This is a genomic window from Ruegeria sp. AB11, from assembly GCF_056536325.1.
Map to the genome: position 1 here is coordinate 943,236 of NZ_JBQFJO010000001.1, position 115,343 is coordinate 1,058,578.

Annotated in this window: 105 protein-coding genes (2 of these 105 cut by a window edge); 58 read left to right on the forward strand and 47 right to left on the reverse strand. The window is 55.3% G+C overall.

Annotation, left to right across the window (positions count from 1 at the left end; all coding sequences use genetic code 11):
- Together ACR3EJ_RS04835 and ACR3EJ_RS04840 are read right to left on the reverse strand one after the other, a co-directional pair.
- On the reverse strand, nt 1-1,942 hold the 5' portion of the coding sequence (locus ACR3EJ_RS04835; protein WP_480422777.1) for an AsmA family protein. 713 nt of this gene lie to the left of the window's left edge; the window shows 1,942 of its 2,655 coding nt (coding positions 1-1,942); it begins with the start codon at nt 1,940-1,942; the stop codon falls past the left edge of the window.
- Nucleotides 1,943-2,432: 490 nt separating this feature from the next.
- Complete coding sequence (locus ACR3EJ_RS04840) at nt 2,433-2,813, reverse strand: hypothetical protein (protein WP_170542175.1); 381 nt, start codon at nt 2,811-2,813, stop codon at nt 2,433-2,435.
- A 1,277-nt stretch (nt 2,814-4,090) separates the two neighbouring features.
- Between ACR3EJ_RS04840 and ACR3EJ_RS04845 the strand changes: the two genes are divergently transcribed.
- The 4 genes from ACR3EJ_RS04845 (at nt 4,091) to ACR3EJ_RS04860 (ending at nt 8,482) form a co-directional block, all read left to right on the forward strand.
- A complete protein-coding gene (locus ACR3EJ_RS04845; RefSeq protein ID WP_170542174.1) occupies nt 4,091-6,739 on the forward strand; it encodes an AsmA family protein in 2,649 nt (882 codons plus the stop codon).
- 511 nt (nt 6,740-7,250) lie between these two features.
- Complete coding sequence (locus ACR3EJ_RS04850) at nt 7,251-7,466, forward strand: transcriptional regulator (protein ID WP_170542173.1); 216 nt, start codon at nt 7,251-7,253, stop codon at nt 7,464-7,466.
- Nucleotides 7,463-7,996, forward strand: a complete 534-nt coding sequence (locus tag ACR3EJ_RS04855; RefSeq protein WP_170542172.1) for a hypothetical protein — start codon at nt 7,463-7,465, stop codon at nt 7,994-7,996. The genes ACR3EJ_RS04850 and ACR3EJ_RS04855 overlap by 4 nt, the downstream gene beginning before the upstream one ends.
- Nucleotides 7,997-8,239: 243 nt before the next feature.
- On the forward strand, nt 8,240-8,482 hold the full coding sequence (locus ACR3EJ_RS04860) for a glycine zipper 2TM domain-containing protein (protein WP_170542171.1): 243 nt from the start codon (nt 8,240-8,242) through the stop codon (nt 8,480-8,482).
- A gap of 272 nt (nt 8,483-8,754) precedes the next feature.
- Here ACR3EJ_RS04860 and ACR3EJ_RS04865 read toward each other — a convergent pair whose 3' ends face one another.
- From ACR3EJ_RS04865 to ACR3EJ_RS04875, 3 genes are all read right to left on the reverse strand, one after another.
- Nucleotides 8,755-9,234, reverse strand: coding sequence for a hypothetical protein (locus ACR3EJ_RS04865; RefSeq protein WP_170542170.1), 480 nt, complete (start codon nt 9,232-9,234; stop codon nt 8,755-8,757).
- Between the two features lie 331 nt (nt 9,235-9,565).
- Nucleotides 9,566-10,198: a hypothetical protein gene (locus tag ACR3EJ_RS04870; RefSeq protein ID WP_170542168.1), complete on the reverse strand. Its 633-nt coding sequence runs from the start codon at nt 10,196-10,198 to the stop codon at nt 9,566-9,568.
- Nucleotides 10,199-10,389: 191 nt separating this feature from the next.
- Nucleotides 10,390-10,761 (reverse strand): hypothetical protein, encoded by a 372-nt coding sequence (locus ACR3EJ_RS04875; RefSeq protein WP_170542167.1) that lies wholly within the window; start codon nt 10,759-10,761, stop codon nt 10,390-10,392.
- A 244-nt stretch (nt 10,762-11,005) separates the two neighbouring features.
- Between ACR3EJ_RS04875 and ACR3EJ_RS04880 the strand changes: the two genes are divergently transcribed.
- Nucleotides 11,006-11,176 carry a hypothetical protein gene (locus tag ACR3EJ_RS04880; RefSeq protein WP_010438245.1) on the forward strand — a complete coding sequence of 57 codons (171 nt, stop codon included), beginning with the start codon at nt 11,006-11,008 and terminating at the stop codon, nt 11,174-11,176.
- A gap of 1,118 nt (nt 11,177-12,294) precedes the next feature.
- Here the strand turns inward: ACR3EJ_RS04880 and ACR3EJ_RS04885 are convergent.
- From ACR3EJ_RS04885 to ACR3EJ_RS04895, 3 genes are read right to left on the reverse strand one after another with little or no spacing between them, the layout of a single operon-like run.
- Nucleotides 12,295-13,035 carry an MbnP family protein gene (locus ACR3EJ_RS04885; protein ID WP_480422781.1) on the reverse strand — a complete coding sequence of 247 codons (741 nt, stop codon included), beginning with the start codon at nt 13,033-13,035 and terminating at the stop codon, nt 12,295-12,297.
- A complete protein-coding gene (locus ACR3EJ_RS04890) occupies nt 13,032-14,216 on the reverse strand; it encodes a cytochrome c peroxidase (RefSeq protein ID WP_170542163.1) in 1,185 nt (394 codons plus the stop codon). Before ACR3EJ_RS04890 ends, ACR3EJ_RS04885 begins: the two co-directional genes overlap by 4 nt.
- Nucleotides 14,173-15,480: a hypothetical protein gene (locus ACR3EJ_RS04895; protein WP_170542160.1), complete on the reverse strand. Its 1,308-nt coding sequence runs from the start codon at nt 15,478-15,480 to the stop codon at nt 14,173-14,175. Before ACR3EJ_RS04895 ends, ACR3EJ_RS04890 begins: the two co-directional genes overlap by 44 nt.
- A gap of 830 nt (nt 15,481-16,310) precedes the next feature.
- On the opposite strand from ACR3EJ_RS04895, the gene ACR3EJ_RS04900 reads away from it, so the two are divergent.
- Both ACR3EJ_RS04900 and ACR3EJ_RS04905 read left to right on the forward strand, forming a co-directional pair.
- Complete coding sequence (locus ACR3EJ_RS04900; protein ID WP_170542157.1) at nt 16,311-16,742, forward strand: hypothetical protein; 432 nt, start codon at nt 16,311-16,313, stop codon at nt 16,740-16,742.
- 44 nt (nt 16,743-16,786) lie between these two features.
- A complete protein-coding gene (locus ACR3EJ_RS04905) occupies nt 16,787-17,188 on the forward strand; it encodes a CAP domain-containing protein (RefSeq protein ID WP_480422783.1) in 402 nt (133 codons plus the stop codon).
- Between the two features lie 580 nt (nt 17,189-17,768).
- Here ACR3EJ_RS04905 and ACR3EJ_RS04910 read toward each other — a convergent pair.
- From ACR3EJ_RS04910 to ACR3EJ_RS04925, 4 genes are all read right to left on the reverse strand, one after another.
- Entirely contained in the window at nt 17,769-18,791 is a 1,023-nt protein-coding gene (locus ACR3EJ_RS04910) for an adenylate/guanylate cyclase domain-containing protein (RefSeq protein ID WP_170542151.1), read from the reverse strand.
- A 3-nt stretch (nt 18,792-18,794) separates the two neighbouring features.
- Nucleotides 18,795-19,154, reverse strand: a complete 360-nt coding sequence (locus tag ACR3EJ_RS04915) for a group I truncated hemoglobin (RefSeq protein ID WP_010438274.1) — start codon at nt 19,152-19,154, stop codon at nt 18,795-18,797.
- Between the two features lie 152 nt (nt 19,155-19,306).
- Nucleotides 19,307-20,137, reverse strand: coding sequence for a class I SAM-dependent methyltransferase (locus tag ACR3EJ_RS04920; RefSeq protein ID WP_170542149.1), 831 nt, complete (start codon nt 20,135-20,137; stop codon nt 19,307-19,309).
- Nucleotides 20,138-20,214: 77 nt separating this feature from the next.
- Complete coding sequence (locus ACR3EJ_RS04925; protein ID WP_170542146.1) at nt 20,215-21,054, reverse strand: alpha/beta fold hydrolase; 840 nt, start codon at nt 21,052-21,054, stop codon at nt 20,215-20,217.
- Nucleotides 21,055-21,313: 259 nt separating this feature from the next.
- On the opposite strand from ACR3EJ_RS04925, the gene ACR3EJ_RS04930 reads away from it, so the two are divergent.
- From ACR3EJ_RS04930 to ACR3EJ_RS04945, 4 genes are all read left to right on the forward strand, one after another.
- The gene (locus tag ACR3EJ_RS04930; RefSeq protein WP_260023469.1) at nt 21,314-23,545 is read left to right on the forward strand and encodes an ATP-binding protein; all 2,232 of its coding nucleotides are present in this window, start codon (nt 21,314-21,316) and stop codon (nt 23,543-23,545) included.
- The gene (locus tag ACR3EJ_RS04935; protein WP_170542138.1) at nt 23,538-24,251 is read left to right on the forward strand and encodes a response regulator; all 714 of its coding nucleotides are present in this window, start codon (nt 23,538-23,540) and stop codon (nt 24,249-24,251) included. The genes ACR3EJ_RS04930 and ACR3EJ_RS04935 overlap by 8 nt, the downstream gene beginning before the upstream one ends.
- Before the next feature lie 192 nt (nt 24,252-24,443).
- Complete coding sequence (locus ACR3EJ_RS04940; RefSeq protein ID WP_480422787.1) at nt 24,444-25,643, forward strand: cytochrome P450; 1,200 nt, start codon at nt 24,444-24,446, stop codon at nt 25,641-25,643.
- A gap of 105 nt (nt 25,644-25,748) precedes the next feature.
- Nucleotides 25,749-26,540, forward strand: a complete 792-nt coding sequence (locus tag ACR3EJ_RS04945; protein WP_170542133.1) for an inositol monophosphatase family protein — start codon at nt 25,749-25,751, stop codon at nt 26,538-26,540.
- 4 nt (nt 26,541-26,544) lie between these two features.
- On the opposite strand, the gene ACR3EJ_RS04950 is transcribed toward ACR3EJ_RS04945, so the two are convergent.
- Genes ACR3EJ_RS04950 through ACR3EJ_RS04965 form a run of 4 tightly spaced genes read right to left on the reverse strand, consistent with a single transcriptional unit; the run spans nt 26,545 to nt 31,424 of the window.
- Complete coding sequence (locus tag ACR3EJ_RS04950; RefSeq protein WP_170542130.1) at nt 26,545-27,111, reverse strand: histidine phosphatase family protein; 567 nt, start codon at nt 27,109-27,111, stop codon at nt 26,545-26,547.
- Nucleotides 27,112-28,173, reverse strand: a complete 1,062-nt coding sequence (locus ACR3EJ_RS04955) for an ABC transporter ATP-binding protein (protein ID WP_170542126.1) — start codon at nt 28,171-28,173, stop codon at nt 27,112-27,114. It lies immediately after the preceding gene.
- Nucleotides 28,174-28,184: 11 nt separating this feature from the next.
- Nucleotides 28,185-30,398: an ABC transporter permease gene (locus tag ACR3EJ_RS04960; protein WP_170703547.1), complete on the reverse strand. Its 2,214-nt coding sequence runs from the start codon at nt 30,396-30,398 to the stop codon at nt 28,185-28,187.
- Nucleotides 30,399-31,424 (reverse strand): ABC transporter substrate-binding protein, encoded by a 1,026-nt coding sequence (locus ACR3EJ_RS04965; protein WP_010438296.1) that lies wholly within the window; start codon nt 31,422-31,424, stop codon nt 30,399-30,401.
- 287 nt (nt 31,425-31,711) lie between these two features.
- Here ACR3EJ_RS04965 and ACR3EJ_RS04970 point away from each other — a divergent pair, with 287 nt between their 5' ends.
- Genes ACR3EJ_RS04970 through ACR3EJ_RS04995 form a run of 6 tightly spaced genes read left to right on the forward strand, consistent with a single transcriptional unit; the run spans nt 31,712 to nt 36,936 of the window.
- Complete coding sequence (locus tag ACR3EJ_RS04970) at nt 31,712-32,539, forward strand: DeoR/GlpR family DNA-binding transcription regulator (protein ID WP_319545622.1); 828 nt, start codon at nt 31,712-31,714, stop codon at nt 32,537-32,539.
- 40 nt (nt 32,540-32,579) lie between these two features.
- Entirely contained in the window at nt 32,580-33,554 is a 975-nt protein-coding gene (gene phnD, locus ACR3EJ_RS04975; protein ID WP_170471462.1) for a phosphate/phosphite/phosphonate ABC transporter substrate-binding protein, read from the forward strand.
- Nucleotides 33,555-33,612: 58 nt separating this feature from the next.
- Entirely contained in the window at nt 33,613-34,407 is a 795-nt protein-coding gene (phnC, locus tag ACR3EJ_RS04980) for a phosphonate ABC transporter ATP-binding protein (protein ID WP_170542116.1), read from the forward strand.
- Nucleotides 34,404-35,219, forward strand: a complete 816-nt coding sequence (gene phnE / locus ACR3EJ_RS04985) for a phosphonate ABC transporter, permease protein PhnE (protein ID WP_170542113.1) — start codon at nt 34,404-34,406, stop codon at nt 35,217-35,219. The genes phnC and phnE (ACR3EJ_RS04985) overlap by 4 nt, the downstream gene beginning before the upstream one ends.
- The gene (phnE, locus tag ACR3EJ_RS04990; RefSeq protein WP_010438311.1) at nt 35,219-36,034 is read left to right on the forward strand and encodes a phosphonate ABC transporter, permease protein PhnE; all 816 of its coding nucleotides are present in this window, start codon (nt 35,219-35,221) and stop codon (nt 36,032-36,034) included. Before phnE (ACR3EJ_RS04985) ends, phnE (ACR3EJ_RS04990) begins: the two co-directional genes overlap by 1 nt.
- Nucleotides 35,998-36,936, forward strand: coding sequence for a TIGR01459 family HAD-type hydrolase (locus ACR3EJ_RS04995; RefSeq protein WP_170542110.1), 939 nt, complete (start codon nt 35,998-36,000; stop codon nt 36,934-36,936). Before phnE (ACR3EJ_RS04990) ends, ACR3EJ_RS04995 begins: the two co-directional genes overlap by 37 nt.
- Before the next feature lie 167 nt (nt 36,937-37,103).
- Here ACR3EJ_RS04995 and ACR3EJ_RS05000 read toward each other — a convergent pair whose 3' ends face one another.
- From ACR3EJ_RS05000 to iolD, 7 genes are all read right to left on the reverse strand, one after another.
- Complete coding sequence (locus tag ACR3EJ_RS05000; protein ID WP_170471469.1) at nt 37,104-38,789, reverse strand: tryptophan halogenase family protein; 1,686 nt, start codon at nt 38,787-38,789, stop codon at nt 37,104-37,106.
- 1,255 nt (nt 38,790-40,044) lie between these two features.
- Nucleotides 40,045-41,034, reverse strand: coding sequence for an inositol 2-dehydrogenase (gene iolG / locus ACR3EJ_RS05005; protein ID WP_170542107.1), 990 nt, complete (start codon nt 41,032-41,034; stop codon nt 40,045-40,047).
- Between the two features lies 1 nt (nt 41,035).
- Complete coding sequence (locus ACR3EJ_RS05010) at nt 41,036-41,866, reverse strand: class II fructose-bisphosphate aldolase (protein ID WP_170542105.1); 831 nt, start codon at nt 41,864-41,866, stop codon at nt 41,036-41,038.
- The gene (locus ACR3EJ_RS05015; protein ID WP_170542102.1) at nt 41,863-42,720 is read right to left on the reverse strand and encodes a 5-deoxy-glucuronate isomerase; all 858 of its coding nucleotides are present in this window, start codon (nt 42,718-42,720) and stop codon (nt 41,863-41,865) included. Before ACR3EJ_RS05015 ends, ACR3EJ_RS05010 begins: the two co-directional genes overlap by 4 nt.
- A 12-nt stretch (nt 42,721-42,732) precedes the next feature.
- Nucleotides 42,733-43,710, reverse strand: coding sequence for a 5-dehydro-2-deoxygluconokinase (gene iolC, locus ACR3EJ_RS05020; protein ID WP_170542099.1), 978 nt, complete (start codon nt 43,708-43,710; stop codon nt 42,733-42,735).
- Nucleotides 43,707-44,546 carry a phytanoyl-CoA dioxygenase family protein gene (locus ACR3EJ_RS05025; protein ID WP_170542096.1) on the reverse strand — a complete coding sequence of 280 codons (840 nt, stop codon included), beginning with the start codon at nt 44,544-44,546 and terminating at the stop codon, nt 43,707-43,709. The genes iolC and ACR3EJ_RS05025 overlap by 4 nt, the downstream gene beginning before the upstream one ends.
- Entirely contained in the window at nt 44,546-46,414 is a 1,869-nt protein-coding gene (gene iolD, locus ACR3EJ_RS05030; protein ID WP_170542092.1) for a 3D-(3,5/4)-trihydroxycyclohexane-1,2-dione acylhydrolase (decyclizing), read from the reverse strand. Before iolD ends, ACR3EJ_RS05025 begins: the two co-directional genes overlap by 1 nt.
- 129 nt (nt 46,415-46,543) lie before the next feature.
- Between iolD and ACR3EJ_RS05035 the strand changes: the two genes are divergently transcribed.
- From ACR3EJ_RS05035 to ACR3EJ_RS05045, 3 genes are read left to right on the forward strand one after another with little or no spacing between them, the layout of a single operon-like run.
- Complete coding sequence (locus ACR3EJ_RS05035) at nt 46,544-47,647, forward strand: Gfo/Idh/MocA family protein (protein ID WP_170542089.1); 1,104 nt, start codon at nt 46,544-46,546, stop codon at nt 47,645-47,647.
- Between the two features lie 19 nt (nt 47,648-47,666).
- Complete coding sequence (locus ACR3EJ_RS05040; protein ID WP_170542086.1) at nt 47,667-48,560, forward strand: sugar phosphate isomerase/epimerase family protein; 894 nt, start codon at nt 47,667-47,669, stop codon at nt 48,558-48,560.
- Nucleotides 48,561-48,573: 13 nt separating this feature from the next.
- Nucleotides 48,574-49,707 carry a Gfo/Idh/MocA family protein gene (locus ACR3EJ_RS05045; RefSeq protein ID WP_170542082.1) on the forward strand — a complete coding sequence of 378 codons (1,134 nt, stop codon included), beginning with the start codon at nt 48,574-48,576 and terminating at the stop codon, nt 49,705-49,707.
- Between the two features lie 2 nt (nt 49,708-49,709).
- On the opposite strand, the gene ACR3EJ_RS05050 is transcribed toward ACR3EJ_RS05045, so the two are convergent.
- Entirely contained in the window at nt 49,710-50,708 is a 999-nt protein-coding gene (locus tag ACR3EJ_RS05050) for a LacI family DNA-binding transcriptional regulator (RefSeq protein ID WP_170703551.1), read from the reverse strand.
- A 188-nt stretch (nt 50,709-50,896) separates the two neighbouring features.
- On the opposite strand from ACR3EJ_RS05050, the gene ACR3EJ_RS05055 reads away from it, so the two are divergent.
- From ACR3EJ_RS05055 to ACR3EJ_RS05065, 3 genes are all read left to right on the forward strand, one after another.
- Complete coding sequence (locus ACR3EJ_RS05055) at nt 50,897-51,847, forward strand: sugar ABC transporter substrate-binding protein (RefSeq protein WP_029621694.1); 951 nt, start codon at nt 50,897-50,899, stop codon at nt 51,845-51,847.
- Between the two features lie 86 nt (nt 51,848-51,933).
- A complete protein-coding gene (locus ACR3EJ_RS05060; protein WP_010438354.1) occupies nt 51,934-53,058 on the forward strand; it encodes an ABC transporter permease in 1,125 nt (374 codons plus the stop codon).
- Nucleotide 53,059: 1 nt separating this feature from the next.
- Nucleotides 53,060-53,848, forward strand: coding sequence for an ATP-binding cassette domain-containing protein (locus ACR3EJ_RS05065; RefSeq protein WP_010438358.1), 789 nt, complete (start codon nt 53,060-53,062; stop codon nt 53,846-53,848).
- A gap of 35 nt (nt 53,849-53,883) precedes the next feature.
- Here the strand turns inward: ACR3EJ_RS05065 and ACR3EJ_RS05070 are convergent, their stop codons facing one another.
- From ACR3EJ_RS05070 to ACR3EJ_RS05090, 5 genes are read right to left on the reverse strand one after another with little or no spacing between them, the layout of a single operon-like run.
- Nucleotides 53,884-54,426, reverse strand: a complete 543-nt coding sequence (locus ACR3EJ_RS05070; RefSeq protein WP_170542076.1) for a DUF3833 domain-containing protein — start codon at nt 54,424-54,426, stop codon at nt 53,884-53,886.
- Nucleotides 54,423-55,040, reverse strand: coding sequence for a DUF3833 family protein (locus ACR3EJ_RS05075; protein ID WP_170542073.1), 618 nt, complete (start codon nt 55,038-55,040; stop codon nt 54,423-54,425). The genes ACR3EJ_RS05070 and ACR3EJ_RS05075 overlap by 4 nt, the downstream gene beginning before the upstream one ends.
- On the reverse strand, nt 55,037-56,260 hold the full coding sequence (locus tag ACR3EJ_RS05080; RefSeq protein WP_170542070.1) for an MFS transporter: 1,224 nt from the start codon (nt 56,258-56,260) through the stop codon (nt 55,037-55,039). Before ACR3EJ_RS05080 ends, ACR3EJ_RS05075 begins: the two co-directional genes overlap by 4 nt.
- Nucleotides 56,260-56,796: a hypothetical protein gene (locus ACR3EJ_RS05085; RefSeq protein ID WP_170542067.1), complete on the reverse strand. Its 537-nt coding sequence runs from the start codon at nt 56,794-56,796 to the stop codon at nt 56,260-56,262. The genes ACR3EJ_RS05080 and ACR3EJ_RS05085 overlap by 1 nt, the downstream gene beginning before the upstream one ends.
- Nucleotides 56,753-58,081: an FAD-dependent oxidoreductase gene (locus ACR3EJ_RS05090; protein WP_170542064.1), complete on the reverse strand. Its 1,329-nt coding sequence runs from the start codon at nt 58,079-58,081 to the stop codon at nt 56,753-56,755. Before ACR3EJ_RS05090 ends, ACR3EJ_RS05085 begins: the two co-directional genes overlap by 44 nt.
- Before the next feature lie 183 nt (nt 58,082-58,264).
- Between ACR3EJ_RS05090 and ACR3EJ_RS05095 the strand changes: the two genes are divergently transcribed.
- Nucleotides 58,265-58,990, forward strand: coding sequence for an SDR family NAD(P)-dependent oxidoreductase (locus ACR3EJ_RS05095; protein ID WP_170542061.1), 726 nt, complete (start codon nt 58,265-58,267; stop codon nt 58,988-58,990).
- A gap of 2 nt (nt 58,991-58,992) precedes the next feature.
- Here the strand turns inward: ACR3EJ_RS05095 and ACR3EJ_RS05100 are convergent, their stop codons facing one another.
- Nucleotides 58,993-59,280 carry an I78 family peptidase inhibitor gene (locus tag ACR3EJ_RS05100; RefSeq protein WP_170542058.1) on the reverse strand — a complete coding sequence of 96 codons (288 nt, stop codon included), beginning with the start codon at nt 59,278-59,280 and terminating at the stop codon, nt 58,993-58,995.
- A gap of 129 nt (nt 59,281-59,409) precedes the next feature.
- Between ACR3EJ_RS05100 and ACR3EJ_RS05105 the strand changes: the two genes are divergently transcribed.
- Nucleotides 59,410-60,522, forward strand: a complete 1,113-nt coding sequence (locus ACR3EJ_RS05105) for an S-(hydroxymethyl)glutathione dehydrogenase/class III alcohol dehydrogenase (protein ID WP_010438374.1) — start codon at nt 59,410-59,412, stop codon at nt 60,520-60,522.
- 53 nt (nt 60,523-60,575) lie between these two features.
- On the opposite strand, the gene ACR3EJ_RS05110 is transcribed toward ACR3EJ_RS05105, so the two are convergent.
- Nucleotides 60,576-61,514, reverse strand: a complete 939-nt coding sequence (locus ACR3EJ_RS05110; protein WP_010438376.1) for a DMT family transporter — start codon at nt 61,512-61,514, stop codon at nt 60,576-60,578.
- 197 nt (nt 61,515-61,711) lie between these two features.
- On the opposite strand from ACR3EJ_RS05110, the gene ACR3EJ_RS05115 reads away from it, so the two are divergent.
- Nucleotides 61,712-62,179 (forward strand): DUF1203 domain-containing protein, encoded by a 468-nt coding sequence (locus ACR3EJ_RS05115; protein ID WP_170542056.1) that lies wholly within the window; start codon nt 61,712-61,714, stop codon nt 62,177-62,179.
- On the opposite strand, the gene ACR3EJ_RS05120 is transcribed toward ACR3EJ_RS05115, so the two are convergent.
- Entirely contained in the window at nt 62,176-63,168 is a 993-nt protein-coding gene (locus tag ACR3EJ_RS05120; RefSeq protein ID WP_170542673.1) for an ABC transporter ATP-binding protein, read from the reverse strand. The two genes, ACR3EJ_RS05115 and ACR3EJ_RS05120, sit on opposite strands and share 4 nt — an antisense overlap.
- Nucleotides 63,169-63,255: 87 nt before the next feature.
- On the opposite strand from ACR3EJ_RS05120, the gene ACR3EJ_RS05125 reads away from it, so the two are divergent.
- From ACR3EJ_RS05125 to polA, 3 genes are all read left to right on the forward strand, one after another.
- Entirely contained in the window at nt 63,256-63,441 is a 186-nt protein-coding gene (locus ACR3EJ_RS05125) for a zinc-finger domain-containing protein (protein WP_170542053.1), read from the forward strand.
- Between the two features lie 41 nt (nt 63,442-63,482).
- A complete protein-coding gene (locus tag ACR3EJ_RS05130; protein WP_480422798.1) occupies nt 63,483-64,148 on the forward strand; it encodes a YrbL family protein in 666 nt (221 codons plus the stop codon).
- A gap of 104 nt (nt 64,149-64,252) precedes the next feature.
- Entirely contained in the window at nt 64,253-67,054 is a 2,802-nt protein-coding gene (polA, locus tag ACR3EJ_RS05135; RefSeq protein ID WP_170542050.1) for a DNA polymerase I, read from the forward strand.
- 15 nt (nt 67,055-67,069) lie between these two features.
- On the opposite strand, the gene ACR3EJ_RS05140 is transcribed toward polA, so the two are convergent.
- Together ACR3EJ_RS05140 and ACR3EJ_RS05145 are read right to left on the reverse strand one after the other, a co-directional pair.
- The gene (locus ACR3EJ_RS05140) at nt 67,070-67,300 is read right to left on the reverse strand and encodes a DUF2798 domain-containing protein (protein ID WP_170542047.1); all 231 of its coding nucleotides are present in this window, start codon (nt 67,298-67,300) and stop codon (nt 67,070-67,072) included.
- Nucleotides 67,301-67,372: 72 nt separating this feature from the next.
- Nucleotides 67,373-68,128, reverse strand: a complete 756-nt coding sequence (locus tag ACR3EJ_RS05145) for a TIM barrel protein (protein ID WP_170542044.1) — start codon at nt 68,126-68,128, stop codon at nt 67,373-67,375.
- A gap of 95 nt (nt 68,129-68,223) precedes the next feature.
- On the opposite strand from ACR3EJ_RS05145, the gene ACR3EJ_RS05150 reads away from it, so the two are divergent.
- Entirely contained in the window at nt 68,224-69,282 is a 1,059-nt protein-coding gene (locus ACR3EJ_RS05150; RefSeq protein WP_480422801.1) for a DMT family transporter, read from the forward strand.
- On the opposite strand, the gene ACR3EJ_RS05155 is transcribed toward ACR3EJ_RS05150, so the two are convergent.
- Nucleotides 69,240-69,818, reverse strand: coding sequence for a DUF1285 domain-containing protein (locus ACR3EJ_RS05155; protein ID WP_170542041.1), 579 nt, complete (start codon nt 69,816-69,818; stop codon nt 69,240-69,242). The genes ACR3EJ_RS05150 and ACR3EJ_RS05155 overlap by 43 nt on opposite strands.
- A 64-nt stretch (nt 69,819-69,882) precedes the next feature.
- Here ACR3EJ_RS05155 and ACR3EJ_RS05160 point away from each other — a divergent pair, with 64 nt between their 5' ends.
- The 6 genes from ACR3EJ_RS05160 (at nt 69,883) to ACR3EJ_RS05185 (ending at nt 79,312) form a co-directional block, all read left to right on the forward strand.
- Nucleotides 69,883-70,890 (forward strand): AAA family ATPase, encoded by a 1,008-nt coding sequence (locus ACR3EJ_RS05160; RefSeq protein WP_170542038.1) that lies wholly within the window; start codon nt 69,883-69,885, stop codon nt 70,888-70,890.
- A complete protein-coding gene (locus ACR3EJ_RS05165; protein ID WP_170542035.1) occupies nt 70,887-71,762 on the forward strand; it encodes a DUF58 domain-containing protein in 876 nt (291 codons plus the stop codon). The genes ACR3EJ_RS05160 and ACR3EJ_RS05165 overlap by 4 nt, the downstream gene beginning before the upstream one ends.
- Nucleotides 71,759-74,521, forward strand: a complete 2,763-nt coding sequence (locus ACR3EJ_RS05170; RefSeq protein WP_480422803.1) for a DUF4159 domain-containing protein — start codon at nt 71,759-71,761, stop codon at nt 74,519-74,521. The genes ACR3EJ_RS05165 and ACR3EJ_RS05170 overlap by 4 nt, the downstream gene beginning before the upstream one ends.
- Nucleotides 74,518-76,560, forward strand: coding sequence for a hypothetical protein (locus ACR3EJ_RS05175; RefSeq protein ID WP_170703555.1), 2,043 nt, complete (start codon nt 74,518-74,520; stop codon nt 76,558-76,560). The genes ACR3EJ_RS05170 and ACR3EJ_RS05175 overlap by 4 nt, the downstream gene beginning before the upstream one ends.
- A gap of 67 nt (nt 76,561-76,627) precedes the next feature.
- A complete protein-coding gene (locus ACR3EJ_RS05180) occupies nt 76,628-78,841 on the forward strand; it encodes a response regulator (RefSeq protein ID WP_170542026.1) in 2,214 nt (737 codons plus the stop codon).
- 9 nt (nt 78,842-78,850) lie between these two features.
- Nucleotides 78,851-79,312: a VOC family protein gene (locus tag ACR3EJ_RS05185; RefSeq protein ID WP_010438409.1), complete on the forward strand. Its 462-nt coding sequence runs from the start codon at nt 78,851-78,853 to the stop codon at nt 79,310-79,312.
- On the opposite strand, the gene yaaA is transcribed toward ACR3EJ_RS05185, so the two are convergent.
- From yaaA to ACR3EJ_RS05200, 3 genes are all read right to left on the reverse strand, one after another.
- Complete coding sequence (gene yaaA / locus ACR3EJ_RS05190; protein WP_170542023.1) at nt 79,303-80,073, reverse strand: peroxide stress protein YaaA; 771 nt, start codon at nt 80,071-80,073, stop codon at nt 79,303-79,305. The two genes, ACR3EJ_RS05185 and yaaA, sit on opposite strands and share 10 nt — an antisense overlap.
- Nucleotides 80,074-80,106: 33 nt before the next feature.
- Nucleotides 80,107-82,146, reverse strand: a complete 2,040-nt coding sequence (gene recQ / locus ACR3EJ_RS05195; RefSeq protein ID WP_170542020.1) for a DNA helicase RecQ — start codon at nt 82,144-82,146, stop codon at nt 80,107-80,109.
- A gap of 78 nt (nt 82,147-82,224) precedes the next feature.
- Nucleotides 82,225-82,512, reverse strand: a complete 288-nt coding sequence (locus tag ACR3EJ_RS05200) for a YggT family protein (RefSeq protein WP_010438415.1) — start codon at nt 82,510-82,512, stop codon at nt 82,225-82,227.
- A 102-nt stretch (nt 82,513-82,614) separates the two neighbouring features.
- Between ACR3EJ_RS05200 and ACR3EJ_RS05205 the strand changes: the two genes are divergently transcribed.
- The 10 genes from ACR3EJ_RS05205 to smpB all read left to right on the forward strand — a co-directional run bounded on the left by ACR3EJ_RS05205 (nt 82,615) and on the right by smpB (nt 90,795).
- On the forward strand, nt 82,615-84,009 hold the full coding sequence (locus tag ACR3EJ_RS05205) for an MFS transporter (RefSeq protein ID WP_480422806.1): 1,395 nt from the start codon (nt 82,615-82,617) through the stop codon (nt 84,007-84,009).
- Nucleotides 84,006-84,869, forward strand: a complete 864-nt coding sequence (gene mepA / locus ACR3EJ_RS05210; RefSeq protein ID WP_170542014.1) for a penicillin-insensitive murein endopeptidase — start codon at nt 84,006-84,008, stop codon at nt 84,867-84,869. Before ACR3EJ_RS05205 ends, mepA begins: the two co-directional genes overlap by 4 nt.
- Nucleotides 84,842-85,726, forward strand: coding sequence for an esterase-like activity of phytase family protein (locus ACR3EJ_RS05215; RefSeq protein WP_170542011.1), 885 nt, complete (start codon nt 84,842-84,844; stop codon nt 85,724-85,726). The genes mepA and ACR3EJ_RS05215 overlap by 28 nt, the downstream gene beginning before the upstream one ends.
- Nucleotides 85,727-85,817: 91 nt before the next feature.
- Entirely contained in the window at nt 85,818-86,465 is a 648-nt protein-coding gene (locus ACR3EJ_RS05220) for a queuosine precursor transporter (protein WP_010438419.1), read from the forward strand.
- Nucleotides 86,466-86,728: 263 nt separating this feature from the next.
- Complete coding sequence (gene arfB, locus ACR3EJ_RS05225; RefSeq protein ID WP_170471545.1) at nt 86,729-87,148, forward strand: alternative ribosome rescue aminoacyl-tRNA hydrolase ArfB; 420 nt, start codon at nt 86,729-86,731, stop codon at nt 87,146-87,148.
- A 60-nt stretch (nt 87,149-87,208) separates the two neighbouring features.
- Nucleotides 87,209-87,955, forward strand: coding sequence for an SDR family oxidoreductase (locus tag ACR3EJ_RS05230; RefSeq protein WP_170542008.1), 747 nt, complete (start codon nt 87,209-87,211; stop codon nt 87,953-87,955).
- Between the two features lie 82 nt (nt 87,956-88,037).
- Complete coding sequence (locus ACR3EJ_RS05235; RefSeq protein ID WP_170542005.1) at nt 88,038-89,051, forward strand: P1 family peptidase; 1,014 nt, start codon at nt 88,038-88,040, stop codon at nt 89,049-89,051.
- Between the two features lie 113 nt (nt 89,052-89,164).
- Nucleotides 89,165-89,578 (forward strand): c-type cytochrome, encoded by a 414-nt coding sequence (locus tag ACR3EJ_RS05240; protein WP_010438429.1) that lies wholly within the window; start codon nt 89,165-89,167, stop codon nt 89,576-89,578.
- A 147-nt stretch (nt 89,579-89,725) separates the two neighbouring features.
- Complete coding sequence (gene idi / locus ACR3EJ_RS05245; protein WP_170471553.1) at nt 89,726-90,268, forward strand: isopentenyl-diphosphate Delta-isomerase; 543 nt, start codon at nt 89,726-89,728, stop codon at nt 90,266-90,268.
- A 44-nt stretch (nt 90,269-90,312) separates the two neighbouring features.
- On the forward strand, nt 90,313-90,795 hold the full coding sequence (gene smpB, locus ACR3EJ_RS05250; protein WP_170542002.1) for an SsrA-binding protein SmpB: 483 nt from the start codon (nt 90,313-90,315) through the stop codon (nt 90,793-90,795).
- Here smpB and glpK read toward each other — a convergent pair.
- From glpK to panB, 3 genes are all read right to left on the reverse strand, one after another.
- A complete protein-coding gene (gene glpK, locus ACR3EJ_RS05255; RefSeq protein WP_170541999.1) occupies nt 90,792-92,270 on the reverse strand; it encodes a glycerol kinase GlpK in 1,479 nt (492 codons plus the stop codon). The genes smpB and glpK overlap by 4 nt on opposite strands.
- A gap of 70 nt (nt 92,271-92,340) precedes the next feature.
- Nucleotides 92,341-93,192 carry a pantoate--beta-alanine ligase gene (gene panC, locus ACR3EJ_RS05260; protein WP_170541996.1) on the reverse strand — a complete coding sequence of 284 codons (852 nt, stop codon included), beginning with the start codon at nt 93,190-93,192 and terminating at the stop codon, nt 92,341-92,343.
- Nucleotides 93,189-94,028 carry a 3-methyl-2-oxobutanoate hydroxymethyltransferase gene (gene panB / locus ACR3EJ_RS05265; RefSeq protein WP_170541991.1) on the reverse strand — a complete coding sequence of 280 codons (840 nt, stop codon included), beginning with the start codon at nt 94,026-94,028 and terminating at the stop codon, nt 93,189-93,191. The genes panC and panB overlap by 4 nt, the downstream gene beginning before the upstream one ends.
- Nucleotides 94,029-94,198: 170 nt before the next feature.
- Between panB and ACR3EJ_RS05270 the strand changes: the two genes are divergently transcribed.
- From ACR3EJ_RS05270 to ACR3EJ_RS05295, 6 genes are read left to right on the forward strand one after another with little or no spacing between them, the layout of a single operon-like run.
- Nucleotides 94,199-95,686 carry an ABC transporter substrate-binding protein gene (locus ACR3EJ_RS05270; protein WP_170541988.1) on the forward strand — a complete coding sequence of 496 codons (1,488 nt, stop codon included), beginning with the start codon at nt 94,199-94,201 and terminating at the stop codon, nt 95,684-95,686.
- Between the two features lie 19 nt (nt 95,687-95,705).
- Complete coding sequence (locus ACR3EJ_RS05275; protein WP_170541985.1) at nt 95,706-96,725, forward strand: hypothetical protein; 1,020 nt, start codon at nt 95,706-95,708, stop codon at nt 96,723-96,725.
- Nucleotides 96,726-96,765: 40 nt separating this feature from the next.
- Complete coding sequence (locus ACR3EJ_RS05280; protein WP_170471567.1) at nt 96,766-97,713, forward strand: ABC transporter permease; 948 nt, start codon at nt 96,766-96,768, stop codon at nt 97,711-97,713.
- On the forward strand, nt 97,710-98,525 hold the full coding sequence (locus ACR3EJ_RS05285; protein ID WP_170541983.1) for an ABC transporter permease: 816 nt from the start codon (nt 97,710-97,712) through the stop codon (nt 98,523-98,525). Before ACR3EJ_RS05280 ends, ACR3EJ_RS05285 begins: the two co-directional genes overlap by 4 nt.
- Nucleotides 98,522-100,120: a dipeptide ABC transporter ATP-binding protein gene (locus ACR3EJ_RS05290; protein ID WP_170541980.1), complete on the forward strand. Its 1,599-nt coding sequence runs from the start codon at nt 98,522-98,524 to the stop codon at nt 100,118-100,120. Before ACR3EJ_RS05285 ends, ACR3EJ_RS05290 begins: the two co-directional genes overlap by 4 nt.
- A 40-nt stretch (nt 100,121-100,160) precedes the next feature.
- Nucleotides 100,161-101,612 carry an aldehyde dehydrogenase family protein gene (locus tag ACR3EJ_RS05295; protein WP_170541977.1) on the forward strand — a complete coding sequence of 484 codons (1,452 nt, stop codon included), beginning with the start codon at nt 100,161-100,163 and terminating at the stop codon, nt 101,610-101,612.
- Here the strand turns inward: ACR3EJ_RS05295 and pncB are convergent.
- Entirely contained in the window at nt 101,609-102,901 is a 1,293-nt protein-coding gene (gene pncB / locus ACR3EJ_RS05300; protein ID WP_170541975.1) for a nicotinate phosphoribosyltransferase, read from the reverse strand. The two genes, ACR3EJ_RS05295 and pncB, sit on opposite strands and share 4 nt — an antisense overlap.
- A gap of 164 nt (nt 102,902-103,065) precedes the next feature.
- Between pncB and ACR3EJ_RS05305 the strand changes: the two genes are divergently transcribed.
- Nucleotides 103,066-103,596: a hypothetical protein gene (locus ACR3EJ_RS05305; protein WP_170541972.1), complete on the forward strand. Its 531-nt coding sequence runs from the start codon at nt 103,066-103,068 to the stop codon at nt 103,594-103,596.
- A 3-nt stretch (nt 103,597-103,599) separates the two neighbouring features.
- Here ACR3EJ_RS05305 and pncA read toward each other — a convergent pair whose 3' ends face one another.
- Nucleotides 103,600-104,193, reverse strand: coding sequence for a bifunctional nicotinamidase/pyrazinamidase (gene pncA / locus ACR3EJ_RS05310; protein WP_170541969.1), 594 nt, complete (start codon nt 104,191-104,193; stop codon nt 103,600-103,602).
- A gap of 96 nt (nt 104,194-104,289) precedes the next feature.
- Here pncA and trhO point away from each other — a divergent pair, with 96 nt between their 5' ends.
- Together trhO and ACR3EJ_RS05320 are read left to right on the forward strand one after the other, a co-directional pair.
- Nucleotides 104,290-105,195, forward strand: a complete 906-nt coding sequence (gene trhO, locus ACR3EJ_RS05315) for an oxygen-dependent tRNA uridine(34) hydroxylase TrhO (protein ID WP_170541966.1) — start codon at nt 104,290-104,292, stop codon at nt 105,193-105,195.
- Between the two features lie 64 nt (nt 105,196-105,259).
- Nucleotides 105,260-105,760, forward strand: a complete 501-nt coding sequence (locus tag ACR3EJ_RS05320; RefSeq protein ID WP_170541963.1) for a potassium channel family protein — start codon at nt 105,260-105,262, stop codon at nt 105,758-105,760.
- Between the two features lie 6 nt (nt 105,761-105,766).
- Here ACR3EJ_RS05320 and ACR3EJ_RS05325 read toward each other — a convergent pair whose 3' ends face one another.
- Nucleotides 105,767-106,096 (reverse strand): hypothetical protein, encoded by a 330-nt coding sequence (locus ACR3EJ_RS05325; RefSeq protein ID WP_170541960.1) that lies wholly within the window; start codon nt 106,094-106,096, stop codon nt 105,767-105,769.
- A gap of 190 nt (nt 106,097-106,286) precedes the next feature.
- On the opposite strand from ACR3EJ_RS05325, the gene betB reads away from it, so the two are divergent.
- The 3 genes from betB to ACR3EJ_RS05340 all read left to right on the forward strand — a co-directional run bounded on the left by betB (nt 106,287) and on the right by ACR3EJ_RS05340 (nt 111,652).
- Nucleotides 106,287-107,741 carry a betaine-aldehyde dehydrogenase gene (betB, locus tag ACR3EJ_RS05330; RefSeq protein WP_170541959.1) on the forward strand — a complete coding sequence of 485 codons (1,455 nt, stop codon included), beginning with the start codon at nt 106,287-106,289 and terminating at the stop codon, nt 107,739-107,741.
- A gap of 120 nt (nt 107,742-107,861) precedes the next feature.
- Entirely contained in the window at nt 107,862-110,303 is a 2,442-nt protein-coding gene (locus ACR3EJ_RS05335; protein ID WP_170541956.1) for a GcvT family protein, read from the forward strand.
- Complete coding sequence (locus ACR3EJ_RS05340) at nt 110,300-111,652, forward strand: MmgE/PrpD family protein (protein WP_170541953.1); 1,353 nt, start codon at nt 110,300-110,302, stop codon at nt 111,650-111,652. Before ACR3EJ_RS05335 ends, ACR3EJ_RS05340 begins: the two co-directional genes overlap by 4 nt.
- Before the next feature lie 119 nt (nt 111,653-111,771).
- On the opposite strand, the gene ACR3EJ_RS05345 is transcribed toward ACR3EJ_RS05340, so the two are convergent.
- The 3 genes in view from ACR3EJ_RS05345 to ACR3EJ_RS05355 are tightly spaced (at most 46 nt apart) and all read right to left on the reverse strand, a layout consistent with a single transcriptional unit that may run on beyond the window.
- Nucleotides 111,772-113,907 carry a hypothetical protein gene (locus tag ACR3EJ_RS05345; protein ID WP_480422815.1) on the reverse strand — a complete coding sequence of 712 codons (2,136 nt, stop codon included), beginning with the start codon at nt 113,905-113,907 and terminating at the stop codon, nt 111,772-111,774.
- 8 nt (nt 113,908-113,915) lie between these two features.
- Entirely contained in the window at nt 113,916-114,785 is an 870-nt protein-coding gene (gene motA / locus ACR3EJ_RS05350; protein WP_170541948.1) for a flagellar motor stator protein MotA, read from the reverse strand.
- 46 nt (nt 114,786-114,831) lie between these two features.
- Nucleotides 114,832-115,343 carry the 3' portion of a MotE family protein gene (locus ACR3EJ_RS05355; protein WP_170541946.1) on the reverse strand. Its footprint extends 82 nt past the window's final position, so only the last 512 of its 594 coding nucleotides appear in the window; the start codon falls outside the window, past its right edge; it ends in the stop codon at nt 114,832-114,834.

Below are 115,343 nucleotides of genomic sequence, written 5' to 3' on the forward strand. Positions count from 1 at the left end.
TTACGCCTTGCTGACCTACAATCTCTTTGAATTCGATCTGTACCTCGACGTCAGCTTCTCGCAGCACGCGCTGCACATCCAGAAGATCGGCAGGTTTCCCTTTTTCCTTTGGCAACACTAAGGGCTGGACGTCTGTCTCCTTCGGTAAAACCAAAGGTTGAACCTCGGCTTCAGGTTCCTTTGTGGTCTCGCCTACCAAGCTTTTCAGTTGGTCCAGCACGGCAGTCAGGTTCTTCAGGTCGTTGAGATCGAGCCTTTCGCTCGTGATGTTGCCTCGAACAACAGTGGCGCCCTTGGCGAAATCAGCGTCTAAAGCCGCAAGAAGATGCGAAGACCCGGCTTCAAACTGGATTGCGGCATCAAAGTCCTCGCCCTGTTTGGAGGTTTCAGCATCGATAGCTAGTGCTCCGATCTCGACAGTTTGCAGATTCACTGCGTTTAGAAACTCGGCGCTGTCGTCGACGTCCAATTTCACGTCGAAATCGAGACCGGCAAGCCCTTTTAGCTCGTTGACAGATAGTGCGAGATCGAGCGCCAAGAGATCGGTCCCGTAGGTGGTCGCGTTAAACCTGTTGAGTGAAACCGGCCCACCCGCATTGGTTATGTTGAAATCGGCTTTGATGCCGCCGAACTGATCGACATAGTCTTCATCGAGGTTGGGCAGAATCAACTTTGCGGGCCCGTCGAGCACACCATCGAATGTTACGTCTTGAAGCTGAAGCAGATCGAGAATTTCCCCTTCGGCTTTCAGGATCGGCTCCTCAGTTGGCCCAGCTTGCAGCGCGATGCCCAGCATGGCCAAGCGGCCATCTGGCATGCGGCGAATGCTTTCGATAGAGGCTGGACCGATTACGTCTAACCCCTGGTCAAATGCATTGGTTTGGAACAGCAACTTCTCAAATTCGAAGGAAGCCAGGGATCCGACCATATGCATTTCAAAGCCGGTAAATTTCAGCTCTTGGATACTTTTTGCTGCTGGCGGCGGTTGTCCTTCCGGATGAAGCCGCGCGTTGAAAAGCAGATCGACGCCCTGAGCGGTGTAGAGGTCATCTATTGAACCTTCAGCTTCGAGTCTCTGTCCATCCTCCAGGCTTACCGTGGTTGTAAACGCCTCGATCTTCAGGGCGTCCTGAGACACGAGTTCAGCCTGCAACTGGCCATTGCCTTCCAATACGCGTTCCAATCCAATGACATCTAGAAAATCACCAAATTCACCGGTGTCCATCTCCAATACAGCTCGATAACCACCCCCTTCGTTTTCCGAGAACGGCTCGCCATCGTAGCTTACGGTCATTTCCCCGAAACTGGCGCGTGTCGTAAACGGTGCGGCGTGTGGGTAGTCGCCTTCGATTTGGAAACCCTGACCGTTGACGGAGCCGGAACCTGAGACCTTCGTTCTTTTTTCATTATCCGCTTGTTCAAGAGCGAGTGACTTTAGGTCAAACACAAACGAGAAGCCTGAGACCTTATCGTCGATGTTTAGCCCGATTGACCTGAAACTGACGTTCTTGTCGCTCAGAAAGTTCAGGATCCCACTGCCTTCCGTGTCGCTCTCATTGGTACTATCAGCGCTAACAACGTCTTTTTGATCATCCGCTGATCCAGTTTCCTCGGACACCGGCTTGAGTGTTGGTCTGTCTTTTCGCCAGCTTGTTGTGCCGTCTGCGGCCGTAAGAATATTCGCCTGTAGGCCTTCCACTACCAGATTGTCAAAGTGCAGACGTCCGTTGGTCAAGGCGACAATGTCCAGCTCCAGTTCCAGCAGGTTCAATTCTACAAGAGGTAACTCCGGCATTGTCTGGCTCGGGATGACTACCCCACCGACGTAAATGCGACTGATTCGTCTAAGCGCGACGCTTACATCATCGTTTACTAGAAGTGGCCGACCAATTTGTTCCGAAAGTACTCTTTCCACAAGGTCGCGCCGCATGTCCGAGAACATCGGAGCAGCAAACAACAACCAAACAAACGCGACTGCTGCGAATGCGAGAAGTGCGACAAGCCCAATTATCCTAAATAGCCAAACCCTCATGCGCTCCCCTATCGCCGCTTTCGCCCTTCAGTCTCTGACAAGCAGATATTCGGCCCACCTAACTGAACGCCCCTTCTGAACCATATTCAGGTCGGTTGGTCCGTGTCACTATTCGTCTTTGATAGCCCCGCCAGTCGCTTTTATTCTTCCCATAAGTACACTTGCCCTATTGGTTGTAGCCTCTTTGGAAGTCTGGATTGGTCCAAAAGTATGAACGTCATCGACCTATTGGACGCGCGTTGCTGAAAAGGTAGTAAGCGCAAAATGTACAAGAAGGGCTTTTTTCATCGCCAGGTCCAGTGTCCGGGTTTTCAACTTGGGCCGGGGTTCACAGAAAGATCGCCCCGGCCAGAGTCAGGACAAGCGAGGTAATTCTTGCCCTGAAACATCGTACCTTCATCTAGTTAAGAAGATCACCGACGACGCCGACGGCATCAACAACGGTAGACAGGTCATTCGTAACTTCGAGGACTTCACCATCGACCTGAATGTAGCGGTTTCCTTTGCCCGGCTCCTTCAGCTTCCATTTGGAAAGGTCCCCAATATCCTCGAACTCCAGATCAGATGGGAGCTTGGCACCGCGCGTGTAGCGTTTGATCTGACCAGGTGGGATAGTCTTTGGGCCTTTGCCGGGTTTGTCTTCGATCTGAAAACTGACATCACCGTCCTTGCCCCCCTTGTTCGGCTTTTTACCCTTGTTGTCTTTGGCATGGGCATCGCTGCCTCCAAGGGTGAAAAACACAACTGATAAGGCTGCGAGAATTCCGTATACGATCTTCATAGACTTTTCCTTTGCTTCCTAACTTCATTCAACCGGAGTTGAAAATTCCGGCACGCGCTTCAGGGCTTCGATCATGTCCGCGCTCGTCATCAGTTCGATGAACGTTTAGTATTTCAGAACCCCTTGGCTCAGACGCGAAGAATACATGGCCTGCGCTATCCGAAGAGCGAGCCAGTGCTGCGCAGCCAATAGAACATACCTCGATCCTGTGACTACCTTTCCCAAAACTTGCCGCGTGGGGCTTGGTCGGCGGAACAACATTTCGTTGACTATCGGGGCCGCCAACAATGTTTGAAGGCCGCACGACGACACTGGCGAAAGCTAGTGCAAACTCTGGAAAGATGGGGAGAGCGTTAGGTTTCAACATCGCGTCCTCCCAACACTCGATCATTATTAAAGGCCTTCCGACCGCTAGCGCTCACTCTAGAAGTCGGAAGGGCCCGACAAGTCGGGCGACAGCGACAACAACGGAGGTAAAATTAAAGTTGTGTCGAATTCGCATGTTTGAATCTATTTTTTCATAAATCAACATTTTTTCCGCGCGTAAAATTCTCTACGCTCTCGTATGATAAGCGTCTGCTTTCAAAAAAGGTAAGAGGGAGCATCCTTAGGGGCGAGTGGGTTCTCCTGAACGGCGAAGCGTTTGAGTCCGCACTGAAAGTAAGAAAGGAGTGAAATATGGAATTTGGCGAAGCAGTAAAAACGTGTTTCTCAAAATACTTCCAGTTCTCCGGTCGGGCTTTACGCTGAGAATACTGGTGGTTCTTCTTGTTCGTAGTACTAGCGAGCGCTGCTTTAGGGCCCCACCCAAGAGATTTAATAGACCGACATTGACCCCGACTAAGGAGCCGGACATTGTGAACAATCTGCCTCGTAACGGCCCCTGCTCTGGAACAAAACGCAGCCTGACCCTCTTGTTTTCTGGCTAGTGAGCTCGTCGTGTCATCATTGTTTTATGAATTCATTTGTAGCAGTTGCTGAATAAATGAAGGGTATCGAAAGAACCCTGCTTTCTTTCGGTTGGAGGGATAGTCGGACCGATTTAGTCAGCACTCATGCAACGCTCAAGCCTGCCGTTTAGAAACCGGGCGTGAAGCACTAGTCGAACGTCTATCAATTACTCGCTTCTTAGCGGTTCGACTAAATAGGCGAGAATAACGGCTATATAGGCAAGATCATTCAGATTTCAGAACATTTACTGACCATATATTCCATTAACTTAATGATTAAATGGTCTAGGCTGCCCACTAGATGAATCGGAAATTTAGGAGAAGTACGTGCGATACGTTGCAAAAGGTATATTGATTTGTTTCGCTGTCGCGTGTGTCGCAATGTTGGCAGCTTGGCTTTTTCTGTCTTCTGTGTTGTTTTCTTCGATCAGGACTGCTTTCGTCGAAAATCTGATCTCTAAGAAACTTGGTCAGGACGTTAGAATTGAAGATGAAGTGCGTCTGGGACTTGGTTGGCAATTGCAGGTGTCAGCGACAGGGCTGGAACTACCCGGTTCTCAGAATGCTGATGTGAAACTTGCAGTAATCGATGAGATCGAGTTTGAAGTTTCCGCGCGCGACCTTTGGAACAGTAAACTGTCTCTGAGTGGTCTTTCGCTCTCAGGTGTTCATCTGAACCTAATCACAGACAAAGACGGCTTCGGAAACTGGCAGTCCATTTCCCAAACGGAAGCTGAAGCCGGGAAACCTGCAAATTCCCCGACGCCGCTGTTAGCCGGAATTCTAACGGACCGCAAAATTGATCTGACTGATATCGCCATTTCTTATCAGAACGATTTGAACGGACTTGAGTTGGATCTGCAGCTTCCTGAGCTGCTCTTAAAGCGTGATACAGAAACCGATGTTGCGACGGCAGTCGGGGCCGGTTCGCTAAACGGAGAGAGGTTTGAACTGAACGCGACATTTCCCGCGGAAGACCCGTTTCAAGTGACGGTGAACTTTGAACAGATTGCGATTGCCGCAGATGAAGTCCCTCAAGAAAACGGCCTACAAGTGAAGACGAGCATAGAGATTGCAGAACTTGGCCAGCTTCTCGATATCCTGAAGCTTAACCGAGTCTTGGACGGTACGGGGAATATTGGTGCAACGTTCAAATCAGTCGACGGCGCAGCGCGGATTGACGGCCTATCTGTATTGGCTGAGTTGGATGGCGGGCAAAGCCTTTCGCTGACGGGGCAGATCGGGGAACTGGGCAACCCGGAAGACGTATCGCTGACAACCCGAATTAGGTTGTACCCAGAAGATGCGGAACCAGCGCCAGCCGCCTCGCGATATGATCTTAAACTTATCGCGGTCGACATGGTTATTGACAGCGTACCCGGGCAGGTGCCGCAGCGACAAATGGTCATTAAGACCAATGGCTTCACGTTGGACACGTCCGGCGAAGGCCCGCCACCGATTAAGTTCTCCGAGCTTTCCAGAACACCAGAAGGCGCGTTAAAGGTCGGAAACATCAACCTGAGAATTGGAAACCCCGCCGATCCGTTTATCATTTTGAACGGTTCGGTCGATGACGCGCTTCAGTTGCAAGGCATATCAGCAGAAGGCCTAATCGATATACCGGCAAGCAGTTTGATCTCACCAGAGCTTCTGGGACCGGATGATCAACTTGGTAGATTTTCCGGCGACTTTCATTTGAATGGCGATATCAATCAGCTATCGCTGACGAATTTGGATGGCAAGACAAGCGAAACGGAACTTTGGAACCTCGAGGTGCATGGCACTGTCAAAAATGTACTCAAATTCGAGAACCTGGATTTGGCAATAGATGTCGAAGTCCCCTCCGGAGCGGACCTTTTAGAAGCCCTATCGCTTGAACGGGTGGAAACTGGGCAGGCTAACTTTGAAATTGGCCTTGTCAGCGAAGGAACCGATTGGAATGCGAATGCCAAAGTCGAGGTTGCCGACTCTGTCCTGCAAGTTGTGGCCGATCTTGATGATGCAACGAGTGACCCTGTACTACAGGTGTCGATAGAGAGTGACCTGATAAAAGTTGATCAGATCCGAACTATCGTTCAGGCGGCCGCGCAGTTGCGGAAGATCGGTGGATCGGAGCCTGAAGAGGAAGACATCAATCAAGAAGTCGACGACACCGGCCCTCTGAGAGATGTGACACTGAAACCTATCGGGCGTTCAATTCTTCTGTCCGGCATGGATATGGATGTTGATATTGATCTTCGGCATATCGAGGGGGCTAAAGGTATCAGCAGTTTGCAAAGTGAACTGACGCTCAACGAAAATGAACTCAGGGCCGGACCTTTGAAGTTTGAATACGGAGGCGCACATTTCGACGTCAGCGGGCAAATGGATCTATCGAACGACGCTCATCTGCTTACGTTGACCGGCAAAGCAGGCGGCTGGCAGCTGGATGATATTCTTCACAACCTGAACTTCAAAAAGGGCGCAAGTGGTACAGTCTATGCAGATTTTTCGATTACAGGCGGAACCGATTCACCCAAGCATTTTGCTAACAGCATGAGTGGCAATGCCACAGTCTCACTGCGTGATGGCTCGATCGAGACTCAGCTTTTAGATCTGGCGGGGCTTGGGGTGCTACCTTGGGTGTTTACCAAGGACAAACAAAAGGTAGCTCCAATTGTATGTTTGCGAGCGCCGATTATTATTTCTAATGGAAACCTCTCGACGAAACAAACCACATTGGAAACAGATCACGTCCAGGTTGTCGTCTTTGGCGCTGTTGATTTGACTGGCAAGGCCTTGGACTTAAATCTACAACCCCGCAAAATCGGAGAACCTCTTTCGAAAAGCCCCTGGCCAGTGACTTTAAAGGGCCCGCTGGCTAAGCCGAAGGTTAAGGTCAAAGACGGGCCAAAAAGACTGAAACGATCGGATGGTGCGGACAAAATGCCTTTAAAAAGAAAACTTTGCGTTCCGGATATTTTACAACTGCAGTAGTGGCAGAGGCGATCAGTTAAAGTCAAATCTAAAGTTCAGAAAGGCAGACTTTGCTTCCGAAATGCAATTTCTGCTTTGGGCTCGAAGCAGTCGTTCGGTAGAATTCAATGAATGCCTGCTACGCGGACAAACCCGCCATTGCCTCAAGGTCCGCTCTGGGGCTCTAACCATGGGATTGGCATGATCGACTACTCTGCGGATTTGCAATCCTAATGAATCCCCTGTTTTTGTTGCATTTATCTATAAAGTGATCCGCAGGACGCCCGTGGGATATCAGGTGGTTGCAGCTTTTTTGGGATAAGATAAAGCTTCCCCGTTCGCGCTGGCGCGTTGTTCAGTCATTGCCGTTTCTTACGGTTGTGGATTCAAAATAGCAGTCTTGCCGGTCAAGCGTTGTTCTAAGTTCTTTGTGCTGATAGCATATAGGTAGTAAGCACAGCACATGCTGCAAACACCTAAAAAGTGCTAATAGCACATAACTGGGGCAGTGATGACACCCGAGCAGTTCAAAATGGCAAAATCCGCACTCGGCCTGAGCAATCCTGATTTGGCTGAAATGACCGGATTGCACCGAAATACCTTGAACAAGGTCGATAAGGGCGAGGGTAAAGCCTCTACAGTCCAACACTTGAGGCTAACGCTTGAAGCCCAAGGCATCCAGTTCCTTGACGAAGGTGACACGGCCGATGGAGTCGGGGTAGTGCTTTCAAAGAAAGGTTCGGAATGAAGCTATCAAGCGCCCTCACCCGAACTGCAGTGCTTTGTGCCTTTTTGCTGCCAAGCGCAACGGTGGCTTCACCTGATTGGACTTGCATAGAGCCAGCGCTGATAGACGAGCTGGAGCTTAAGTTCAAGTTTCAGGACGACTTTGCCAAATTGGTATCCACCGAGCGTCCCGAGTTTGGTGAGCTTGCCCAACTAGTGGCAAAAGTTACGAAAATAAACTTCACAATGCGGCTTTCCCGAATAGTCTGGCTTCGGGAATATGATCCAAGCCGCTTAGCTTCACCCAATGACTTTTGGGTGCTCGATTGGCGCGACGACGATATGTCTCAATGGCTCGAAGCCGACCCGGCAAACGCTGTTTCTCAGACGCAATTTGAGGCTCTGCAAGGCTCAATAAATGAACATCCCAACTTGCCCGATTTCCGAGTTTACGTTTCGGACAATAGGGTCATCAGCCCATATCTGGAATTATACACTTCATTTGGAGAAGACACTCAAGTCGCTCGCGAAATTGTAGCGAGTTGCTACTGACGCCAAACCCGTAATGCAAGAATGAGCCATTGGTGGGTAACGGTGGCCTGCGCTTCGGGAGACTGGCGAACTGAGACTTAGAAAACTCAAGGAGATTGGGTTACGGGCGAGGGGCTGGACCCAGAGTTCCCTTTATTAAGATTTAGTTAAGCTCATATCGCACAGACGCTGATACCTTGTACTATAGATGACCAAGAGCCACCTACTCAGACAACTAATTCGGTAATTTGAGAGGCAATCGAGATGAACAAAGTACTGTTAACCTGTGCACTTGGCATTTCACTGCTCGTGGCTGCATGTGGAGCACCGACGACGCCCACTCAGGCACAGGTACAGCATGACGCACGCTGTGCTGCAGGTATCTTAGGTGGTGCTGCCCTTGGGGGAGTGGTTGGAAACCGGTTCGGTGGCGGAACAGGCAAGACTCTGGCGACCGCAGCAGGTGCAGGCGTTGGTATGTATGCAGGGCAATCAGCCTGCAACTAACAAATTTTTGATCGAAGACTCTGAAGTCCACTTAATATCTAACCTGTGTAACCCGCGTCACTGACCGCCCACTCAGAATCGGACATACTGCCTGCATTAACGAGTAAGCGTTGGTGTATTTGAGAACGCTAGGATTTGGTAATTCATTTGGTGGGGCGCGCTTGTGGTGGGTGCGCCCCTTTTCTTACCTCGATTTGACCGAGCTTAACGATACCCTTGAGAAGGAAAAACAAACTTCCTTTGCTAAGCAACATAAAAGCCAAAGAGGGCTTTCACTGTAACTGGGTAACGCTCTTGATTTGGCAGTCTTCGCCTACGTCAAGCTGACGCCCGGTTTCCGCATAAATGATTGCCGCCAGTGCTTCGCAAACAACAACTGCGCTATCGACCAATCTGTTCCCTCTGGAATCTGGCAACACCGTAGTGAACCCGTCAAAGAGCACTTCGTCACGCTGTTCGGAAATTCCATGCGCTCTGATGGACGCAATTCTCAGCGCTTGTGACATGTCAATGATTTCCAACAAATAGCAGTCCTGCCTTCTAAGAGCCAAGCGCTCGGCTGCTTCAGCTTGTGCAACAACACTCAGATAATCACCTTTGAGAGCATAAACATAAGCCCAGAGTGCCCTGAATATCGGTTCATTAATTAGCTGAGTATTCTCCCGTAAGTGGCTTTCAATTGTTTTTTGGTGATCTTCACCAAGATTGCGCACCTCATTGAGAAAGAACGTCTCGGAAATCTCGACCACCATGTCTCTATTCGGGCTTCCCACCCACGTGCTGCAACTATCTGATGACTGTGCGGTTGAGGCCGAAAACGTCAGGAATACAGTAGCTATCGATTTCCATCTATGAGCACTCAATTGATTTTTCCTAAATAAATTCGGTCGCTTTCTGGTGCGTAGATAGCATTGCCACAGGGGCCTGCAATGCGCCTCACCCTCGATTCTGCAATTGACACCGTCAACCGATAACAGACTAGGCGCGCGTATTGCGCAGAAAACCCTGTTTCGACGCCAACCCCTGCAAAAACCGCTAAACCTGCTAAACGGTGCCGTTTGAACTGTTCTGTCCGGCCAGGAATTAGCGTGCTCGACATTCATTCATCAGCGCTTGGATTGATTGCTTTAGCTCCTTAGCGTCACGCCCAACAAGCTTATAGGCTCTTGTGAATGGCCCTACACTCAGTCCGGCGGGACAATACTCAGTCGTCCCAAGTGAATGAAAGTCACTGGTGTCGTACGACTGAGAAAGGTTTTCGCTGGCCGCAATCACAGCCGCCTGTCCGCGCCCATACTTCGTCCTGGCAGACTGAAGGTGTGCTTCAGCCTCTTTTTTAATTTCTTCCGTCTGAGTTTCCCACTCGCCAACCGGCTTCCAGTTCACAAAAATTGACCACGTATCGCCATCGGATTTGCTGATGTCGCCAATTTCCGCTTCGTGATGGCGAAGGTCTATGTATGTGCTGAATGCCTGTAGTGTTGAACCGTTTTCACATGCTTTGGTATCTTTGCGATACATTCTGATTTCGCATTGCTCCACAGAGACCTCGAATTGGTCGAACCTCGATCCCGCGTAGCTCAACTCAAGTGCGTTAGCCACTTTTGCGTCGGCGTCCTGCACCCAAACCGGTTGCACGTAGTGACGCAAAGCAAACGAAAAAATCGCAAGAAACAAGAGCGCGAGCCACACCTCGCCCTTTCCAATCTGACCCAAGAACCGTCTCCGCTTATACTGGAATTATTTTTGCACCCAAAGGTTGAGCATATCAACCCGATTGCGAATAACCGCCAGAAGGCAGGCCTTTCCTCAAATTCTTTGAAGCGGTCCAGAGCGGGGTGCTTCCAGATTAGATGACACCCAATTGAAAGCCCCACACCGGACGCAATCGGTGCAGGGCCAGTGCACTAACGAGTAAGGCTAAATGCAGTCGCTCGCGACAAGTCAACTATGGTGTTCCCGTAAGTCGTCATTAGCACTCGCAATATTTGATTATGTTGGTTCAGTTCTTCAGTCGTAGGGCTAAGCGCGCCACTCTCCATCAGTTCTTGCATGTCGCGCAAATCTTGCGGGTCTTGGTACTCGTTGAGAAAATCAGATGTCCATTCCGCATTTGGTGGATGATCCGACGAGTCTGCCCATTCTTCAAATTCGAGATCCAAATCATTGGCATCCAAGTTCGAACTCAAATCACTGGTGTTAATCGCATAATCCTGTGATCTTGCTTCAAGCACATATGAATTTTCCATGTCAAATGTGACGTCACTAAAGTCAAACATTGCCGCACTCCATGAACTTTATGAACTCGGGAAGTGTTATTGATGAAGTCGCGTTATGGTTTGAAAAAGCCAAAGTTAATTTTGCTTAATGTGCGTTAATCCTTTGTAGCGCAATTGTATGCTATCCAGTCCGACGGGTCTTACAACATTGAGCGAAACCGTATCGAGGCCAAAACAGCCGCCTATCAGAATCACGCACTTTCAGGTATGCACGTCGTATTGATTAAAGCTTTGAGGTGTTTCCATGACCACTGTGCGCACCCCGACTGAATACCGCGCCGCCTTGCGAGAGATTGAGTATCTATGGGGATCGGAACCAGATACCGAGGAAGGCAAGCAGCTTGCGGAGTACTTGTCAGCGGTAGAGCAATACGAGCGGCTGAACACCACAGAACCAGTGTTGCAGGGATTGTGACGCTCAGACGCGAAATGGTGGCGTGTGGGCGAGAGAAAGGGCTCAAGCGATAGAAGCGGTGCAGTGGTGCAACAGGTCAAGCTTCAAGTACCGTTCATGCCCTCAACCATAAGTAATATGCATAGATAGTTGAGCGGATTGACGCCTTGAACAAGGCAGGCTTCCGCCACGTAAATCATGACCTTCTTTTCGGTCATCGACGGTTGCCCTAAGTCCAATGTGAGACTTGCTTGGGGGCAAAACATGAAACTAAGTGCGATTGAAGTCGTCTGTATACTATTGGCGAGTGCAGCGGCAGTAGCGGGTTTTTTAGGAGCGGCAAACGCCCTGATTACAGCTATCTGAGCAGATGCCCCGATGCTGTGTAGCTAATTTACTGAACAGGATGCGGTATCCAACCTTGTTAGGAGTGGAAGAAGAGTTGACGCTTATCCAGATTGTGGCGTTTTCTCGGTCAGTCATTTGTGTGCACATTAAGCGTGAATAGGCGCTGATATCATTGGATAATCCGGCTTAACTCCCCCCCCTACGGATTTTACAGGCCGGGTGCTGGTGTCCATGTTGTGGGGCATGACTGTTGCAGACCTGACTATCCTAGAGCTCTATTGCGTGATTGCTGCGTCTGGGTTGCTATTTACCTCTATTTGCTGGGCGTTATGGGGTGTGGCAACAGATACCGATAGACAGCTTTCTCCGCTTGGCTGATCCATTAGCAAAGCATCTTCTGGCCGAGTTTGGTGACCTGAATGGGGTCATTGCAGCCTCAAAGCACCGAATTCTCAAGGTAGATGGGGCTAACGACTAGGTTTTCTATCATCTGCGCGTTGTTGAAGCCTTCGGTCATAGAATGCGCAGGCACAGATAATGAGGCGGGATGTTGTGTCGTCATGGGAGGATTTGGTGACCTATTATCGTACCGCAATGGCACACCGCGAAGTTGAACAATACCGGGTTGGGGAGCTTTTAAAGGGTTGGCGACGAGACTAACGGCAGTTGTGCGGACAAAGCAGACATCATAGGGCATGTCGTTTTACAGGATGGACCCGCTACTTCTGAATAAATGAGTCACCTAGCCACTCGACGGACGCCTGTTGGTGAGTTTTCCTCAAGGTTCACCATTAATCACCCCAGGTGGGATTAATCATCTGGGCGTAATTCGTTGCCAAGAGTGCCGCGTCGGACTTGTCCATCTTTACGGTTTGTAGCTCGGTCATGTCGATGACCTCCTCTCCGGAAAAGAGTTTCATGACGTCCAAGGAAAATGTCAGCGGTCTGTTTTCATCCCGTTCAACGGAAGTCGGCGCCACAAAGTCGAGATCCCGGCGATTTTCGTTAAAGCCGACATGGTAGACCAATGGCATTACAGCGCCGTCCATTTGGATGGCCCCCTCGACTAGAACAAATTTGTAGCCGATGTTCCAGTTCCAAGCCATGCGGTTATTGGGATCAAGGTCGCCTCGTACCTCGATAGACCCGTTTGCGGCTTCATCAATCCCAATGGACATCGAAATTCTTGATATCTGTCGCAAAGGCACTTTCGGTAGTACCACATTGAATTGCGGCGTGCTGCGGTCAAACCTCAACAAATGGTAGCTGTTTTCTACGACGTGTACCTTGTCACCGTCAGCCAGAATGATGTTGGAGATGTAGACACGGAAATCACGAAGGCGGAACATCTCTGTTCCGCCGGGATTGGTGTAAGCGAAGGTGTCGAATTCAATCGGCTCACCATTTGCTTCGGCTACAAAAATCAGTTTCAGCGGCCCGGGTTTCGTTCGAAAATCAAAGGCAAAAACTATTATGGCTGCTAGGACCAAAGTGGAAACGGCGACGACGCTGAGTCTGTTTAGGCGTTTCATTGTGCCTCTTCCTCAAATGGGCTTGAAAACTTTGGCTCCGTCAGAAATGCCTCATCCGTCAAAGTGTGGAGAAACGCGATAATTGCATCGACTTCTTTGGGCGCGAGGCCGAGGCCGTGTGCAGCAATGGGATCTACGACGGTATTATCCGCTTCAAGGATCAAAGGGCTAAGTGTATCGCTAAACCGAATGCCGGAATTGTAATGCGTGAGCACTTCGCTAAGGGTCGCGAACCGGCCATCGTGCATGTAAGGCCCTGTAACCGCTATGTTTCGAAGTGTCGGCGTCTTGAACTTTCCCCGGTCCAAGATGTCACCGGTCACCGCCTCAAGTCCGCGGCCCAGGTTCTGTTCGGCATCAAGGCCGTTGTTGATAAAGCCATCCCAGCCATCCGAAAACCCAGCTGTCACGAACTGACTGTGGCAGTCGATGCAGTTTCCGCCACGCAAGGAGGCCTTAACGTCTGGATGCGCCATGAACAGTTTGCGCCCGTGCTCTTCTTGCGGCGAAAGACGCAGTTCGCCACGCAAATATCGATCGTATTTGGAATTCGCGGAAATCAACATTCGCATAAAGGTTGCCAGCGCGCGGGCGACGTTCTCTTCCGACACCTCGCCGTAGGCTTTCCAGAACATCTCGGGATATTCAGGCGCGCTTTTTAGCTCGCGAACAAGTTCGTCCAGCGGTTGCTGCATTTCATCCGGATTTATCAATGGCTGCAGTGCCTGGTGTTCAAGCGTCGGACTTCGACCGTCCCAGAAAAACCGGCGCGGTCCCCAAAGAAGATTGGCAAGGCTCATGCTGTTGAAGGCAAGCTCCTTTCCGCCATGCCCCAAGGCCACTGGTTGGCCATCCGTAAAGGCGCGCTCCTGTTGATGGCATGTTGCACAAGACATGCTGTTGTCACCGGATAACATGGGATCATAAAACAACCGCCTGCCAAGCTGAAAAGCTTCTTCTGTCAGAGGGTTATCTTCCGGGATCGAAAAGCGGCCAAACACAAATGGTGCTTTGAAATCTGCGATGGCTGTTGGCGCAGGAGGAGATCGTGAGATCCAAAACGCAGACAGTAATGCAATAAAGATCGCCAGGCAAAGCCCGGCGATCCCGAGTTTCAGTTTGATATTTTGGCGCTTTTCAGTGGTGGTGAACGAACCCTGCGCCAAAAAGTCCTTCGACATTGTCGACACCTTTTTTGTAGCGCTCACGGAAATTCACCGTGGCTAGCCGTTCGCCGGTGGCAAGGTCGTGGACGGTTATCGTGTGTGCGTTGAGGCCGGCGATAAAGTCCACATCTGTCGGGTCGTTTGCTTTCGCGTCGCCAAGATTGAGAAGATTGTTTTGGATGGCGATCACCTCACGTCCTGACTTCGTGGTGAAAAAGATCATGTGGTGCGCACCTGCATCGGCGACGATGTCTGGTCCTGACGAAACCAGCTTGGGCAGCTTTGAAAGATCATATCGTTTCACCACGCCCGGAAGCGCGTGACTGATAAACAACTCAGTGTCGTTGCCGTAGAATTCGAGTGGCACCGCGGTTCCGTTTTGGACACCGCTGTAGACCACTTCAGCAGGCCCGAAAGTTTTAGCTTCAGCGTCATACGGAATTGACCATGTTTCAAAGCCGAACATGGTATTTACCAGCACTGCCGGTTCGATGTCTTCGTGGATCGACGGTCGGGCAAACAACACTTCGACGGGCGAAGACGGGAAACCGACTGGCATCTCGCCTTGCACCTCAATCGTCTGGACCGGTTCGAGCGCGTTGAGGTCGATGATTGTTACCGTATTGCCAACACCGGTGGCGAGATCTGGGTGAACAGTGGAAGTTACAACCATCCTGTCGTCAAAGGCCGAGATGCCATGTGGATACAGGATGTAAGGCGCGTTTTCCCCAACTTCACTTTTCCGCGCCTCTATCACCTTGATGACCTCATTGGTCTGCGCGTCGAACACGCCAACCGTACCGCCATCGGCTTGGCCAAGGCCGCCCATGAAAGTGACAAACATGTACTCAGTTCCGTTTGACCGGGTCCACATGATGTCTTCGCCCACCATCTGGCCGGCAGTGTCGAGGCACTGAATGCCGGTCACTTCGGGCGCGCCGGTTGAGTCACGCGCCAATCCGATCTCCGCAAGACTACATTTGGGATCTAGACCAGTGGAATAAAGCCGTCCGTTAGGGCTGTAGTAAAGATGGTGAAGCGGATGCTCAAGTTCCGGCTGCTCTACTTCACTGATAATTTTGCCGAAATCTTCGGACTCTGGATCCAATTCGACTATAGCCACGCTGTGGCTCGCGCTGAGCGTCGGTAGTGAGCGCAACAACACCATTGCGCGACTTTCTTCACGGACCTGAGCCTGAGCACTCGCCGTCAACACACCAACAATAAGCGCAGTGTTGCTTGCTGTCAGGGCGGCGAATTTCAACGAAAAATCAAACATAATTCCCCCCTCTGCAAAACATAAGCAGTACGAGCATCATTGCAGATCAGACGGTTCCAGTCGAGAATATCGTATTTGAGCGAGACGCGAGCATGTGTTGGCTATAAAATTGAGGGCAGAGTTCCCAGCGATTCCCACCGCCCAAATTTCCATTTTTCAAATAGTCCCTAAACCCATTGGAACCTGATGCCGAAGTTGCGCAATAGGTGTTTGCAACGAAATAGCTACTACCACTTTGGGCTCAGAGCGGACATCCTACTAAACCGGTGTGATGACTTAGAATTCATCACCTTCTGACAGTTGGCCTGCCGACCCCCCCATTTATAGCGGGCTGAATATGGCGGGCCACATGTGGTATACTGCGCTGGCTTCCCAAATTGGGAGTAGGGGAAGAACCCACCGTCTCACAAATGATTGAGAGTGAAGGTGGTGAGGGGCTGGATGAGGGGGTCTTAGCCAGCCCCTCTTTCTTGAGGGGGTATACGGAGTGGTAGTGTTGTTCCGTTGAATTCAATCTACCTTGTTGGTGCCTTGTCCGAAATTGGGGGATTCCCGTAGACCCCTTATTTTCTTATCCCAGACACAATTCAAACAAGCTGTACCGATACCAAGCAGGAGCGGCGTGCCTTGATGGAGATTGGCGATTTCTATGAGGGGGTACGCGTTCGGCGCGCCGTACCTTTTGAAACGAAGATAAAACTGTTTGTGCAAACCAGCCATCGACACGAATTTAGTCAAAAAAGCTGGTCCGAAACGTGCAATCTAGCTTAGCCTTACAGGTACGGATATCTGACAACGCATACCATGCCCATTTTCGAGGAAGAGGCCCAATGTTTATCAGAACTCTCTGCATGGGGATCACCTTTGCCTTGTTCGCTACGACCGGTCTAAAGCCAACAACCGCGAATGCCAGTGATGCTGGAGACGTTATCGCAGGAGTCGCACTCGGGGTTTTAGGGGCATCCATTGCGCGGCATCACCACCATCATGGGTCGCATTATCAGAAGCACCCAAGTCTTTCTCCAGAGGAAAACGCAGTCGGGCTTTGTATGCACCGAACGCATGCCGCAATGACTAATCAGGGCTACTACGCCGTGGATTTCCAACGCACACTCTCGTACACGACAAATGCAGACGGGATTGATTTAATTGATTTGGAAGTCGCGAGATCCAGCGATAGTACCGATGCCCGCTCCTACATAAAAGCTCACTGCGCAATTCAAAACGATGCCGTGGTCAATTTCAGGTACTCAAATTACTGAGTAAAGTTACGGGCAAACATAAGATGCTACGCCTGTTGTTATCCATGGCACTCCTGCTCCCCTCGGCTCTCATGGCCGACAAATTGGCTACAAACGAGCTGAATGCGTTTCGCGGCGGTCAAGGTGTTCCAGCACTAGGTTACAACCCAAAGTTGGAGCAAGCCGCCAAGTCGCATGCCGATGACATGGTGAAAAGGGGGTTCTTTTCGCATACTGGCTCTAACGGGTCTGACGTGGGCGAACGGGTGCGCAAAACAGGCTACAACTGGTGTTTCGTGGCTGAAAACATTGCCAAGGGACAAAACGGTTTGGACGCTGTGATGGCAGCATGGTCCAAATCACCGGGACATCGAGCAAACCTGCTTTCTCGCAAAGCCAAGGAGTTCGCGCTTTATGAAGCGGCGGATCGTACTTGGGTTATGGTTTTAGCCGCACCCTGCAGGTAGATTTGTGCCATTCTCGACGCCGCAAAACACCACCAGCTTCAATCCTCAGATGACTTCCAATGAAACGCAATAACTTTGGTTTCATCCCACAATCCATATTCATGTCCAACCTCTTCGACATGGGCATCCAGTTGCTCTTCCGTCGATACCGGCTCCACCCAGGTGTAGGGTATCTTCGGTTCTGCTAAGATGATGAGAGAAAACCGTTGCGATGGTGTTTATGTTTACTACTAGGCTCTGCGACATTGACTAGCTCTGGACCATCGAAGTGGGACTTTTGCGCCGCCAATACCATTCTTTGGAATTAATGGATCGACGTTGATTGCGACAAACCAATCCGTTGGAACAATCGCACAGGAGTGACGATTTTTATTGCGATTTGTAGCGATCAAACTTCAGAGCTCACGCCGACTGTAAACGATGTGTTCTCCCATTTGATCGTATTTGCCAAGCAACGCCGCGATATGATGAACTACATGGAGTTCGAGTGACCAAAACGCGCGTTGAAATACCGTTTCGTACTTAGTGAAGGTGCAACTTAGTTGATCTACCGTAAGCCAAGATGGCAAGGGTGCTACATTCAGCTGCTGTCCGAAAGCCGCCAGACTTCCTGTTCACCAAATCCTCGGATCGTTCTGACCCCAATATTTTCGAGATCGAATTGGTCCTTCAGGACATGTGCGACTTCGCCCTGAACACTGATTTCCATCGGCTCGGAGAATTCCTGCAACCGTGAAGCGAGGTTCACGGCAGGTCCAAATATGTCGTAAACATACTTCTGAATTCCGACGACCGAGCCCACAACCGAACCCGAAGACAGACCAACCCGGCAATGCCATTGATGCGGATGGCTCAGATTGCGCCGGTTCAGATAGCGCACAAATCGGATGGCAGTGTTGGCGATTGCCTTGGCGTGATCCGGTGTCGGATCAGGCAATCCCGCCACAGTGATATACGCGTCTCCGATCGTTTTGATGCGCTCGCAACCGAATTGCTCACCGATACGATCAAACGCGCTGTATATGTCGTTCAGTTCGGTGACGGTCACGCTGGGGTCCTGTGAGGCGACCATTTCCGTGAAGCCCACAAAATCCAGCATCAGAACAGAGACAGGGTTGTACAGCTGTGGCGTCACCACACCAAAGGTTTTGTATTCTTCATAGACCGAACGAGGCATGATGTTGAGAAGCAGTTTCTCCACCTGCTCTTTTTCGCGTTTGATCTCTCTGGTGTTGCGCTCGACCATCATCGAATAGGAATCGATCATAGATTCCAACTCCTTGATCCGCGTGATGTTCTGACAGACAAGAACCAGGACGTCGTCTTTGGTGGAAGTGAAATCGAGTGCGATGATCAGCGTCCTGCGTTTCTTTTTGAACTTGATTTCCGATGCGTATCGCCCGTTATCCGCAAGGGCAGTCTGCATGGCCTCGGCATCCAGATCAGGAAAAAGCTCCTGCAACTGATTTGGCTCTGCTTCGTTGCTGAACCAGTCGTCAAACGTGTCATTGCGAAAATTGAAACGCAATGATTTACGATCCAGTAGCGCGACCCCTACGCCGATTGCGCGCAGGAGCTGTTCATTAATGGCTTCTATCTTCATGGGTCACCCGACAATCAATGGGCGGCGTTTGGCGAACTCTGCGACAACTGCCTCGACATCCTCGTCGGCCACACCGTGATCAATCAAGGTCGCACGCAGCACCACCTCAAGCTCATCAAAATGAGCGTCGTTGATATCGAGATGTGAGTGCAGCTGTTTCAGCTGTTTGTCCGTATAAGACGCTGGTCCGCCAAGCAGGGAAGCAATGAATTTAGTCTGGTGATCAACCATCCGGGACATATCGACCTCGTCGAAGAATGGCCCGATGTCATCGTTATCAAGAAGGGTATCGTAGAAGGAGAGGACGATCTTGCTAACCTGCGAAAATCCCCCGTACTTCTCATAGAGCGTGCGTTCAGCCATACCAAAACCCTTTCAAAATAGTACGAATAGGGAAGCGCTCCCATTGTCAAAGACTACAAATTCTACACAGTTCAATTCAAGTCTGCCGCCGTCGCTGCATTCTGACGCCATTCGGAGCTTTGCCGAAGGGCGTCATGGTTCTAAAAACTATGTCAGCGGCGTTCGACGATAATCTCGGCATACTCGGAAGAAATGCACAGTGAATCGTTGGTCGAGATGTCGAACCTTTTGATCAGCGCCATCATGTCATTGCGCAATGATGTCTGACCTTCGGTATCCAACGCTTCGAATGCTTTTTGCATCGGGCCGTAGAACGTGCGGAAATATTCCATGAAATGCTCGGCTGACCGGTAGCGGAACATGAAGTTCTTGCGCCGAAACGATTTCACCGCGCACCGAGTGCCGAAATTCTGATCGATCCAGTCCCGGTTTCCCCACATCGCCGGAGAGTTCACGCCCGCAGGCGGCTTCACATGCTTGCCAATCGTTTTAAACAGTTGCCCGATAAAGCTTTCCGGGGTCCAGTTGGCCATGCCGATTTTTCCACCTGCCTTAACGACCCGCTGAAGTTCGGCAGCGGATTGTTTCTGATTAGGTGCAAACATTACCCCGAATGTGGACACTACCGCGTCGAATGACTGATCATTAAAGGGCAGGTTCTCGGCGTCTGCGACCTTGTAGTTTACGAACAGACCCTCGGCTTGGGCACGCTTGCCGCTGGCTTCCAGCAGGCTTTCGACATAATCTGTTGAGGTTACGTCGCAAAAGCGTCTGGCAAAGGCCAGTGTTGCGTTGCCGTTGCCCGCCGCCACATCAAGGATCGTTGAGTCTGCGCGCATGTCCATTGCTTCAGCAAGCTCTTCACCGGTTATCTGCAGCGTGACCCCGACTTTGCTGTAATCTCCGGCACCCCACGCTGCGTTCTGTTTGGCTTTGATTGCCGTGTAATCTGTTGTGGGTGCGATGGTTGATTGAATACCCATGATTGATGTCCTCCGGGTGTTGTGCTGACCCTAGATCAGCGGTTTCAAAATAGCCGCATCTTCTGAATGCGTTTGAGTTATGCAGCTTCGAGATCAGGCCAGCTGAAATCGGCGATCGGCCGCTCGGCATTGGCAACATGCTCGAAGATTCTTGAATTGACCCATTCCGGCTGGAAGATTGGCGCCATGTGTCCAAGCTCGGGCAACAATGCGATACGTGCATTGGGCAACGTCTTGGCGATGGCCACGGCGACATTCTGAGCGATCTCAGGGGATTCCAGACCGGTCATCACCAGGGCTGGCATCTCGAGATTGGCCAGATCCTTTAACGTCCAGCTCTCGGCAAACCCGTTGGCAAAATCCGTCATGACTGAGGAAATCAGGCCCGCAAATTTCTTTTTGGCCTTGTCGGGCAGGTTGTCCCAAAAACCGTCTCCGTTCCAGAAATCAAGGAAATGCTGCATTCCTGCGGCCGCATCACCTTCGGCAGCAGCGCCAGATACCAACCCAGACAAAAGCTTGATCTGTTGAAACAAGCGACGTCCTTTGTTGTTCCCATGGGCCAGAAAATGAAACGCGGCCGGTTCATAGACAGTCAGGCTTTTGACCAGATCAGGGCGCATCAGGGCGATTTTGATCGCGATGCCGCCACCGTTCGAGTGACCGACCAAATGAACCGCGCTGCCCAGCTTTTCGATTTCTCTGATTACGGAGGCCGCCAAAATTGCCGCCCCCTTTTGGCTGTGATCGCTCGCCAAAGGTGCACGACCATAGCCGGGCAGATCAAAGGCATGAACATCAAAGCGACCGTCAAGATCGGCTTCCAGTTGGCTCCACTGAGCGCTGCTGGATGCGGAGGAATGCAATGCGACAATCGGTGCATTGCTTGCTTCGGTAGACCTAAATGAAATCGTCATCGTACTTACTCACTTGCGTTTGAGATGAGCAATAACTGACGGTTCATTGTTTCATTGAAATTTCCGAAACGGGCGCAAAGTGTTTCAGTTGTTGCTCTGTGAAGCAGGTCACACAACGCGCTATCTGTCTCTGAAACATGGGAAATTACGGCCGGAATTTGCGCCACTCCGACCGGTTTGAAACAATTGAAACATTAGATGCTGATTTTGAAATGGCGCTGAAACAATGATACCGTAGAAAAATAGGATGACGATGGACATGGCGAACGATTTTCAGGAAATCGAGAAGGCAAGGGACCTTCTGCGCGATGCAATCGAGTCTCTTAAGGAAGGGTTCGCCCTTTATGATGACGACCGTCGCCTGCTCATGTTCAACCAGCGCTATGCCGAGATGAACAAGGGTGTCGCGGACCTGTTAAAGCCCGGACTAGACTGGGAAATCCTGATGCGCGAAACAGCGCGGCGCGGGATTTATGCTGACGCCATCGGCAATGAAGAACAGTGGGTCTCGGACCGATTGGCCAACGGGATCGAGTTCATTCAAGATTATGAACTGGCCGAAACGGACGGTCGAACTTATCTGGTGTCGGTCCATCCCACCAATCTTGGCGGCTTTGTTGTTACGCGCGAGGACATTACAGATCGCAAGCAGGCCGAGGCAGAGGAACGCGACGGAGACCTTCTGATCAGGAAGGTGCTGGATGCCAGTTCTGCAGTCGTGACGATGGCGCGCATTGGCGATGGCCAGATCCTGTATCGCACACCCGCCGCCCTTCAGATGTTTGGCGCCTCCAAGTTCGCGCGGGAGCATTACGCCAAGCCTGAGGAGCGCGCGGATTTTGTGACCTTGCTGTTGGCGGATGGTCATGTCGAAAACTTCAAGCTCGATTTGTGCAATGCCAATGGAAAGATTTTTCCAGCCTCAATTTCTTCGCAGCTGATCGATTACAAAAGCGAAGAAGTAATCGTAACCAGTATAATTGATCTCACGGTTCAGCAGGAAGCCGATGCTTTGATCAGGCAGGTGATGGAAGCGTATCCCGCTGCGATCAACATGACGCATGCAGAGACTGGTGAGGTCCTGTTTGCAACGCCGGAAATAAAGGCTCTGTTTGGTCCTGCCCGCAGTGCCAAATCTTACTACGCTGATCCGACAGAACGTCAGCGATACCTGAAAGACCTTCGCGAAGCGGGGTCGCTGAAAGATCGGCGGATGGAGTTTGTTGATGCAAATGGAAGAAAGTTTTGGGCTGCAGATTCTTCCCGCCTGATCGAATTCAACGGCGAAGAAGTCATCGTCTCGAACACACGAGATCTGACAGATGAGTTGGCGATTGAAGAAGAGCTTGAAAAACAACGCGAGATGCTTTTCCAGAATGAGAAGATGTCAGCGCTTGGCGAACTTCTTGCTGGCGTGGCCCATGAGTTGAACAATCCGCTTTCCGTGGTTGTTGGGCATTCTCTCATGCTGAAGGAAGAGATTACCGACCCAGATATGGCTGCCCGGATCGAGAAGATCAGCAATGCGGCCGAGCGCTGCGCGAAAATCGTAAAAACATTCCTGGCAATGGCGCGCCAGCAACCCAGCAATATCGAGGATGTCGATGTTGCTGGGCTGATCGCGACTGCGGCGGATGTCGTTGGGTATGGCACGCCATCAGATGGAATCCGCGTCGTGCAGAAAATTCCTGCTGATTTGCCACCGGTTGCCGCGGATGCCGATCAGATCACCCAAGTTATCATCAATCTGATTATTAATGCGGAACAAGCCATGAGGTCATCTGAGCGCGGTGACCTGATCGAGCTTTCAGCGCGGCGGAAGTTTGATTCAGGCATGGTCGAGTTGACGGTAAAGGACAATGGCCCGGGAATCCCCAAGGCTATTCGTGCCCGAATCTTTGAACCGTTCTTCACCACCAAGGAAGTTGGGGAAGGCACCGGTATTGGTCTCGCGTTTTGCCACAGGATCATACTGTCTCATGGCGGTCAGATCCGGCTTGATCAGAGCGACAGTACTGGCACCTGTATGCGGATCTTGCTGCCTATCGGGGCACAGAACGAGTTTGTGGAAGATGAGCCGAAAGAATCAATTTCTTCTTCACTGTCTTTGAAGGCGCTGGTGGTAGATGATGAAGTTGAAGTTGGTGAGCTGCACGCAGAGATTCTCAGAAGAGAAGGTTTTGACGTCGATTTCGTCTCATCCGGTGAGGAAGCATTGCGCAATCTTCGCTCACAAAACTATGACGTATTCCTGAGTGACTTGAATATGCCGGGTGTTGATGGACGAAAGATCTATCAGGCTCTGGTTGCCGAATTTCCGCACATGCTGAACAGAACGGCCTATGTGACCGGGGATACGATGGGGCAGGCTTCGCAAGCATTGCTTGGTGAATCCGGCTTGCCTCATCTCGAGAAACCCGTTTCGCCTTTGGAACTCAGAACCCTCGTGGGCAATTTGCTTGCCGAAGGGAAGGAAGCAACCGATGGATGAAAAGAGAACGCATATCCTGGTGTGTGATGACGAAGTCGATGTGCGTGAAATGCTTCAGGAATATCTGGGCAAGCGTGGATATGAGGTTTCGGCAGCATCCGGCGGAGATGAGCTGAGGCAGATACTTTCTGCGAACGGGGTCGACGTCATTGTCATGGATATCAACATGCCAAAGGAAGATGGCCTTTCAATACTTCGATCCTTGCGCCCTGAGAACACAACACCGGTTATCATGTTGACTGCAGCAGGCGACGTTATCGATCGCATCGTCGGATTGGAGATGGGGGCTGATGATTATCTGGGCAAACCTGTTGACCTGAGGGAACTCGAAGCCCGGATCAAGGCGATACTCCGGCGTGAAGCAATACATGAAACGGCGACCAAGGAAGCCCCCGACATCAACGGGGCGCCATTTGGCGATTTTACATTGGATAAAGACGCGGCCAAACTTCTGGCGGCTGATGGTTCCGAAGTTCAGCTGACCGCTATGGAATACAACCTGATCAAGGTATTCGCCGAAAACAAGGGACGCGTTCTGAACCGCGACCAGCTGCTTGAACAGGCCCATGATCGATCCTGGGATCCATTTGATCGCAGTATCGATATCAGGATTTCCCGTCTTCGCCGAAAACTTGAAACCAACCCGGAAAAGCCCGAGATCATCAGAACCGTGCGTGGCATCGGATATCTGTATGACCCAAAGTGAAGGCACGTTTTTTAACGAGCTGATTGCTAGCTTTAACGGGGATAATCGCCAAAGAAACGAATTGGCTGCGTGCAGAACCCTTCCGTAATCGTTACGAAGTTTGCCCAAGAGCCGTTCTGTGGTCCATTGTAGCGATACGCCAGTCTGAAGAAGGACACGCACTGGTAAGTCGACCACTCTGGGGCAATCGATATGCTATCAATCTCCGAACTACCCGAGATAGACTTTTCATCGGAAGCGTATCAGAAGCGACCGTTTCAAACCCTTGCTGAGTATGCACGGAAATGGCGCATCGCCCGTAGTAAACGCGGCGTGGAAATTTTGGACTATGACATTTGCAGGAACATGATCCTGGATCGTCGATTTGGCACAGGACATCCAAAGTTGATGCATCTGTTGGGCCTGCCGGAAGGACGTGCGCTAAATTACAAACGTGAGTCCATATCCTTCTACAACCGCGGTGATAAACGGCGCAAATTACGACAGCCGATAGCGCGCCTGATGAGCCCGCACGCCTCTGAGGCGTTCCGGCAAGACATTAAGGATGTTGTCGCTGACATCATTTCTGACATCCCGACGCATACCAGAGTCGACCTGATCGAGGCACTTTGTGATCCTACGCCATCTCGGGTTTATTGTTATTGGGTCGGCGCCGACAAAGACGACGCGCCTTATATCGCTAAGACGTCACACACAGTTCAGCAAGTTCATACGCGAGATCCGGAAAAGACGCCGGAAATTGTCGATGCGTTTGAAAGCCTGCTTGATTATGCGGACGCACGGATTGCTGCCGCGCGCGAAGCCCCTTCTGACAACCTGATTTCGGATTTGGTCCGGGCAGCAGACGCCGGTGAGTTTACGGATGACGATCTTCGGAATTGGGTTATCAAACTGGCAGAGGCGAATACCGACAACTCCTCACATCAAATCGCAGGCACCATTATCGAACTGGCCTCACGCCCCGCTATCTGGCAAAGGCTGCGCGAAGATCCTGACGCAATTCCGATTGTCGTGAACGAAGTTATGCGTATCCACCCACGGTCAATCTCAACCTCTCGCGAAGCACTGGAGGACGTAGAAATCGGTGGCGTGCAAATCACCAAGGGCACACCGGTCTTTGCAAATATCGGGGCTGCCCATTGGGATGAGCGCTATTACCCGGAACCTGAAAAATTCTCTCTCGAACGTGCTGGGCAGCCAGCTCATCTGAATTTCGGGGGTGGTGTATTCTCTTGCCTAGGGCGCTACGCGATCACAATCGAGGTTGAAGAAGTTGTCCGATATATGACTCAATCCTTTCCGCGTATCCGGTTGGATAAGGCAGAATTCAGTCATTCACCGATGTTTACAAATGTGACCGATCTACATGCGACGCTTGCTCCTTTGAGCTGATCAATGCGCATTTCAAAGAATTGAAAAACATACTCCCAAGGTTGTTGTCAGCCGATACCACATCCGCCAAGGTGCACATTCTACTCATCAAATGCAGGGGCACCCATGTTGCAACTCTCAGAGCGAAAAGAATTTGCGGTTATGACTTGCCGGGAAGCGGGAAAAGTCGCGGCCGGGTATTTTGCAAATCGGGATGCGCTGCTGGTCGACCAAAAGGGCGCTCAGGACTGGGTGAGTGAGGCAGATCGGAACGTTGAAACCTTTATTCGCGACAAGATCAGGGATGCTTGGCCCGAAGATGGAGTCTTCGGTGAGGAGCACGGTGCAAGCAAAGGGACCAGCGGGTTTGATTGGGTGATCGACCCAATCGATGGGACAACCAATTTTGTTAACGGGATTCCAGCCTGGACCATCGTTCTGGCTGGTGTGTCAAATGCGCAGACCCAGATTGGCGTCATCCATGATCCAAATGTCGACGAAAGCTATGTCGCCGTCCGGGGTGGAGGCGCAATGCTGAATAACGCCCCGATGCGGGTCGCTTCAGGCATCGCGCTGGAGGAAGGAACCGTAGCTGTCGGATATTCGAACCGCATCGAAGCCCGCCACGTTGTTCCGATTATCGCAGATCTGATCGAACATGGCGCGATGTTTCACCGAAACGCCAGCGGCGCTCTGTCATTGGCCTATGTGGCTGCGGGTCGGCTGCTGGGCTATGTCGAAGAGCATATGAACGCATGGGACTGCCTGGCTGGTCAGTTGATGATCGCGGAAGCTGGCGGCAGGATCGAGGATCAGGATGCCGACGCCATGATCCGCAATGGTGGCCGGGTGATCGCAGGTACACCGGATGTGTTCGACGCTCTGCACGAGATTGCCGAGCGTGCATGGAAGACCTGAGCGATTAGTCGAGTGAGCACCACCCGCTCAACGGTTCAAGCGTCTTTAGATCGGCCTGCCAATAGTGGCCTTGCGCGAGTTGATCGTATCTCCGGTCAATGGGACGGCCCGATAAAATGCACCATAGCAGAGTGCCGACAGCCCCGTGCGTAACAATGGCAAGGTCGTTGCCATCGTGTTTTTCAACAATCGAAATCGTTGCCCGATGAATGCGTTGTTGAGCCTCTATTGCCGTTTCCCAACCGTGAAAACTGGTAGCCGGGTGGTCAAAGAAAGCATCAGCAGCGGCTTCAAAAGCATCGCGCGGCAGAAAACCGGTGGTGCTGCGGTCATTTTCGCCAAGGTCAGCATTTAGATTTACCGGCAGGTCTCGGGGCGCCGCTAGAATCTCAGCCGTATCGCGGGCCTTTTGCTCGGTGCTGGTCCAGATTTGAGAGACCTCCGAGAAGATCTCGGCATTCGCAAACGCGGAAGCGCGGTGACGACCTGTTTCACCAAGCCCCCAATCCGTTACAGGAATGTTGGGGTCAATTACGACCTCGGGATGCGTGATGATCAGAAGCTTGGGCATTTATTCGGGCAAAAGCACGGGACCCTTCTCGGCAAAACCCATCCGAATTTCTGCACCGGGTTCAAGCGGTGCATCCACATCGTCATGCACTGCGAAGACCTGACCGAACGCTCCGGTCAAAGTGTACTCCATGCGAACACCAACATAGGTTGCCTTGGCGACGGTGGCGGCGATGCCCTGCTCGGCGCCGATCACCAGACGCGAGGGTCGGATGGCGACAGTTGCGGGCCCCTGAGGCATATCGCGAGATGACAGCGTGTGGCGGTAGCCCTCGATCTCGATCGTGGCCATATCTCCTTCGACAGAGATGATCTGACAAGCCAGCAAGTTGGCTTCGCCAATAAAATCCGCAACGAAGCGATCATTGGGTGAATCGTAGAGCTGGCGTGGCGTACCTATCTGCGCGATGGCGGCATTCCGCATCACGACAATTTCGTCTGATACCGCCAATGCCTCTTCCTGATCATGTGTCACATAGACGACCGTCAGGCCAAGGTCCTGTTGGATGGCCCTGATATCCTCGCGCACCTGGCGGCGCAGTTTTGCGTCGAGATTAGACAGAGGTTCGTCAAATAGCAGCACCTGTGGCTCTAACACCAAAGCCCGCGCAACTGCGACGCGCTGCTGCTGTCCGCCAGACAACTCGGATGGCAAACGGCTATCAAAACCTTTCAGGCCAACCAACTCCAAACCGTCCAGAGCGCGGTTGCGGGCCTCGTCTTTGGCAAAGCCCGAGAACGTGAGGCCATACATAACATTCTCAAGCACACTCATATGGGGAAACAGAGCGTATGACTGGAACACCATCGACACGTCCCGGTCCGTTGCGGGCAGTTTGGTCACGTCGCGATCCCCGATGGTGATCTTGCCCGAGGTTGCCATTTCGAGCCCTGCGATCATCCTCAGGGTCGTTGTTTTGCCACAGCCTGAAGGGCCCAGCAGCGTGACCAGCTTTCCCGCTTCGACATGCAGGTTGATGTTGTCGACAGCAACGACATCCTTGCCGAACATCTTTGTCACGGACTCGAACCGAACCGGCGCGGCTTTGGACTGCAGGCTCATGTCAAACTCTCCTAAACATTGGTCCGCGACTGCGTCATTCGCCGCCCGATCTTGGTCCGACCCACGATCAGCTGCATCAAGGCAACTACAGACAGCATCACAAAGATCAGTGTGGTGGAATAGGCAATGGCGAGACCATAGTCGTTATTTTCGACCCGCCCGATGATGTAGCTTGTCGCCATGTCATATTCCGCGCTGACCAGAAAGATCACGGCCGAAATCGCGGTCATGGCCCGCACGAAACTGTAGACAAGCGCCGCCAGAATTGCCGGGCGCAACAGGGGCAGGATGATCCGGCGGAAAGTCTGCCAGGAATTTGCACCAAGGGTCAGCGAGGACTCGTCCAGACTGCGATCCAATTGCGACATGCTGGCAATGCCTGCCCGGACACCCACTGGCATGTTGCGGAAGATGAAGCTGACAACAAGGATGACTCCAGTGCCCGTGATCTCGATCGGCGGTACGTTGAAGGCTAGAATGTAGCTGACGCCAATCACGGTGCCGGGGATGGCAAAGGATAGCATGGTGCCGAACTCAAAAGCGTCTTTTCCCGCGAAACTCTGCCGGGTCAGAAGATAGGCCGTCACGAGCCCCACGGCAGCCGTCAGTGGAGCAGCAATTGCGGCGATGGTGATAGTCGTCCAGAAACTGTCCCATGCGGCTCCTGTCCAGCGAATACCCTCTGCTTCAAACCGAACCGAGAACGCAGTGACGTAGTGTTTGAACGTGAGGGAATTATTGACCCCCCACAGCTCGACCACGCTGCCGTATACGATCATGGCATAAACGACGATGGTAAATACGGCCCAGCCAAGGGCGACCGTCAGCACCGGGATGGAAAGGCCGGTTGGCATCAATGGATGTACGCCTGCGTCGCCCTTGCCGGTGACAGTGGTGTAACTCTTTTTCCCAAGCCAAGCACGCTGCGCGTAAAATGCAGAAAGCGTGAAGAACAACAACACCATAGCCAGAACCGCGGCGCGGCCCTGATCGTATTGCGCACCAACAATTGCAAAGAAAATCTCGGTCGACAGCACATCAAAATTGCCACCCAGCACAAGTGGGTTGCCGAAATCGGCCATGCTTTCGATGAAGCCCAAAAGGAAAGCATTGGCGAGGCCCGGGCGCATCAACGGCAGGGACACAGTTTTGAAGGTCTGCCATTTGTTGGCGCGCAATGTCTGGGCCGCTTCTTCCATCGAAGGAGACACCCCTTCAACGACGCCAATCAGCACAAGGAAGGCGATGGGAGTAAAAGCCAAAGTCTGAGCAATCAGAACTCCCGGCATGCCATATAGCCAGCGCGTGGGTTGTGTGCCGAATAGCTCAGCAAAGAACTGCGTGACCGAGCCCGAAAGGCCAAACAGCAGGATCAGCGCTAGACCGATCACGAAGGGTGGCGTGATGATCGGCAAAACCGTCAGAGCGCGCAATGCGCGCTTGTAGCGAAAGCCCGAGCGGGTCACGACAAGCGCAAAGCACAGGCCAAGTGCCGTGGTGATGAAACCGACCAAAATGGCGAGGAATAGTGAGTTCCAGGCCGCCCCGCATCGCGCACCCCTGAAACATCCCAGCCCCCAAAGCCGGTCGTCAAAGAACTTCGAGAAGAAAACCGCGATGGAGTACGCGCCCTCTTCCGTCACAAAGGCAGCGAACAGCATCTTGGCGATGGGAAAGAACACAAACGCGGTAACGATGGTGATCACACCACCGATGGCGCTGACCACGAAGACGTCTCCGTTAATCGCCCCACGTGCAGCGACACCCTGGGTCAGAAGGAACAGAAAACTCGACGCGCAGATCATCGCGCCATAGCCCATGCCGAATTGCCGATCCCCGAGTTCTCCGAATACGGACTCCAGCCAATCGAAATTGTAGCCTCGGATTCCGATGCTAAAGCCTTGTGCGATCAGCCAGCCGAAGCCCAGCGCCCCTGACAGGATCAGAATGCGCGCATAGAGCGGATCTGATTTGGCGCGCCTTAGTACCGAAAGCGGCAACAGTAGAGCGATAAGAAGCGGCGCAAGCCACAGCTTTTCACCCTGCCCGATCAGAAAGGCCGCTGGAGCATAATCTTCGTCGAAAGGGTAGCCGTCCAGAAGCCACTCGAACGACCACAGGCCACCGTCAACCATGTACCACGGCAGCAGGCAGAATCCGACCCACCCGGCGATGACCCAGAAGATCAGAACCGGATGGGTCGTTTTTGTCGTGTCGTCAGTCATTTACTGCGGCAGTACCGAAACCTCTTCGTCCCATTTTTGCAGCAAGCGCTTGCGCTCATCCGACGAGCCGTATTTCTTGAAGTCATAGTCGATCAGCTTGATCTGGCTCATGTCCGGAGCGCTTTCGGACGTCTCGGCGCCTTTGTTTGACGGCACCTGAAATGCGTTGACCTGAAGGGCAAGGTTCTGTGCTTCGGGCGACAACGCCCAGTCATAAAACTTCTTGGCCTCTTCTTCGTTGCGAGCTCCGTCGATGATCGACATCGAACCAATCTCGTACCCAGTTCCCTCGCACGGCGCGACGACCTTGATCGGGAAACCCGACACGGCCTGCTTTACCGCGTCATGCATAAAGACAATACCGATGGTATTTTCGCCGCGCCCCGCAGCCTTGATCGGGGCCGAGCCCGATTTTGTGTATTGGTTGATGTTCGAATGCAGGCCTTTCATGAAGTCAAAGCCCTCATCCTCGCCAAAAATCTGCACCATTGAGGCAAGTGTCGTGTAGGCCGTACCTGACGAATTTGGGTTCGCCATCTGAACATGACCCTTGTATTCGGGCTTCAAAAGATCCTTCCAGCACGCCGGTTCGGGCAGGTTGTTTGCGGCGACAAGATCGGCATTGTAGCCGTAACCAAGCGCACCGGAATAGATGCCGATGGTTCTGTTACCGGCACTTTCAGCCTGAGAAATCGCCCAGTCATGAAGCTGATCGCGCATGGGCGAGACGTATTCCATTGTCAGACCCTCTTCTGCGGCCTGAAGATGCGGATCACCGGTGCCACCCCACCAGACATCGCCCTTAGGGTTGGAGCTTTCAGCACGAATCTGAGCAAATGTCTCACCCGAGGATTTACGTGTCATGTTGACGTCGATGCCGGTCGCATCTTCAAAGCTGCGCGCCATCAGCTGGCACCAATCCTCTTGAGCAGAGCAATAAAGAGTCAGCTTGTCTGCTTGGGCTGCTGACATTGAAGCTGCAAGGGCGATTAGCGAGCCCAATGCGGTAGACGTAAATCTCTTCATTATTTTCTCTCCCTGTTTGGTTCATTGCGTCCGGTTTTCCCGGTGTATTATGTGCTTTTTCCTTCAGACTTTCGTTGTTCCTCGAACGTGGCCATCGCGCATTCTGTATGTCCGTTCAATTACCGTTCTCTGCGATGCCAACCAGCCAATCCATACATTGATCCGGGACTTCGAAAGAGGCAATGTTTTCCGAAGTCTCACAACAATATGAGGGTTTTGCAACAGAAATAGTTGCAAAACGCCCGAAACACCACAAAAGTGAATATGAAGCCGAGTCGGGTTGCCGGATGTCCAAAACAGAAACACGCGGGATGAGGTCTGAAAAAAGTCAGGCTCGGGTTAAAAAATCCGATCGCCGTCGAGAGATCCTGCTTGAACTGAAGTTGCGCCCGCATGTCCGGATCAGTGAGCTGGCGCAGCGGTTCAATGTGTCGGCAGAAACCGTGCGCCGGGATTTCGATGCCTTGTCAGAAGACGGGCTGATCGCACGCGCACATGGCGGGGCATCTGCGCCCACACAGGGACGATATCCAAGTCTTGATGAACGGACCAATGCGCGTACGGAGGAGCGTGAACGAATTGGAAGATGTGCGGCCGCGCTGATTCAGGATGGCGATACGGTGATGATAGATTCCGGTTCGACCACGGTTGAGATGGCGCGCGCGCTTTCTTATCAGGGAACTGAGTGCACGGTGATAACAAACTCAATCCCCGTAGCGATGACACTCGGCCATTCGCCCACCCAGGTTCTCTTGTGCCCAGGCGAGTATCTTGCCGAGGAATCGGCCATTATTGGCACTGATACGCTCGAATACCTGTCCCGTTTCAATGTCGATCAATGCATGATCGGGGCATCCGGAATTTCGGCCGAGGGCCCGTCTGAGACCGTGCAGGGGTTTGCTGCGGTCAAACAAAAGATGTTGGCGCGATCAGCTAAACGGCATTTGCTGATTGGTTCAGAAAAATTCGGGCGCAAAGGCCTGTCGCAGGTAGGTGATCTTGATGGGCTGGATTCCATCATCACCGACACAAAGCCGAAAGGTGATTTGCTGGGCTCTATCAATGCAGCTGGCGTTGCCATTCTTATCGGAGAATCCATTTCAAAGAACGACTAACTGTGGACAGTGACGGCCACGCATAACTGGGAGGAATAATATGAATATTGACGTCAAATTACTGATCGGAGCATCAGCATTTGCACTTTTGTCGTTGGGCGGGGCTGCGTCGGCTCAGGATTGTCCGCGCGGTGATCTGGATGAACGGTTCTGCGATGCCGACGGTGATCTGATCGCGGACATCCCCACCGATCCTTCCGAACAGATCGATCCCGACACATTGATCTTCGCCTACACTCCGGTCGAGGACCCAGCCGTTTACAAAACCGCGTGGTCGGACTTTCTTGACCATTTGAAAGCTGAAACCGGTAAAGATGTTGTCTTCTTCCCGGTTCAGAACAACGCCGCCCAGATCGAGGCGATGCGGTCTGGACGCCTGCATATCGCGGGTTTCAACACTGGTTCGAACCCGCTGGCGGTGAACTGCGCCGGGTTCCGTCCTTTCACGATCATGGCCTCAAAAGATGGTAACTTCGGGTATGAAATGGAGATCATTACCTATCCAGGCTCTGGCATCGAAAAGGTCGAGGACATCAAGGGCAAGCAACTGGCCTTTACCTCACCCACTTCGAACTCGGGATTCAAGGCACCGTCGGCCATTCTGAAAAGCGACTTTGATCTGTTGCCCGAACGTGATTTCGAACCAGTCTATTCTGGCAAACATGACAACTCGATCCTCGGTGTGGCCAACAAGGACTATCTGGCTGCTTCGATCGCAAACTCGGTCAAATCGCGGATGATCTCGCGAGATGTGATCAACGAAGACGACGTCATCACGATCTACAAGTCGCAGACTTTCCCGACGACCGGCTTTGGCACCGTGTACAACCTGACTCCGGAACTGCAGGAGAAAATCCGCAACGCTTTCTTCAGTTTCGAATGGGACGGCACGACACTTGAGGCTGAGTTCTCAAAATCGAACGAAGGCCAGTTCCTCGAAATGACCTATCAGGAATTCTGGGACGTGATCCGCAAGATTGATGCGGCAAACGGCGTTTCCTACGCCTGCCAATAATCCGTTACTATAATGACGGGCCCCGCCGGGCCCGTCTCAACCCTTACAGGGGTATTAAATGCTGCGGCTTCGAGAGCTTACCAAAACTTACAAAACCGGGGATCAGGCGCTAAAAGCAATCAATCTTGATGTGCCCAAGGGACAGGTGCTTGCTTTGATCGGCCCATCCGGCGCAGGCAAATCCACGATGATCCGCTGCATCAATCGACTGGTTGAGCCGACAAGTGGCGCTGTCATGCTAGATGATACCGACCTGACCAAACTTGGCTCAGGCGGGTTGCGCAAAGCGCGACGCGAAATGGGTATGATCTTTCAAGAATATGCGCTCGTTGAACGCCTGACGGTTATGGAAAACGTCCTGTCAGGGCGGTTGGGATATGTCGGCTTTTGGCGCAGCTTCCTGCGGCGATACCCTCAATCTGATGTCGATGAAGCCTTTCGTCTGCTTGATCGGGTAGGACTGCTGCATATGGCAGACAAACGCGCCGATGAACTGTCGGGCGGTCAGCGTCAGAGGGTCGGCATCTGCCGCGCTCTGATTCAGAACCCCAAACTTTTGCTGGTGGACGAGCCAACTGCCTCTTTGGACCCCAAAACCAGCCGTCAGATCATGCGGTTGATTACCGAGCTTTGTCAGGAACGCGGATTGGCAGCGATCATCAACATTCACGATGTGGCGCTTGCGCAGATGTTCGTGCCGCGCGTCGTGGGTCTTCGGTTTGGCGAGATCGTATATGACGGCCTCCCCACCGGTCTTACCCCCGACAAACTAACCGAAATCTACGGTGAAGAAGACTGGGAAGCCACGATTGAAAAAGTGGACGAAGACGAAGAGATCGAGGCCGCAGAATGAGCCAAACCGAACTTGATGACGTTCTTGGCAAGGGGTGGCGCAAACCGCCGTTTGTTAAGAACGCGATGCTCCGCTGGGCTCTGATTGTTGGTTTTGTTGCCTACCTGATTGCCGCCATTCTGACCATCGAGGTCGATTGGGGTCGGGTTTATGAAGGGCTGGATCGCGGCTGGGCCTTTGTGCTCGCCTTCACCAGCCCCGATTTCATATCGCGCTGGGGCGATATCTGGAGCGGTTTGCTGGAAAGCATTGTCATGACTGTTGCGGCGTCCGTTGTGGGCATCCTGATTTCGATCCCGATCGGACTGGGTGCTGCACGCAACATCGCTCCTCTGCCCATCTACGTCATCTGCCGCGGCATTGTCGCCATCAGCCGTGCCTTGCAAGAGATCATTGTAGCGATCCTGTTGGTTGCGATCTTTGGCTTTGGTCCGCTGGCAGGTTTCCTAACGCTCTCATTCGCCACCATCGGGTTTTTGTCGAAACTTCTGGCTGAAGATATCGAGGCCATGGACAAAGTGCAGGCTGAAGCCATCAAAGCCTCGGGCGCACGCTGGATGCAGTGGATCAATTACGGCGTGCAGCCGCAGGTCATGCCGCGGCTGGTTGGTCTTTCAATGTACCGGATCGATATCAATTTCCGCGAAAGCGCCATTTTAGGGCTTGTGGGTGCGGGCGGCATCGGAGCGACACTGAACACAGCCTTCGATCGATACGAATACGACACTGCTGCCGCCATACTGATCCTGATTATCGGGATCGTCATGGCGCTCGAATACCTCTCGGGTATCATTCGCGCGAGGGTACAGTAATGCCGGTTCTGGAGCAGGAAGGTACGCAGATTTGGCGCAGGCGAACGACCGGACAAAGCCTTGTTCGCTGGTTTGGCTGGCTTTTGGGCGTCGCAGTTTTTGTCTATTGCTGGCAGATCATCTCGGCGTCGACGACTTGGTTCTTTGTCTGGGATGCACCGCGCATCGCAAATGACATTTGGACCCGTGCGACACCACCAAAATGGGACTATATCACGCAATTGGGGCGTCCGATCTGGGACACGCTGAATATTGCCACGCTCGGCACGATCATCGCCCTGTTTCTTGCCGTACCAGTCGCTTTTCTGGCTGCGCGCAATACCACGCCCTCGGCAGTTTTCATCCGGCCTGTCGCGCTGCTGATTATCGTTTCAACCCGTTCGATCAACTCGTTGATCTGGGCCCTCCTGCTGATCGCAATCATCGGTCCAGGGGTTTTCGCAGGCGTTATCGCCATCGCGATCCGGTCTATCGGGTTCTGCGCCAAGCTGCTTTATGAAGCCATAGAAGAAATCGACCACACTCAGGTCGAGGCCATAACGGCCACCGGCGCATCGCGCTGGCAGATCATGGCTTATGGCATCGTCCCACAAATTCTGCCCGCCTTTGCAGGCATCGCCGTTTTTCGCTGGGATATCAACATCCGCGAATCCACGGTTCTTGGCCTGGTTGGAGCGGGGGGTATCGGACTGCAACTATCGGCTTCGCTCAATGTCCTGGCATGGCCGCAGGTCAGCCTGATCCTGATTGTCATCCTGATTGCCGTGATGATCAGCGAATGGGTCTCTGCCAAAGTGCGGGGGGCGATCATTTGAGCCAAATCTCGATTGAAGAGGCGTTCAATGCATACGAAGCTGCGCGGCATCGTCTGCCCTCTGCTGCCGCTACTGGCCAGTCCTTTCGTCGGGTGGAAACACTTGAAGATGTAGCCGATGAGTTTGACGTCTTCCTTTTGGATGCGTTCGGAGTTCTTAACATTGGTGAAACCGCTATCCCCGGTACGCCTGAACGGGTCGCAAATCTAAAGGTCATGGGAAAGCGCGTTCTTGTGGTTTCGAATGCTGCCGGGTTCCCTCATGCGGCATTGATCGAGAAATACACTCGGCTTGGCTATGATTTTGCTTCGCAGGATGTCATCACCAGCCGCGCAACGCTGCTTGCAAATCTTGATTTGCAACGCGATCTGCACTGGGGGTTGATGGCAACACCAAGCACGGGCCTTCGCGATCTGGAAGGTTTGAACCTGACCTATCTAGAAGAAGATCCAACACCCTATGATGCGGTCGACGGATTTTTGATGATTGGGTCTGCGGCCTGGACCGAAGCGCGTCAGGCATTGTTGGAGTCTACTCTGTCAAAGCGGCAGCGACCTGTATTGGTCGGCAACCCGGATATTGTTGCCCCCCGAGAAAGTGGCTTTTCAATTGAACCTGGCCTGTTCGCACATCGCCTCGCCGACCGAACAGGTGTGGTCCCTGAATTCTTCGGAAAGCCGTTCGGCAACATTTTCGATCTGGCATTCAAACGGCTGGGATCCATCGACAAATCCCGCGTTCTCATGGTCGGCGACAGCTTGCATACAGATATTTTGGGCGCAAATGCAGCAGGGATCGCGTCGGCTTTGGTCTCAGGTTACGGTTTTTTTGCCGGACACGATATTGAAACAGCAATCGATAAGGCCGGTATCGTTCCGGACATCATCGTAAGCCGTCCTTGAAACTGGCCGAAACCCCATCGAATGCTATCCATAGGACCGCTAAGACATACCAAACCAAGAGCTGGTCAGAGGCCTATTCGCAAAAATAGAACCTGACCAGCAATTGGTGGGTTATGCGTGCCGCTACAACGTATTGGAAGACGCTCTACTGCGTTTTCAATACTGCCCTAGAATAGCTGCAAGTCCTTCGCGCCACTTTGAATTTCGGCGAAGTTCGGCATGTTCTGCACAACCACAGGAGCCGGAGCGGTGCCCGGCATCGCGACTGTTGGTTTCGCAACAGCCGCTTTACCAAAGGCGGGTTTCTCCAGCTCTCCTCGGATATCGCGCAGCAACGTTTTGTGATCTGGCATTGATTTGAGGATCTGCGCGAGGTCCATTTTCGCACCTTTCCACCACTGGAACCAAATCGGTTTCTTCAACGGCCGAATGCGATCGCGTATGCCCGTGCCATAGCCGGTATCATAAACCTGCTTGCCCAAAAGGACGGTCTGATAAACGCGGAAGTTGAACAGCGTTGCAAACTCGATATCGTGTTCCATCGGCAGACGGTGCTGCCACAGCTCTAGGTTCTCAGCCAACCGATCCGGGATTTTCATCTCGGTGCGGGCGTCGATCCAGTATTGATCATCGGTGCGGTTCCCCAATCGGTAGTGCAGACAGATGAAATCTAGAACTTCGTCGTAGAGCTTGTTCATCTGACGGTTATACCGATTGCGCAGCGCTGGCTCGATATCGCGTGTCGGCAAATGCTCAGCGAACCAGCGTATTGCATGATCGATCATATGGATTGCGGTACTTTCAAGCGGTTCTATGAAGCCACCAGACAGACCGATCGCAAGACAGTTCTTGACCCACGCATTGCGTACGCGGCCGACGCGCATCGGGATCACGCGGGGTGTCAGACCCTTGCCGCTATCACCCAGCCACTCCAGATATTCATCCGCCGCTTGATCATCGGTACGATGCGCCGATGAATACACATAGCCCGTGCCCACGCGATTGTAGAGTGGCACCCGCCACGTCCAACCTGCACCAAGCGCCGTCGACCGCGTGACGCTTTCGATCTTCTCCGGATCGGGATGTTCGATCTGCAATGCCATGGCGCGATCGTTGGGCAGGTATTCGGAATAATCCATAAATGGCTCGCCCAGCGCCTGATTGATGATCAACCCGCGGAAGCCGGTGCAATCAATGACCATCTCGATGTCATGGCGGCCCTTGCGCTCTAACATCAAATGACTGACGTTACCGTGTTCATCCAGCTCGACCGATTGAACTTCGTCCTGAATATGTTCAACGCCACGCTTGGTACAGACTTTGGTCAACATACCCGCAAATTTCACGGCATCCAAATGATAGGCATAGCCAAACCGCTGCTCGAATTCGGGCGCACCTAAGGGCCGCGCCCCTTTGCACAGGCGAGCAAGATCATCATGCGGCGAGATCGATTGCGTAAAATCCCGATCGCCATTGCCAAATCGTAGGAAATACTCGGCTGCTTCCAACCCTTCCAGCAATTGACCATGCGCAAACGGGTTTACATAATCAATGCGATTGCCCTTTGCGTCGTTGTTCCAGTTACAGAACTTCACACCCAGCTTGAATGACGCGTTGGTTTCGCGGAAAAAATCCCTCTCGGCAATACCCGCCTGGCGGAGCGTGACCGGCATACGCGGTACAGTCGCTTCCCCAACGCCCACGGTTGAGATATTGGGGCTCTCGATCAGGCAAATACGCGGACGATCCTTAGGCGCCGAAGTGCGTGAAAACACCATGTCCAAGATCAGCGCGGTCATCCAACCGGCTGTACCACCCCCAACGATGGTGATTTTGCGCAAACGATTATTCATGTTTATTTGTCCCTGTTGGCTCGAGGGGAATTTGCAGCTGCTTCTTGTTTTGTACTGATGTATATTTGGCAGCGTTCCCCGTTGGCTTGGGGGAAACATAACAGCTTTCCTGCGTACAGCCAGAGTCTATGGCAATTCGTTCGACCTGCACATCCACTGATCTGGTGCCAGATCCCTAAAATGCCTAAAAATATTTTTGTTAAGAGACGTTCATTTTGTTTGATTGCACTTAGGAAATTCAAGCGTAGTCGCCCAAAGTTTTGCGAGATAATTGCAAACATGGGTTATTCTGCTGTTAGCCCGATTAGATTTGCAAGCTCCACTGGTGAGCTTTGCCATGTCTCCCAGTTGATATTTCGGAATTACCGCAATGAATTAATAGCTTGTAACACGAGAAGGGCCGCCCAACGAACCCGTTTATTTGAATTTACTGGAACCAAAGTGGCCATCCCTTCAAGGTCTTGTAGGCAGTTTGAGATCAGCTTTGGTTCCGCGCCGGGTCTCCTATGGCGTGATCCAGCAGGTTGATCCGGGCCGACTGGATGTAGCATCAATCCTCATTTCTTTCTGTAGCTTAGAGGGCCGGTCGAGGCTTGCTGAATGGAGCCCTTGAGTTGCTCAGGAGAAGCAGTCTGGGTGGCACGGTTGAGATTGGCGTAGACGGCAGAATGTCCAGACGACGCTTTACGGTGATTTCAGGCGATCACCTACTGGCAAATGGATAGTCGGACTGACGACGTTCATTCTCCAATTCCCGCTATTGCTCGCGAAGGACTTCATTACCCCAGTATTGTATCTGGTATTGGAAGACTGACCTAAACAGGCCGTTCAGTTCACACGCCTGACTATTGTCCTTGGATCAACGGAGGACGAAAAATCGCCTTAAGTTTTTTTGTCGAAAGAACCTTCATTGCCCCGTTATCTAGCATGACAGCCTCCAACATCCGTCACAGACAGTTATTCTCGTTCCGCTGCGTTCGCAGCTCCTTCGCACCCGAACGTTCATCCCGCAAAAATTGGCTCTGTATCTGAAAAAGATCGCAACACTGGCTCAAAGGCGAGCCGCGTGCTTGAAGCGAGTAACCAAGTATATCGGTTTTCCCAACGTCCGAAAAATTTAATCTTTCAGACACATTCCGGACATCTCATGCAGATACTAAACAGTTACGGCGCGCTTGGAGGATGTCTGATGATTTCTTGAGGGGGTACGAGTGCAGCGCGTCGTACCTTATCCCTCATTTCAGTGTGTGAGGTATTACGCGAGCTTCACAACCGATCCCTGCTTCAAGGAAGTGTCTGCCGCATCTGCCAGTTCCTGCGCCCGTAACCCGTCAACGATACCCGGAGAGGGAGAGGATGCGCGAGACACCGCATCAACGAAGTGTCCCATTTCTGCCCGATAGGCACTTTCATATCGCTCAAGGAAGAAATGTTGCGCGGGGGCTTTCTGAAACCCGGCAGGTGTCGCAATCTCGACCGCATTTTCCAGCATGTTTTCAGCCCGCAACATGCCCTTCTCACCATGAACTTCAATGCGTTGATCATAGCCATAGCTTGCCCGGCGCGAGTTTGAAATCTGGCAAATCTTGCCGCTCGCCGTGGTCAAGGTGACAGCAGCGGTATCGACATCTCCGGCCTTGCCGATCTCGGGGTCGACCAGCGAAGAGCCAACCGCGTAGACGCTGATTGGTTCTTCACCCAGAAGGAAGCGCGCCATATCCAGATCGTGGATCATCATATCGCGGAACAGCCCACCCGAGCTTTCGATATAGCTGATTGGTGGCGGCGAGGGATCGCGGGACAGGATGGTGACGATCTCGACGTTTCCGATTTCGCCGTTGGCGATGCGGGACTGGATATTGGCAAAGCTGGGATCAAAGCGGCGGTTGAAGGCAGTCATGAAGGGCACGCCGGTGGCTTCGACAACTTTGATGCAGTCGCGGATGCGGTTTGCGGACATATCAACTGGCTTTTCGCAGAAGATAGCTTTGCCAGCATTCGCGGCTTTGTGGATCAGATCGTAGTGGGTATCGGTCGGGGTGCCGATGACCACCGCGTCGACATCAGCGCTGTCGATCATTTCTTCTGCCGACAGAACCATTGCGCTGGTTTTGGCGGCCAGCATCTGCGCGGGCTCTTCGAAGGCGTCCGCCACGGCTGCGACACGCGCGCCGTCGATCTGCCCGATGGACCGTGCGTGGACCTGGCCGATGCGACCACAGCCCAGTAATCCGATATTCAGCATATCATGCCCCTTTGAATGCTTGCAGAACCCGGCGGGTCGCCTCGACTACCGGCTCGTGTGTATCTTTCAGTATTTGAACGCGGTCGAACCTGTCCGGATCGGCATTCACGGCCGTTCGCAGGGCATTCCCAAAGGCCATCCGCAATTCGGTTCCAATGTTGAATTTGCAGATTTTCGACCCGCGCGCCAGAGCAGTACGCTGCGCGACGGGCACGCCCGAACCGCCATGGATCACCAGCGGTATCTCGGTAACGGCTTCGATAGCGCGGATGCGGGCCTCGTCCAAGCCACCTTCTTTATTCTGCTGTAGATGGACGTTGCCGACCGAGATGGCCATCGCGTCCACGCCGGTCTCGCGGGCGAATTGTGCGGCCTCATCCGGATCGGTGCCGTCCGAGCCCTCGCCGCCGGAATAGCCAACAAAGCCGATTTCTCCTTCGCAGGAAACACCGGCGGCATGCGCCATTTCGGTAATCGCTGCGGTCTCGGCAATGTTCTGCACCAATGGTTTGCGCGAGCCGTCGAACATGACCGAGGTGAAGCCACTGTCGATGGCGATGCGGCAGTCTTCATGGGTGTAGCCGTGATCCAGATGGGCCACCACAGGTACGCTTGCCCCCTCGGCCAAATGGCGGAACATCTTGCCCAGAACCGGCAGCGGCGTGTGTTCGCGGCAGGATGGACCGGCTTGTAGGATGATAGGCACGCCTTCGGCTTCGGCAGCGGCCACATAGGCACGCATATCCTCCCAGCCCAAAGTCACCAGCCCGGCCACGGCATAGCCGTCACGCAGCGCGGGTTGCAGCGCGTCCGATAATGTCACAAGGCTCATTTGAACTTGGCCACCATATCCATGATTCCGGGGATGGTGTGCAGCTGGGCTGCATGCGTCGGTTGGAAGTACTGTTTTAGCGAGCGCTGGCTGAGGCCGCCGAGGATGGTGAAATAGTACATTTCGTACCCCGGCAGAACCGCGCAAGGGTGATAGCCTTTGTCGATCATGATCGTTGAACCATCCATGATGTGATAGGCATCGCCCGGCTTGTTGTCCTCACGCTGGAGCATCTGGATGCCCGAGCCATAGTCGGGCCGGAAGCGGAAATTGTAGGTCTCGTCATGGCGGGTTTCGATCATCTCGCCATCGTCACCTTTGCGGTCGGTGTCGTGTTTGTGGCTAGGAAAGCCAGACCAACCGCCTTGACCCACGGTGAAAAGTTCAGACACCAGCAGGCGACCCACCTTGTCGTGGTGGTTTGCGCCAAGAATGTGTTTGATCTTGCGGTGCGTTTTGGTGTCGTCAGAACCGTATTGAACCAGATCCAGCTCGGGCACGCGGACATCAAAAGGCTCAAGCACGCGGTCGAATTTCGCGCCCGCGATGAAGGTCTCGGTCTCGTCCGTCACGCAGGTGACACGAACTTTGGCGCCGACGGGTACATAGACACCTTCGGGGTCGCCATCCCAGACGTCGATGGTGCGGTTGCCGAGGTTGGTATAAATCGCGCCGTCCACATCCACATCCACAGTGCCAGTGGCAGGCACAATGCAAGTCTCATAGCCTGGCACGGCGTATTCGAACACTTCGCCCTTTTTTAGCTTGACGATGTTGAAATAGTTCAGCGGCACCAGATCATTGTCGGCATCGACAATAGGTTTGTTCTGGTTGTCATGGGGCGCGATATGCATCTGCGTCTCCTTTCAGGTATCCGTGGGGCCCGGGTGTCGGGCCAGAAATTCGTCCAGTTCAGGCGTTGTCGGCATGGCCCTGGCACAACCGGGTTTCGACACGACAATGGACGCGCAGGCCGAGCCGCGCAGCACCGCGTCACGCAAGTCATGCCCCGCGGCGATTGAGGCCAGCAGACCGGCCAAGAAGCTATCGCCTGCGCCATTGGGTTTCACGGCGGTGACCGGGTAAATGCCGGTGCGGATCTCTTGCCCGTCGGTCAGGGTGATAGCCCCTTCATGGCCCATCTTGTAGACCACCATCTTGCCGTTGGCAGCCAGTTCGCGGGCTTTGTCCAAGCCCTTTTCAATGCCGCCCGCCATAAAGCCGAATTCTTCGTCATTGCCGACGATTAGATCACTTTCGTTCCCTGCACGGGTCAGAACATCTGAGGCCACCTGCGCCGAGGGCCAACTATAGGGGCGATAATCAATGTCGAAGATTACCGGCAATCCTGCAGCGCGCGCATTTTCAAACGCGCGGAACGTAGCCGAGCGTGAAGGCTCTGCCGCAAACACCGTGCCCGCTGTGATCAGGGCAGAAAACGAGGTATAATCCACCGCATCCATATCAGCTTCGGTCACCTGAAAATCGGCGGCGCCGTTGCGGTAGATGACATTCTGAAAGTCTTCGATGCAGCTTTCGTAGACAGCCAAGGACGTACGCGCCTCGCCGCCCACAGCACGGACATATCGCGTTTCAACGCCATAATCCCGCAGCCGGTTCACACAGAACCGGCCGACTGCATCATCTGATACAGATGTAACCAACGCGGCCTGAGCGCCAAGCTTGACCAGCCCCGCGCAGATATTGGCGCTTGAGCCGCCCAGATCGGCATGGAACGTATCCGCATCAACGCTTTTGGTGCCGATGGGACCGGCAAACAAATCCATGCCCGCGCGTCCGAACACGGCAAAGCGGTTGCCTTTTATGCCTTTGATTAGTGTCACTTGCGCCCCTCGGTATTGCCTGCCCGCGCAGCGTCAAGCACCTCGGGGTAGGGATAATTCAGACCCAGCAATTGCCGCATGTCAGGGCTTGCCTGATCGAGGAAGTCTTGTGGCAGCGCAGCAGGCATATCTTCCATCGGTTTGACCCATTTGGGCAGGTACTGGATCAGGATCGCACTGCGGTCGTGATCTGCGTTGTTTGGCATCGCGCAATGCCATGTCACGCCATAGAAAAGAGCAACATCGCCGGGCTCACCGGTCATCTGCTCGCATTTGTCGAAGAACTTGTCTTCAGGTGTGGGATACCGCAGCTCTTTCTGCGATCCGGGTACATAGCCGGTCGCGCCGCTTTCCTTGGTGAACGGGTCCAGCAAAACCGAGACCTGCGCGTTCATCGGAAATGACCCATTCAGACCCACGGGATGCGTTTCGGGGCTGTGAAAGTCCCAATAGGGATAATCCACATGCGGCTCTTGCCCCGGACCGCCGGGCAGGATGCGGTTGGCGGCGATTGAGCCCATGATGAACTCAGTCCCCAGAAACTTGCGGAGGATCTTCATCAGAACCGGATGCGCCGCCATGCGAGAAAACACATCACCCTTCGCCAACAGGTTCCAAACCCGTCGCTGCAGGTTCAGTTTGCCATCCTCTTCCGCAGCACCTTGAAAGTGGGTCACTTTCTCGGCCGCCGCCTCGGAATGCTCCATGACGATCGCGCGGGCTTCGGCGATTTCCTCGGGTGTGAACAGGCCTGAAATGGCTACGGCTCCGCCTCCATTCAGCAGCTCATCGACAATGACGTCAGGATCGGCTGTCTCTGCTGTAAACCGTTTCATCAGATACCCTTACGCTGCTTTTCACGAGTGGTTTCCCATTCAACATGGGCATTGCGCACGTTTTCATCGGCCGAGGTATGAGGGGTTCCAACCTCCCACCAGGCATGGCCTTCGGTTGTCCAACCTTCATAGGCGTCCACATCCATCACGATCACATAGGTCTTGTCGCTGGCTTTGGCGCGTTTGAAGGCTTCGGCCAGTTCTGCCGGGTTTGCCACCTTCTCGGCCGTCGCTCCCATCGCGGTGGCATGGGCCGTGAAATCAACCCCGAAGGGTTCCGGAATGGTCGGGCAATCTTCCAGCAGGTTGTTGAAGCTTTCGTTGCCTGTGTTGTTCTGAAGCTTGTTGATGACTGCAAAGCCGCCATTGTCCAGCACCAGAACAATCATCTTTTTACGGCTCAGGACCGAGGAATAGATGTCTGAATTCAACATCATGTACGAGCCGTCACCGCAGAAGGTGATGGTGTCTTTCTCAGGCTCGCGCTCGGATTGGGCAATGCGCGCGCCCCAGGCGCCTGCGATCTCATAGCCCATGCAGGAAAAGCCGAACTCGACATCGACGGTACCGATATCCAGAGTGCGCCAGTTGGCTGTAACCTCGGCGGGCAATCCCCCAGCAGCGGCAACCACACGGTCGCGTGTGTCGCACAGTTCATTCACGACGCCGATGGCTTGAGCGTAGGAATTCGGACGGTTTCCGTAGGAGACATTCTCGGCCACATAGGCATCCCACTTGTGCCGTTCGTCCTGTGCCAGGGATACCCAATCGGATGGCGCAGTGTAATCAACCGCCTGTGTTAGAGCCTGAATTGACAGCTTGGCATCCCCCACGACCGGCAACGACATATGCTTGCCCGCATCATGCCGCGCCGCGTTGATCGAGATGAACTGAGCGTCCTTGGCAAAGGCGGTCCACGATCCGGTTGTGAAATCCTGCAGCCGCGTGCCGACTGCGACGATCAAATCGGCCTGTTCTGCAATCGCGTTGGCACTGTCCGATCCAGTGACGCCGATCGGGCCAATGTTCAGCGGATGGGTCGCCAGCATGTTGGCGCGGCCTGCGATGGTTTCGACGACCGGGATCTGGTGCTTCTCGGCAAACTTAGTCAGTTCGGTGACAGCTTTAGAGTACTGAACGCCGCCGCCTGCGATGATCATCGGGCGTTTCGCGCCTGCCAGCGCGGCAGCCGCATCAGCGATCTCATGCGCATCAGGCGATTGGCGACGAATGCGGTGGACTTTCTTTTCAAAGAACTTCACCGGGTAGTCATAGGTCCAACCCTGCACGTCTTGCGGCAACCCGAGGAAAGCAGGCCCGCAATCGCCCGGGTCCAGCATCGTCGCAATGGCGGCGGGCAGAGATTGAATGACCTGTGCCGGATGCGTGATGCGATCCCAATAGCGGCTGACCGGCTTGAAGGCGTCGTTCACGCCGAAGGTCGGGTCATAGTAGTTTTCCATCTGCTGCAGAACCGGGTCAGGCAAGCGGGTGATGAATGTATCCCCGCACAGCATCAGCATCGGCAAGCGATTGGCATGGGCCAGTCCGGCTGCGGTCAGCAGATTCGCAGTGCCGGGCCCCGCGCTGGCGGTGCAGAACATGAATCGCTGACGCAGCCATTGTTTGGCATAGCCTGCGGCCGCGAATCCCATGCTCTGTTCATTCTGCCCGCGATAGAGTGGCAACTCATCCCGCACGGTATTCAGGGCCTCTCCCAGGCAGGTCACATTGCCATGGCCGAAAATCCCGAAACCTCCACCACATAAACGATATTCCTGTCCGTCGATCTCGATAAATTGGTTCGACAGCCAGCGAATGATCGCCTGCGCCGTTGTCAGGTAAACAGTGTCATGTTGCGCGGACATGTCTGCGGGCTCCTTTAGGAAAATTGAGGTGCAATGCCGAATGCAGCTTGCGAGAGTCCTATTCTCACGATACAAGTTTTGCAACCGGTTGCAAATGGTTTTCAAGAAAAAGCGGAGGAGGGCGTCGGAATGGCAGATATCGGCATTGGCATTCTGGGCGGCGGGTATATGGGCAAGGCCCATGCGGTCGCCATGTCTTCGGTCGGGGCAGTGTTCAACACCGCTTTGCGCCCGCGACTTGAGATGGTGTGCGCATCATCTCAAGAAAGTGCTGAGCGTTATCGTCAGTCTTATGGATTCGCGCGTTCGACAGATAGCTGGCGCGAGCTTGTGAGTGATCCAAAGGTCGAGGCGGTCGTGATCGCTACCCCTCAGGAAACGCATCGTGAGATTGCTCTGGCAGCCTTTGCGCTGGGTAAGCCGGTTTTATGCGAGAAACCCCTGGGTGCATCGATGGAAGATGGCGATGCCATGGTGGCTGCGGCTGAGGCCTCAGGTCTGACCAACATGGTCGGGTTCAACTATATACGCACACCCGCCAGCCAACATGCCCGTCAGTTGATCGCCAATGGTGAGATCGGTGACGTCACATGGTTTCGCGGTGAGCATACGGAAGATTTTTATGCTGACCCGCAGGCACCGGCGACCTGGCGCACATCTGGAATGTCCAACGGGACGATGGGCGATCTGGCGCCACACATGATAAACGCGGCGCTAGCCCTAATTGGGCCAATCGAGCGCGTGATGGCCGAGGTCGAAACGGTTCATAAAACCCGCCCGGGTGGTGAAGTGGATAACGACGATCACGCCCAGATGATGGTACGCTTCGCGAACGGAGCGATGGGATCGATGTATTTCAGCCGCATCGCGACCGGGCGCAAGATGGGATACGCCTACGAGATCAGCGGCACCAAGGGTGCGATCCGGTTTGATCAGGAGGATCAGAACGCATTGTGGCTCTACCGCATGGAAGGCCCCGAGTCCGAACGCGGCTTCCGCAAAATCCTGACCGGCCCCGCCCATCCGGACTATGAGCCGTTCTGTCAGGGCCCTGGCCATGGCACGGGCTATCAGGATCAGATCATCATCGAAGCGCGTGATTTCCTACGCGCGATCGAGACAGGCAAGCCGGTTTGGCCGACCTTCCGTGACGGGCATGAGGTCAACCGGATCGTTGCTGCGGCGCTGGCGTCGTCGGCGGATGAAAACTGGAAAAACATCGAAGATTTCTGAGCATCGGAGACAAGACAAGATGAGCATCAGAATTGGTAATGCGCCCTGTTCCTGGGGCGTGGAATTCGCGCAGGACCCGCGCAATCCGCATTGGAAAACCGTTCTCAGCGACTGTGCCGAGGCTGGGTACAAGGGCATCGAACTGGGCCCAGTGGGCTTTATGCCTGAAGACCCAGCAGTTCTGGCCGATGCGCTTGCCGAGCATGATCTGGAATTGATCGGGGGCGTGGTGTTCCGCAACTATCATGACCCCAACGCGTGGGAGAATGTGCTGGATGCCACTCATCGTACCGCCCGCGCGTTGAAGGCGCATGGGGCGCAGCATCTGGTGTTGATCGATGCGATCTCACCCCGTCGCGCACCAACCGCAGGTCGCGCCGATGAAGCCGAGCAGATGGATAAGGCCGAGTGGACGGCATATCGCGACCGGATCGCCGAAAGTGCACGCATTGGCGCGGAAGAATACGGGCTGACGGTGGGCATGCACGCCCATGCGGCAGGTTTCATGGACTTTGAGCCGGAACTCATTCGATTGCTGGATGAAGTCGATGAAAACCTTCTGAAAATCTGCTTCGACACCGGGCATCATTCTTATGCCGGGTTTGATCCGGTTGGCTTCATGCAGCGCTACGTTGATCGGATCTCGTATATGCACTTCAAGGATATTTCGCCAACCGTGAAGGCGGATGTCATTACCAACCGGACGGGCTTTTACGATGCCTGCGGGCAGGGGATTTTCTGCAATCTGGGTGAAGGCGACGTGGATTTCCCGTCGGTCCGTCAGGTGCTGCTGGATGCAGGCTTCACCGGGTGGTGCACGGTTGAACAGGACTGCGATCCTACACTCGATCCTGATCCAGTCGGCGACGCGCGGAAGAACCGCGAATACCTCGAATCCATTGGTTTCAATTGAGGAGGCCAAGACGATGACCAAGCTGAAATGGGGCATGATTGGCGGCGGCGAAGGCAGCCAGATCGGACCGGCGCACCGCTTGGGCGCGCTGGCGGACGGGCATTTCGAATTCGCTGCTGGGGCGCTGGATCACCGGCCCGATGTTGGTCGCGAATACGCACAAAGGTTGGGCATCGCGGCAGACCGTGCCTATGGCGATTGGACCGAGATGTTGGCAGGTGAGCACGGACGCGAAGACCGGATCGATCTGGTCACCGTGGCCACGCCCAATGCCACGCATTTTGAGATCACCAAGGCATTCCTTGAGGCCGGGTTCAATGTGCTTTGCGAAAAACCCATGACCATGACCGTGGAGGAGGGTGAAGAGATCGTCAAAGTTGCCGAGAAATCCGGCAAGATTTGCGCGGTAAACTATTGCTATTCGGCCTATCCGATGGTGCGTCAGGCCCGTGCGATGGTGCGCGCCGGTGAGATTGGTAAGGTCCGTCTTGTCGTCACTAATTTCAGCCATGGCCATCATGGGGATGCCACTGATGCCGACAATCCGCGCGTCCGCTGGCGCTATGATCCGGCGATGGCGGGCGTGTCCGGGCAGTTCGCCGATTGTGGAATCCATGCAATGCACATGGCTGGTTTTATCGCCGATGATGAGGTTGAGACTCTGTCGGCGGATTTCGCATCCACCATTGGTAGCCGCGAACTGGAAGATGACGCCATGGTCAATTTCAGGACGCAAAAAGGCGCGGTCGGTCGGCTGTGGACATCGTCTGTCGCCATCGGTCGGCAGCACGGGTTCGACATTCAGGTGTTTGGGGAAACAGGCGGCTTGCGCTGGGCGTCCGAGCAGCCAAATCAGTTGATCTATACGCCTGTTGGCGGTCGCATGCAGATCATCGAAAAAGGTGAGGGCGGTTTGCACGAAGAGGCTCAGCGCCTAAGCCGCGTGGCGATTGCGCATCCCGAAGGGTTCCCTCTGGCTGTTGCCAATATCTATTGCGATCTGGCGGATGCCATATCCGGAGAAACCCGTGACGGTCTTCCGAATGCTGCAGACGGCGTGCGGTCAATGGCTGCGGTGCATACTGCGGTCGAATCCGCAAAACAGGGCAGCGTGTGGATGGATGCGCGCCCACCGATGTTCCGATAAATTTAAGGGACGGGGCGCAACGTGCCCCGTTCCACCACCGAGCAGGGAAAGATGCGCGCTTCAGGGTATCGGTCAGGCTCGTTCAGGGTCGCCACCATCAACTCGATTGAGGAACTGACGATCTGGCGGATTGGCTGATGGATCGTGGTGAGGTCGATATTCTCCCACCGCGCCATTTCCATGTCGTTCAAGCCAATGATGCCGATATCCTCGGGCACGTTTAGGCCGCTATCCAGAATCGCGGACAACACCCCGATGGACAATACGTCATCACCGCAAAAATAGGCATCAGCCCGTTCAGATTTCAAAAGGCTCAGCATTTCCTGACGACCTGCGTCGAATGAGTAGGCCTCGGCAAATGAGCAGGTCACAGTGATCTGAGGGTGCAGCGACATTTCTGACATGAAGCCCGCATGGCGATCTTGTGTAGAAGTTGCGGCTTCGGGTCCTCCAAGGAAGGCCACCTTTCCATATCCGCGTGCAACAAGTTCGCGCGCCGCCATGCGCCCGCATTCCACATTGTCGATGCCCACAACATGAACCTGGGGTGACGAAGAGGACCTGCCGAAACTGTGAACCACTGGTACACCTGCATCGCGAAACGCTTTGGCAAAACCAGGTGGCAACGTCGAGGATGCCACCACGACGCCATCAACCGAATACTGCCGCAGCATACGAACCGAGTTTGCCGGATCTACCTCATCGGTTAGGTTCACCAGCAACGGGCGCAGGCCGCGGTCCTGCAGGCCGCGGGTAAAAAGGTCGAAGACTTCAAGAAAAATAGGGTTGTGAAAGTTGTTCGAGACCAGTCCGATCAGTTTTGTACGTCCTGTTGTCAGCGAGGATGCCAGGGCGTTTGGGCTGTATCCCAGCTCACGCGCGGCCTTCTCAACCTTGCGACGCATTTTGTCGGAAACCGAGGCTCCATCGGTGAAAGTGCGCGACACAGCGGACCGGGAAACCCCCGCGCGTTCTGCAACCTCTTTCAATGTGACAGCCATATTCCGCCTGACCTTTCTAAGTTTTTAGCAGCCCTTTTACCCGTATTCTCTGGCAGATACAGTATGAAACACTTCCAATATGTTTTGCAACCGGTTGCAAAAAGATATCAGATATGTTCTAAATCGAGTCGGAGAGGTTCGGAGAAAAAACCTCGTTCCGGGAAAACGATATGTTTTGGGAGGACATTATGACTTCACTGACGAAGAAGCTGGCACTGGCCGCTGTCGTCGCAGCGACGCCTTTGATCGCAGCCACGAGCGCTGCGGCTGAGGGTGAGAAATACATTCTGGTTAGCCACGCCCCTGACAGCGACAGCTGGTGGAATACCATCAAGAATGGTATCGCGCTTGCGGGCGACCAGATGGGTGTCGAGGTTGAATATCGCAACCCGCCTACTGGCGACCTTGCCGATATGGCGCGGATCATCGATCAGGCCGCGGCTTCGGGACCGAATGGGATCATTACCACGCTGGCGGACTATGACGTGTTGAGTGGTCCAATCAAATCGGCCGTGGATTCGGGTGTAGACGTGATCATCATGAATACAGGCACCCCGGATCAAGCGCGTGAAGTTGGCGCGCTGATGTATGTGGGTCAGCCCGAATATGACGCCGGATTCGCCGCAGGTCAGCGGGCCAAGGGCGACGGAATCGGCTCATTCCTGTGCGTGAACCACTATATCGTGCAACCCTCCAGCCAGGAACGCTGCCAGGGTTTTGCAGACGGTCTGGGGATCGAACTGGGCGATCAGATGATTGACGCCGGTCAGGACCCTGCCGAAATCAAAAACCGCGTGCTGGCCTATCTATCGGCGAATCCGGATACGGATGCCGTGCTGACGCTTGGCCCGACCTCGGCTGATCCGACTATCCTGGCCCTGGAAGAAAACGGCATGGCTGGTGACATCTATTTCGGCACCTTCGATTTGGGTGGTGAAATCGTCAAAGGCATCAAGTCCGGCGTGATCCAGTGGGGTATCGACCAGCAACCCTTCCTGCAGGCATATCTGCCGGTTGTTGTCATGGCAAACTACCACCGCTACGGCGTTCTGCCAGGCAACAACATCAACTCGGGCCCCGGTTTCGTAACTGCAGACGGTCTGAGCAAAATCGAAGAATTCGCTGGCGAGTACCGCTAATTCTTTAAACGCGGGCACCCTGAGCATGGGGTGCCCGTTTTGACTTTCAGACGCAAAATCACTGCATAACTCGGAGGGGCGTTCTTATGAGCGAGTCTGCTCAAAATACGGCTGTAACCGACGAACGGATCAAAGAGATTTCTCCGCTGCGCAAGGCGCTGATCCGGCCAGAACTTGGCGGGATGGTCGGCACGGTCGCTGTGTTCACCTTTTTCCTGCTCTTCGCTTTCGACAGCGGGATGTTTAACGCACAGGGCATGATGAACTGGTCGGTTGTATCAGCGCAGTTCATGATCATCGCCGTGGGTGCTTGTCTTCTGATGATCGCCGGTGAGTTTGACCTGTCAGTCGGTTCGATGATCGGCTTTTCAGGGATGATGATCGCAATCTTCTCGGTCACACTGGCCTGGCCGGTCTGGATGGCCATCATCGTTACCTTCGCCATGGCATTGGCAATTGGGGCGCTGAATGGTTGGATCGTGATCCGTACTGGGCTTCCCAGCTTCATTGTCACCCTGGCCTTCTTGTTTATCCTGCGCGGTTTCACAATCTTCCTGCCACAGGTGATCGAACGCAAAACCATCATTGGTGGTGTAAAGGACGCGGCCGAGGGTGATTGGCTGGCGCCAATCTTTGGCGGCAAAATCCTGCAAGGTTTCTTTCAGTGGATGGGGGACGCCGGGATCATCGCCGTGTTCGAACGTGGCACGCGTCAGGGTCAGCCCGTCGTGGATGGGGTTCCGATGCTGATTGTCTGGGCGATCGTGTTGATCATCTTTGGCCATGTGTTGCTGACCAAAACCAAATTCGGAAACTGGATTTTCGCATCGGGTGGTGATGCTGAGGCGGCCCGTAACTCGGGTGTTCCCGTGAACCGGGTCAAAATCCTGATGTTCATGTTCACCGCCTTCTGCGCCACGATCTTCGCCGTCTGTCAGGTCATGGAGTTCGGATCTGCTGGTGCCGATCGGGGTCTGCTGAAAGAGTTCGAAGCAATCATTGCAGTGGTCATCGGTGGTGCGCTTCTGACCGGAGGCTACGGTTCGGTTCTGGGCGCAGCACTTGGCGCGTTGATCTTTGGCGTCGTGCAGCAGGGCTTGTTCTTTGCCGGGGTCGAAAGCTCACTGTTCCGGGTGTTCTTGGGGGTGATCCTGCTGGGGGCCGTGATCCTTAATACCTATATTCGCCGCATCATCACAGGGGAGCGTTGATATGAATCCGGAACATGCACCCATCATCCAGATGAAGAACATCGAAAAGCACTTCGGCAGCGTGATCGCACTGGCAGGTGTCTCGGTGGATGTGTTCCCCGGTGAATGTCATTGTCTTCTTGGCGATAACGGCGCGGGTAAGTCGACCTTCATCAAGACTATGTCCGGGGTACACCAGCCCACGCATGGCGAGATTCTGTTTGAAGGCCACCCCATGCATTTCGCGGACCCGCGCGATGCAATAGAAGCCGGGATCGCGACAGTGCACCAGCATCTGGCGATGATCCCTCTGATGTCGGTTTCTCGCAATTTCTTCATGGGCAACGAGCCGGTCAAGAAGGTCGGTCCTATCCAGCTTTTCGATCATGACTATGCCAACAAGGTCACGATGGAAGAAATGAAGAAGATGGGCATCAACCTACGTGGACCCGATCAAGCGGTTGGCACGTTATCGGGTGGTGAACGCCAAACTGTTGCCATTGCGCGTGCTGTGCATTTCGGGGCTAAGGTGTTGATCTTGGACGAACCGACTTCGGCCCTTGGTGTGCGCCAAACGGCCAACGTGCTGGCGACGATCGACAAAGTGCGCAAGCAGGGCATTGCCGTTGTCTTCATCACCCATAACGTTCGTCATGCATTGGCAGTGGGTGACCGTTTCACGGTCCTAAACCGTGGCCAGACGCTAGGTACGGCGCAGCGTGGTCAGATTACCCCTGAAGAACTGCAGGACCTGATGGCCGGTGGCCAGGAGATGGTCGAGCTGGAAGGCAGTCTGGGCGGAACGGTTTGAGCTTATTACACCCCGCTGGCTGACTGGCGGGGTGGCTACTTTTTCTCAAAGAACAGAATGACCTCACCCAACCTCACACCATAACGTGAGACATAGGCTCGGTTCAGCAGCCGGTCATCGGACAAGAGCCACATCCAGTCATCGAAATTGACCCGCATGGTGCCGTCTTTAATCGGCAGATCGATTTTGTATTTCCAGTTGAACGTATCGCCTCGCTCAAACCCGTTGGCAGTGCCCAGCACACCGGGCGCGGTGCCGGTCCAAGTGTCTTCGCCGGTTTTGGTCAGAGTCCAAATCCGTTGCTCGGTGGCGCCATCGTCGTAGACGAAATCCTCAACAAGCGTCAGGGTCTCACCGTCCCACTTGCCGTCGATATCGACCGTGAAGCGACGAGGGACGTTGCCCAGCAAATCCTGAAACTGGCCGTAGGCGACGGTCTTACCCTCAAAGAATTCCTCAAGGTTCAACTGACGGTCTGACAGGAACGTGTTAGGGACGCGGGGTTTGCCCGAGCAGGCGGTGAGCATCGCCAGCCCCGCGAGGGCGACGATCGCAACAAGAGTGCGGCGGGTGATCATTGCAAAACCCATAGATCAGAGTCTGAATCATGCACATTTGCACCATGCAGATGGGTCGACTTGACCTCGGGGGCCGGGCGCATCGTGGCGACCAACTCGGCAACCTTGATCCCGTATTTGCGCATCTCGGAACGGTTCATGATCACCCCATTTTCGGTCACGTACATCCAGTCCGTCACATCCAGTGTGTGCCCGCCCGCATCTTCGGGCAGGATGATGCGATAGGTCAGTTTTACGGTCGCGCCCGAGATCACACCTTTGCCTTCGCCCACAATATCATCCGCCGTTGCGGTGAATATGTTTCCGGTGCCTAGCGTCAGATACCATTTGCGGGTCATATGTTTGCCATTGGAATAAGTGAAATACTCGGACAACGTGCCGGTGTTGCCCTCCCATTCGCCGACCATTCGCGCAACAAAGCTGTTCGACATCTTGCCGTTCGGGCCATAGATTAGCCCCTCCGACAGGATCTCTCCATTCAGGTTCTTCTTCAGCGAAAACTCAGGCCCGGTCCCGCTGTAGTCGGACGGTGATTGCGATCGGAAGCTGAGGAAACGGTTCTTCACAGCGAACACCGCAAATATGGCGAGAAGACAGAACAGGAGCGTTTTCATTTGGCAGAGACCTCTGTCGGGAGCGTCAGGACCAAGCCAAACGCTCCAAGTTTAAGAATGCAGGGCAGGACAGCATAGGCGAGGGTAAGTGTGTTCAAAGCCTCAGCCGAATTTGCCTGTCCGGGGGTGAAGCCGCTGCGTTCAAGCAGCGGCAGAGTGAAAAAGGCAGCCAGTGCGAGCCCAAGCTTGCCTGCGAAGGACCAGATGCCGAACGCGGCTGACGCGTTCAACCCGGCGCGGGTTAGAACGACCGAGAACATGGCTGGCAGGACAACCATATCTGCCCCAAGTGCCGCGCCGGATGCGAAGCAGATGATCGCGAAACCGGCCAGATTGCCGGGGGCCAGAAGCGCGGCCCCGACAAAACCGAGAATGGCCAGCGGCATGGCAATCATCAGAGTCTGTTTCGGGCCAATCCTGTTGCTGAGCATTGCCCAGAACGGCACGCTGAGTCCCGCGCTGAGGAAGAACAAGATCAACAAAGGCCCCGCTTTGCCTGGCAGTTGCAGCCGGTCCTCGACAAAGAACAGGAAAAGGGTTGAGGTGATCGCAACGGGCAGGCTGTTAACCAACGCCAGAGCGAGTAGACGCAAAGCACCGGCCTGTCCAAGGCCCGCAAAGGACAGCTCGTGTCCAGTGATTGGCGTGCGTCGCCACATTGGCAATGTCACCGCCAATGTCACCACGGACAGAATGCCGAGGAACAGACCAAAGGCCGGATATCCCTGCGCGCCAGCACCAAAGGCTACGAACAGGGCGGGTGCGGCGGCGGCGATAATTACGCCGGTCAGTTGCCCACCTTCTCGGAAGGCAGCCAGTGTCATCAACTCTTTCGGATTGGCTTGCTTGGCAAGCGTCGCGCTACGTCCGTAGAGCAATATGGTCCCAAGGCTGTAGGCTGAAAACAAAAGGATCAAAATCGACACTAATACAGGGATACTGGCCCCTTCCGGCAGTCCGAAAAGTAATGGAAACCCGACCGCCAGACCCAGCGCAGCGACCGTGGCGAACAGGGTTTGCCCGCCCGGCCAGCGATCAATCGCCCAGCCGATCAGCGGGTCCTGCACCAGATCGACTAGCCGGATGACCAGCAGAACGGTCCCGATCACACTTAGCCCTATACCAAGATTTACGGCCGCAAACCGCGGAAGATGGATGTAAAGCGGAATACCCGCCGCAGCCAGCATCAACGCGTAGAGGCTGACCCGCGGATACAGCATCAGTTGCCTCGCAATGTCCGGGTGAATGATGCCGACCGGGTGTTGTCGCCCAAAAAGATCGACATGAAGCTGCGTTTTATGCCCGGATAGGACATGGTGCAAACTTTGCGCCCGTTCAGCCAGAACCCAACCTTGTTTGGCCCTTGCGATATTGCAAGATAGCGATCGCCTTTGCTGACGGCGTCGAAACAGACCTCAAGTTGGCTGCGCACGGGGGCGGCACGTCCGATCCGCTTCATCTCGTCCAATGTGGAGTTCACCAGAGCCTTTTTGGACAGGTTTCGGCGATAGCGCAGTTCAAGCCCGAAATCCTGGCTCCAGTTCAGAGGCGTGCCGCCTGGGGTGAACAGCTGCGCATCGTATATCGGGAATCCCAAATAGCGGAACGTCGCTGAGCCGCGTAACTCAGCATCGTTTAGGGCACCAAAAACGGGTGACGCTGCCAGTCCTCCGGGGGCTAACAGCACCAGCGACACCAGTGTCGCGGCGAGTTTAGGCTGAGGCAGGAACGGCGATTTCTTTTTCAGAGATATCATTGTCAGCTCCGATTATCTGCGGGGTGCCAGTTATGCGCTCAACCACGTGCATGGCACTGGCGATCCCGTCTTCGTGAAAGCCATGCCGGTTATAGGCACCAGCAAACCAGGTTCGGTTCTGTCCCTGAATCTGACGAATCTGCCCTTGAGCGCGCAAGGCGGCTTTGTCGAATACCGGGTGTGCGAATTCGACCTCGTCATAGATTTTGTCGGCAGGAATGTCTGATGCGGCGTTCAAGGTCACGAACAGCGGATCACTGTCGGGGATGTTCTGTAGCCGGTTCATCCAATATGTGACCCCAACATTGCCTTTTTGTGACCGGTAGGTCCAACTGGACCAGCAGGCACGCCGCCGTGGCATCTGGCGGGGATCACAGTGAAGAATGGCTTTGTTCGGCTGATACTTGATCGCACCGAGAGCATGTTTTTCCGCCTTTGTCGCCGCATCACCTAAAATGGCGAGGGACTGGTCTGAATGGGTGGCCATAATGATCTCATCAAACAAATCAGTCTCGCCACCTGCATGTACGGTGACGCCCAGATCATGCCGTTCAATCCCTTGTACGGGTGAAGCTAGACGAATATCGCTGCCTCGCTTGCGCAAAGCTGCCTCGATCCGACGGACATATTCGATGCTGCCGCCTTTCACGGTGTACCACTGATGCTGATTGGCGCGGCCGGAAGCCAGCAGAGCATGGTTGCGGAAGAACTGGACAAGAGAGCGTGCGGGGAATTGATCGACAAACTCAACCGGTGTTGACCAGATCGCGCCGCACATCGGCATCAGGTAATTGTGCCGAAACCAGTGGCCGAGGCGCAGCTGATCCACCAGTTCTCCGATCGTGGTGTCATCGTCCTGCGCGGCTTCGGGAGCTTCTTTTCCAAAGCGCAGGATGTCGGCGATCATCTTGTAATAGGCTGGACGCGCAAGATTGCGTTTCTGCGCCGTCAGTGTGCGCAGGTTGTTCAGCCCGTATTCGATGCGGCCATTGTCGATGGTGGCGCCAAAGCTCATTTCGCTTTTTGTGACGGGCACGTTCAATTCATCGAATAATCGCGTCAGATAAGGGTAGGTGACGTAGTTAAAGACGATAAAACCGGTATCGACCGGCTGATCACCATTCTTACCGGCCATTACCGTACGGGCATGGCCGCCAAGTCGAGGTTCAGCCTCGAACACAGTGACATCGTGATTTTCAGAAAGGTAATAAGCTGCGGAGAGACCTGAAATGCCTGCACCAATAACTGCGATTTTCTTGCGTACACACCGGGTTTCGTCGAACATTCCATCCTCGTTATTCGGCTTTTACAATAGGATACGCAGGGAATGGTGTACTGGATCAACCGGGGTAGAAGTTTTTTTCCATCGCACTACGTGATGGTGACTGCCCTATGCTCAGAACACTACGCGTGATCCAAAATAATCATCGCGCCGTATTGAACTCAGCGGTGCGAAAAAGGCCCTTAAATGAGCAAATTTGACGGAAAGACCTATTGGATCATCGGTGCCAGCGAAGGGCTAGGCAAAGCGCTGGCCGAGGCGCTTAGCCGTCAAGGGGCACGTCTTATCTTGTCGGCGCGCAATGCATCACGACTGGCCGAGATTTGTGAGAAGTTGCCCAATACACGTGCTGTCCCATTTGATGTGACCGATCTTGATGCTGTCTGCCGTGCTGTGGTTGAGGTCGGCGCATTTGATGGGCTTGTCTACAATGCGGGCACCTATGATCCGATCAATACTGCCGATTGGAATACGGAAGCCGCCTTGGCGATCAGTGACGTAAATTATTCCGGCGCATTGCGTGTTCTGGGCGAAACGGTGCCTGACTTAATTCACAAGGGAAATGGAGACATCACCCTAATCGGATCGCTAGCCGGGTATCATGGGCTTCCCAATGCGATCTCTTACGGCTCCAGCAAAGCTGCCCTGATCTCGCTGGCCGAGACGATGCGCCATGATTTGGCAGGTACAGGCGTCACTGTCCGGATCGTCAATCCGGGATTCATCAAAACCCGTCTAACCAACAAGAACAGTTTTAACATGCCCATGATAATGACGCCCGAAGATGCTGCTGATCGGGTGGTCCGGGCGATGTCCTACCGCCGATTCCGTACCGATTTTCCGGCCCCATTTTCTTGGATTATCCGCCTGATCGACTACTTGCCTGACATTCTGGTCTATCGGGGCAAGTGATTTCATCCGCAGGTAAGTCTTTGAATGGTGCCTGAGCCATTCACATAGACGTTTAGCCGATCGATGCGATAATCCTGAGTGGCGATATCATCCGGGCCCAGAACGCGTGACCGATCGGGAAGTTGCGCCTGTATGGTTGAGACCGGCTGACCGATTGCATCAGCAAAAGGTTCACCCTTACAGAAGGCCAAATCGACAGCCACATCTTCCGCTGCAAGCGTTTCATTTTGCGGAACAGAGCCCTCGGTACAAGCGGTTAGTAGGATCAGGATCGGAAAAAAACGGTACATTGGCGCAGGACTTTCTGGTGGTGTCGTTTCTGAAATATCAAAGATTTAGCCAACCTGTCACGAAAGTGCAGTTGAAAAAACCCTGCAATTGACGCAGGGTCGGGCAAAACAGACAGGGAGATATGCAACATGCGAACCCGTGCAGCCGTTGCCGTTCAGGCAGGCAAACCTTTGGAAGTGATGGACGTGAACCTTGAAGGCCCCAAAGCGGGTGAGGTTCTGGTCGAGATCAAGGCGACAGGCATCTGTCACACCGATGAGTTCACCCTGTCGGGGGCGGATCCTGAGGGCCTGTTTCCCGCCATTCTGGGCCACGAAGGTGCAGGTGTGGTGGTCGAGGTTGGTCCGGGCGTGACCAGCCTAAAGCCGGGTGATCACGTCATTCCGCTTTACACTCCTGAATGTCGTGAGTGTGAATACTGCCTGCACCCTAAGACCAACCTGTGCCAGGCAATCCGTGAGACGCAGGGCCAAGGCCTCATGCCCGATGGCACTTCGCGTTTTTCGACGTTGGATGGTGATCCGATCCTGCACTACATGGGCTGCTCGACATTCTCGAACCACACGGTTCTGCCTGAAATCGCACTGGCCAAAGTGCGCGAGGACGCGCCTTTCGACAAGATTTGCTATATCGGCTGCGGTGTCACCACCGGTATCGGTGCTGTTATTAACACCGCCAAGGTGGAAATCGGCAGCCGTGCCATCGTGTTCGGTTTGGGCGGTATCGGCCTGAACGTCATTCAGGGCCTTCGTCTAGCCGGAGCCGATCAGATCGTCGGTGTCGACCTCAACCCGGCCAAGGTGGAAATGGCCACCAAGTTCGGCATGACTGATTTCGTCAATCCGTCCGAAGTGGAAGGTGATCTGGTGCCTTATCTGGTTAACCTAACCAAGGGCGGCGCGGACTATACCTTTGACGCCACCGGTAATGTCGGCGTGATGCGCGCTGCACTTGAGTCAGCCCACAAAGGCTGGGGTGAATCGATCATCATCGGGGTGGCGCCTGCAGGTGCCGAAATCTCGACCCGTCCGTTCCAACTGGTTACGGGCCGCTCATGGCGTGGTACCGCATTTGGCGGCGCGCGTGGCCGGACCGACGTTCCGAAGATCGTCGATTGGTACATGGACGGAAAAATCGAGATTGATCCAATGATCACACACACCATGGGCCTGGATGACATCAACCACGGCTTTGACCTGATGCATAAGGGAGAGAGCATCCGATCGGTCGTCGTTTACTAAGGCTTTAAACCAATCGAACAAGCAGATGCGGCGCGCTTTCGGGCGCGCCGCTTTCATTCTCCCGGTCGTGTTGCGCCTGTGTCCGAGCGTGGGGATCGCACGCGCAATACCGGCGTATTGGCCGAAGTCGTGTTCGCCCGGCTTTCACGCCAAACCACAAAAACACCAGAAGCGATGATGATGCTTGCGCCGACCGCGACCCAGATGTCCGGGTGTTCGCCAAAGAATATCACGCCGAAAATCGTAGCCCAGATGATTTGGCTATACTGGCTGGGGGCAACGGCGCCTGCCGGAGCGGCTCGGTAGGCGAGGATAATCAGGTGCTGTGCAATCACTGAGAGCACGCCGACTAATGCCATCATCGCCAGATGCAGCAGTGAGGGTGGTTGATACACTGCTGGTTGGGCGATGCTCATGACCACAATGGCGAGCAGCATCGGGTAGAGGATCAGAACAGCCGACCGCTCTTCATTGCCGATCTTGCGGACCAGAACCGAGGCGAACGCGCTGCAGAAGGCTGCGGACAGGGCTGCCAGATGGCCCAATGTAATATCGGTTGCGCCGGGGCGCAGGACGATCAGGACACCGATCAGGCCGACACCGACTGCAGCCCATCTCTGAGCGCGGACCACTTCGCCAAGAATTGGGATCGAGAGGACGGTAACGATCAGAGGGAAGGAAAACAGCAGCGAATAGACCTCGGCCAGTGGCAGGACCGAAAAGGCGTAGAACGCGCAGGACATCGCAGTGACCATCAAGGCGGATCGCAGCAACACCAGCCAAGGGTGGTGCGGCAAGAAGTTGCCAGTTGTTCTGTCAGCCAGAATAGTCACTGCCATCGGAACGAACGAAAACAAAGTGGCAAAGAAAATAATCTGCAATACCGAATAGGTACCGCCCAACACTTTGATGAACACATCATGGGTGGCAAAGACGGCAAAGCCCAGGAACGCAAAGGCTAGCCCACGAAGGGTGGAGTTCTGAGCGCTCATGTCAGAGGCCTCAATCACGGAAGAATTCGTTTGGGGTGTTTGTTGGTTGCTTAGACTCAATTTGCCGCGACGGGTAGCCCTAATTTTACCGCTAACATCTCTTGGCAAGCTGCATTGCAAAATTTGCAATGCGCAGGAAACGGGTCGAACCAGCGGTAAGCGATGGTCATGATCTCTCAAAATCAAGGAGATACATCATGTACAGGATTTCAGCGTTACCGACCGAACAGGTTCAAGCCTACCGTTTCGGCAGGCCTGATGGTTATGGAAACCCGCCAGAGCGCGCAATTTCTGACGGCGGGGGAAATCCTTGCCGTCATTGCTTGAAATACATACCAGAGGGCAAAGAGATGCTAGTACTAGCGCATAGGCCCTTTGCGGAAACTCAGCCCTATGCGGAAACCGGCCCGATCTTTCTATGTGCCGAACCTTGCGCGCGCCACGAGGATGAAGATGGGGTTCCCGAAACGCTGATCAGCTCGCCGAACTACTTGATCAAAGGGTATGGATCGGACGATCGTATCGTCTATGGTACCGGCATCATTGCGCCTCAAGCGCAGTTTCAGGAAGCGGTCGCGAACATATTTGACCGTGCTGACGTTGCATACATCCATGTACGATCAGCGCTGAACAACTGCTATCACGCGCGGATTGATCGTGCCTAAAGCTTGACGCGATGCATCCCGCGACGCGGTTGGTTCGGGTCGTCGACTGGCAGGTCGTCGGCCCGGCTGGACGTGAGAGCGAGGAACACATCCTCAAGATCGGCCTCTTCGGTTCGCACATCCTGAATGCGGATACCGGCCTGACGTACTGCCTCCAGTACCTGCTCAGCCGTGGTCAGATTGCTGTGATACTGTAGCACAAGATCGCCATTCTCACGTTGTGCCGCAGTCACGTTTTCTGCCGTTGGAAGAGCCTGAATAGGGCGATCCGGCACAATCACCATTGTCCTGCTGTCCATGCGGCCCAACAGATTGGCGGTGCTGTCCTGCGCGATCTTTTCGCCGTGATTGATGATGGCGATCTCATCACACATCTCCTGCGCTTCTTCCAAGTAATGCGTGGTCAGGATGATGGTCATGCCCTGTTCGTTCAGCTTGCGCACATTGGCCCACAGCATCTGCCGTAGTTCGATATCCACGCCCGCGGTCGGCTCGTCCAACACCAGAATCTTCGGATGATGCACCAACGCCTTTGCCAGCAGTAGACGCCGCCGCATGCCTCCCGACAGCGTGCGGGCATAGGCCTCGGCCTTGTCGGCAAGCCCTACGAGGTCGAGGATTTGGTCGCTGCGCCGGTCTGCCTTGGGAATACCGTACAGTCCGGCCTGAACCTCCAATGCGCCGCGCGGTGTGAAAAACGGATCCAGGTTCAATTCTTGCGGCATCACGCCAATGGCGGCGCGGGATTGGCGCGGGTTCCGATCCTGATCAAAGCCCCAGATCGAGACGCTGCCCCAGGTTTTGACCACCAGCCCCGCCAGAATGTTGATCAGAGTCGATTTACCGGCGCCGTTCGGGCCAAGCAGGCCGAACACTGATCCCCGGGGCACTGTCAGATCGATACCTTTCAGCGCCTGTTTCTCGGGCTGACCCTTGCTGCCGCGATAGGTCTTGCGCAGCGCGTTGATTGTGATTGCCGCATCGGCCATGTGGCCCTTGCCCCCGGATTGCTCATCGCTCATAAACGCACCTAATACATGCCCGCGAGGCCGACAACCAAAGAAGGATCGACAGCCGTGACCATCGAAGCGCCGGAAACCAAGATTGTCGACACAACCCGCGTCGCCTGCGATGGCGGAGAGGGTGCACTGGGCCATCCGCGTGTCTGGCTGCAGATCCCTGAAGACACCGGCTGGGTCGAGTGCTCTTATTGCGATTGCAAGTACGTGCTGCGCGGAGCGGTCTCTGGCCAGGGCGCTTAAGGGCGGCCAGGAAGGCGTGCGGTCGTAATTGGCGAGGATAGATGATGCTGTTCACAGCCAAAACGATTGACCTTTCCGAGAGCCAGCCAATTGCCAACGGGACCGTTCGCAGTGTCTTTGATTTTCCCGGACAACCCGACCTTCTGATCAAGGTTTTCACCCGATCTCAAGACCGCGTTTCGCACAGGCTTGGCAAGCGACTCGTGTGGAGACTTTTCCCCGAGGCGCAATATCGCAGCACCCTGAAAGAACTGGAATGCGAGCTTCGCGTGTCGCTGAAACTCGGGGCGGATATTGAGCACTCCCCCTTGTCCAGAATGTTGGGCGTGGTTCAGACCACGCGCGGGGCGGGCGTGGTTGTGGAGCGCATCGCAGGCCTTGATGGCGGGCTTGCGCCCAAGCTTAGTGAAGTTTGTCGCGGCGGGTTGGACGCCACGGCGTTGGAGGCACTGAATGTTTTTGTCGGGCAGATGTTCGACCTTCATATTGTCGCGCGCGACATTAAACGCTCGAATATCGTATACGGGACGCGGGGCGCCGGCCAAGCCTGTTTCCTGATAGACGGATATGGGGAGCGGAACCTCATCCCGCTGCGCAGTCTGTCCCAACGTCTGAATGATCGCTCACTGAACAAACAGTTTGCGTTGATTGCGCAAAATGCGGGTTTGACGTGGAATGCGGATAAGCGCAATTTTTCGAATAGCTAAGGCCAGACCTCGGGCAAATTAGGTCGCAACGAATTGGCCAAGCGGCCTCGTCTTTCGTTCAACCCTTCTGTACAACTTGGCGCAACCCAGCGCAGGAGCCTCATATGACTAGCACCCAATTCGGAAAAGGCTGCCATCTGCATCTCATTGATGGATCAGCTTTTATCTTCCGCGCCTATCATGCGCTGCCGCCTTTGACGCGGAAATCGGATGGGTTGCCGATTGGGGCCGTGTCGGGATTCTGCAATATGCTGCAGAAATATGTCGAAGGAAATTCCGGTCCTGATGCGCCGACTCATGTGGCGGTGATCTTTGACAAAGGCTCGCACACGTTCCGGAATGATCTGTACGACTTGTACAAAGCCAACCGTGAGGCGATGCCCGAGGATTTGCGCCCGCAGATGCCGCTGACCCGAGAGGCAACGAAGGCCTTCAATATCGCCTGCAAAGAGCTTGAGGGGTACGAGGCCGATGACATCATCGCCACCCTCGCCGTTCAGGCGCGTGAGGCCGGTGGGCGGGTGACCATTGTCAGCTCTGACAAGGACCTCATGCAGCTGGTGGGCGGCGGTGTTGAGATGCTGGATGCGATGAAGAACAAGCGCATTGATCGCGATGGAGTCGTCGAGAAGTTCGGCGTCGGGCCCGAACGAGTTGTGGATGTACAGGCTTTGGCTGGGGATTCAGTGGATAACGTGCCGGGTGCCCCGGGCATTGGCGTAAAAACCGCCGCGCTGCTGATCAATGAATATGGCGATCTGGAAACCCTGCTGGATCGCGCGGAAGAGATCAAACAGCCCAAGCGTCGTCAGACCCTCATCGAAAAGCGCGACCAGATCGAGCTGTCGAAGAAGCTGGTGCAGTTGGACGAAAACACCCCACTAGATTTCACGCTGGATGATTTGGAGGTGAAAGATCCCGATGCAGAGACCCTGCTGGGTTTTCTCGCTGAGATGGAGTTCCGCACCCTCACCAAGCGCATCGCCGACAAGCTGGGGGCCGAAGCCCCGGTGATCGCAGATGCCCCTGCGCCTGTTGAAGCGGAAGAGGCCGAGGCCCTGCCGTTTGACGCCTCGAAATACGAATGCGTGCGCGATGCTGCTGCTTTGCAGAAATGGATCGATCAGGCCTATGAGCGTGGCTGGATCGCGGTAGATACAGAGACCACCGGCCTGAATGAAATGATCGCCGATCTGGTGGGTATCTCTCTATGTGTAGAGGCCGGTGAGGCCTGCTACATCCCGTTGACCCATCGCGAAAGCGCGACCGATGATCTGTTTGGCTCCGACGCGATGGCCGATGGACAGATGCCGATGGATGAGGCTTTAAACCTGCTGAAACCGATGTTTGAGGATCCATCGATCCTGAAGATCGGACAGAACATGAAATACGACGCCAAGATCTTTAAGCGATACGGCGTCGACGTCGCCCCCATCGATGACACGATGCTAATGTCATACGCCATGCACGGCGGTGAGCATGGGCATGGCATGGATACGCTGTCGGAACGCTATCTGAGCCACACGCCGATCCCGATCAAGCCATTGCTGGGGTCCGGCAAGTCGGCGATCACCTTCGACAAGGTTCCGATTGACGAGGCTACGGCCTACGCTGCCGAAGACGCGGATATCACCCTGCGTCTGTGGGAGCTGTTCAAGCCTCAACTGCATCAGGTGCAGGTGACCACGGTTTACGAAACCCTCGAACGTCCATTGGTGCCGGTTCTCAAAGAAATGGAGATGCACGGCATCAAGGTCGACCGCGATGTTCTTAGCCGCATGTCCAACGCCTTTGCTCAGAAAATGGCCGGGTTAGAGGCTGAAATTCACGAATTGGCTGGTGAGAGCTTTAACGTTGGTTCGCCTGCGCAGCTGGGCGAGATCCTGTTCGACAAGATGGGTCTTGAGGGAGGCAAGAAGGGCAAAACCGGGAAATATTCGACCGGGGCCGATATCCTGGAGGATCTTGCCACCGAACATGAACTTCCCCGTCGGGTGTTGGACTGGAGGCAGCTCTCCAAGCTGAAATCAACCTATACCGACGCGCTGCAAACACATATCAATCCGGATACAGGCCGTGTGCATACGTCTTATTCGATCACCGGGGCGAACACGGGCCGTCTGGCCTCAACTGATCCCAACCTACAGAACATCCCGGTACGGACGGAAGAAGGGCGTCGCATTCGTGAGGCGTTTATTGCTGAGCCGGGCAATTTGATGGTCAGTTTGGACTACAGCCAGATCGAGCTGAGGATATTGGCTCATATTGCGGATATTTCGACCCTGAAGCAGGCGTTTTCGGATGGTTTGGATATTCATGCCATGACCGCATCCGAGATGTTCGATGTGCCATTGGATGAGATGACGCCTGATATCCGCCGTCAGGCAAAGGCGATCAACTTTGGCGTGATCTATGGCATCTCGGGTTTTGGCCTGGCCCGTAATCTGCGCATACCGCGCGCCGAGGCGCAGGGGTTCATTGATCGCTATTTCGAACGTTTCCCAGGTATTCGGACCTATATGGACGACACTGTCGCATTCGCCAAAGAACATGGCTATGTGCAGACCCTGTTCGGGCGGAAGATCCATACGCCAGAAATAAACGCAAAAGGCCCGCATGCAGGCTTCTCAAGAAGGGCCGCGATTAACGCTCCAATTCAGGGTACGGCAGCGGACGTGATCCGCCGCGCGATGGTGCGGATGCCTGATGCGATCAACGGATTGCCCGCCAAAATGTTGCTGCAGGTTCATGACGAATTGTTGTTCGAGGTGGCTGAGGATGCCGTGGATCAAACGATCTCAATCGCGCGCGATGTGATGGAGGGGGCGTCGGACCCAGCTGTCAAACTGGACGTTAAACTGTCTGTCGACGCCGGTCAGGGTGCAAACTGGGCCGAAGCGCACTAAGGGCGGCGCTGCTCATCAGGCCTCGGGCCTGACCAGGCGCGCGATTAGTCGTTTTACGGATGGTCCCAGCGTCAGGATTACTGTGAAGGCGATTGGCCAGCAAAATGCCCATGAACCCATCCAATCCGCGAATGTCGACGGACCGAAGCCAATAGCCTTGAGCGTTGCGATACCCGTGACGACGCAAGACATCAGGCCCGACATGATCAGGGCGAACAAAGCATTGGCAAAACGGGCGGGGATCATGAATGGTGTCCTTGGGTGTCGATGTTTTCAATTGCGACATTTCAGGAAGAAAATCCAGCCTTCTTCATGGCTTTACTGACGTAACCAGATCAAAGTGTCTTCGGTTCGCCGGGTTGAGGGCGTGTATTCGGCGCTGACCCAACCCTGATAATCAGATTGATCCATCGCCTTAAACAGGGCCGCGAAATCCATTTCACCTCGTCCGGGTTCCGAGCGATCTGGCGCGGCCCCAATCTGTGCGTGGACGATCTGAGCCTTGAAGCGGTCCCAGATTGTAAGCGCGTCGCCGTGGATCATTTGCGCGTGAAAGCTGTCATATTGCAGGCCAACATTTGACCGTTCAACGTGATCGAGAACGTCTGCGGCAAGCTCATAGTCATTCAAGAAGTAGTCAGGTTGTGAAACGGGACTGAGTGGCTCGATCGTGAACATTTGGTCGGGCGCGAAATCTGCGGCCCATTGCAGGTTTTCAACAAAGCACGCAAGTGCTTCTTCTCCCGAGGCGTATCCCGCCATTACATGGATATATTGAGGCTTTAGAACTTTAGCATAGCGCAGAACGCGCCGGATGTCGGATTGAAATCGGGCTGTGCCACCGGGAACGGCCGCATATCCCGGCTCGCCACCAGCATAGTTTGGCGGTGGAGCGTTGATCAGCACCAGTTCAAGCCCGTTCGCCAATAGCGCCCTGCGGGTTTCCTTGGCGGCCAGATCGTAAGGAAACAGAATTTCAACCGCCGTAAACCCGGCCTGTGCGGCGGCTGAAAACCGGTCGAGATAGGGCAACTCTGTAAATAACAGCGAAAGATTGGCGGCAAATTTGGGCATTGGGTGCGCGGTCTCCTGAGTGTCTGAGCATATCGACCAAGTTAGGCGGCTAAAAGAGACGGAAAACGACAGTTTGTCGAAAATCGGCCAGATCAATGGCTTCGAATCAGAAAACCTTTGGTTCAAGCGGTGCCTCGGTGCAGGGGGCTGCGTCAACAAAAGGTCTGAATACGATGGCAATGAGCCCTGAACCCGCGCGCGGGAACACCCTTGCTGTATCCGATAACAGTCAAGCCGCGTTTGCCGGGAACACGTTAGCGGTTGCATCAATGTTGACCTGGGCGGCGGGTTTTCCAGCCGCTGAAGTTTTACTGCAAACCTGGCCGCCAATAGCGCTGTTTGCGGCGCGTATGATGCTTGCGGTTCTGGTGATAATGCCGATCTGGATACTGTTGGATGGGCCAGCGCGCGTTCTGCGCGCCCGCTGGGGGCATGCATTTTTTGTTGGCGGTTTGGGGATTGGAACAGGGATGTTTCTAATCCTGGTCGCGCAAAAGCTGACCGACCCGGTCACGGTTGCAATCATCGCTTCTTGCGCACCTCTGATCGCGACGTTGTTGGAACTGGCAGCAGGGACACGACGATTGAGGTGGAAGTTTGCGCTAGGCATGGGAATTTCGATTATAGGCGGATTGATTGCGACCAGCGCGGTCGCGCCTGCGCAGTTGGGGATCGGTGCGGTTTGCGCAGTGGTGTCGACCGCGCTGTTTTGTTGGGCCAGCATGGCAACGGCGCGCGATTTCCCCGAGCTCAGCCAGCTGGGCCGTTGCACAATAACGCTTGTCGGAGGGTTGCTGACCGCGGTCGTACTGTTGCCGGTAGCCGGTTTTCTGGGGTTTGAAGTCATGCCCACACGGTCGGTCGACGCAGCACAGATGGGAATGTTGGTTTTCTATGCACTGTTCTCACTGGGTCTGAGCCAATTTTTCTTCATCGCATCTGTTGGGAAATTGGGAGTGGCGCTGGCCTCATTCCATATCAACATCGCGCCATTTTACGTGATGGTGATCATGATGGCGTTGGGAGAAGAGTGGAACTGGACCCGTGCGCTGGGTGCAGCGATAGTGGCGCTGGCGGTGGTGTTGGCACAAGACCGAAAGCCGCGACCGGTTCAATCTTCAAGTGCAGCAGAGGCGATCAGCGGGAAAAACTGACCTTCGGACCAGACCCCGAACCAACCGTCATGATGGTTGCCGATCTCAACCAATCGGTAAAAGCTCTTGCGATCGATGCGCGCCTCCAGGTTGTCGCGAACCAATATGTAGGGTGACGGCTCATCTGTTTCCGCATCAAATACAATGCGGATTGGGTGATTGGGCCCGGCAGTGGCTGTATCGCCCACCTGCGTGGTAAACGTCAGGCGTTGGGCGTAACCCTCACCATCCTGATCGAAATCGACGGCGATGAACGGCGCATCCTCGACGGTGATTCCCACCTTTTCGACCGGGGTAACCAGAAAATACTTGCCCTCTTCTTTCTTAAGAATTGAGGAAAATAGCTTCACAAGCTCGAACCGGGTGATGGGTGACCCTAGATAACTCCAAGTGCCATCTTTTGCGATCCGGATGTCCAGATCGCCGCAAAACGGAGGATTCCACAGGTGAACAGGCGGTAAACCCTGTTTTTGGGCCGCTTTGACCGATGCCGCCAGACCGTCGGGTGAAGGGGTCACGGGTTTTTGTCCGCTCATTGCTTTTGCCATTTCCTCTCAGCGCGATACACTTCAACCATAACAGTCTACGGAAGGGAACCTCATGTCCGAACCTGCCGACCTCGTGTCCGAGATCGAAGCGCTGGAAAACAAGCTGCAAGCGGCCAAAGCCTCGATCACCCGCCGCTTTATCGGGCAGGAAAAGGTCGTCGATCTGACCTTGACCGCCTTGTTGTGCGGCGGTCACGCGTTGTTGATCGGATTGCCGGGGCTTGGCAAGACACGGCTGGTCGAGACGCTGTCGACGGTCATGGGCCTGCATGGCAATCGCATCCAGTTCACCCCGGACCTTATGCCAGCGGATATTCTGGGATCCGAAGTATTGGACACAGCCGAGGATGGCAGCCGTCATTTCCGGTTCATTTCCGGCCCGATCTTCTGCCAGCTGCTGATGGCGGATGAGATCAACCGCGCTAGCCCGCGGACCCAATCAGCGCTGCTGCAGGCGATGCAGGAACGCACGGTGACCGTTGCAGGAGAGGATAGGGACTTGGGCGTGCCATTCCATGTGCTGGCCACGCAGAACCCGATTGAGCAGGAGGGGACCTACCCGCTGCCCGAAGCTCAGCTGGACCGTTTCCTTGTGCAGGTTGATGTGGAATATCCGGATCGCCAAACCGAACGCGACATTCTGCTGGCCACAACCGGTGTCGAAGAAGCAGAGGCGCATCAGATTTTCACTAAGGAAGAATTACTGGCCGCACAGGTTCTGTTGCGTCGGATGCCGGTTGGAGAGTCGGTTGTCGAACTGATCCTCGATCTGGTCCGTGCCTTCCGCCCGGATGAGGCAGGCGCGTCCGAGCGGGTGAGGGAAACCGTCGCTTGGGGTCCCGGCCCACGCGCAGCGCAGGCGCTGATGATGACCGTACGTGCCAATGCGATGCTGGAAGGTCGACTGGCCCCCAATGCCGAGGATGTGCTGACCATGGCGCGCCCGGTTCTCAGCCACCGCATGGCGCTGAACTTTGCAGCCCGAGCACGAGGCGACAGCCTGTCTGACCTGATCGAGTCCACCGCTGCCGGTCTGGTCCGTACCGAGGCTGCGGCGTGAACGCCGCCCAGACCCTACGCGAACGATCCGAGGCCGAGGCGTCCCGGCTGCCACCCCTTTTGGCGCGCGCCGAACATCTGGCCGGAACCGTGTTATTGGGAGATCACGGGCGCAGACGCTCGGGTCTGGGGGATGATTTCTGGCAATACCGTCCAGCGCAAATCGGCGACAGTCGCCGGATGATTGACCATAGGCGCTCGGCCCGTGGCGACCAGCAGTTTGTGCGCGAACGTGAATGGCAGATTGCGCAGTCGATCATGCTTTGGGTCGATCAGGGTGCGTCGATGCGGTTTGCTTCAGACAAGACCTTGCCAACCAAGATCGACCGCGCCCGCCTGCTGGGGCTCGCAACGGCCATCCTGCTGGTGCGAGGCGGTGAACGCGTTGGTTTGACGGGAACAACCCTGCCCCCACGCAGGGGCAATGCACAGATCATAAGATTGGCGCAGGCCTGGTCTGAGGATTCGCAAACCGATTATGCTCCACCCGAACACCGCGCGATGATTCCGCATGCGCGCGCAGTGTTTATCTCGGATTTCCTGGGACCGCTGGATGAGGTTGAGTTGGCGCTTACCAAAGCAGCCGACCGAGGTGTTCGCGGCGTTCTAATGCAGCTTCTGGATCCCAGCGAGGAGTCTTTTCCCTATTCCGGGCGTACCATCTTTGAAAGCGTCGGCGGCACTGCCCGGCATGAGACTTTGAAAGCTGCAGACCTACGAGATCGCTATCTGGATCGCCTTGCACGGCGTAAAGACGCATTGACGCATCTTTGCCGCGCGACCGGCTGGCAGATGGGGCTGCACCATACGGGTGAAAGTGCACAATCGGCTCTATTGTGGCTCTATCGCGCCTTGGATGGGGGGGCGCAATGACAGTTCTGGCGGGCATTGGCTTTACCGCGCCTTGGGTGCTGCTGGGGCTTTTGACCCTGCCGATCCTTTGGTTGATCCTGCGCGCTGTCCCACCAGCGCCCATCCGCCGCCTGTTCCCGGCTGTGACGTTGTTGTTGGGCCTGAAGGATGACGAAAGTGTCTCGGACCGCACGCCGTGGTGGTTGTTGCTGCTCAGAATGCTGGCGGCTGCGGCAATCATCATCGGGCTGGCAGGGCCGGTACTAAATCCCTCGCGCGATGAGGCCGGATCCGGGCCGTTGCTGCTGGTGCTGGATGCCAGCTGGGCAGGTGCGACGCGCTGGTCATCGACGCTGGATCAGATCGATGCACAACTGACCGAAGCCGGCCGTGCTGGTCGCCCGGTCTCGATCTTACGCCTGACCGAACCTGAGCCCCCTGTGTTTCAGGCCGCCGAAGCTTGGCGCGGGCGATTGCCAGGTCTTACACCGATGCCTTGGCAACCTACCGGAGCACAGATTCCCCAAACTTTGGCCGCACTGGAGCAGGTAGAAGGTGGTTTTGACACCCACTGGTTCTCTGATCAGTTGTTGTTTGAGGGTCATGATCGTCTGGTTTCGGCCCTGCAGGGGCGGGGCGAAGTGATCGTTTATCAATCCCCCGCATCCGCGACCGCGATCCTGCCTGCAACGTATCAGGACGGAGCGATCCAGCTTCGCGTTCTACGTGCCAATCCGGGCCCAGCCGAAAGCGTTACTGTGCTGGCGCAAGGGCGCGATCCAGCGGGCGCGATGCGCGTGCTGCAATCCACGTCACTGGAGTTTGAAAGCGGCTCTACACAGGCGCAAATCGATCTCGCGCTGCCCTCGGAATTGCGCGCCCGAATTACACGGTTCGAGCTTCAGGGCCAGCGCTCTGCCGGTGCGGTGACCCTAACAGATGACAGCCTGAGGCGGCGCGAAGTGGCGCTGATTGCAGGCACGCTGAACCGCGAAGGGTTGGAGCTGCTTTCACCGCTCCACTATTTGACACAGGTGTTGATCCCAACCGCTGATTTTGTTGAAGGAGGTTTGACCGAAGTCCTCCCCGCCAACCCGGATGTGATCGTGCTGGCGGATGTGGCGAAGCTTTCTGATTCAGAACAGGCTGATGTCATTGAGTGGGTTGAACAAGGCGGCCTTCTGCTGCGCTTTGCTGGACCGCGTATGGCCGCAAGCGATCTGGGTCGAGATGAAGAAGATGATTTGTTGCCGGTGCGTCTGCGTAGCGGTGGCCGTTCCGTCGGCGGCGCGATGAGTTGGGGCGAGGCCAAGGGTTTAGCGCCGTTCTCAGAAAACTCGCCATTCTACGGGCTAACCATACCCGCGGATGTCACGGTAACAACTCAGGTGATGGCACAACCAGACCCTAATCTGGCCGATCGGGTGATTGCGTCACTCTCCGATGGTACGCCTTTGGTTACCCGCAAACCCTTAGGATTGGGGCAGGTGGTGCTGTTCCATGTTACGGCGGATGCGGAATGGTCAAGCCTGCCTCTATCTGGCCTATTTGTGGAGATGTTGGACCGGTTGGCCGTCGCTTCTGCCGCCAAATCTCGGCAAGAGGCGCAGATGCAGGGAACAGTGTGGGAGCCGGTTCAGATACTGGATGGTTTTGGTACTCTGACCGATGCCGGAACATTGGCCGGCGTGGATGGGGTCGAGCTGGTCTCGGGCCAGATCGGACCAGACTTGCGCCCGGGCCTTTATGAAAGCGGCAAGCAGAAACTTGCACGGAATGTGTTGGCCGAGGATGCGGTGCTGACGCCAGCCGTTTGGCCTACCGATGTCCCGATCCGGGGGCAGGATATCACAACAGAGACGCCGTTGGCGGGTCTGTTGCTTAGCCTTTCGCTTGTGCTGTTGACGATTGACGTGATCGCGTCATTGGCTCTTTCCGGACGTTTGGGTCTGGCGCGCGCGGCAGCCGTGATGCTGGGCGCATTGCTGGTTGTTCCGGATGCGCAGGCGCAGACGCCGGATGATACCGATTTCGCGCTGAATGCGACGCAGGAACTCGTGCTGGCGCATGTCCTGACGGGCGATGCGCAAGTAGATGATATCGCGCTGGCTGGGCTGCGCGGGCTCGTGCAAATGCTGCATTATCGCACCTCGGTCGAGCCTGCTGATCCCATCGGGGTCGATCTGGAACGCGATGAGCTTGCGTTCTTTCCACTGCTTTATTGGCCGATCACAACCGATCAGCCGCAACCTTCGGCCGAGGCCTATGCCAAGCTCAACGCCTATCTGCGATCAGGCGGGATGATCCTGTTTGACACGCGCGACGCCGACATCGCTGGCTTCGGGGCGTCAAGCCCAAATGGGCGCAAGCTGCAGCAATTGGCTGCGCCGCTAAATATTCCCTCATTAGAGCCGGTTCCGCGTGATCATGTTCTCACTCGCGCCTTTTATCTGCTGCAGGATTTCCCCGGTCGCTATTCCGGCACCGAAGTCTGGGTCGAAGCCGCGCCGCCGAATGCCGAGCAGATCGAGGGGATGCCGTTCCGCAATCTCAATGACAACGTGACTCCGGTAGTGATCGGGGGCAATGACTGGGCCGGGGCCTGGGCGGTGGATCGCAACGGTCAGTCCCTGTTGCCTGTGGGTCGCGGCTATGCTGGCGAACGGCAACGTGAACTGGCCCATCGCTTTGGCGTTAATCTGGTGATGCATGTACTGACCGGAAACTACAAATCCGATCAGGTCCACGTGCCCGCCCTTTTGGATAGGTTGGGGCAATGACCGGTACCGTCATCTTTGATCCGCTGATCCCATGGCCCGTCTTGGCCGTTGTCGCCGCCATCGCGCTTGCCGGGGTAGTGCTGGCGCTCTGGCGTGGCTTGTCGGGTTGGGCGTTGCGTGGTTTGGCTGCTTTGGTTGTCCTCTCCGCACTTAGCGGCCCAGTTTATCAGGTCGAGGATCGCGCGCCGCTGACGGATATCGTGCTGATGATCGAAGATGAAAGCGCCAGCCAAACCCTGTCGGATCGTGCTGAACAGACCATTCAGGCCGCAAACGAGCTTGCGGCTGAAATCGAAGCCCGCGACAATACTGAGCTACGCCGCATACGGGTTGATGACGGCGACGGGGATGAGGGCACGCAAGTCATGGCCGCTCTGAACGCGGCCCTCGCCGAAGAACCCCGGGCGCGGATTGCAGGCATCATCGTGGTTTCAGACGGTATAGTGCACGACGCAGACCAAGCTCCTGACCTACCTGCGCCGATGCACTTGTTACAGACAGGGCGTGCGAGTGACTGGGATCGCCGGCTGATCGTGCGCAATGCACCTGCCTTCGCCATAATCGGAGAGCCTGTAACGCTTACCCTGCGCGTCGAGGATACCGGCGTAGCGCCTGTCGGTGTCACAAACGCCCCGCTTGAGATCTCGGTCGACGGTGCTGAGCCTGAGCGCTTCACCATTCCCATCGGTGTGGACGTAGAGTTGCCGATTACCTTGCCGCATGGTGGGCGAAACGTCATCCAGTTCTCGGTTCCGCAGGCCGAAGGCGAGTTGACCGAACGCAACAACACCGCCCTTATCCAGATGAACGGCGTGCGGGATCGTCTGCGCGTCTTGCTGGTATCGGGCGAGCCGCATCCCGGAGGGCGCACGTGGCGCAACCTGTTGAAATCCGACAGCTCCGTTGATCTGGTCCATTTCACCATCCTGCGGCCACCGGAAAAGCAGGACGGCGTCCCGGTGGATGAACTCTCACTGATTGCCTTTCCGACGCGTGAGCTGTTTCTGGAAAAGATCAATGACTTCGACCTGATCATCTTTGACCGCTACAAGCGGCGTGGCATCCTGCCTGCGATCTATCTGGACAACGTGGGAGACTATATCGTCAATGGCGGCGCGGTGCTGGTCGCTGCGGGCCCCGATTTTGCCACCGCGGACAGCCTTTTCCGCTCTCCGCTTGGGCCAGTCCTGCCTGCAAAACCCAGCGCACGGGTCTATGAGGAACGGTATGTGCCTATGGTTACCGATCTGGGCCAGCGTCACCCAGTGACTACCGACCTGGGCGATTCTGAAACATGGGGCGCATGGCTGCGCCAGATTGACGTCAGCCAGCTATCCGGCGACATGCTCATGACCGGTGTGGATGACCGTCCGTTGCTGGTACTGGATCGCGTCGGCGAAGGACGTGTGGCGCTGATGGCCTCTGATCACGCTTGGCTGTGGAGCCGCGGTTTTGAGGGCGGTGGCCCTCAGTTGGAGCTACTCCGCAGGCTGGCCCACTGGATGATGAAAGAACCCGAGCTTGAGGAAGAGGCGCTGTGGGCCGAAGCGAATGGCCAGTCGATGCGTATCATCCGCCAGACGCTGGAGGATGAGGTTGGCCCCGTCACCGTCACCCGCCCTAACGGCGACACCTTGGATATCACGCTGAACGAGGTCTCGCCTGGTCGGTTCGAGGCGCAGTATTTCGGCCCCGAAATTGGCCTTTACCGTCTGGAAGAGGGTGAGCATTCCGCCGTGATTGGTCTTGGACCTGCCGCACCCAAGGAATTCGAACGCACTATCGCAACCGATGAAATCCTAAGCCCGGTTCTGGCCAGCCTGCGCGGCGGTACGATTTGGGTAGAAGAAGGTCTGCCCTCAATCCGGAATGTCCGAGTGGGCCGACCGGCGGCCGGGCGAGGTTGGATCGGCCTTACACCGCGTGACGCCTATGAAACCCGCGATGTAACGCAGGCCGGGTTGCTTCCACCCTGGCTGGTGCTGTTGCTGGCCGGTGGGTTCCTCTTAGCCGGTTGGTTGCGCGAGGGGCGTCGCTAACGCGGCTTAAGCACTTTTTCATGCTCTCCCGCGATGCTCTGGGCAGATTGTCGCGGGAAATTATTACATGAGTCTTGCTGAGAAACTGGCGCAGGAACGGCGCGCGCGATTGGCTGCTGAGCGGCTGTTGCATCTGAAACAGGCCGAGCTCTCTGCCGCCAACCGCAAACTGGGGCGTCATGCCATCGCTCTGACACGTCAGATCGATGAGACTCAAGCCGAGGTTGCGACGGTCCGCGACGAAAACGAAAAGGTCAAATCCGATCTGACCGTAGCCAATGCCAAGATAGAGGTGGCTGAACGTCGCCTTTGGCACTCGATCCAGACCATCCCCGACGGGTTTGCATTTTTCGATGGCAACAACACACTGATCGGTGCCAATGCCGCTTACCTTAGCGTTTTCGATGGGCTAGAAGAAGTCGCACCGGGGATCAGCTATCCGCGTATTCTTGAGATTCTGACCCATGAAGGGATCGTGGATATCGGCGCGGAAAAGATCGCGGATTGGCAGGCCCGTATGCTCGCACGCTGGGCGCAACCGCACCCCGAACCTCAAGTGATCCAGCTGTGGAACGGCCAGTATATCCGGTTGATCGATCAGCGGGGCCACGGCGGCGACGTGCTGAGCCTTGCGCTGAACATCACCGCCTCGGTCCGGCATGAGGCCGAGCTGAACGCCGCGCGCGAACGGGCCGAGGCGGCCAACCGTGCCAAGTCCGCGTTTCTGGCCAACATGAGCCATGAGATTCGCACACCAATGAATGGCATCGTTGGCATGACTGAATTGCTGACCGAAACACCGATGAACGAAGAACAAAGGCTCTATGTAAGCACAATTCGCTATTCGGGAGAGGCGCTGCTGGTCATCATCAACGATGTTCTCGACTATTCCAAGATCGAGGCTGACAAGCTGACGTTGCACCCCGAGCAGTTCGATCTTGAGCGCTGTATCCTAGAGGTCGCGATGCTGTTGCAGCCCAGTGTGCGCGACAAGGGCCTGACATTGCTGGTGGATTATGATCTGTTCCTGCCGACGCTCTTTGTAGGTGATCCGGGACGGATTCGTCAGATTCTGACCAACCTCGTGGGGAACGCGGTGAAGTTTACCGCACAAGGCCATGTATTGATCCGTGTGACAGGCGTACCAGACATGACCACAGAAAGCTGCGATATCCACGTGGCCATCGAGGATACGGGCATCGGGATTGAGGCTGACAAGGTCCCGCACATCTTTGGTGAATTCAATCAGGTCGAGGATGCGCAAAACCGCCAGTTCGAAGGCACGGGTCTGGGGCTGGCGATCACCAAGCGTCTGATCTCGATGATGGGCGGTGCCGTTTGGGTCGAAAGCGATGCGGGCAAAGGATCTTGCTTCGGTTTCCGCATATCGTTGCCCACTTCTGAAGGTCCGCAACCTGTTCCACCCGATTTGGCGGGGCAATTGGGGCGTGTTTTGGTGGTCGAAGATATGGCCGTCAACCGTGCAATCCTGACCAAGCAATTAGACCGCCTCGGCTCTCAGGCGCTGACCTGTTCGACGGGGGCCGAGGCGCTGTCTGCAATGGACAAAACCATTGGTCTGGTCCTGTGCGATCACGATCTGCCAGACATGGATGGGTTGGAGCTTGCCACCACTCTGCGTGACAAAGGATGGGGTGATCTGCCAATCGTAGTGATGTCGGCCAATCCCGGTTTGATCCACGCCGATCCGGCCCATCGGCTCATTAACGGTGTGTTGCAAACACCCATCCCCCGCGCCGAGCTGTATTCGCGGCTGATGGCGCTGGGCGCGCCTGTTTTCAAGCCGGATCGCAGCGACGACTGCGCCTCTAATCTCGAGACTAATGCACAAGTTCCGCAGGAGCAGAGGCTGATGCGGGTTCTGGCAGCCGAAGACAATCGAACCAATCAGCTGATCCTTCGAAAGATGACCAAGGACCTGAACATCGATTTGAAATTCGTCTCCAACGGGTTGGAGGCGGTCGAAACCTTCGCCAGCTTTGATCCGGATCTGATCTTCATGGATATCTCGATGCCGAAGATGGATGGCAAAGATGCGACAGGTGAAATCCGGCGACGCGAGATCGGAACAGATCGCCATGTTCCCATCGTGGCCCTGACGGCCCATGCCATGACAGGGGATGACCAGGGGATACTGGCGGCGGGGCTTGACTATTACCTGACCAAACCGTTGCACAAGAAACTGATCCACAAGATGATACTGGAACATCGGCCTGCTGAGGCTCGTGCGGTCGGTGCAGGCAGTGAAGGCACAGCATAGGATCGATTGATGTCAGATGAGCGCGGTTTTCGCCCCCGAGGATTGGGTGAGATTGCAATTCGCTGCGCCGATATGGCGGCAATGGTGCAATTCTATGAGAAGGTGATCGGGTTGCAGCGGCTGCAAGGCGACCATAACAGCGCCATCACCTTTTTTCGGATCGCCGAAGGGTTCGGCGGGCATACACAGGTGCTGGCCCTGTTTCACCAATCAGTTGGCTCTGAGCGTGGACCAGAGCAGACTGGCGAGACAGTGCCGGTAACAGGGGGCGCTTCGGCCCTGCACCATATCGCGCTGTCGGTGCCCTTTGCCGAGCAGGACGCGGTCATGCGCTGGTACGACCAAATCGGGCAGCCCTATCGGGTTGAGCATTTCGGCTGGATCGGCTGGCGCGGCATCTTCACTCAAGACCCCGAGGGGAACACGGTGGAACTTGTGGCTTACGATCCTTCGATGCTTGATCAGGCCTGATAGGGGCGTACAAACACGGGTTTGTCGTCTTCCGACAGATCGACCCGGTATTCGTACCCGCCGCTATCAAAATCCAGCAGGCCTTTGGGGTCGGTCAGTCGATGTTGAATGATGTACCGGGCCATCGCACCACGCGCCTTCTTTGCAAAGAAGCTGACGATCTTGGGGGTGCCGCCCTTGTCCTCCATGAATACCGGGGTCACAACGGGCAGCTTCAGCGCTTTCAGGTCGACTGCGCTGAAATATTCCTGGCTGGCGCAGTTCACCAGAACTTTGCTGCCAGCCTCAGCAGCTTGGGCGTTCAGCGCCTTGCTCAGCTGATCGCGCCAGTATTCATAAAGGTTTTTGCCACGTCGGGTTTTCAGTTTGCTGCCCATCTCAAGCCGATAGGCCTGAATGGCATCCAGTGGGCGCAATACACCATAAAGCCCAGATAGGATGCGCAAATGATCTTGTGCCCAGGCCATTTCGTCGGCGTCCAGCGATGCGGCCTCAAGCCCCTGATAGGTATCGCCTGCAAAGGCCAAAGCGGCAGGGCGCGTTGCATCTGCTTCCGGCGCGTCTGAAAATACACGGTACCTGTCCCGATTCAGGCGGGCCAAGTCGTCGCTCAGGTCCATCAGCTTTTTCAGATCGCCCAAGGTCAGGTTGCGGGCGGTCTTCGACAAGCGGATCGCGTCATCCTGAAAATCGGGTTGGGTCACTTGGACGTTTCGTTCTGCCCAATCCAGCCGCTTGGCCGGGGAAATCACTACCAGCATATCCGCCCTCGTTTCTCGCCTGCTCAGGCGTATCTAGCCCGCTTGCTGCAGCACGTCCAGAAACGCCGCGCCAAACCTTTCGTGACGACGGTCGCCCAGAACTTGCTCCATCGCTCTTGGATCATCCGGGCGCAATTGCGCCACCTTGGCCAGTTGCGATGCCGAACAGCTCAGTGGTTTGTCGATCCCGTCGGGGCCTCGCGACAATTGTGATTGAACCTCAAGCAACTGATCGTAGATGTCGCCCTGATCGCGGCCGGCAAGCTTGCGCCGTGCCGGGTGCAGCTCTTCTACCGCGCCGATCAGCACCTCAAGGAAGGTCGCACCATAGCGCTCCAACTTTTTTGCCCCAATGCCGCTAATCCGGGCCATATCGTCCAGATTTGCGGGTCGGGACTCCGCCATTTCGATCAGGGTGCGATCTGGAAAGATGACATAGGCCGGAACCCGCGCAGCCTCGGCCAGTGCGCGCCGCTTGGCCTTGAGCGCCGAGAGCAGCGGTGCGTCTTCCTCGGACACCATCGCCTTGACTGCGGGACGACGGGTGGCTTTGCGGATCGTGTCTTTACGTAGGTCAATCTGCGCCTCACCCTTCAGGATCGGTTTGGCGGTTTGTGTTATGCGCAAGGCACCGTGGCGCTCGGGGTCAGGGCGGACCAGATCATGGCCCATCATCTGCCGGAAAATCGCCTGCCATTGCGGGCGCGACCAGTCCTTGCCGATGCCGTAGGTTGACAGGTTGTCGTGTCGCCGCGCGCGGATTTTGTCGGTCTCATTGGCCAGCAGGATGTCGATCAGATGACCCGCGCCGAACCATTCTTCTGTGCGCAGAATAGCGGACAGGGCCATGCGAACCGGCGTGGTGCCATCGAACACTTCAGGAGGACTGTCGCAAAGATCGCATTTGCCGCAAGGTTCGATCTGTTCTCCGAAATATCCCAGCAGGGTCTGGCGGCGGCATTTTAGGGCTTCGGCCAATCCAAGCAACGCATTCAGGCGTGCATGATCCGCCATCCGCCGTTCAGGTGGGGCCAGCCCTTCGTCGATCTGAGAGCGTCGCAGTCGGATATCGTCAGGGCCAAACAACGTAAGGGTTTCGGCAGGACCACCATCGCGCCCGGCACGACCGATTTCCTGATAGTAAGCTTCGATCGATTTAGGCAGGTCCGCATGAGCAACCCAGCGGATGTCGGGCTTATCGATGCCCATGCCAAACGCGACAGTGGCGACGACGATCAGCCCATCCTCGCGCGCAAAGCGGGTCTCGACGATGCGGCGATCTTCGGCCTCCATCCCGCCGTGATAGTGGCAGGCCGAATGCCCTTCGGCGCGCAGGGCTTGCGCAAGCACTTCGGTCTTGTTGCGGGTGCCGCAATAGACGATGCCGGATTGGGACTTTCGGGCTGCAGCGAAATCGAGGACTTGTTTGCGCGGTCCATCCTTGGCCGCAAAGGCCAGATGGATATTGGGTCTGTCAAACCCGCGCAGGAATTTACGCGGCTCAACACCGTCGAACAGCTTTTCGACGATCTCTTCCTGCGTTTCCGCATCCGCTGTTGCTGTAAAAGCGGCCAACGGTACATTTAGCGTGCGACGCAGCTCTCCGATCCGCAGGTAATCAGGGCGAAAATCATGGCCCCATTGGCTAACACAATGCGCCTCGTCCACGGCAATCAGATTGACGTTGATCCGACGTAGCATTCCCAGTGCAGACCCTGCAGCCAGCCGTTCCGGCGCCATATAAAGCAGCTTGAGCCGACCACCCTCTAAAGCATCCCAAACGGCATCAGTTTCCTCAGGTGTATTGCCCGAGGTGAGCGCGCCTGCCTCGACACCGGCCTCTTGCAGCCCACGTACCTGATCGCGCATCAGGGCGATGAGCGGAGATATCACCACAGTTACCCCGTCGCGCAACAGTGCAGGCAATTGAAAACAAAGGGATTTACCACCACCCGTGGGCATGATGGCCAGCACGTTTTCGCCCGCGGTCACGGCATCGACAATCTCTTCCTGCCCGGGGCGGAAGTCGTCGAATCCAAAGACGTCTCGCAACAAGGGTGCGGAGTCGAACATGCGCCGGAGGGTCCTGTATTAAGGTTTGTCTGCTCTTAAGACAGGACCATCACATACTAAGATTCGGTGAACAAGAGGTCAGTAGAAATAGACCGCATTGTTGATCAGGATGATCCGCAGGGCATAGACCCCGATCAGCACGACAAGAGGCGTCAGATCCAGACCGCCCATGTTGGGCAGGATGCGACGGATGGGGCTATAAATCGGTTCTAATATCCGGTTCAGCCCATACCAGATTTGCGCCACCAGTTGCTGGTGCAGGTTAAGAACCTGAAAGTTGATCAGCCAACTCATGATCACATGGGCAAGAATAATGAACCAGACAATGTCTAGGATCAAAAGCAGGATTTGGATCAGCGACAGCATGGGCACTCCGTTCGTCAATTGCCCAGAGACCTAAGCGCGCCTGCGCCAAAGAGCAAGTCTGCAGCAACACAACGCTTGCGAATTACCACAAAGCCCCCTCTTATGAATTCAACAAGAACAGGGGCAGAAATGGCGGAAATTTCCAAGCGCAAGCGCATCTGGGGCTGGTGGTTTTTTGATTGGGCTTCGCAGCCCTATCACACCTTGCTGGTGACCTTTGTATTTGGCCCCTATTTCGTAAGTGTTGCTGCACAGTATTATCTGACATCAGGTCTGGTGGAGGAGGCTGCCAAGGCGCAGGCGCAGGTTATCTGGGCGAACGGCATGACCATTATCGGGCTGATCATTGCCTTTGGCGCGCCATTACTTGGCGCGATGGCAGATGTCTCAGGACGGCGTATCCCTTGGATATTTGGATTTTCGCTGATGTACGCGGTGGGATCCGCGGCGCTTTGGTACACGATGCCTGATGGCTCGAATATGTGGCTGATGATTTCGGCCTTTGGGCTGGGCTTTGTGGGGGCCGAATATGCGCTCATCTTCATCAATTCTCAGCTGCCTGATTTGGGGGATGACAGTGAGGTCGGTGAGATCTCGGGATCAGGTTTTGCGTTTGGCTATTTCGGAGGACTGCTGTCGCTGGCGATTATGCTGGCGCTTTTCGTCGAGCAGCCCAATGGCAAAACCCTGATCGGGATAGACCCGATGTTCGGTCTGGATGCGGCAACGCAGGAAGGTACTCGGTTTGTCGGGCCCTTCACAGCCGGGTGGTTCATCCTGTTCATGGTGCCGTATTTTCTTTGGGTCAGGGACGACCCGATTACTGATAAACAAGGCAGCGTGGGCGAAGCCTTGCGGTTGCTGGGAAAATCCGTCGCTGCCTTGCGTCATCGGGTGAGCCTGGCGACATATCTTGGGTCGTCGATGTTCTACCGCGATGCTCTGAACGGGCTATATACCTTTGGTGGAACATACGCTGCGCTGGTCCTGGAATGGGATATCGTCAAGATCGGTGTGTTCGGGATTGTCAGCGTACTGGCTTCGGCCATCTTCGCATGGGTCGGCGGTAAGATGGATCGGAAATACGGCCCTAAACCAGTGATACTGGTCGCCATATGGGTTTTGATCTTTGTCTGCCTGACGGTTGTGTCGATGGATCGAACACAGATTTACGGAATTTCATTGCCCGAAGGCTCTGGCTTGCCGGATATGGCGTTTTTCGGATGCGGAATTCTGATCGGCGGTATGGGAGGCATCCTGCAATCGGCCAGCCGATCTATGATGGTGCGCCATACTGATCCCGCCACCCCGGTTGAAAGTTTTGGGCTTTATGGGCTTTCGGGTCGGGCAACGGCCTTTGCAGCGCCGCTTTTGATCGGAATAGCAACGGCAGTGACCGGTAGTGCAAGACTGGGGGTGTCACCGATCATTCTGTTGTTTATTCTAGGACTAGTCCTGATGCGCTGGGTGAAACCGGAAGGGGATCAGAGCAGATGATTTTATTACGTTTTTTAGCCGTCTTAACGGTGATGACACTGGCAGGCACGGCGGGTGCGCAACCGCTGGCCAAGCAATTGTTCGGGGCCCAGAAGGTGGGGTCTCAGCAAAAATCAGCGGCTTTCGGCAGTTATTCGCGCGGGTGCGCTGCAGGGTCGGTGCAATTGCCCGAAACTGGGCCAACATGGCAGGCGATGCGCCTGTCCCGCAATCGCAACTGGGGGCATCCGCAGGCGATCGACTATGTCCAGGATCTCAGTCGGTTTGCAGCCAAGCAACCGGGGTGGAATGGTCTCTATATTGGCGATATCAGCCAACCACGGGGCGGGCCAATGACCTCTGGCCATCGCTCTCACCAATTAGGGCTGGATATCGACATATGGATGCTGCCGGGCGACAACATGCGCCTTAGCCGTAAAGCGCGCGAGAATATCTCGTCCATATCCTTACGCCGCGCGAACGGCGCCTATGTCAACGGCAACTGGACCAAGCAGCATCATGCGGTGTTGCGCGAAGCCGCCAAGGACAAGCGCGTTGCCCGGATCTTTGTGTTCCCTGGTGCCAAGGTGCAGATGTGCAATGACGAGAAGGGCAACAAAGCCTATCTGCGTAAAATCCGACCGTGGTGGGGGCATCACTATCATTTTCATGTGCGTCTGAAATGCCCAAGGGGATCGAAAGGCTGCGTCAATCAGGATCCACCTCCCAAGGGCGATGGCTGTGCAGAAGCGGAACAATGGGTCCGCAATATCCTCAACCCGCCTCCACCCGACCCAAATGCGCCTCCACCAAAGAAACGACGAGAATACCGTCTGGCTGACTTGCCCCAGCAATGTACCGCTGTTTTGCAAGCCAACTGATATTAGCGCTGCTGCTAACAGGGCAGGTTTGGGCAGTCGAGCTAAAGCGGGCTTCGTTGCTGGATACTTACGTCTGGCGCAACACTTCTGATTGGTTTGGTGGATTTTCGGCGATTCACATCGCAGAAGGCGGCGAACGTTTGATCGCGATCAGTGACCGGTCAAGGCTGATCACAGCGCGGGTCAATCGGGACGGTGATAAGATCATCGGTATCGAAATTCTCGGGCAATGGCCAATCCTGTCTAGCAACGGGCGCGTCCTGAAGGGACGGGCAGGGGATTCCGAAGGGATTGCGGTTGCCTCGGATGAAAGTATCTACATCTCGTTCGAAGGTGTTCACCGCATCGCACATTATACGGCGCACAACACAAATACACGGGTTCTGCCGCGTCCACGAGAGTTTCTGAATTTGGACCGCAACGGGTCATTCGAAGCGCTGGCGATCGACAATCTGGGACGGCTTTATACACTGACTGAAAAAAGCAGAACCCTTCGCGGGGATATCCCGATCTATCGGTGGGATGGCAGCCGCTGGTCAACGCCCTTTGTTCTGCCCGCGCGCGGAAAGTTCCTACCAGTTGCCGCTGAATTCGGTCCTGACGGGAGGTTTTATGTACTTGAGCGTGCCGTTGCATTCATTGGCTTTCGAACGCGCCTGCGTCGATGGGAGATTGTCAATGATGCCCCTCAGTCCGAAGAAGTGTTACTTGAAACCGGCACCGGACTTCACGACAACCTCGAAGGATTGTCGATCTGGCGCGACGGTCAGATGCGTTTGCGCGCTACGATGATCTCGGACGACAACTTTCTGGCACTGCAACGGACAGAAGTGGTTGAATACCTGTTGCCCGATTGACAGGTCGTTATCAAAGGTCTAAACGCACGGCCTGCCTTGGGATGAGCCTGGGGCCAAGTCGCCGCTACCTTGTCAAAACGGGCATCTGAAAATGCAACGCAGCTTTATTCCCGGCATCATTGCCATGGCCGCCATTGTCGTGGCCTCAAACATCCTGGTCCAGTTCCTCATCTTTGATGGGCTGTTGACCTGGGGTGCTTTCACTTATCCGCTGGCCTTCCTGGTCACGGACATCATGAATCGCGTCTATGGCGTAGGTCCAGCCCGCAAGGTCGTGTTTGCCGGTTTTGTCACCGGTATCATCTGCTCGCTGATCGGCAGCCAGATCATGCTGCAGGGTGACGGCTTCACCTATGCCGCCGTACCGCTGCGGATTGCCGTCGCCTCGGGCACCGCGTTCCTGATCGCACAACTGACCGATGTCACCGTGTTCAATTCACTGCGTGGCGGACGCTGGTGGCGCGCACCGCTGGTCTCGACGCTGGTTGGGTCTGCACTGGACACCGCGCTGTTCTTCACCATCGCCTTCTCGGCTTCGGTCACCTTCTTTGGTGCCAATGCTGACGCTGCGATAAGTTGGGCGTGGGAGCCTGTGCCATTCATGCTGTCTGGCCCGATGGCGCCGCTCTGGGTGACACTGGCTTTCGCAGATTGGCTTGTGAAACTGTCACTGGCTTTGATCGCGTTGATTCCGTTCAAAGTGATCGTTGCCCGCTTGACCGCTGCACAGCCCGCGTAAAAAAGTTCTTTGAGATTGGCACAAGTTGTGTCACGCTCCTTTCTAACCGCAACAGATAGAAAAGGAGGTGATCCAGTGTCGAGAAAGAGATTGGAGAGAGGTGTCGGAACAACCGGGGGGATCGCCTGTTAAGGCAGCCCTTGGCGGAGCGCTCGCTCCGGCTGGTCGATTGATCTAACCGACCCCACCTCCTGAACTTTCGAAGGGCCGTCCCACCGGGGCGGCCCTTTCTGTTTTTACCTGTGCCTAGTATGGTCTGACCCATGTTGCGCATCAACGACGATATCACCCTGCAAGACTGGGAAATGACGGAAAGCTTTGTGCGGTCTTCTGGTCCGGGTGGGCAGAACGTGAACAAGGTATCGACAGCGGTTGAATTGCGGTTCGAAGCAGCGCGCTCACCCTCCTTGCCCGACCCGGTCAAAAATCGATTGAAACGTATAGCTGGGCGGCGATGGACAAAGGACGGAGCGATTGTCATCCAATGCGAAGAAACCCGTTCCCAGGCCCGCAACCGCGAGATTGCGCGCGCCCGGCTGGGGGAACTGATTGCCCGCGCCTTGGTCAAACCCAAGCGTAGGATTGCAACGAAACCGACCTATGGCTCGGTCAAGCGTCGATTGGCAGCCAAAAAAGCACGCGGCGATGTAAAGGCGCTGCGGGGCAAAGTGTCCGAAGAATGAACTGGCATCTCGGCTCTTGGTTGATAGTCTGACCCGCAACAAGGGCAGGAGGGCAACAACATGAGGCTGGAGGGTAAAACCGCAATCGTGACCGGTGGTGCATCTGGGTTCGGTGCGGGAATTGTGCAAAAGTTCCTTTCCGAAGGTGCCCGCGTTATGATTGCCGATATCAATGGCAATGCCGCCCGCGATATGGCCGCTGTATTGGGCCAGGATGCCATTTCTCAGCACGTTGACGTCTCGGATGTGGACTCTGTTCAGGCCATGGCTGATGTCGTACACAGTGTTTTCGGATCGCTTGATGTACTGGTGAACAATGCGGGCGTGACTCATATGCCAACGCCACTGGAAGACGTCCGCGAAGCTGACTTCGACCGGGTTTTTGCAGTGAACATGAAATCTGTCTACCTGACAGCGCGCGCCTTTGTGCCGGGCATGAAGGCGCGCGGTATTGGCGCGATCCTTAACGTGGCCTCAACAGCAGGTCTGTCGCCGCGCCCCAATCTGAACTGGTATAACGCGTCCAAAGGTTGGATGATCACGGCAACAAAAACGATGGCGGTGGAACTCGCCCCATCGGGCGTGCGTGTCAATGCGATCTGTCCGGTGGCAGGAGAAACGCCTCTGCTGAAATCCTTCATGGGCGAAGACACACCGGAAATTCGCGCCAAGTTCCTCTCGACCATCCCGCTGGGCCGCTTTTCGACCCCTGAAGACATGGCCAACGCCGCCTGTTTCCTGTGCTCGGACGAGGCCAGCATGATCACAGGCACCGCGCTTGAGGTGGATGGGGGCCGATGCATCTGATCCGCTCTTCATCTGGCCATAAATGTCCCCGCCGGAGGCAGCGCGCCGCGGCGCGCTTTTCTGCCCAACATCAGAGGTTTCGATGACACCCGGCCCCAAAAACCTGATTACCGATGTCCCGGGCCTGAAGGTCGGCAATGCGCAGGATGATGTGTTGAAATCGGGCACAACCGTCTTGACTGCGGATCACCCTTTCACCGCTTCGGTGCATGTTATGGGTGGGGCGCCGGGCACGCGTGAAACCGATCTCTTGGCGGCCGACAAATCCGTTGACCGGGTTGATGCGATTGCGCTTTCCGGTGGCTCGGCCTTTGGGCTGGATGCCTGTTCGGGTGTATCCGATGCCTTGCGCGCAGAGGGGCGCGGTTTTGTAGCTGGTTCGGCCATCGTCCCGATTGTGCCGGGGGCGATTCTGTTCGATTTGCTTAATGGCGGAGATAAGGACTGGGTCGAAAACCCCTATCGAGCGCTGGGGAATGCGGCATATCTGAACGCCTCACCAGAATTTGAACTGGGGACTGCCGGGGCCGGAACCGGCGCATTGGCGGCAATGCATAAGGGAGGACTGGGCTCGGCCTCGATAGTACTTGAGGATGGAACAACTGTTGGTGCACTGGTTGCAGCCAACCCGCTGGGCAGTGTGAGTACGCCGGGAGATCGCCATTTTTGGGCGGCTCCATTCGAGATCGGTTCCGAGTTTGGCGGGCATGGTCCGGATCCGGCCTCGGATCTTGGCCGCATCCACACCAGCCGCAAGGCGGAGGCTATGAAACCAGCCCAGCCAGATCGGACAAACACAACCATTGCTATCGTTGCAACCGATGCTGCACTGACCAAACCGCAATGCCAGCGAATGGCGGTGGCTGCCCATGATGGCATCGCCCGCGCCATTGTTCCCGCGCACACGCCCGGCGATGGAGATCTTGTATTTGGCCTCAGCACAGCTGCCCGTGAAGTTGAGGCCGAAGCAATGGCGATGATCGGCCACGCGGCCTCAATCTGTCTGGCGCGGGCGATTGCGCGCGCGGTCTATTTGGCCTCACCCAGCGCAGGCGATCTTCTGCCCTGCTGGTCTGCCGTACATGACTTAAGTTAAGGACGAACTAGTCTCTGCTGTGACACAGTGCCCTCGCGCGGCAATCTGCGCGTTGACTCTCTGCTGCGCCAAAGGTCCTTTCTGTGCAGCCAATTCGTATCGGAGCAAAAGCTATGAATCGTATCCTTGCCACCGCAATTGCTGGTCTGCTGGCCCTTCCCGCCTATGCTGAAGGTGACGCCGAAGCTGGCAAGAAAGCCTTTAACAAATGCAAATCCTGTCACCTGATCGCTGATCCCGCCGGTGAAGTGATCGTCAAAGGCGGCAAGACCGGACCGAACCTCTATGGTGTTGCGGGTCGTACCGCCGGCACTGTCGAAGGGTTCAAATACGGCGACAGCATTGTTGAAGCGGGTGAAAACGGCTTGGTCTGGGATGAAGAGACTTTTGTTTCTTACGCCCAGGACCCCAAAGCGTTTCTGAAAGATTATCTGGGTGAAACCTCGGCCAAGTCAAAAATGACCTTTAAACTGAAAAAGGGCGCTGAAGACGTTTACGCTTATATCGTGAGCGTTTCGGGCGAATAACCAGGCTCGTCTATATCATGTAAAATAGTGCAAAAGGCCGCAGCCCCTGCGGCCTTTCGTGCGGTTGAATGATGCCTCCATCGGCGTCACTTTGGATAAAAACCGGCATGACTTTGAGCGCCGGGATTCGCCAACAGGAGACGACAGATGGGAATCATGATCCCGGCCTGGGTTGAAGGCGAACTGACCCCCGTTGACAAGCTTGAGGCACACGAGAAAGGCCTCAAGCACAAGGCCGTATCGGTCTTCGTTGTGCGCGGAACCGAGATATTGCTGCAGCGCAGGGCGATGGGCAAATATCACACGCCGGGTCTTTGGGCGAATACCTGCTGCACACATCCAGATTGGGAAGAAAGCGCTTCGCATTGCGCGGTACGTCGTTTGCGCGAGGAGTTGGGCATAACCGGGCTATATCCTGAATATCGCCACAAGCTTGAATATCACGCCGACGTTGGCAATGGCATGGTTGAGAACGAGGTGGTCGATGTCTTTCTGGCGCACGTGCGTGGACCATTGAAAATCGAGCCTAATCCTGACGAAGTGATGGATATTCGTTGGGTCGACTATCACGATCTGCTGGCTGAGGTGAAACGGCACCCGAACCGCTTTACGCCATGGCTCAAGATTTATCTGCACAACCACGCGGATACGATCTTTGGGCCTGACTTGATTATCTCAGCCAAATCGTAACCCTGTCTTGCAAGGCGCTCGCAAGCGGAATACATCAACGCGTCATGGCCAAGCAGAAGCAGAAAACTGACCCGAATTACAAAGTGATCGCCGAAAACCGGCGTGCGCGCTTCGATTACGCGATCGAAGACGATATCGAGTGCGGCATCGTACTGGAAGGGTCCGAGGTCAAATCTCTGCGCGCGGGCGGGTCGAACATTGCTGAAAGCTATGCGTCGGTTGATGGCGGAGAGCTGTGGCTGATCAACAGCTATATCGCGCCCTATGAACAGGCGAAGGTCTTCAAACACGAAGAACGCCGCCGCCGTAAGCTGTTGGTGTCGCGCAAGGAGTTGGCAAACCTGTGGAACGCGACTCAGCGCAAGGGTATGACGCTGGTGCCGTTGGTGCTGTACTTCAACCACAAAGGCCGGGCGAAGCTGAAGATCGGCATCGCCAAGGGTAAGAAGCTACACGATAAGCGCGAAACACAGGCCAAACGCGACTGGTCACGCCAGAAACAGCGTCTGATGAAGGACCACAGCTAGAACGCCATGGTCGCCTGAACGGCCCGTTGCCAGCGCGCATAGGCCGCGTCTCGGTCGGCCTCGGCCTTCTGAGGTTCAAACCGACAGTCAAGATCCCAGGTTTCGGCGAATCCTGCCTGATCCGGGTAGACACCTGCTTTCATTCCAGCCAGCCATGCGGCACCCAGCGCGGTGGTTTCCTGCATCACCGGGCGGTCAACGGGCGCGCCCAGAATGTCCGAAAGCCCCTGCATGGCCCAGTCCGATGCGCTCATCCCGCCATCGACGCGCAGGATCACGTCAGCCTCGGCCCCCCAATCGCCCTGCATTGCGTGCCATAGGTCGCGGGTTTGGAACGCGATGCTTTCCAACGTGGCGCGCGTGATTTCGGCGCGGCCGGAATTGCGGGTCAGGCCAAAGATTGCGCCGCGGCAATCGGGTTTCCAATAGGGCGCACCGAGCCCGGTAAAGGCAGGCACAAGGACAACATGTTGGTTTGGATCAGCTTGCGCGGCCAGTTCACCGCTTTGCGGTGCGGCTTCGATGATTTGCAACGCATCGCGCAGCCATTGCACTGCCGCACCGGCGATGAAGATCGAGCCCTCAAGCGCATAAGTTTTCTGCCCGTCCAGCTGATAGGCAATGGTGGTCAGCAGGCGGTTCTTCGATTCAACCGGCTGCGCACCGGTATTGAGCAGCGCGAAACATCCCGTGCCGTAGGTGGATTTCATCATGCCCGGCTGGAAACAGGCCTGCCCGATGGTGGCAGCCTGTTGATCCCCTGCCACGCCGAGAATCGGGATTTCACTACCAAACAGGGATGTTGATCCGAAATCTGCGGCACAATCCCGCACATCGGGCAACAAGGCCTGGGGGATGTCCAGCAAGTCACAAATCTCGCTGCTCCATTCCCCCTTGTGAATGTCGAATAGCAATGTACGAGCGGCGTTGGTGGCGTCGGTGGCGTGCATGCGCCCTTCGGTCAGTCGCCAGATCAGGAAGGTGTCGATTGTGCCGAACAGCAGCTCTCCCGCGGCGGCACGGTCGCGCGCGCCTGGCACGGTATCCAGAAGCCATTTGACCTTTGTGCCCGAGAAATAAGGGTCCAGCAGCAGCCCCGTCTGGGCGGTCACGTCATCTTCGCACCCCGCTTTGCGAAGACGTTCGCAAATTTCAGCAGTGCGCCGGTCTTGCCAGACAATCGCGTTGTGAATCGGGGCACCGGTCGCGCGATCCCAGATAACTGTGGTTTCGCGTTGATTGGTGATCCCAATTCCGGCGATCTGGCTGGCGGCAACACCCGTGGTTTCCATCACCTTCCGGCAAACGGTCAGGACGCTGTCCCAGATTTCTTCGGCATCATGTTCGACCCAGCCTTCCTGCGGGAAATGCTGCGTAAACTCGTGCTGCGCAGTGCCGACGCGCTGCAATTGCGCGTCGAACAGGATCGCACGAGACGATGTGGTGCCCTGATCGATTGCCAGAATATAGGTCATGCCTGCGCCCCTCCCGCATTGGTTTTGCGGGACTTTAGCGCAAACAATGCCAAACGTGCCAGAGGGGAAATCAGACCTTTGACACCGGCAGATTATCGATCAGCCGCACGCCTTCAAGCATGGTCGCCGCGAACAAGCGCGCCGGGCGGTCGGCGTGGGCTAGCGGGTCCAGCGTATCGGCACAGCGGAGTTGGAGATATTCCACCTCAGCGAAACCGGCGGCCAGCAGTTCAGCCTGGGCTTGCGTCACCAGCGAGTTGAACGCCTCACCATTCTCCAGAGCCTGAACAAGTGCGCGCATGATGCGATGTTTTTTAGCCGCAATTACCAACCCCCGATCTGACAGTCTCTGGTTGCGCGAAGACATGGCAAGACCCGAGGGCTCTCGTACCGTCGGGCAACCAATCACCTTGATCGGAATATCCAGATCGCGGGCCATCCGTCGGACGATCATAAGCTGCTGATAGTCTTTTTCCCCAAAATAGGCTCGATCCGCCTGCGTTTGCAGGAACAGTTTAGCGACAACGGTCGCCACGCCATCGAAATGACCCGGGCGGAATTCACCCTCCATTGTGTCAGTCAGGCCCGAGACCGAGACTGTGGTGGCGAATCCCTCGGGATAGATCTCCTGAGGGTCGGGTACGTAAATCGCATCAACGTCATAAGGGGCCAGCTTTTCCGCGTCTTCCTGTTCGGTGCGTGGATAGTTGGCAAGGTCTTCTGGGTTGTTGAACTGTTTGGGGTTCACGAAGATTGTCACGACCACCCGGTCGCAATCCGCCTTGGCGGCTTCGGCCAGTGACAGATGTCCTTGATGCAGCGCGCCCATGGTCGGAACGACTCCGATCACTTCGCCCTTTTGGCGCCATTCACGCGTCGGTGCACGCAAATCCGCCAGACGACGCAGAATAGGCGCGGTCATGACTTGGACCCTTTTGAAGGGGTCTGATCTGCAAAGACATGTTCGTCTGCCGGAAAGCTGCGGGCTCGAACCTCGGCTGCGTATTCTGCAATTGCTGCTTCGGCCAGCGGGCCAAGATCGGCATAGCGTTTGACGAATTTTGGTTTGAAAGCAGTGAAAAAGCCCAGCATGTCGTCTACCACCAGAATTTGTCCATCACACCCGGCCGAAGCACCAATGCCGATGGTGGGGATCGCAATCTGGGACGTGATCCGGTCAGCCAAGCTTTGCGGAACCTTCTCTAACACGACGGAAAACGCACCGGCCTCGGCAACGGCACGGGCGTCGGCCAGTACGGCATCGGCCTGTTTGTCGCGCCCCTGTACCTTGTAGCCGCCCAGCGTGTTGATTGATTGCGGTGTCAAACCGATATGCGCCATCACCGGGATGCCGCGTTTGACGAGAAAACGAATGGTTTCGGCCATCTCCACGCCGCCTTCCAGCTTGACCGCGCCTGCACCGGTTTCGGACATTAAGCGGGCCGCGTTGCGGAAGGCCTGCGCCGGGTCGTGTTCGTAACTGGCGAAAGGCATGTCTATCACCATCATGGCTCTGTCCAGCCCGCGGGCGACGGCCTGACCGTGCATAATCATCATGTCCATTGTGACCCCGAGGGTCGAGGTCAACCCGTGCAGCACCATGCCGACGCTGTCACCGACCAGAACAAAGTCGCAATGCGCATCCATCAACCGCGCCATCGGCGTCGTGTAGGCAGTCAGCGAGACCAGAGGTTCAGTGCCTTTCCGGGCGCGGATATCCTCAGCGTTCGGGGCTTTCTTGTGGGCGGTGGCGCTCATGATCACTCCTCGCAGGGTTCATGTTGCAGTGCGGCATAGCAGATGCGGCAGATGCAAAGAAACCCCGGTTGCGCCAACAATCCCTTGATTGACCCGGGGTTTCTGGCAGGATCGGTCTCAGAACGATCCGTAGTCAGCGGAATAGTCGTATAATGTGGGGAGAGATTTTCATGACAAAGCAGCGCTTTCGCTCATTCGCGTCGGCCTTGGCCCTAGGTGCCAGCCTGTTTGCCACGCAGGCTCTGGCTAAATCCGACATCACCATCGCCATGCAGCTAGAGCCGCCGCATCTGGATCCAACCAGCGCCGCCGCTCAGGCAATCGATTCGGTTGTCTACACCAACATCTTCGAAGGTCTGACCCGCTTTATGGGCGATGGATCGGTTGTTCCGGGGTTGGCTGAAAGCTGGGAGATTTCGGATGACGGCACGGTCTATACATTCAAACTGCGCGATGGCGTGACTTTTCATGACGGTACTACGATGGATGCCGAGGACGTCAAATTCAGCCTCGACCGGGCGACTGCGGAAGACAGCGCCAATGCACAAAAGGCTCTGTTTGCTGGGATTGAGACTGTCGAAGTTGTGGATCCTCTGACCGTTCAGGTGACGTTGAAGGAACCGAACGGTAATTTCCTCTTCAACCTTGCCTGGGGTGACGCGGTCATCGTTGCGCCGGAAAGTATCGAGAATATTAAGACCAACCCGGTTGGCACGGGTGCGTTCACCTTTGCCGATTGGGTGCAAGGGGACAGCATCACCCTGAATCGAAATCCCGACTATTGGGGCGATCAGCCCGCGTTAGAGACTGCAACGTTCAAATTTATTTCGGACCCGACCGCCGCATTCGCCGCCATGATGGCCGAGGATGTGGACGTGTTCGACAACTTCCCTGCGCCCGAGAACCTGCCTCAGTTCGAGGCCGATCCGCGCTTTCGGGTCCTTGTCGGCTCGACTGAGGGTGAGACAATCCTATCGACCAACAACAAACAAGAACCCTTTGACGATATACTCGTGCGGCAGGCCCTAGCCCATGCCATCGATCGGCAAGCCATCATCGACGGCGCGATGTTCGGTTATGGCACGCCCATCGGCACCCATTTCGCGCCGCACAACCCGGCTTATGTCGATCTGACTGGTAATTCGGCCTACGACCCTGAGAAAGCTAAGGCTCTTCTTGCCGAGGCCGGATATCCCGACGGGTTCGAGACTACTCTGCACCTGCCGCCACCCTCTTACGCTCGGCGCGGGGGTGAGATCATCGCTGCTCAGCTCGCCGAGATCGGCATCAAAGCCGAAATCATCAATGTGGAATGGGCGCAATGGCTGGAAAGCGTGTTCAAAGGTAAGGAGTTTGGCCTGACCATTGTCAGCCACACCGAGCCGATGGATATCGGTATCTATGCGCGGCCTGACTATTATTTCCAATATGACAGCACCGATTTTCAGGCTTTGATGGACACTCTGAATTCCACCACCGACCCTGATGAACGCGCTCGTCTGTTGGGAGAAGCGCAGCGCCTGATCGCAACCGATTACGTTAATGGGTATCTGTTTCAGCTTGCCAAGCTCGGGGTTGCCAAGGCGGGTGTTCAGGGTCTGTGGGAAAACGCACCCACCGCAGCGATCGACCTGACTGCCATCAGCTGGGACGAATAGACCCTAGGGAGGTCCGTGCATGGTCAAGTCAATCTTCGTCGCTCTTACCCTCGCGGCGCAGATCGCTATTACACCTGTTGCTCGGGCCGACTCATCGCTTGGCCAGGCGGTTGAATTGTGGCTGCAAGGCGACGATGAGCAGGCCCTGCCCATGCTGGCAGAGCTTGCCGCTGAAGGTGACGTAGAAGCGCGCTTGTTACTGGGTCGGATCGAAACATTGGATCTGGGGCCGTCGCCATATCGTCAATCGCTGGGACCCAAACAGTCGCGAAAGCTTTTTCGCCAGAAAGATTGGTCGGCCTTTGGGCAGTCGTGGTTAACGGTCGAGGCACGCGCTGGAAACGAGTTGGCGCAAACCTTACTCCAGGCCAAGCATCCGAACCCCGATCTTGACCTGATCGCAAAACTCAACGCTCTTGGTGAGCATCAGGCCACGGATTATCCAACACGCATCGTGGCTCTGTATGGTAACGCCAGCATGCGTGAGACGTTGCAGGCCAACGATCAAGTCATGCAGGCCTTGAAACCCTACTTGGCCTACCTGTCCCAAACTCCAGAACCACGCGGAGACGGGCTTGCGGCGTTGCGTCATATTCAATCTGATCCGGTCGACGCAAGTTCGGACCAGGCGCTGGGTATGGCGGGTCTGCTGGCGCTTGGGTTAGGGTACGGCGATATCTCACCGGACAACCCGTGGCGTCAATCGGTAGAGAACTGGCTGATGTCTTCTGAAGCAACACACCCCATTGCGCAAATTTGCAATCAGCAATGTGCCGATGACGCACCGGCCTGCGCTTTTGCGTTTTTGGCACTGACGGGCGGGTACTTCGAGGTCATCCGTATCGACAGTCCGCTTGAAACGGTGATCCCACAAAATGAATTTCTGGATAGCCCACGCGCCCGACTGATGGTCCTGCGCCGCGCGGCGCTGGCTCGCACTGAAACTAATCTTGAATGGCTGTCAGAGACTGAGCCCGCCGCCAATCTCTCGGCCTGTGCGATCAAACTGGTCAACGACGAGCGGCAGGCCTACGAGTAGATGCTGGACCCCCGCAACCCAGACACTTAACCTGTTACCAATGCTACGTTATGCCCTCAAACGCCTGCTGTCGCTGATCCTGAGTCTGGCCGTCGCATCGGTTGTCATCTTCGCGGTGATCGAGATTGCGCCCGGTGATCCGGCGTCGTTCATGCTGGGTGTGAACGCGCAGGCAGACACTTTGGCTGCCCTGCGGGCTGAATTGGGCCTCGATGTCTCCAAAGTCGAACGGTATTTCAACTGGGTCGGCGGGATGCTGGTTGGGGATTTCGGCACATCCTACACTTATCGCACGCCGGTGTCGCAGATGATTACGGATCGACTATGGGTGTCGTTGCCACTGGCGTTGTACGCGCTGACCCTGTCCACGCTTATTGCGTTTCCCGCTGGTATCTATGCAGCGGCACGGCGTGGCAAACCGGGTGACTTGGCTGTAATGGGCGCAACGCAGCTCGGGATAGCAGTGCCGAACTTCTGGTTTGCAATGATGCTGGTGCTGATCTTTGCGATCAATCTGCGCTGGTTCAATGCCGGCGGGTTCGCGGGTTGGGAAAACGGCGTCTGGACCGGCCTGCATTCTCTGACCCTGCCTGCGATCGCCCTAGCCCTGCCACAGGCGGCTATTCTTGCGCGGGTCATGCGATCGGCATTGCTGGACATTCTGGCCGAGGATTTTATGCGTACTGCCCGCGCCAAGGGCCTGTCACGCCGTCAGGCACTGTGGCGACACGGGGTGCGGAATGCTCTGATTCCTGTGCTGACGATCATCGGGCTCCAATTTTCCTTCCTGCTGGCAGGCTCAATCATCATCGAACAGGTTTTCTATCTGCCAGGCCTCGGACGGCTGGTGTTTCAGGCGATTTCTGCACGTGACCTGATCGTAGTGGAATCGGTCGTCATGTTGCTGGTCTTCGCCGTCATCATGGTGAACTTTTTGGTCGATTTGGCCTATGCCGCCGTCGATCCAAGACTGAGGAGCAGGACATGAGCCGCAACCTGATCCTTGGTGCCGCACTGTCCTCGCTGGTGCTTCTGGCGGCGCTCGTATCGTTTGTCTGGACGCCATATGACCATGCCGCGCTCAATATTCCGGCCAAGCTGCAACCGCCAAACGCGCAACACTGGTTCGGCACCGATCATTTCGGGCGCGACATGTTCTCGATGATCATGGTCGGCGCTCGTACCTCGATTGCGGTAGCGTTGGTGGCCGTCGGGATCGGCATGGCGCTGGGCGTCCCCTTGGGCCTGACCGCTGCCGCGCGCAAAGGATCGTGGCTGGACGAAGTCATCATGCGCGGCAACGATCTGGTCTTTGCATTCCCCTCTCTTGTCATCGCCATTCTGATCACCGCTGTCTTTGGTGCCGGGGCCATCAACGCGATCATCGCCATTGGTATCTTCAACATCCCTGTCTTTGCGCGGATCACCCGAGGTGCGGCCCTGTCGCTGTGGGAGCGCGAGTTCATCCTCGCCGCCCGCGTGTCAGGCAAAGGGGCGGCACGCATATCGGCTGAACACATCCTGCCCAATGTCGCCAATCTGCTGATCGTTCAGGGAACGATTCAATTCTCTCTGGGTATTCTGGCCGAGGCCGGGCTGTCTTATGTCGGCCTGGGCGCGCAACCGCCCACACCAAGCTGGGGCAGAATGCTGGCCGACGCGCAGACTATGGTCAGTTTTGCCCCGCATTTGGCTCTGATTCCGGGTTTGGCGATCATCGTGACGGTTCTAGGTCTGAACCTTCTGGGTGATGGCTTGCGCGACTGGTTGGACCCTCGGATACGGGTGGCCCGCGCATGAGCCTTTTGCAGATCAAGAACCTCTCAGTGGCCATCCATGGCACACCGATTTTAAAGCAGATTAACCTGTCAATTGTCCCTGGGCAGATCGTGGCTGTGACCGGTGAAAGCGGTTCGGGCAAATCCATGACCGCCCTTGCCGTGATGCAGTTGCTGCCCAGCGGGGCTGATGCGGAAGGGGTGCTGCAGCTTGACGGTCAGAACCTGCTGAATCAGTCAGAAGCAGAGATGTGCGCCCTGCGGGGTGCCGCGATCGGAATGGTTTTCCAAGAACCGATGACTGCCTTGAACCCGGTCAAGACAATTGGCGATCAGGTGATGGAGACCATCCTGATCCACAAGACCATGCCCCCCGCCCAGGCGCGCGAACGGGCCGAAGAGGTTTTGGCGCGGGTCGGATTGCCCACCGACCGGTTCCCTATGACACGCTTTCCGCACGAGCTGTCGGGTGGACAGCGTCAGCGTGTGGTGATCGCCATGGCGATTGCGTTGCGCCCCCGGTTACTGATCGCTGATGAGCCGACAACGGCGCTGGACGTGACGACGCAGGCACAAATCCTCGACTTGCTCAAAGGACTGGTGACGGAATACGGCATGGGTCTGCTGATGATCACCCATGATTTGGCAGTGGTTGCTGGCATGGCGGATCAGATCGTAGTTATGCGGCATGGCGAGGTGGTTGAAACCGGCGTAACTGAACATCTGCTACGCCATATGCAACACCCCTATACCCGCATGCTGTTCGAGGCTTCGGGGCATCAGGTCAACCTGCCGGTAGCCCCAGAGCCACGACCATTGCTGGAAGTCGACAAAGTGGTTCGGGACTACCGCCTGCCCAGAAAGCGCTTGTTCGATGCACCTGGCCATCACCGGGCCGTCGATCAGGTTAGCTTTACGCTGAACCGAGGGGAACGATTGGGGTTGGTTGGTGAGTCCGGCTGTGGAAAATCGACCCTAACACGGGCTATATTGGGTCTCGAAGAGGTGCAACAAGGCCGAATATCTCTGGATGGTCAGCCTGTATTTACAGGCCATAAACCCAATCTTGCAGTACGTCGCAAGATGCAGGTGGTGTTTCAGGACCCCTACGGCAGTTTCAATCCGCGCCACAGGGTTACGCGTCTGATCACCGAGCCGTTTCACCTACTCGAAACCCCGCCAACCGGGTCCGAACGGCAGGATCGCATCGCCGAAATGCTTACTGCGGTTGGCCTCAGTCCGGATGACTCAAGCAGGTATATCCACGAGTTTTCGGGCGGGCAACGCCAACGGATCGCCATCGCCCGTGCGCTGATCATCCAGCCCGAGTTGATCCTGTTCGATGAGGCTGTCTCGGCCCTCGATGTCTCGGTACGCGCCCAGATCCTCGATCTTTTGGTCGAGCTTTGTGAGACCTACGATCTGACATATCTGTTTATCAGCCACGATCTGAGTGTGGTTCGTACGATCACCGACCGCGTGCTCGTGATGCAGGCCGGCAAGATTGTCGAGCAGGGTGAAACCGAGCAGGTATTTACCAGGCCACAGCACCCTTACACGCGAACGCTAATCGATGCAGCGCCCAGTCTGCCAGAGATCGGACAGGGGGCTGCGTGATCCATAAGTGCCTTATTAGAGCCTACTTTAGGAGTTTTTGATGTCTAACCCCCTCTGGTTCGATCCCAGCCTGTGTCTGATTGGTGGTGAATGGAAAGCACCTGTGTCAGGGCAATGCTTGACGCTTGTTAATCCCTCGGACGGCTCTGAAATCTGCCAGATCGCAAGGGGTAACGAACGCGATATAGATGCTGCGGTGCAGGCCGCCCGTTCTGCGCGCGATGATGAATGGGGTCGCATGACCGCGCTGGAAAGGGGGCGTGTTCTCACCCGGTTGGGTCAACTGGTTCTGGAACGGGTCGATGATCTGGCACAGCTTGAGGCGATGGATGTCGGCAAACCGCTGACCCAGGCGCGGGCGGATGCCGTTGCCTTGGCGCGGTATTGCGAGTTTTACGGCGGTGCTGCTGATAAAGTGATGGGCGAGACCATTCCCTACTTGGATGGTTATACGGTCTACACGCTGCGTGAACCGCATGGTGTGACCGGCCATATCGTGCCGTGGAACTATCCGATGCAGATCATTGGCCGCTCGGTCGGGGCGGCGCTGGCGATGGGCAACGCCTGCGTTCTGAAACCGGCGGAAGAAGCCTGCCTGACCGCATTGGCCTTCGCTCACCTGGCGACACAGGCGGGCTTGCCACCCGGGGCCTTGAATGTGGTGCCCGGACTGGGAGGCGAGGCAGGCGCGGCCCTGTCGGCGCATCCGGGTGTGGATCACATCTCATTCACAGGTTCGGTCGCGACGGGCGCGTTGGTTCAGCAGGCGGCGGGTCGAAATGTTGTACCGGTGACACTGGAATTGGGTGGCAAGTCGCCGCAACTTGTCTTCGATGATGCCGATCTGGATGCGGCCCTTCCGTTTCTGGTGAATGCGGGCATTCAGAATGCAGGCCAAACCTGCTCGGCCTCGTCTCGCATTCTGGTTCAGCGGGGCGTTTATCAACAGATCAAGTCCCGTATGTCAGAGGCATATAGCGAGCTATCCGTGGGACCGGCGATGAACGATCTGCGCGTCGGGCCGTTGATCTCGGAACGGCAAAAACAGATCGTAAACGGTTTTCTTGAGAAGGGCGCGGATTTGACCATCGCCGGACAGGGGCAAATCGTGGAAAACGCCCCAGAAAATGGGGCTTATGTCCTGCCCACACTCTTTGCTGACGTCTCTCCGGACCATGTGCTTGCGCGGGATGAAATATTTGGCCCGGTTCAGGTTTTGATACCGTTTGAAACCGAGGAAGAGGCTCTAAGCATAGCGAATAGCACCGACTATGGCCTTGTCGCCAGCGTCTGGACGCGGGATGGGGCACGCCAGATGCGACTGGCCAAGGGGCTGCTGTCGGGGCAAGTCTTCATCAACAACTATGGTGCGGGCGGCGGTGTTGAGTTGCCTTTTGGAGGTGTTGGTAAATCCGGCCACGGCCGCGAAAAAGGCTTCGAGGCGCTGTACGGGTTCTCACAGCTTAAGACGGTCGCTGCCTATCACGGCTAAACGATCACCTCGATCGCTTTCTGCGCTCCGACGCCAAAAACCCGCTTGTACCGCTCAATCTGATCTGTTGGCCCCATTGCCTTTTCCGGGTTGTCAGACAGCTTCACGGTTGGTTTGCCATTGGCGGACACTGCCTTACAGACCAACGAGAAGGGGGCCAGCGCGTCATTTGGAACAAGCCCGCGAAAATCGTTGGTCAGCAGAGTGCCCCAGCCAAACGATACGTTAGTCTGATCAGCAAACTGGGCGTGCAGTTCGCGAATTTTGTCCACGTCCAATCCGTCCGAGAAGATAATGCGTTTCTGAGTGGGCTCTTCACTTCGAGATTTCCACCAATCAATTGCAATTTCGGCCCCGGTTGCAGGATCGCCGCTATCGATACGTATTCCTGTCCAGCCTGCCAGCCAGTCGGGAGCGCGGTCCAAAAACCCTTTGGTGCCATAGGTATCAGGTAGAATAATACGCAGATTACCGTCATGTTCTTCATGCCAGTCGCTAAGCACATCATATGGCGCTTGGGCGAGCGCAGCGTCATCTTCAGCCAGAGCCGAATAGACCATAGGTAATTCATGTGCATTGGTGCCGATAGCCTCTACTTCGCGGCGCATCGCAATCAGGCAGTTGGACGTACCGGTGAAAGATGGTCCCAAACCTTCGATCATCGCCTGCACGCACCAGTCCTGCCACAGAAACGAATGCCGCCGTCGTGTGCCGAAATCCGCAATCCCCAGCCCCTCAATGTTGCGAAGCTGGGCGATTTTTTCCCAAACGCGTGTCATTGCGCGGGCATACAGCACCTGAAGCTCGAACCGGCGCATCCCGTTTAGAACTGCGCGCGAGCGGAGCTCCATCAGCACAGCCAATGCTGGGATTTCCCACAACATGACCTCGTGCCACTTGCCTTCGAAGGTCAGTTCATACTGATCGCCTTTGCGTTCCAGATGATAAGGCGGCAGACGCAGATTTTCGAACCACTCCATGAAATCAGGACGGAACATCTGGCGTTTGCCATAGAACGTATTGCCGCGCAGCCAGGTGCTTTCGCCCCGGCTGAGACTGAGGGAACGGATATGATCCAGCTGTTCACGCAACTCACCTTCATCGATCAATTTGGCCAATGGAACGTGATTCGACCGGTTAATGAGCGAAAAAACCACGTCTGTTTGGGGCTTATTACGAAACACTGACTGGCACATCAGCAGTTTGTAGAAGTCTGTGTCTATTAATGACCGCACAATTGGGTCAATCTTCCATTTGTGATTGTAGACCCGCGTCGCGATGTCGACCATGGGGACCTCCTGCGATTTCCGTTGTTAGATCAATCAGCGCGCTGATTGGCAAGAGTCGCTGGATTGGTAACAATGCCCATGACAAGTCACATTGCGGGCATATTATGAGTGTCCTTCACGCTTTAGTGAGGGGGTGGGGATGGTTGAGAGGTTGAATTTGGTGAATGAGTCTCGAGTACGACTTTGACATAGTGGCGATTGCTCCGGATGAGGTTGATCCGGAACATGGACACACAGCGGTAACAGGGCGACCCCCGGTGCGCGCGCAGTTCAGGAATATCAAGACTGCAGATGCCTTGCGGGCGGCTTCACCTAAAATACGTCGCATATTTCTGGAATCTGGCTTCAGTCTGGATACGGTGAGTGACAATCGGTCCACCGGATATTACCGGCCCGAGGATTCCGAGAATCGCGTCGTAATTCTGAAACGGCTTTTTGCAAACATTCGGAACATGGGTGTTCAGGGCGAATATTGCGGCGAGTTTGATTTTCATCACTTCCTGGCGCACATCAGGGCAGCTAAGCCCGGTCATGTTCTCCGCCCGGCACCTGCGCGACCTGTACAGGCCCAAAGCCCCGAGACGGTACGCCCGGAACGGCGCACCCTGGTTGGGCGATTGGGATTTGCGTTGGGGCTGGCAGTGATTTTGTTTGTGTTGCTGAAGCTCCTGGCGGAGTACGGCGCAGCGAATTGATCCTCAGGCCAATTTGACACCCGCTTCGCGCATTGATTTCTCGGCAGCTGATAATGATCCATCCATATCTATCGCACGGCACAGACCGGTTCTGATAGTAACGTCAAATCCCAGATGTGCCGCATCTACCGCCGAATAATGGACGCAGAAATCTGTCGCCAGTCCAACCATCGTCAACTGTCCGATCCCGCGCGTCTCAAGATAGCCTTTCAGACCAGTCGGAGTGGAATGATCATTTTCGAAGAATGCCGAATAACTGTCGATGTCGCGGCGAAAGCCTTTCCGGATGATCAGGTCGCCATCGGTACGCAGGTCCGGGTGAAAAGCCGCGCCATTCGAGCCCTGCACGCAGTGATCAGGCCACAGGACTTGTGCGCCGTAGGGCATCTGGATCATCTCGAACGGGGATTTGTCGTCATGTGAGCTGGCGAAAGACGAATGCCCCGCCGGATGCCAATCCTGAGTCAGGATCACCGCGTCGAAATCGCCCATGATCGCGTTGATAGGAGCGACGATTTCATCGCCACCCGCAACGGCGAGTGCGCCTCCCGGGCAGAAATCATTCTGAACATCGATGACGAGCAGCGCGTGGGACATGTTGGTCTCCTTCAGTTACATAATCGGTATGGCGCGCAGCAGGGATCGTCAATGCTGTCTCTTGTGTGCTTTCATCAGGCGCATTAGATCGCGCACATGTACACAATCGCTGCCCTATACCATTTCACACGCTTCCCTGATCCTGACGCGTTGCGCCCTGCCTTGCACGAGCTTTGCCGCGCGCAATCGGTGAAAGGAACCCTGTTGCTGGCGCAAGAGGGGATCAACGGCACCATAGCCGGACCCCGCGCGGGGATTGATGCGGTGCTGGCGCATATCCGCGCGCTTCCGGGTTGCAACAATCTGGAATGGAAAGAGGCAACCTCAGACCACCCACCCTTTGGTAAGATGAAGGTGCGTCTGAAAAAAGAGATCGTGACGATGGGGCAGCCCGATGTCGACCCACGTGCCAGTGTCGGAAACTATGTTGAGCCCGAGGACTGGAACGATCTGATCCGCTCTGACGATGTGGTGGTGATCGATACGCGCAATGACTACGAAGTTGCAATCGGCACGTTTGAAGGCGCAATAGATCCAAACACGGCAAGTTTCCGCGATTTCCCAGCATGGTGGGAAGAAAACAAAGAGCGATTTCACAACAAGCGTGTCGCCATGTTCTGCACCGGCGGAATTCGATGTGAGAAGTCCACTAATTATCTGCTGGGGCAGGGCGTCGAGGATGTCTACCACCTGAAAGGTGGCATCCTGCGCTATCTCGAGGAGATGCCACGCGAAGACAGCACGTGGCAGGGTGAGTGTTTTGTCTTCGACAATCGCGTTTCAGTTGGTCATGGGCTGGTCGAAGGCCCACACAAGCTTTGTCATGGCTGCCGCCGCCCAATCCTGCCTGAAGATGTAAAGCGCCCTGAATACGAACATGGTGTATCTTGCCATCGATGTGTTGATGAGACGTCCGAACAGGACAAGGCACGGTTTCGCGAGCGGCAGAGACAAATCCAGCTGGCCCGCGCGCGAGGTGAGGAACATCTAGGGTCAGATTGAATTCATCTTGCAGGCTATGCCGAAAAACGGATGATGCCTTTGGGCCTGCCTGATGGAGCGGATTATGACTCACGAACCCAGAACTCTGGAAGAATGGAAATCCACCCTGTTGGCGGCATTAGGGCTGGTTCTGGCCAGTTTTCTCGCTTGGTATGGTTTATCGCGTCTGAATGAAACCACCGCAGGTGACACGATCGGTACGATTGCATCAGTTGGGCTGGTGGTCTGGATGGTTTCGCAATCCTACTACTACATAACCCAGGTGAAATCCCCGCGCAGAATGCTGTTTTTGATGGGGGTGTCCTTCATTCAGGTTGTGCCGTTCCTATTTGCAGCCGTCTACGGCGCCTTCGGGTATGAGGATCATTGTGTTGTCGGCGCCAAAGGACCGGCAGATATTCTGTATTTTTCGTACGTCACTTTCACCACGGTCGGATATGGCGACATGTCCCCGACCGGCCTGTGCCGTGGGTTGGCCGTGGCCGAGGCGGTTACGGGCTATATCCTGTTGGGCATGTTTGTAGCCGCAGCCGTGGCGCTATACGCGCGCAACCACAGCAAGTAGACCAGCTTATTTGTTGTGATCGATCCATCGAGACATCAATTGTCTGTCGCGGAAACACTCGGATGGGATCGGACGCCGTTTAGTGCGCGAGATACGCTCCGCAAACGCGACCTGCTTGCCCGTTGGATAGTTTGCGAAAGGCGACGGGTCATGCGGCTTATGGGCCGATATCCAGTCTGATAGTGATTTACGGTCGTGTTGCGCCTCGACAGGAATTTCAAGCGCGGACTGTTGCGCAATCGCGCGGGCATAGCGCATCTGCCGATCTGTCACAGGCAACAGGTAATAATCGTTTGACGTGCCGCCAAGTGCGGCTTTTCGCATGTTCTGGGCCATCGGGGTTATCCTCTGACTATGTAGAACATAAATAGAACATCAACCTTACATTTCAAGAGAAGGCCATTTGGATTCGGCGAGAACCTGCCAATCACTGGATTTATTGACTGGTCAATCAATGAAAGCTAAGTCTGTCAGCAACACACACCTCCCCTTGCGCAGGGGTGATCCGAAAAGAGAAGGATTCGGCATGAAATTTCAGCCCAAGGCCAGCCATTTCATCAACGGCAATTATGTTGAAGATACCAGAGGCACCCCAATCGACGTTATCTATCCAGCCACCGGTGAAGTTATCGCGCGGTTGCATTCTGCAACACCTGAACTCATAGAACAGGCTCTAAACAGCGCAAAATCGGCTCAGGCAAGCTGGGCCGCCATGTCGGGCACGGAACGGGGCCGGGTCCTACGGCGTGCGTCGGACATCATGCGGGATCGCAATCGGGCGCTTTCAGTTCTCGAAACCCATGACACCGGCAAACCACTGCAGGAAACACTTGTGGCAGATGCGACAAGCGGCGCAGATGCTTTGGAATATTTTGGTAGCTTGGCAGGGTCTCTGACCGGCGAACATATCCCACTTGGGGGTGGAGATTTCGTCTATACGATCCGCGAGGCATTGGGTATCTGTGTCGGCATTGGTGCGTGGAACTACCCGACCCAGATCGCCTGTTGGAAAGGTGCCCCGGCGCTGGCCTGCGGCAATGCGATGGTCTTCAAACCGTCTGAAACCACACCATTGTCAGCTTTGAAGGTGGCCGAAATCTTGATCGAGGCGGGCGCGCCAAAAGGTATCTACAACGTGGTGCAAGGCTATGGAGATGTCGGGGCCAGCCTGGTTACCGATCCGCGTGTAGCCAAGGTCTCGTTGACTGGGTCGGTTCCAACGGGCCGCAAGGTCTATGCGGCGGCAGCCGATGGCATGAAACACGTCACCATGGAGCTGGGCGGGAAGTCCCCGATGATTGTTTTCGACGATGCAGATCTCGATAATGCGGTTTCGGGTGCGATCTTGGGCAATTTCTATTCTTCGGGGCAGGTTTGCTCCAACGGTACGCGCGTCTTTGTACAAAAGGGTATCAAGGAAGCATTTCTTTCGCGTTTGTCCGATCGTCTGGCCACTGCGAAAATTGGTGATCCGCTGGATGAGGAGGTCAATTTTGGCCCGATGGTCAGCGAAAACCAGATGGATATTGCGCTGGGCTATGTCGAAAAAGGTAAAGCCGAGGGTGCGAGGTTGGTCTACGGCGGCGACAGGATCGCAGGTGACGGGTTCTACATGCAGCCCACAGTTTTTGCCGACGTCACCGACGATATGACAATCGCACGAGAAGAGATTTTTGGACCTGTGATGTCGGTGCTGGATTTTGAAACCGAAGAAGAGGTGCTGGCGCGTGCCAATGATACCGAATTCGGTCTGGCTGCCGGTGTCTTCACCAATGACCTGACCCGCGCCCATAGAATTGTGGCGGGGTTCGAAGCTGGCACTTGCTATATCAACACCTATAACTTCGCCCCGGTTGAGGCCCCGTTCGGTGGGTCCAAGATGTCGGGCGTGGGGCGCGAGAACTCGAAACTGGCGATCAACCACTTCAGCGAGATGAAGACAGTTTACGTTTCGATGAACGATGTCGAGGCCCCTTACTGATCAAAACCGGTCATTCAGACTCTGTTCCCGACATTTCGCGTCGGGAACAGAGCATAACCTGACATTTGGCTGTGGCTGACTTTCCTGAGAGCACTAAGTTCGCGGACAGGAGATCAGACCATGAAGACCCACGCTCAGGCCGTCGTGATCGGAGGAGGATTGGTTGGCTGCTCAATCCTCTATCATTTGGCCAAGCTTGGTTGGACCGATGTGGTTCTGTTGGAACGCGATGAGCTGACCTCGGGATCAACTTGGCATGCGGCAGCGAACATCCACGGCCTGCATGACAACAACAACATCACCCGCATCCAGCACTATACGATGAACCTGTATAAAGAGCTGGAGAAGGAAACCGGGCAGGGCTGCGGGGTTTTCCAATCTGGTTCGTTGTATCTGGCGCAAACCGAAGATCGCGAACATCAGCTACGTCTGCAGGAGGCAAAAGCCCGATTCTACGGTTTGAACTTTTATGAGATCAGCCGCGAACAGGCGAGTGAACTTCACCCGCTGGCGCAGTTTGACGACATCCGTTGCATCATGTTCGAACCCGATGGTGGCAATGTCGATCCGTCCGGGGTTACCCACGCCTACGCTGCGGGTGCGCGGGCAATGGGGGCCACAATTGAGCGGTTTTGCCCTGTAATAGGGACTGAACAGCAATCCGATGGCTCTTGGATCGTGCGCACGGATAAGGGGGACATTCACACTCGATGGGTTGTGAATGCGGGGGGCCTGTGGGGGCGCGAAGTGGCTGCAATGGCGGGCATCGAACTGCCACTGCAACCGACCGAGCATCAGTATTTCGTCACTGAAGCCATCGACGAAGTGGCTAATCTTGGGCGCCGCCTACCCTCGATCGCTGACCGGGACGGAGAATATTACTTCCGCCAGGAAGGCAACGGACTTCTGATCGGCGCCTACGAGAAAGACATGCGGTTTTGGGCCGAAAGCGGCACGCCGCTGGATTTTGCCCATGACCTGTTCCCAGACGATCTGGACCGGATCATGGAAAATGTCATCCGCGCCACAGAACGGGTCCCGGTTGCTGCCACGGCGGGCGTCAAACGAGTGATCAACGGGCCAATGATCTGGTCTCCTGATTCAAACGCAATCTGGGGTCCAGTGCCCGAGCTGCAGAACTATTTCTGCTGCACCGGCATCATTCCCGGTTTCTCGCAATCGGGCGGGCTGGGTCTGCTGTCTGCGCAATGGATGATCGAAGGCGAGCCGCAATACGACATGTTCGCCTGGGATCTAGCCCGGTTCGGCGACTGGGCCGACAAGGCCTTTACCAAGGCACGGGTCGAGGACGTCTATACTCACCGTTTCGCCATCCATTTCCCCAATGAGGAGCGCAGCGCGGGACGCCCCGCGCGCCTGCGCCCCGCCTATGAAATGCAAAAGGATATGGGCGCGGTCTTTGGCTTGAACTGCGGCTGGGAACATCCGCTGTGGTTTGCCGATCAGCCCGGTGTACAAGAAACCAATGGGTTCACCCGTCAGAACTGGTGGGAACTGGTGGGCCGCGAGGTGCAGATGCTGCGCGATCATGTGGGTGTGATCGACATCTCGAACTTCGCCAATTACGTCGTGAAAGGCCCAGGTGCTTATGACTGGCTGGATCGTCTGGTGGCCAACAAGGTCCCGACCGAGGTTGGTCGTTCGTGCCTGACGCCCCTGATTTCGGTTCGCGGCGGCGTGGCTGGTGACTTTACCATCACCAAGGTAGCTGATGAAGAGTATATGATGATCGGCTCGGGTATGGCCGAGCGTTATCATCAGCGGTTTTTCAACATGATCGGCTTGCCCGAAGGCACCACGCTTGAGGTCGCCACCGATCGCATCGCAGGCTTCAACGTGGCTGGGCCCAAGTCGCGCGAATTGTTACAGCGGCTGACCAATGCAGACCTTTCAAACGACGCGTTCCGCTTTATGCGCTCGCGCACAATCAAGGTGGCCGGTATCGCTTGCCTGGCTATCCGTGTCAGCTTTACTGGCGATCTGGGGTGGGAGTTGCATTGCGCGGAATCAGATCAAACCATGCTCTATTCAGCGCTATTGGAGGCTGCAAAAGACCTGGGCGGTGGCCCGGTTGGTGGTCGCGCACTGGGATCTTTGCGCATCGAAAAGGGGTATGGCTCGTGGGGGCGAGAGTATTCTCAGGAATACTGGCCACAAGAGGTTGGCCTGTCAGGTCTAATCAAGCTGGACAAAGAATTTCTGCACAAAGATGCTTATCTACGGGTCAAGGATAACACCCCGCGCGAGGTGCTCTCGATATTCGAGGTCGATGCGGACAAAGCCGACGCCACTGGCGGCGAACCGATCTTCACCCCCGACGGTACCCCGGTGGGCCGGGTAACTTCCGGCGCATATGGGTATTCGGTCGGCAAATCCCTGGCCCTGGGTTACGCCAACCCCAAAGCCGCAAAACCCGGAGACACGGTCGACATCTTCATCCTTGGAATACCACACAAAGCTAAACTCCTTTCAAAGCCGCCGTTCGACCCCGCCGGAAACAGGTTGCGCGATACGAAAACCGTTGCGGAGCCAGTGAAATGACCAACGTTTTTGACCGGGTTGCCGAGTTTGCTCTGAACTGTACCGCCGAAGACATTCCCGACACAGCCCGCGAGACAGCTGCGTATTTGTTGCTGGATACGATGGGTGTTCTGATCGCTGCAGGATCGCTGCAGGCCGGTGGGATCGCCCGGGATACCGCAGCGTTGCTTTTTGCAAGTTCAGAGCCTGATTTTAGCGCTCGGATGCTGTTCGACGGGCGGCGCGCCAGTCTTGCAGGTGCAGCTTATGCAACTGCCAGCCAAACCGATAATCTGGATGCCCATGACGGGTTCAATCCCGTCAAAGGCCACATCGGAGTTGCCATTGTTCCGGCGCTTGCTGCGTTGGCCGAACAATGCCCGGAACTGTCGGGTCGTGAGGCTCTGGCGGCTATGATCATCGGCTATGAAATCGCGGGTCCGGCTGGCCTGACCCTACACGCAACGGTCAGTGATTATCACACTTCGGGTGCCTGGAATGCGCTGGGCGTGGCTGCTTTGGCGGCGCGTTTACGCCGTCATGCCCCTGATCAACTGCGACAGGCGTTGGGGATTGCGGAATTCCACGGGCCACGCAGCCAAATGATGCGCGAGATTGCAAATCCAACAATGTTGCACGACGGTTCCGGTTGGGGTGCCCTGGTGGGGCTGTCTTCTGCCATTCTGGCTGAGCGCGGATTTACCGGAGCACCTGCAATCACGATCGAGGCGAAAGAGGCTGTTCCATTTTGGGACGATCTTGGCCGGGTCTGGCAAGTTGAGCAGCAATATATCAAACCCTATCCAATCTGCCGTTGGGCACATGCATCAATTGACGGTGTTCGGATGCTGATGCAGGAACACAAGCTGACATATCAACAGATCGCAGCCATCCGTATCAACAGCTTTAAAGAAGCAGCTTGTTTGTATTCTGGCCATCCTCTGACTACCTCACAGGCTCAATACTCGTTGCCATTTGCTGTAGCGGTTCAGGCAGTTCACGGCCGCATTGGCGTGGAACATATCTCGGGCGAAGGCCTGTCCGATCCAGCGGTCGCAGAGATCACAAGGCTGATTAAGGTCAAAGAGAGCCCACGTCACTCTGCCCGTTTCCCAGCAGGACGATGGGCAGATGTCGAGATCGAAACCTTGGACGGATCTGTTTATCATTCAGGTGATATCAACGCGCGCGGTGGTCAGGAAAATCCCCTGAGCAAACAGGAGATCATCGATAAATTCACCGAATTTGCAGCGCCAACTGTGGGGGGCGATCGGGCCGCCCAGATTCTTGCGGCCACATTGAAGTTGACCCAACCCAAGTCGAGCTTTTCCAATCTATCTGCCCTGATATACGACCCACCCGCATGTTGATACGGCGCCACGCCTAATTAAATTACATGATCTAGAATCACCAAGTTAGAGACTGATTTAAGGTTTCAAACGAATGACCAACTCTGAAACAGCATAACCACTGGGCACTGCGGGTCCGATCAATTCAATCCGCCTGTTTGCACGATTTCAAGCATATCTGAAATTTGCGCGCGGGCATTGGCGCTCTCCTTAATAAGCGTTTTGGCATCTGCCAGAGGTTTGTCAGATTGCCGTTCAATCGGTTGATCTAACGATATTCTGATTCGATTTAGATCGTTGAAGACATTCGAATCCTCGGCATCAATCTCATTCGTGCCCGCCAACCAGGATAGGCGGTCGGCAGCTTCGATCTGACCAGTTTCTCTCAACAATTCCACTGCGGCGTAGAAGTTTTGCACCCGCGCCAAAGCTTGAGCCCGCAATTCTCGCGCGTTGTCCGAGGGATCTTCAGATAATTCCAGCAAAGCTTGGCGAGGATGGTCGCTTAATAGAGCTGAACGCGCCCTAATCTGGGCATGCTCGATAGAATGGTTCTGATCGCCTGACGGGTCTGTCCATTCCCGGGCAGCGTTCGAAAATCCAAGCTTGACCAACCTATGCGCCACTGATGTGGCCGTATCCAGGCTCAGGGTAATGCGAGTTTTCTCCTTCAGTCCGAATATGTAGCGTAGGAAGGTGATGTCATCCGCCCGCTCAGCAAGCAGTTGCAGCACCTGATCTCGCGTGCGGCGCCAATCCTTATCGTCAGGTGCATTTTGGATATGATGCATGGCACCATCGAACTCCTGCGACATCGACAACGCGAGCACATGAGAGCGCGCCATCATGGGCCCGAGTTCGGAGTTTCTGAGTTCACGTGCGTAACCTGCCGCTAAATCGAGATCTTTGGGTGGTATCGAACCCCGATCGGCCCATCTTTTTTCGATCAACCGCGCCAGCGCCAGAGGCGCTTCCCTAAAAGCACTTGGGGTGGCTATGACTTCAGTCAAGTGAGCGCTCGCGGTATGTGCATTGCCTTCGGCATCGGCGATCGTGGCCTTGGTCAGGGTCACGTCGGCCGTTTCAGCTGTCATCACTCGGTCTACCGAACGCAAAATACGCCGCGCTGCTTCCAGCCGCCCGGTTGTTGCCAGCAAGTCTGCCAGAGTCGACCCGAGTTGCCGCCTAAGGTGTTCGGGAAGCCGGTTGAATGCTTGCTCGATTATGTTCAGCTGTGCCTCCGGTGCCAGTTTCTCCTCGACCAGAAGTGCCCATAGCGCTGCAGCGCTTTCGCAGCTTTGTTGACCTTCGAATGAGTGCGGTTCAGGCGCAGTCAAACCATCGAGAGTAGACGCCATCGCCGAAACACGTTGTTGCTCTGCCGTCGTTCCTGGCAGCAGATCTAACACCTGCAGCGCTTCGGCTCCGAACCCATAATATGTGTACAGCTTGGCCAGATTCAGGGCCTTTTCCTGATCGAGTCGATCAAACTCCTGGAAGAGCCCCGTTCGCAGTTGCGCTACCTGCACCACAAATTGTTCGGGGCCTGCCCAGGAGTCGAACTCCAGTTCAGCATCGGTGATGCATTCAAATTTGGCATCGAATTCTGGAAGTGCCAGATTTTCGAGACCCCGGGCGTCGTCCAGAACTGAAGACAATCGTAAATTGGGCGCTTGTGCGTCTGAGGTTCTCAAAGGTCCAAAACGAGCGGATTGTCTGCGCCCAATACCAGCAAGTGTGAGGTCAATAACCTCACGATCTGCGCTTTGTAATATGCGGGATATCAGCTCGTCCTCAAAGTTTTGATGACTCATTTGCAACAAGGGCAACGTCAGCGCAGTTGCAGGGATGTGTACTGGAGGCGGAGCTTGCTTTGCGATGTCCGGGTGAAGGTCTGTCACCACGTCGATTTTTGGAACCGCAACCGGAATGAATTTACCGGGCGAGATGTCCACGACCACCATAGTTTGTTGATGCAGAAATGCGGTGGCGACACATTCACATCCAAAGACCATCTTCAGAGCTCCACCTGAACTAGCCTGAGTTAGAGACTGAAGTCTTTTGCTGGTCAGCCGGTCAAATACGGTTCCGGTATCGAATGTGGCGCCTTTGATAGCAATATTCAGATCAGCACCGCGTTCGTTTGGAGTCATAACCCAATTGGTGCCGGCAGGCACTTGTATCACCAGACGGGTGTATCCATCGTGTTCGCCCGAGCGAACACGCAGCACCTGCGCTGACACACTGGTGCCAAGGGCCAATAAAATTAATGTCAAAGCCCGTATCATGCAGCCGCCTGTTTGATTTCTTTCAAGGCCTCTTCAAGCTCCGAAAAATTTGGGCGGTTGTGGGTTGGCGTGTTTTGGCGTCCGACCTCGATGCACATCGCAGCGTTGTGATTGTGCAGATTCGCGACCAGAACCTCCTTGATGAGTTGATAAAAATGGTTGTCTTCTTCAACTACAGCTTTCAGTTTGCCAGCAAACGGACCGACCAAACCATAGGCAAGAAAAACGCCCAGAAAAGTGCCGACCAACGCGCCGCCGATGAGTTTTCCCAGCACCTCTGGCGGCTGGTCGATCGAACCCATGGTTTTGATAACGCCTAGAACCGCAGCTACGATACCAAGAGCAGGCAGGCCGTCGGCAACAGTTTGCAAGGCATGGCTCGAGTGCATGGCATGATGGAAATTTGCCTCCATCCGTTTTTCAAGCACCTCTTCGACTTGATGCGGGTCGTCATAGTTCATCGCGGCTGAGCGCATGGTGTCGCAGATCAAATCCACGGCTTCTTTGTCGGCTTTGATCTTGGGATAAGCTGAGAAAAGCGACGAGTTTTCAGGCTCTTCGATGTGTTGTTCGGCCTCAACCGGGTTTGCGCGCGCGATCCGGATCAACGAGAACAACAGGCAAAGCAGATCACGATAGTCTTCGGGCTTCCACTTCGCGCCTTTGAACACTTTGCCAATATCTTTCGCGGTGTGTTTGACCCCACCCATGTCGTTACTGATCATAAAAGCACCAATCGCGGCGCCTCCGATCATCATCATTTCATACGGTAATGACTTCATGATAATCGCCATCTTGCCGCCAGCGGCGAGATATCCGCCAAAAACCATAACGAAGATAACAGCAATTCCGATGAGTCCGATCATAAGTGATCTCCGGCGTTAAGGTGGGAGAAATGGTTGCCCATCAGCATTATTCCTGTGGGGCGCGGGCGTTGCGCCCAGCCATGATGACGCTGATACCATAGGCGGCCTCGGGGCTGAGACCGGCCATCACATCGGCGGCAGCCTCCGGTGGCATGCGTGACAAGAATCCGGCGGCGAATACTGCATCCATCGTTTCGAACAAGGCCGCGGCATCCTTTGGTTTCATGCTTTGGTAAACGTCAGTCAGTTGCGTCAGGTCGCTTTCGGCGGCTGTTTCGGCAATAGCGACGGTCTCACGCAGCGACTCTTCGGCTTCCTGCAGCATGGCCAACCGGGTCTCAATAGCCTGATCTGCGATGTCCAGCGCGTGTTCTCGATCGACAATCATGCTCTCCCGCTGATTCAGTTCGACTTCGCGGCGTAGCAGTTCTGTTAGCAAAACTTGCAGATCCGCAGCGCTGGTCTCAATGCGCTCCGACTTGATTTGCTCTGCCAAGGCCGGATTAGTCCCACGCGCCACCGCAGGCCCAGCCTCAAGCCCGATCCGAATGATGGCAG

Coding starts and splice junctions, on each gene's coding strand:
- panB (WP_170541991.1), bottom strand. CDS start 94,028: ATGAGCGCCACCGCCCACAAGAAAGCCCCGAACGCTGAGGATATCCGC.
- glpK (WP_170541999.1), bottom strand. CDS start 92,270: ATGACCTATATTCTGGCAATCGATCAGGGCACCACATCGTCTCGTGCG.
- pncB (WP_170541975.1), bottom strand. CDS start 102,901: ATGGTCGACATCGCGACGCGGGTCTACAATCACAAATGGAAGATTGAC.
- ACR3EJ_RS05185 (WP_010438409.1), top strand. CDS start 78,851: ATGTCAGATGAGCGCGGTTTTCGCCCCCGAGGATTGGGTGAGATTGCA.
- ACR3EJ_RS05290 (WP_170541980.1), top strand. CDS start 98,522: ATGAGCCTTTTGCAGATCAAGAACCTCTCAGTGGCCATCCATGGCACA.
- ACR3EJ_RS05075 (WP_170542073.1), bottom strand. CDS start 55,040: ATGAAAACGCTCCTGTTCTGTCTTCTCGCCATATTTGCGGTGTTCGCT.
- ACR3EJ_RS04850 (WP_170542173.1), top strand. CDS start 7,251: ATGGCAAAATCCGCACTCGGCCTGAGCAATCCTGATTTGGCTGAAATG.
- ACR3EJ_RS04885 (WP_480422781.1), bottom strand. CDS start 13,035: ATGAAACGCCTAAACAGACTCAGCGTCGTCGCCGTTTCCACTTTGGTC.
- mepA (WP_170542014.1), top strand. CDS start 84,006: ATGATTTTATTACGTTTTTTAGCCGTCTTAACGGTGATGACACTGGCA.
- ACR3EJ_RS05200 (WP_010438415.1), bottom strand. CDS start 82,512: ATGCTGTCGCTGATCCAAATCCTGCTTTTGATCCTAGACATTGTCTGG.
- ACR3EJ_RS05090 (WP_170542064.1), bottom strand. CDS start 58,081: ATGTTCGACGAAACCCGGTGTGTACGCAAGAAAATCGCAGTTATTGGT.
- ACR3EJ_RS05205 (WP_480422806.1), top strand. CDS start 82,615: ATGAATTCAACAAGAACAGGGGCAGAAATGGCGGAAATTTCCAAGCGC.
- ACR3EJ_RS05220 (WP_010438419.1), top strand. CDS start 85,818: ATGCAACGCAGCTTTATTCCCGGCATCATTGCCATGGCCGCCATTGTC.
- ACR3EJ_RS04895 (WP_170542160.1), bottom strand. CDS start 15,480: ATGTTTGATTTTTCGTTGAAATTCGCCGCCCTGACAGCAAGCAACACT.
- ACR3EJ_RS05010 (WP_170542105.1), bottom strand. CDS start 41,866: ATGAGCCTTGTGACATTATCGGACGCGCTGCAACCCGCGCTGCGTGAC.
- ACR3EJ_RS05150 (WP_480422801.1), top strand. CDS start 68,224: ATGGCTTCGAATCAGAAAACCTTTGGTTCAAGCGGTGCCTCGGTGCAG.
- ACR3EJ_RS05065 (WP_010438358.1), top strand. CDS start 53,060: ATGAATCCGGAACATGCACCCATCATCCAGATGAAGAACATCGAAAAG.
- ACR3EJ_RS05270 (WP_170541988.1), top strand. CDS start 94,199: ATGACAAAGCAGCGCTTTCGCTCATTCGCGTCGGCCTTGGCCCTAGGT.
- ACR3EJ_RS05025 (WP_170542096.1), bottom strand. CDS start 44,546: ATGAAACGGTTTACAGCAGAGACAGCCGATCCTGACGTCATTGTCGAT.
- ACR3EJ_RS05095 (WP_170542061.1), top strand. CDS start 58,265: ATGAGCAAATTTGACGGAAAGACCTATTGGATCATCGGTGCCAGCGAA.
- ACR3EJ_RS05160 (WP_170542038.1), top strand. CDS start 69,883: ATGTCCGAACCTGCCGACCTCGTGTCCGAGATCGAAGCGCTGGAAAAC.
- ACR3EJ_RS05305 (WP_170541972.1), top strand. CDS start 103,066: ATGAGTCTCGAGTACGACTTTGACATAGTGGCGATTGCTCCGGATGAG.
- ACR3EJ_RS04875 (WP_170542167.1), bottom strand. CDS start 10,761: ATGTTTGACTTTAGTGACGTCACATTTGACATGGAAAATTCATATGTG.
- ACR3EJ_RS05080 (WP_170542070.1), bottom strand. CDS start 56,260: ATGCTGTATCCGCGGGTCAGCCTCTACGCGTTGATGCTGGCTGCGGCG.
- ACR3EJ_RS05170 (WP_480422803.1), top strand. CDS start 71,759: ATGACAGTTCTGGCGGGCATTGGCTTTACCGCGCCTTGGGTGCTGCTG.
- ACR3EJ_RS05280 (WP_170471567.1), top strand. CDS start 96,766: ATGCTACGTTATGCCCTCAAACGCCTGCTGTCGCTGATCCTGAGTCTG.
- ACR3EJ_RS05050 (WP_170703551.1), bottom strand. CDS start 50,708: ATGGCTGTCACATTGAAAGAGGTTGCAGAACGCGCGGGGGTTTCCCGG.
- ACR3EJ_RS05285 (WP_170541983.1), top strand. CDS start 97,710: ATGAGCCGCAACCTGATCCTTGGTGCCGCACTGTCCTCGCTGGTGCTT.
- betB (WP_170541959.1), top strand. CDS start 106,287: ATGAAATTTCAGCCCAAGGCCAGCCATTTCATCAACGGCAATTATGTT.
- ACR3EJ_RS04940 (WP_480422787.1), top strand. CDS start 24,444: ATGCTATCAATCTCCGAACTACCCGAGATAGACTTTTCATCGGAAGCG.
- ACR3EJ_RS05115 (WP_170542056.1), top strand. CDS start 61,712: ATGTACAGGATTTCAGCGTTACCGACCGAACAGGTTCAAGCCTACCGT.
- phnD (WP_170471462.1), top strand. CDS start 32,580: ATGAATATTGACGTCAAATTACTGATCGGAGCATCAGCATTTGCACTT.
- ACR3EJ_RS04965 (WP_010438296.1), bottom strand. CDS start 31,424: ATGAAGAGATTTACGTCTACCGCATTGGGCTCGCTAATCGCCCTTGCA.
- phnE (WP_010438311.1), top strand. CDS start 35,219: ATGCCGGTTCTGGAGCAGGAAGGTACGCAGATTTGGCGCAGGCGAACG.
- ACR3EJ_RS04920 (WP_170542149.1), bottom strand. CDS start 20,137: ATGGGTATTCAATCAACCATCGCACCCACAACAGATTACACGGCAATC.
- pncA (WP_170541969.1), bottom strand. CDS start 104,193: ATGTCCCACGCGCTGCTCGTCATCGATGTTCAGAATGATTTCTGCCCG.
- ACR3EJ_RS05180 (WP_170542026.1), top strand. CDS start 76,628: ATGAGTCTTGCTGAGAAACTGGCGCAGGAACGGCGCGCGCGATTGGCT.
- recQ (WP_170542020.1), bottom strand. CDS start 82,146: ATGTTCGACTCCGCACCCTTGTTGCGAGACGTCTTTGGATTCGACGAC.
- ACR3EJ_RS04880 (WP_010438245.1), top strand. CDS start 11,006: ATGACCACTGTGCGCACCCCGACTGAATACCGCGCCGCCTTGCGAGAG.
- ACR3EJ_RS05120 (WP_170542673.1), bottom strand. CDS start 63,168: ATGGCCGATGCGGCAATCACAATCAACGCGCTGCGCAAGACCTATCGC.
- ACR3EJ_RS05295 (WP_170541977.1), top strand. CDS start 100,161: ATGTCTAACCCCCTCTGGTTCGATCCCAGCCTGTGTCTGATTGGTGGT.
- ACR3EJ_RS05335 (WP_170541956.1), top strand. CDS start 107,862: ATGAAGACCCACGCTCAGGCCGTCGTGATCGGAGGAGGATTGGTTGGC.
- ACR3EJ_RS04905 (WP_480422783.1), top strand. CDS start 16,787: ATGGCACTCCTGCTCCCCTCGGCTCTCATGGCCGACAAATTGGCTACA.
- iolD (WP_170542092.1), bottom strand. CDS start 46,414: ATGTCCGCGCAACATGACACTGTTTACCTGACAACGGCGCAGGCGATC.
- ACR3EJ_RS04840 (WP_170542175.1), bottom strand. CDS start 2,813: ATGAAGATCGTATACGGAATTCTCGCAGCCTTATCAGTTGTGTTTTTC.
- phnE (WP_170542113.1), top strand. CDS start 34,404: ATGAGCCAAACCGAACTTGATGACGTTCTTGGCAAGGGGTGGCGCAAA.
- idi (WP_170471553.1), top strand. CDS start 89,726: ATGGGAATCATGATCCCGGCCTGGGTTGAAGGCGAACTGACCCCCGTT.
- iolG (WP_170542107.1), bottom strand. CDS start 41,034: ATGCTGAATATCGGATTACTGGGCTGTGGTCGCATCGGCCAGGTCCAC.
- trhO (WP_170541966.1), top strand. CDS start 104,290: ATGTACACAATCGCTGCCCTATACCATTTCACACGCTTCCCTGATCCT.
- ACR3EJ_RS04890 (WP_170542163.1), bottom strand. CDS start 14,216: ATGTCGAAGGACTTTTTGGCGCAGGGTTCGTTCACCACCACTGAAAAG.
- ACR3EJ_RS05230 (WP_170542008.1), top strand. CDS start 87,209: ATGAGGCTGGAGGGTAAAACCGCAATCGTGACCGGTGGTGCATCTGGG.
- ACR3EJ_RS04865 (WP_170542170.1), bottom strand. CDS start 9,234: ATGGTGGTCGAGATTTCCGAGACGTTCTTTCTCAATGAGGTGCGCAAT.
- ACR3EJ_RS05240 (WP_010438429.1), top strand. CDS start 89,165: ATGAATCGTATCCTTGCCACCGCAATTGCTGGTCTGCTGGCCCTTCCC.
- ACR3EJ_RS05055 (WP_029621694.1), top strand. CDS start 50,897: ATGACTTCACTGACGAAGAAGCTGGCACTGGCCGCTGTCGTCGCAGCG.
- ACR3EJ_RS05215 (WP_170542011.1), top strand. CDS start 84,842: ATGTACCGCTGTTTTGCAAGCCAACTGATATTAGCGCTGCTGCTAACA.
- ACR3EJ_RS05070 (WP_170542076.1), bottom strand. CDS start 54,426: ATGATCACCCGCCGCACTCTTGTTGCGATCGTCGCCCTCGCGGGGCTG.
- motA (WP_170541948.1), bottom strand. CDS start 114,785: ATGATCGGACTCATCGGAATTGCTGTTATCTTCGTTATGGTTTTTGGC.
- ACR3EJ_RS04930 (WP_260023469.1), top strand. CDS start 21,314: ATGGCGAACGATTTTCAGGAAATCGAGAAGGCAAGGGACCTTCTGCGC.
- ACR3EJ_RS04935 (WP_170542138.1), top strand. CDS start 23,538: ATGGATGAAAAGAGAACGCATATCCTGGTGTGTGATGACGAAGTCGAT.
- ACR3EJ_RS05235 (WP_170542005.1), top strand. CDS start 88,038: ATGACACCCGGCCCCAAAAACCTGATTACCGATGTCCCGGGCCTGAAG.
- ACR3EJ_RS04995 (WP_170542110.1), top strand. CDS start 35,998: ATGGGTCTCTGCCAAAGTGCGGGGGGCGATCATTTGAGCCAAATCTCG.
- ACR3EJ_RS05105 (WP_010438374.1), top strand. CDS start 59,410: ATGCGAACCCGTGCAGCCGTTGCCGTTCAGGCAGGCAAACCTTTGGAA.
- ACR3EJ_RS04925 (WP_170542146.1), bottom strand. CDS start 21,054: ATGACGATTTCATTTAGGTCTACCGAAGCAAGCAATGCACCGATTGTC.
- ACR3EJ_RS05145 (WP_170542044.1), bottom strand. CDS start 68,128: ATGCCCAAATTTGCCGCCAATCTTTCGCTGTTATTTACAGAGTTGCCC.
- smpB (WP_170542002.1), top strand. CDS start 90,313: ATGGCCAAGCAGAAGCAGAAAACTGACCCGAATTACAAAGTGATCGCC.
- ACR3EJ_RS05275 (WP_170541985.1), top strand. CDS start 95,706: ATGGTCAAGTCAATCTTCGTCGCTCTTACCCTCGCGGCGCAGATCGCT.
- ACR3EJ_RS05130 (WP_480422798.1), top strand. CDS start 63,483: ATGATGCTGTTCACAGCCAAAACGATTGACCTTTCCGAGAGCCAGCCA.
- ACR3EJ_RS05175 (WP_170703555.1), top strand. CDS start 74,518: ATGACCGGTACCGTCATCTTTGATCCGCTGATCCCATGGCCCGTCTTG.
- ACR3EJ_RS05110 (WP_010438376.1), bottom strand. CDS start 61,514: ATGAGCGCTCAGAACTCCACCCTTCGTGGGCTAGCCTTTGCGTTCCTG.
- yaaA (WP_170542023.1), bottom strand. CDS start 80,073: ATGCTGGTAGTGATTTCCCCGGCCAAGCGGCTGGATTGGGCAGAACGA.
- polA (WP_170542050.1), top strand. CDS start 64,253: ATGACTAGCACCCAATTCGGAAAAGGCTGCCATCTGCATCTCATTGAT.
- ACR3EJ_RS05040 (WP_170542086.1), top strand. CDS start 47,667: ATGAGCATCAGAATTGGTAATGCGCCCTGTTCCTGGGGCGTGGAATTC.
- ACR3EJ_RS04950 (WP_170542130.1), bottom strand. CDS start 27,111: ATGCCCAAGCTTCTGATCATCACGCATCCCGAGGTCGTAATTGACCCC.
- ACR3EJ_RS04955 (WP_170542126.1), bottom strand. CDS start 28,173: ATGAGCCTGCAGTCCAAAGCCGCGCCGGTTCGGTTCGAGTCCGTGACA.
- ACR3EJ_RS04970 (WP_319545622.1), top strand. CDS start 31,712: ATGTCCAAAACAGAAACACGCGGGATGAGGTCTGAAAAAAGTCAGGCT.
- ACR3EJ_RS05045 (WP_170542082.1), top strand. CDS start 48,574: ATGACCAAGCTGAAATGGGGCATGATTGGCGGCGGCGAAGGCAGCCAG.
- ACR3EJ_RS05100 (WP_170542058.1), bottom strand. CDS start 59,280: ATGTACCGTTTTTTTCCGATCCTGATCCTACTAACCGCTTGTACCGAG.
- ACR3EJ_RS04960 (WP_170703547.1), bottom strand. CDS start 30,398: ATGACTGACGACACGACAAAAACGACCCATCCGGTTCTGATCTTCTGG.
- ACR3EJ_RS04860 (WP_170542171.1), top strand. CDS start 8,240: ATGAACAAAGTACTGTTAACCTGTGCACTTGGCATTTCACTGCTCGTG.
- ACR3EJ_RS05320 (WP_170541963.1), top strand. CDS start 105,260: ATGACTCACGAACCCAGAACTCTGGAAGAATGGAAATCCACCCTGTTG.
- arfB (WP_170471545.1), top strand. CDS start 86,729: ATGTTGCGCATCAACGACGATATCACCCTGCAAGACTGGGAAATGACG.
- panC (WP_170541996.1), bottom strand. CDS start 93,192: ATGACCGCGCCTATTCTGCGTCGTCTGGCGGATTTGCGTGCACCGACG.
- ACR3EJ_RS05155 (WP_170542041.1), bottom strand. CDS start 69,818: ATGAGCGGACAAAAACCCGTGACCCCTTCACCCGACGGTCTGGCGGCA.
- ACR3EJ_RS05015 (WP_170542102.1), bottom strand. CDS start 42,720: ATGCATATCGCGCCCCATGACAACCAGAACAAACCTATTGTCGATGCC.
- ACR3EJ_RS05085 (WP_170542067.1), bottom strand. CDS start 56,796: ATGATATCTCTGAAAAAGAAATCGCCGTTCCTGCCTCAGCCTAAACTC.
- ACR3EJ_RS05325 (WP_170541960.1), bottom strand. CDS start 106,096: ATGGCCCAGAACATGCGAAAAGCCGCACTTGGCGGCACGTCAAACGAT.
- ACR3EJ_RS05060 (WP_010438354.1), top strand. CDS start 51,934: ATGAGCGAGTCTGCTCAAAATACGGCTGTAACCGACGAACGGATCAAA.
- ACR3EJ_RS05140 (WP_170542047.1), bottom strand. CDS start 67,300: ATGATCCCCGCCCGTTTTGCCAATGCTTTGTTCGCCCTGATCATGTCG.
- phnC (WP_170542116.1), top strand. CDS start 33,613: ATGCTGCGGCTTCGAGAGCTTACCAAAACTTACAAAACCGGGGATCAG.
- ACR3EJ_RS05000 (WP_170471469.1), bottom strand. CDS start 38,789: ATGAATAATCGTTTGCGCAAAATCACCATCGTTGGGGGTGGTACAGCC.
- ACR3EJ_RS04900 (WP_170542157.1), top strand. CDS start 16,311: ATGTTTATCAGAACTCTCTGCATGGGGATCACCTTTGCCTTGTTCGCT.
- ACR3EJ_RS04915 (WP_010438274.1), bottom strand. CDS start 19,154: ATGGCTGAACGCACGCTCTATGAGAAGTACGGGGGATTTTCGCAGGTT.
- ACR3EJ_RS05035 (WP_170542089.1), top strand. CDS start 46,544: ATGGCAGATATCGGCATTGGCATTCTGGGCGGCGGGTATATGGGCAAG.
- ACR3EJ_RS04855 (WP_170542172.1), top strand. CDS start 7,463: ATGAAGCTATCAAGCGCCCTCACCCGAACTGCAGTGCTTTGTGCCTTT.
- ACR3EJ_RS04945 (WP_170542133.1), top strand. CDS start 25,749: ATGTTGCAACTCTCAGAGCGAAAAGAATTTGCGGTTATGACTTGCCGG.
- ACR3EJ_RS05340 (WP_170541953.1), top strand. CDS start 110,300: ATGACCAACGTTTTTGACCGGGTTGCCGAGTTTGCTCTGAACTGTACC.
- ACR3EJ_RS04910 (WP_170542151.1), bottom strand. CDS start 18,791: ATGAAGATAGAAGCCATTAATGAACAGCTCCTGCGCGCAATCGGCGTA.